Source organism: Robertmurraya sp. GLU-23 (assembly GCF_052983275.1).
The window spans coordinates 1-115,343 of sequence record NZ_JBRKCV010000005.1 but is presented as its reverse complement, the minus strand read 5'-3'; the positions used below and the strand labels follow the sequence as shown (position 1 = coordinate 115,343).

Genomic DNA, 115,343 nt, shown 5'->3' with positions numbered 1-115,343 from the left:
AACTTATGATGTATTAAATAAATATGGACGTGACTTAGTAGAAGAGGTGAAAAAGGGAAAGACGGATCCGGTAATTGGACGGGATGTGGAGATACGGAATGTGATTCGAATTTTGTCGCGGAAAACGAAAAACAATCCTGTTTTAATTGGAGAACCGGGTGTTGGAAAAACGGCCATTGTCGAGGGACTTGCTCAACGAATTGTAAGAAAGGATGTCCCGGAAGGATTAAAGGATAAAACCGTTTTTTCACTTGATATGAGTGCTTTAATTGCAGGCGCAAAATTTCGTGGTGAATTTGAGGAAAGATTAAAAGCAGTATTAAATGAAGTTAAGAAGAGTGATGGCCGGATCCTTCTGTTTATCGACGAGCTTCATACAATCGTAGGAGCTGGAAAAACAGAAGGAGCAATGGATGCCGGGAATATGTTAAAGCCGATGCTTGCTCGAGGAGAACTGCACTGTATAGGTGCAACAACTCTTGATGAACATCGAAAATACATTGAAAAAGATCCTGCATTAGAGCGCCGTTTCCAACAGGTGGTCGTACAGGAACCAAATGTGGAGGATACCATTTCTATTTTGAGAGGGCTAAAGGAACGATTTGAAATTCATCACGGAGTTAATATTCATGATCGAGCAATCGTAACAGCCGCACTATTGTCTGACCGGTATATAACAGATCGCTTTTTGCCGGATAAAGCGATTGACTTAATTGATGAAGCTTGTGCCTTAATTCGTACTGAAATCGACTCAATGCCAACCGAGTTAGACGAAGTATCTCGGAGAGTGATGCAATTAGAGATAGAAGAAGCGGCATTAGTGAAAGAGGAAGATAGTCAGAGTAAAGAACGTCTTCATCTACTACAGAAGGAACTGGCAGACGTAAGAGAAAAAGTCGCTACGATGAAGGCTAAGTGGCTAATGGAGAAAGAAGGAATTCAAAAGGTTCAAGAAAAAAGAGAACAACTTGAGAAATTAAGAAGAGAGCTTGAAGACGCAGAAAACCAGTATGATTTAAATCGTGCAGCAGAACTTCGACATGGAAAGATTCCGACAGCTGAAAAAGAGCTTCAACTGTTGGAGAAAGAAATGAATTCGAAGCAAGGGGAAAGATTGCTTCGTGAAGAGGTTACAGAGGAGGAAATTGCAAATATCGTCTCTCGCTGGACAGGTATCCCTGTGGTGAAGTTAGTAGAGGGAGAAAGAGAGAAGCTTCTTCGACTAGAAAGCATTTTACAAGAAAGGGTAGTAGGACAATCTGAGGCGGTTGAACTCGTTTCAGATGCGGTTTTACGAGCGCGGGCTGGAATTAAGGATCCCAATCGACCAATTGGCTCATTTATTTTTCTTGGGCCAACAGGCGTTGGTAAAACAGAATTAGCGAAAGCACTTGCGCAAGTATTATTTGATAGCGAGGACCAAATCATTCGAATTGATATGTCTGAATACATGGAAAAGCATGCCGTTTCTAGACTAATTGGTGCTCCTCCTGGATATGTCGGTTATGAAGAAGGTGGACAACTAACGGAAGCGGTGAGAAGAAAGCCTTATTCAGTGATTCTTTTAGATGAAATTGAGAAGGCTCATCCAGAAGTATTTAATATTTTATTACAAATGTTAGATGATGGAAGAATTACCGATTCTCAAGGAAGAACGATAGATTTTAAAAATACAATTATAATTATGACATCCAACATTGGTTCCCATATATTGTTAGAAAACCAATCCAATAAGGAGGAGGGAAAGGAAAGAGTACTTCAGTTATTAAGAACTCATTTTCGTCCGGAGTTTTTAAATCGAATTGATGAAATTATTACCTTTAACCCTTTAGATTTATTAGCAATAAAAGAAATTGTTAGCAAATTAATAAAACAATTGAATCAGCGGGTTAAGGAACAAAATATACAAGTAGACATATCGGATACAGCAAGAGAGTATATTGCTACCCATGGATTTGATCCTATATACGGTGCTAGACCTTTAAAAAGATATATTCAGCGAAATATCGAGACCCTATTAGCCAGGGAAATTATTTCAGGTAAGGTTAAGGAGAAAAACACTGTACAGATTGAATTGGTAGACGGTAAAATAAAATTAAATATCCTCTGATCAAATTAAAAAGTCATCCCTCGAATATGGATGACTTTTTTCAAACATAAAGATTAATGTGTTTCATGACCGCTTGGCTCATTTGGTAAAACAGCACCAATAACAAAAATTAGTACCGTAACAATCACTCCTACTATGGCACCGGTTTCAAAATGAAACGCGACTCCAATCATGGACGAAACGACGTATGAAAGCATTTGTACTAATAAAAACGTCCAGAAAAATGTCCAAAAGTAACTCATTTTTTTCACCTCTTACATATTGAAATCTTCATTCATCTTACCATATCGCTATAAAATAATAAATGAATATTGACAAAACAAGATAGAAATTTATCAGTCAATCCACCGAATTTAGGCTAATCTCCCTTTCATTTTAAATAATGATTCATACATTATTATGAGCAAAATGACGTTGAAGGAGTTTTTAGTATGGAGAACCGAAACTTTAAACTGGATACCGAATGGAATATGATTCATTATCCCGAAAAACCACGCGGTTTCGGTATCTTAATTATTGGTGATGAAAGACATTTTGTTGATGAAAAAAGTAGTTTTTGGACGCAGAATGAAGGGAAATCGACACTCATTCAGAAGCTCAGAGAATCAGGCTACACGGTCTTTTATTCGAACCTTTACGGAAAGCATTGGGGAAGTGACAAGGCCGTTAAGCTAGCGAAAAGACTCTATGAGTATATTATCCGTACAGAAATAATTAATGAAAATATTCATATTTTAGCTGAAGGCATGGGAGCACTTGTTGCTTTAAAGCTTATTGATATGATGGAGGAGAATATTCGTTCAACGGTGCTTATCAACCCTATTCTTTCTTTAAAAGACCATTTAGAGCAGGAAAAGGAACATAAATTCTTTTATAAGAAGCTTATGAGAGAATTGTCTCAATCCTACGAACAAGAGCATCATCAGATTGTTGAGTTACTAATCAGTGAGCATGGTGACCAACATGAGAAACCGAAAACCCCAACGAAGATTATTCATGTCCTGTCTGGAAATCGTGCATATAAACAATCCAATTTACTAAAAGAATTGTCAGTGAAGTGGGAGGATGCGAATGCACCTGTTACGGTGTGTTATATGTTGCCAGAGAAAAAGCAACAAATCGCTCAACAAGTTACAAAATTTCTAAAACAGCATGAAAAAGTACTATAATAAAGAACTTAGAATAGTGGTGACTCCCTGCGCATATACTGGTATATCGAGTAACAGGGAGGCTTTTTTTATGGACAAGGTACTTGTACTAGGGGCTTTGGAGGAGCTCGGATTCGAAATGACCGCTTTACTATTAGAAGAAGGGCATGAAGTAATAGGGATTCATCTGCAAACAGGAGATGAAACGATCTATAACAATCGAAGGATGGAGATCGGAAGAAATGCCAATTTTGAAGAAATTGGATTAAATGAATGGCTTCAACAAGGTGATTTCACTACAACATCAACGTTGTTTTTTTTGAATGGCCTTGATGACAACGTAAAGCGTGTTTGGATGGATGAATATAATAATCTAAAAAAGAAGTTACAGTCTATTGCTTCAAATTCTAAATCCTCAATTGTAATTATTCATTCTTTCACAGAGTGGGAGAAACGGAACGAAAATGAGTATGATGGAAATATAATGTGTTTTTTTATATCATTATCCAATGAAGCATATGAACGAAAAGAGTTTACTTCCATCTTTAGAGCAATAATGGACATAGTAGGATTTCTGTAAAACAAAAAATACTTTTCATTCTTTATATGTTAAAGGTAGAATGTAATAGATAAATAGTAAGTGAATTGGACTTTCATTTTTTAAGTTAAATGTCCTTTTGAAAGGCGGAAAGAAAATGCGTAAAATGTTTGTTCGGGTTGGAGTGTTACTTCTTTTAAGCCTGTCCTTCCTGACAAGCTGTGGACAACCTATGTCTTCTGGCGAGCTGAAAAAGGTCGGATTATTGGTTCCAGACACAATCAACGATCAGGTTTGGGGGACTAAAGGGTATAAAGGAATGTTGAAAATTCAATCCCGTTTTAAAGTTGACGTTTATTATAAAGAAGACATGAACTCGGAAGTAATCGTTGAAAGAGCTGTAAAAGAGTTTGAACAAAAGGGAGTAAATCTCATTTTTGGACATGGCAATGAGTACGGTCCATATTTTAACAATTTAGCAGATAAGTACCCTGAAATTCATTTTGTTAGTTTTAACAGTGATGCTCTTGAGAAAAATACCACGAGCTTAAACTTTGAAGCATATGCGATGGGCTTTTTTGGTGGAATGGTAGCAGGGAAGATGACAAAAACCAATGAAATAGGGATTATCGCTGCATATGAATGGCAGCCAGAAGTAAAAGGATTTCTTGAGGGAGCTCAATACCAAAATAAGGATGTAGCTGTACAAATCGATTATGTCGGCCATTGGGATGATGATGATAAGGCCTTAAGCTTTTTGGATCATATGATGAAGAACAAGGTGGATGTAATCTATCCAGCTGGTGACGGATACAATGTACCAGTTATTGAGAAAATAAAAGAAAATGGATTGTATGCAATAGGGTTTATTTCCGACCAATCTGATTTAGGGGAATCAACGGTTCTGACTAGCACCGTTCAGCACGTAGATAAACTATATGAATTAGTTGCTGAAAAATACAGCAAGAACGAGTTGCAATCAGGAAACCTTTCCTTTGATTTTCAAGATCAGGTGATTTCCTTAGGGAAGTTCAGTCCCGATGTGGATCAAGCATTTGAGGATGAAATAACAGCTTTAATTACAAAATATAAAGAAACTGGTAAATTGCCAAATCAATAGGAGGATTTTCAACATGTCTCAAGACAAAACAATGGAATTTATGGGAATTGCTATGAAATATTTACCGGAGGCTAAGGAGCAATTAGAAAATGCTGGTATTGAATTATCTATGGAACTCATTCAGCCATTTATGACGTTGTTTACGAAGGTCATGCAAGAAGCATATGAACTTGGAGTAAAAGATGCAAAGCAAGAAGAATAAAAACAAGGCTGATCCTCTAACAATAGAGTTATCAGCCTTGTTTTATTTATTTTTTAGAGTTTAAAAATGATGAAATGACCGGCTTGATTTGCTTATATAAAGGTTTTAGGCTTTGTGCAGATGTCATTAATGTGTCAAAATGATTCATCAGTTCGGGTATATTTACATTGTTTATTGCTTTTTCGATGGCTGTTTGGTTTTTAGGACTATTATTCAAAGAGTCGTCTTTTGGGTGTGACTTTCTTTTTCCGAATAGCCATTCGTGCTCGGACATTCCATCAACACTGTCCATTTGCTCCGCCTCTTGATTAGGTTCTCTTCTCGATGGAAACATAAGTGCTGAAAAGGGATCTTTTTCATCTTTATTGCTCAGCATCATCCTACCTCCTTTCGCCCTTATAATAGGTTATGAAATGGAATATAGAATGTATGGACGATAGAAGGGGAATGTACATAAATAGGATAAAAAGATTGATAAAACAGGGAACTACTGTTAAAATTTTAGTACCAAGTCATAATAATTGATAATAAAGGTAGTTATATAAAGGAGCTGGGAACATGAAAGCGGGAATTATCGGTATTGGTAGATGTCTTCCAGATAAAGTGTTAACAAACGCGGATTTAGAAAAAATGGTCGACACCTCTGATGAGTGGATTCGCACACGAACAGGTATTGAAGAAAGAAGAATAGCTGAAAAAGGCGTTAATACATCCGATTTAGGCTTCGAAGCTGCAAAAAAAGCCATTGAAGATGCGGAGATCTCACCTGAGGAAATTGGATTAATATTAGTAGCGACGGTGACACCAGATCAACCGTTTCCTTCTGTCGCTTGTATGTTACAAGAGAAATTAGGTGCAGTAAATGCTGCGGCAATGGATATTAGTGCGGCATGTGCAGGATTTATGTACGGAATGATTACCGCTAAGCAGTTTATTGAGAGCGACAGCTATAAATATGTGCTAGTAGTTGGTGTTGAGAAATTATCGAAAATTACGGATTGGCAAGACCGAAATACAGCTGTATTGTTTGGTGATGGAGCCGGTGCGGTAGTCATGGGAAAAGTAACGGAAGGAAGAGGTATACTGTCTTTCGAACTTGGAGCTGACGGTACAGGTGGAAAACATCTTTACCAGGAAGATTATATCGTAATGAATGGTAGAGAGGTATTTAAATTCGCAGTCAGACAAATGGGAGAAAGCAGCGTGAATGTACTTGAGAAGGCAGGTCTTTCAAAGGAAGACGTTGACTTTTTAATTCCACATCAAGCGAATATTCGAATTATGGAGGCTTCAAGACAAAGACTAGAACTTCCTGAGGAAAAGATGTCTAAAACAGTTGATAAATATGGAAATACCTCAGCCGCATCCATTCCGATTTCATTGGTAGAAGAGGTAGAAGCTGGTAAAATAAAAGAGGATGATTTGATCGTTATGGTAGGCTTTGGCGGAGGACTAACTTGGGGTGCCATTGCTATGCGTTGGGGCAAGTAATTATATAAGTTATTATATTTATTAAAGAAAATCAAAGGAGTTGCCAGACATGACAAAGAAAAGAGTTGTTGTAACAGGAGTTGGCGCTGTTACTCCAGTTGGTAATAACGTTGAAACAGCATGGAACAATGTATTAGCAGGTGTATCTGGTGTAGGACCGCTTACAAGACTAAATGCAGATGAATACCCGGCAAAAGTAGCTGCAGAGGTAAAGGACTTCCAAGTTGAAGATTTTATTGATAAAAAAGATGCTCGAAAAATGGATCGTTTCACTCATTATGCAGTAGCAGCAGCAAAGATGGCGGTTGACGATTCAGGACTTGAGATTAATGACAGTAACTCACATAATATTGGTGTTTGGATTGGATCGGGTATTGGTGGAATGGAGACGTTTGAAAGTCAGTATGAGACATTTTTAAGTCGTGGCTATCGACGAGTTAGTCCATTCTTCGTACCTATGATGATTCCGGATATGGCAACAGGTCAGGTTTCTATTACACTAGGAGCAAGAGGATTTAACTCTTGTACAGTAACTGCTTGTGCAACGGGTACTAACTCAATCGGTGATGCCTTTAAGGTTATTCAACGAGGAGATGCCATTGCAATGGTAACTGGTGGAGCGGAGGCGCCGATTACAAAAATGTCTGTTGCAGGTTTTTGTGCAAACACAGCACTATCAACGAATCCAGATCCAAGTAAGGCAAGTCGTCCTTTTGACCTAAATCGTGATGGCTTTGTTATTGGAGAAGGAGCAGGAATTGTCGTATTAGAAGAATTGGAGCATGCATTAGCTCGTGGGGCAAAAATCTATGCAGAAATCGTTGGCTATGGAGCAACAGGTGATGCCTACCATATTACTGCACCAGCACCAGGTGGCGAAGGCGGAGCACGAGCAATGAAAATGGCGATAAACGATGCCGGTTTAAACGTCAATGAAGTGAACTATGTGAACGCTCATGGAACAAGCACCGATTACAATGACCGCTTTGAAACTTTAGCTATTAAAGAAGTATTTGGTGAACATGCTTATAAGCTTGCAGTGAGTTCAACAAAGTCAATGACAGGTCACTTGCTTGGAGCAGCAGGGGGAGTTGAAGCGATCTTTAGTGTATTAGCGATTAAAGAAGGCATGATTCCACCAACGATTAACTATGAAACTCCAGACCCAGAATGTGATTTAGACTATGTACCAAATGAAGCTAGAAAACAAGAAGTCGAAGTAGCAATGAGTAATTCACTTGGCTTTGGTGGTCATAACGCAACAATTGTTTTTAAAGCATATAAGTAAAATAAAACAGAGTGGAGTAATATCCGCTCTGTTTTTTTATGGCTTTAATCAAGTTTTCGTTCTTTTCTCATAATATGCTATTACAGAGTAAAAGAAATGGGGGAGTTGGGTGGTAGTTGTACGTACGGATGAATGGCTAGACAAAGAATTTTCGAATCCTGTTGCTATATGTGAAAGATTTTTAAAAGAGTTTGACGAAAGTGAATCAAAACCTATATATGAATATCTTTCCTCGTTTGGTATGTATCATCCAAACCGTGCTAGCTTTCAAACATATGAGATATTAAAAAAGAAGAAAACATGGGAAACGATTAACAAAATTTATGAAAAGTATAAAAAAAAGTGGAATGGACCCCAAGTAAACATCTATATTTTTCCTATTACTCAATCGTACACTACCTTTTTTAGAATGCGGAAAACTAGAAAATCCGGGGTTTCTTTTCCAGATAGAATGTTTTTATTTATCGGAGATTATGAGGATGAAAGAGAATTAGAGGCATTATTTGTCCATGAATATCATCATGTGTGCCGGATGAAAAAACAAAACAGGAATCCGTTGGAGTTCACTTTACTAGACTCGATTATTTTAGAAGGATTAGCAGAATTAGAAGTTGAAAAAAACTGTGGAAAAGAATACTTGGCTGATTGGTGTCATTTTTATAGTAAGGAAGACATAGAAATGTACATGAAGAAATATATCATGTCAAATCTAAAATTAAAAAAAACAGAGAAACAACATGATCAATTATTATTTGGTTTTGGTGCATATCCCAAACTATTAGGTTATGCATGCGGGTATTACCTTGTTAGAAACTCTTACAATGAAAATTACTTTTCTACAAAAACTTCATTTACAATTCCAGGAAAATATTATATTACGAAATTCGAAGAAACCTAGTTGTATCAAGGGGTTCCAATATACTTTAAAGCCTTAAAGTAGAGGCTTTTTTTGTTTTCTCAATAACTTGAATGTTTTCAATTGTTAAAAAAATCTTGCAATTGTCATTTAACTATAATAATATTTTAATCAAATAGAACAATTGACTGAATAATTAAAAAAACGTAAGAGGTGTCCTATGAGCGTAAATACTCAATTACATAAAGATACACCTTTGCTTGAGGTGAAAAACCTAGAAACTGCATTTTCTATTGATGGTCAATACTATAATGCAGTGGATAATGTGTCATTTTCTGTTAAACCAAGGCAAATTGTTGGAATTGTTGGTGAATCAGGTTGTGGTAAATCAGTAATGAGTTTATCAATTATGAAGCTTCTACCAAAAGGTATCGGTAAAATTAAGTCAGGAAGCATACAATTTGAAGGTGTTCAATTAGAGCAAATGTCAGATAAAGAGATTAATAGTATTCGTGGAAAAGAGATTGCAATGATCTTCCAGGAACCTATGACCTCGCTAAATCCAGTATTTTCAATCGGCTTTCAAATTCAAGAAGTGTTATTTAATCATATGAAAATCTCGAAAAAAGAAGCGAGATTAAAGAGTATTGCCTTGTTAAAGAGTGTAGGCATTTCAAGACCAGAGAAAATTATTGATGAGTACCCGCATCAGCTTTCTGGAGGTATGAGGCAAAGAGTAATGATAGCGATTGCAATCGCTTGTCAACCTAAGCTGTTGATTGCTGATGAACCGACTACAGCTCTTGATGTAACGGTTCAGGCACAAATTTTGGAACTCCTTAAAGATATCCAAAAAGTGAATGATATGTCAGTCATTTTAATTACTCATGATCTTGGGGTAGTTGCAGAAATGTGCGATGAGGTCATCGTTATGTATGCTGGAAAGGTTGTTGAAAAAACAGATGTCGATACCTTGTTTCACGATCCAAAACATCCATACACAAAGTTGCTCATGGGGGCTATCCCTCGGATGGATGAGGATGTTGAGGTATTAAGTTCCATTAAAGGGATTGTTCCATCGTTAAAAAACATGCCAAAGGCCGGCTGTAAGTTTGCTGCCCGCTGTCCTCAAGCGATGCCAGAATGTACAAGTATCACACCACTTCTAGCCGAAACAGATGAGGGGCACGAAGTTTCCTGCCTGCTGTATCCAACTAGCAGGCCAAGAGAGGGAGTCTTGCATAATGAATATGGAAGTTAAGGAAACAACCTTAGATAAAAAAGATAAGAGAAATAATGGTGTTCTTCTCGAGGTAAAAAATCTAAAAACCTACTACCCTATTAAGGGGGGGATCTTTAGAAAAACCGTTGCTGTTGTCAAAGCAGTAGATGATATTTCGTTTGAAATAAAAAAAGGGGAAACACTTGGACTTGTTGGTGAGTCTGGCTGTGGGAAATCGACAGCTGGTCGTACTATATTGCGCCTATTAGATGCAACAGAGGGGCAGATTATTTTCGACGGAGACGATATTACAAATATTCGTGGGGGATCGCTTCGAAAGGTACGAAAAGATTTTCAAATGGTGTTTCAGGATCCATATGCTTCTTTAAACCCAATGATGATGGTCGGAGATTTAATTTCTGAGCCTATTAGAAATTTCACAAATAAAAGCCCTAAGGAGTTAAAACCAGAAGTAATGGAGCTCTTAGCAAAGGTAGGATTACCTGAAGATGCCTATTACAAATATCCTCACGAATTTTCAGGAGGACAAAGACAAAGAATTGGTATTGCGAGAGCGCTTGCATTAAAGCCAAAGTTAATAATTGCGGATGAGCCGGTCTCTGCTCTAGATGTTTCCGTTCAATCACAGGTCTTAAATTTGTTAAAAGAACTTCAAGATGAGTTTGATTTAACTTTCTTGTTCATCGCTCATGATTTAAGTGTAGTAAAACATATGAGTGATCGAATCGGAGTAATGTATTTAGGTGGACTAGTTGAAGTAGCGGAGAAAAATAGCTTATATGCAGAACCGTTGCATCCGTATACTCAAGCTTTAATTTCTGCTATTCCTGAGCCAGATCCAAGAAAAAAGAAGGAAAGAATTATTCTAGAAGGTGATGTGCCAAGCCCGATTGATCCACCAAAAGGGTGTACCTTTCATCCGCGTTGTGCACATGCAATTCCTGAATGTCAGCAGGTTAAGCCAACTTTAAAGGAGGTGAAGCCTGGGCATAGAGTCGCTTGTCATTTATACAACTAGCAGAAAAAAACTATTTCCGGGGGGAAAACAATGAAAAAGTCAGCATTTTGGCTTGTTTCTATCATGTTGATCATGTCTCTATTTTTAGCAGCATGTTCAAAGGAAACAGCTAACGAAGAGCCTGCAGAGGGTGATAAGCCAGCTGGAGAAGCAAAAGAAGGCGGTACAGTAACATTTGGTTATACACAACCATTCAAAGGTGTTTTATCTTATGCATATTACGAAGGGGAAGATGATGTTAATGCTCTTCAATTTATGCATGAAGCTTTAATTAAAACGGGTGATGATTTAACACCGCAACCAAACCTTGCTACATGGGAACTTTCTGAAGACCATATGAAATTAACGTTTAAGCTTAAAGAAGGCGTGAAATGGCATGATGGAGAAGAGCTTACTGTAGAAGATATGGAGTATGCTTGGTACTTAATCGCAGACCCAACTTATGAAGGGGCACGTTTTGCTAACGTAGCTATGATTAAAGGTGCTCAAGAATACCATGATGGAACAGCTGAAACAATCGAAGGTATTAAAGTAATTGATGACTACACAATTGAGGTAACAGTTACAGAACCATCTGTAAACTTACTAGATAATATCTGGGTATATCCAGAACCAAAGCATTACTATGGAGATATTTCTTCTAAAGAACTACCTGATTCTGAGCAAATTCGTAAAAACCCAATTGGGGTAGGACCATTCAAGGTTAAGAACATTGTTGCAGGTGAAATGATTGAATTTGAACGCTTTGATGATTACTGGCAAGGTCCTGCGAAATTAGACGGAGTTGTTTACAAAATCATTGACGGATCTTTAGCACAAGGCTTAATCCAAAACGGTGAAGTAGATGTTATCGAAGCACCGAAGGATCAATGGGCAGCTATTAAAGAGCTTCCAAACGTAAATGCAGTTGAAGCAGATGCAATGTCTTACAGCTATATCGGATTTGACTGGGGTCATTACGACACTGAAAAGGGTGTAGTTGTATCTGATAACCAAAAATTCCAAAACAAAGCTTTACGTCATGCAATGGCTCACGCTATTGATCGTCAAGCATTTATCGATGGTTTTGCAAACGGCTTAGGAAAACCATTAAATACACCATTCCCTTCAGTTTCTTGGGCTAAAATTGATGATTCTGAAATTAATGGTTATGAATTTGATGTAGAAAAAGCAAAAGAATTACTTGATGAAGCTGGTTACAAAGATGTAGATGGCGATGGTTTCGTTGAAGATCCAGAAGGAAAGCCATTTACTGTGAACTTTGATGCAATGGCTGGTGCTGAAACTTCTGAAGCACGTGCTCAATTCATCATTCAATCTTGGCAAGCGATTGGTCTAAATGCAAAGCTTAACGGTGGAGCATTAAAAGACTTCAACTTATTCTATGACACAATTGAAGCTGATGATCCTTCTGTTGAAACATTCATGGGTGCATGGGGACTTGCTGCAGATCCAGATCCAGCAGGAATTTGGTTATCTACAGACAAGTGGAACATGTGGAGATGGTACTCTGAAGAGTCTGATGAGTTAATCAAGAAGGGTGTTACATTCCCAGAAGATGAGAGCATGGACATTACTGAGCATCGTCAACAGTATTATGATGAGTGGCAAAAACTAGTTAATGAAGAGTTACCAATCATTTTCTTCGAACAACGTGTTGATCCTTGGGCAATCAATAAGCGTGTTCAAAACGTAAAAGTTACTCCATTCGGAACAGAAGACTTCCATCTATGGGCTGTAACGGAGTAATGAAAATTACATTATAGTTTGATAAGGGGAATTGAGCATGCTACAATACACAATTCGTAGACTAATAGGTATGATTCCAATTATTTTCCTTATCTCAGTAGTGGTATTTTCCCTGGCAAAGCTTATGCCAGGGGATGCCCTATCTGGTAAAATCGATCCACTAAATTCAGATCCAGCTTATATAGAAGAAATGCGTGAAAAAATGGGATTAAACGACCCTATTCATGTACAGTACATTCGCTGGATGAGTGGAGTGGTCAAGGGAGATTTTGGTGATTCATTCGTACACAAACGCGAAGTAATGGAATTGGTTGGTGATCGCCTTCCAAACACAATTATTTTAGGAGTATCTGCACTTTTAATCACGTATTGTTTAGCTTTTTTAATGGGGAGATTTTCAGGGCGATACGCATATAGTGTCGGGGATTACCTCATTTCTGGATTTAACTATTTAGCTCTAGCCATTCCGAGCTTTGTTGCAGCATTAGTTGCTATTTATATTTTCTCTATTAATTTAGGTTGGGTACCTGCCACAGGAAGTATTGGATCTGGTGTGGAACCTGGAACATTTGAGTATTTTATTAGTAAAGCGAAACATACGATATTGCCGGCTCTAGTGCTAGGATCTCTCGCAACTGCATCCTATACACAATTTTTGCGTAATGATATGATCGAAAGCTCTCGTAAAGATTATGTTCGTACTGCAAGAGCGAAAGGTACGAAAGAATCAACGATTTATAATAAGCATATTTTAAGAAATTCTATTATCCCAATTGTAACGTTACTAGGATTTGATATTGCCAGTATTTTTGGTGGTGCAATTATTACAGAAACCATCTTTACATATCCGGGAATCGGGTATCTGTTTGTAGAGTCAGTTAATGCTCGTGACTATTCTGTTATGATGGCGATTGCCATGATGTTAACGGTTCTAACATTAATAGGTAATTTAATTGCAGATCTATTGTACGGATTAGTAGATCCGCGAATTCGTTTAAGTTAGGGTAGGTGAGAGAATGGAACCAGTTACACAACCAAATACAGCGGCTGTTGGGAGCATGATAAAGCCTCCGAAGAGCCAATCACCATGGGCTCTCGCCCGCCGGAAATTTTTGAAAAATAAAATAGCCATGATTAGTTTGGCATTTTTAATCATTGTTACTTTGTTATCTATCTTTGCTGAACCTTTGACGGTCCCAGTTGAAGAAACAGCTAAAATCAATCTTACACAGATGAGTAAAGAGCCATCCGCTGAGCACTTTTTTGGAACAGATAAGTCTGGAAGAGATGTGTTTGCTAGAACCTTACATGGTGGACAAACGTCACTATTACTTGCATTTTCTATTACCATTTCAGTAATTTCCATCGGAGCCATCGTTGGTGCAACTGCAGGTTTCTTCGGTGGATGGGTTGATAATGCGTTGATGAGATTTACTGATTTTATGATGAACTTCCCATTCTTACTATTCGTTATTGTATTAAAGTCGATTTTCTTAGAATCTAGCACAGCTACCCTAATTTTTGTTATTTCGGTACTGAGCTGGACAGGTACAGCTCGTCTCGTAAGAAGTAAAGTAATGGCTGAAAAGGAAAATGAGTATATTTTAAGTGCAATTTCAATTGGATGCTCACCGTTTAAAACTATTACCAAGCACTTACTTCCAAACGTTATGTCTACAATAATCGTACAAGCAACATTAACGTTAGCTGTTATGATTGTTGCAGAAACAGGCCTTAGCTTTTTGGGTTTTGGTGTACCGATGAATATACCAAGTTGGGGAAATATGCTTCAAGAAGCGCGCAGTCCTGATGTGTTGACTAGTAAATGGTGGATTTGGATTCCGCCTGCAGCAGTGCTAACTGGCACGATTTTATCCATTAATTTTATAGGTGAAGGATTTAAAGACGCATTTAACCCTAAATCAAACAGATAAATCTACCAATTAAAAGCTGGTAGATTTTTTTTTGTTTACATAAGTTGTCCACTAGTAACATATGTATGTAGAAAAGAGAGCTGGGGGAAGGGCGATGGAGAGAGTGGGGAAATCTCTATGATTATGAGGATTTTCCTTTTGCTTACTGGTTTTGGACTAGCAGTACTCGGAGGGATAAGTACAGTTGCGTACCTAAACTTATTAACAACAGGTTATACGATGATGGACTATCTTGAATTTATTAAGGGTCGTATAGAGTGCTATCTATTCCTAGTTGGTATGTTGATGATATGGTTAAGTATTTATTTTCCGGGTAAAGAGGAATAAAACATAAATTGGATTAAGATTTCATAAAAGGAATAAATTAACGATAACCTGCCCATACTGAATGACAAACAGTTTGTGAAGTGAGGGGTTAATTCATGTTGTATCTTCATGATGTTTGGGTAAATTGGTTTGAAGGAGAAGAGAACGGATACAATGTCTGTCACTTTCATGAGTGGCGGAAAGATGACGGAGTGGAACTTCTAGATCAAGTTCCATTGTTAAAGGTTGAGTCAGTGTTGTTTAACTATATTGAAAATGATCTTTCTGAACTCCCACAGCAGCTAATGGACGATGTTTATCAAAAGGCATATTTACGTAAAAATCACGAGCGTATACAGTTAGAATATTGCTTTGTCGTCACTGATGGTACGGGAATATTAGTAGTGGATACTATCGGCTACAATATTCCGATTAGAAAGAGTAGATTAATTCCACGGCAAGAGCAGTTAGTTTATGAGATGATCGATAAGCATGACAACATTCCCTATGCATTTAATGATCATTCTTCATTAAAAGAATTTCATATCTTATCACCAGCACCAGAACTAATGAACGGGTTAACTAGAAAAGAGAGACAATTAAAGCAGTTGTTATTTATGGCGCTAGACCAGCTTCACTCATCAAATAACGCAGCAGAAGTAAGATACTGGTACACAGAGTGGAATCCAGAAAAGTATTCGGAGATTCAAGACTTAACATTTGAAAATGTTTGGCAGGAATTATATGAAAATACAAAGTACGGTTGGTCCTTAAAGCATGAGTACTTCTGTGAAAACTTAATAAAAGGCCAGCCTTTCTTTGAAAAGTTATGGGAAATGGAGCATGGTCCGAAAGTAAATTAAAAAGGCTGGAATATCCAGCCTTTTTAATTTACTTTCTTTTTCTTCCTAGCCCCATGGCATTTTCCATTTTCTTAACCATTTTACTTGCCACTTGATTTGCTTTAGCTGCCCCTCTATCAAGTATTTCATCCAATTCAGTAGATTCCATTAACTGATGGTATTTTTTCTGAATCGGTTCAAATTCAGATATTAGAACTTGTGCTAGTTCTGATTTAAAGTCTCCGTATCCTTTACCTTCATACTGATTCTCTAATTCTTCAATCGTTTTTCCAGTTAAGATGCTGTAAATTGATAAAAGGTTCGAAACCCCTGGTTTATTTTCTTTGTCAAACTTTACTACCCCTTCAGAGTCAGTAACAGCGCTTTTAATTTTCTTTTCTATTTGCTTTGGCTCATCCAGTAAAGAAATAAATGCCTTTTGATTAGGGTCAGATTTACTCATCTTTTTCGTTGGATCTTGTAAGGACATAATACGAGCGCCAACTTTTGCAATTCGTACCTCTGGAATAGTGAAAATATCATTGTACTTCTTATTAAAGCGCTCCGCTAAATCACGAGTAAGCTCTAAATGCTGCTTCTGATCTTCTCCCACTGGAACCAGGTCCGTCTTGTAAAGCAAAATATCTGCAACCATTAAAGGGGGATAAGTAAGCAATCCAGCAGAAACCGCGTCTTTCCCAGCAGATTTATCTTTAAACTGTGTCATTCTCTCAAGTTCTCCGATATAGGATATACATTGGAACATCCAGCCTGCCTGTGCGTGTGCCGGAACTTCAGATTGAATAAATAACGTAACTTTTTCTGGATCTAATCCAACCGCAATGTATAAGGCAGCGAGACTACGAATATTTTTTCTAAGTTGCTGAGCATCCTGAGGGACCGTAATAGCGTGTTGGTCTACGATACAGAAATAACAGTTATATTCATTTTGAAGCTCAACGAACTGTTTTAATGCGCCTATGTAATTTCCTAGTGTGATCATTCCGCTCGGTTGGATACCAGAGAAGATGGTTTTCATGAAAGTTCCTCCTTTTAAGTGGAAAAAACCACTCCTCCAAACTAATACAAGGAAAAGTGGCAGAAATATTAACCACAAACTTAAAATCATTCATCAATTATGTAATAAGATGCTTATTAAAAATTATAAGTAACTATTGTCTTTTAATCAAGAACTACCGCTTACATATAGTAGAAGAAGAGGGCTGCAAGACATAGTACTAAATTAATAAAGCCTACAAACAGTAACGGAGAATATTTAATAGTAATGATTTGTGATAATGGTCTCATTTCATCCACGTTTTCTCTTGTTACATCTTTTCCAGCAAAAATTAATCGAAATGATTTAGTAACGACATCAAAAAATCCTGTGTTCACTGTAAAAATTGCTAGAGATATGAAAAGGAGCAGACTTGAAATATAGAAGCTTTTATTTATGTAATTTAAAAGTGAAATGCTATTACTGAAAAACATTAGAATGAAAATAATTATTTGAGAGCATAATAAAAGTGCTAAATTCAGCTTTGTTTTAAGCGTTTTCATTAGGTGATCCTTTCTGAAATTATTATTTCTGTATAACATTAAAGCAAAAAACTAGTTGGTCGGGTTAGATATTCAATTTCTAATAAATGCTAATTATATCATAGTATATCTAAAGTCGATGTTAACAATTATAACAATAGTGTAAAATTTTTTTGAAAAAACATGTACAAACCGTAAATTACATGTATAATAACTAATGTACAATTTTTCAGAAAAAACAATCTAAGGAGGTCTATCAGTGAAAAAGTCAAAATTTTCATTGCTTTTAGTCCTAACACTAGTTCTTAGCATGTTTTTAGCTGCATGTTCTGGTGGAAACAAAGAGGACGAAGCTACAACTGATAATGATTCAGAAGCTACTGGCTCTGAATTAGCTGAAAACCAAGAAATCACAGTTCTAGAATCAGCTGAGATTCCATCAATGGACTCTGTACTTGCTGAGGACACTGTAGGTTTCACAATGATCAACAACGTTAACGAAGGATTATATCGCCTAGATCAGGAACAAAATCCAATTCCTGCTTTATCTGACGGTGAACCAACTGTTAGCGAAGACGGTACTGTTTACACATTCAAACTTAGAGAAGCTAAATGGTCTAATGGTGATGCTGTAACTGCTAACGACTTCGTATATGCATGGCAACGTGCACTTTTACCTGATTCTGCTTCATTCTACGGTCCTTACATAATGACTGGAGTAATTAAGAACGCAGATAAAGTAAAAGCTGGAGAAGTTGACCCAAGTGAGCTTGGTATTAAAGCTTTAAGCGATACTGAGTTAGAAGTAACACTTGAAAAGCCAGTTCCTTACTTTACAGCTTTAATGGCATTCCCTACTTTCTATCCACAAAACCAAAAGTTTGTTGAAGAAAAAGGCGCTGACTTTGCAAAGAATGCTGAAAACCTAATCTTTAACGGTCCTTTCAAAATGACTAAGTGGGATGGGGTTGCTGCAACTGAGTGGACTCTTGAAAAGAATGAAGAGTACTGGGATGCAGAAAACGTTACTTTAACAAAAATCAACTATAATACATCTAAAGATCCACAAGCAGCTGCAAATGCTTTTGAAGCAGGACAAGCTGATGTAACACCAAAACTATCAACACCAGCGGTTATCTCACAATATGAGGGAGATTCTCGTCTTTTAACATGGTTAGAGCCAACTGAATTCTGGTTAAAGTTTAACCAAGAAAACGAAGCATTAGCTAACAAAAACATTCGTTTTGCTCTTTCTTTAGCGTTTGATAAAGATGCTTTAGTAAACGATATTCTTCAAAACGGTTCTTTAGCTGCTAACTATGCGGTTCCTGCCGATTTCGTTAAGCACCCAGAAACTGGTGAAGACTTCCGTGAAGCAAACGGTGATTTAAATGCATACGATGCAGAAAAAGCAAAAGAATATTGGGAAAAAGGTTTAGCTGAATTAGGTGTAGAAAGTCTTGAATTGAACTTCCTTGGTGGAGACACTGAGACTTCAAAGACAGTTGATGCTTTCCTTAAGGATCAACTACAAAATAATCTACCAGGTTTAACAATTAACCTTGAAAGTGTTCCATTCTCTGTACGTCTTGATCGTGAAGATACTCAAAATTATGATATCCTTCATGCTGGTTGGGGTCCGGACTATCCAGACGCAATGACATATTCTGATCTTTGGTTAACTGGTGGCGGACACAACAAAATGTCTTTCTCTAACGCTAAATATGATGAGTTAGTAAAATCTGCTCAAACTGAGTTAGCTGATAAGCCTGCAGAGCGTTTTGAAGCTCTACAAGAAGCGGAGAAGGTATTGTTTGAGGATGCAGCTCTTGCAGGAACATACCAACGTGCTTCAAATCTTTTAGTAAATGAAAAACTTGAAGGCTTTACTTACCATATCTTTGGACCAGAGTACAGCTGGAAGTTTGCGAAACTAAATAAATAATTTACCATGTAATTAATATGGTGAAATGATGTACAATGAAATAGGAGAGAGAGTATATTCGCTTAAATATACTCTCTTTTTCCCTGTAATCAAATTGTCGAAACATGGGGAAAATTCAAAATAAGTAGGAGGTGCACAGATGATTAAATATATTGGCCAAAGGGTTATATATATGATAATTACTCTATTTCTAATTGCCTCAATGACGTTTTTCTTAATGAAGCTTGTTCCAGGTACACCATTTAAAAACCAAGCAAAAATGTCAGATGAGCAACTTGAGATGATGCTTGAATATTATAAGCTTGATGAACCAGTTCCCGTTCAGTATGTGGCGTATATGACAAACTTAGTTAAGGGTGACTTAGGTACTTCTTATCAATTTGCCAATACACCAGTAACAGAATTATTAGGTGCAAGGATTGGTGCTTCTGCTTTACTAGGATTTCAAGCACTATTAGTAGGTACAATTGTAGGTATCATTCTTGGGGTATTAGGAGCTCTAAGGCAAAATACGTGGGTAGATTATGGAACGACCTTTATAGCTGTTATTGGTAAATCCATTCCTTCATTTGTTTTTGCTGGATTGCTTCAATATTATATAGGTGTAAAATTAGGTTGGTTCCCTGTTGCGTTCTGGAAAGGCCCTGAATACACCGTTATGCCAACGATTGCACTCTCAATGTTCCCAATTGCCATTGCAGCTCGTTTTATGAGAACTGAAATGGTAGAAGTATTAGGCTCGGATTATATCACTTTAGCAAGAGCAAAAGGTGCAAACTACTTTGAAATTGCATTTAAGCATGCGTTAAGAAATGCTTTAATTCCAGTTATCACTGTATTAGGGCCGCTTGCTGTTAGCTTAATGACCGGTTCTCTAGTGATTGAAAAGATTTTCTCTGTTCCAGGACTCGGAGAGCAGTTTGTAAAATCTGTTCAAGTGAATGACTATTCGGTCATAATGGCTACGACGTTATTATTTGCGTTCCTATTTATTGTTGTTATTTTAGTGGTTGATATTCTTTATGGATTGATTGATCCAAGAATTCGTTTAGCGGGAGGGAAGAAATAATGGCACAATTTGATGAGAAAATCAGCAAAGACCAATTTGAGCCCGCTATTATTGACGCATCAACAAGTGAACGCATTGCTAAACCAAGTCTAAACTATTGGCAGGATGCGTGGTTACGAGTTAGAAAAAATAAAGGTGCGATTGTAAGTTTAGTAGTGATTGGAATTTTAATTATTATGGCTTTAATTGGGCCATCATTAAGTAATTTTGAGTTTGACAAACAAAACACGAAACATGCTAACTTACCACCTCGTATTGAGGCATTAGAAAATATATCTTGGTTACCATTTGATGGAACAAGAACATTAAAAAATGGTAATGTGGTAAATCCATATGAGCAAAAGCAAATTGAAGAGTACTACTGGTTTGGTACGGATGCTCTTGGTAGAGACCAATTTTCTCGTGTTTGGAAAGGGATGCAAATCTCTCTATATATCGCATTCTTAGCGGCTTTTATTGATATGGTTATCGGTGTTGCCTTTGGTGCTATTTCGGGTTACTTTGGTGGACGTATTGATAATATTATGCAAAGAATCATTGAAGTTCTTTCAGGAATTCCAAATCTAGTAATTGTTATTTTGATGATTATTGTTTTAAAGCCAGGTATTATTTCAATTACAGTCGCATTAACGATTACCGGTTGGGTGAGTATGGCTCGTGTCGTTCGTGCCCAGGTTTTAAAATTAAAAAACCAAGAATTTGTTTTAGCATCTCGCACACTTGGTGCTAGCCATGCGAAAATTATTTTTAAACATTTAATTCCTAATCTCGCAGGTGTTATCATTATTAACACAATGTTTACGATCCCTAACGCAATATTCTTTGAAGCCTTCTTAAGTTTTATCGGTTTAGGTCTTCAAGAGCCATTAGCATCATTAGGAACACTAATTGATGAAGGATTTAAATCAATGATTGCCTTCCCATACCAAATGTTAGTTCCAGCGATTATTATTTCTATCATTATGATTGCATTTAATATGATTGCAGATGGTCTTCGTGATGCGTTAGATCCTAAAATGAGAGACTAAAGGCAGGTGAATTAAGATGTCAAAAATATTAGAAGTAAATAATTTAAATATATCTTTCCACACGTTTGCTGGAGAAGTCAAAGCGATTCGTGGCGCTAACTTTCATCTTAATAAAGGTGAAACTCTTGCCATCGTTGGGGAGTCTGGTTCAGGTAAGTCTGTAACAACAAAGTCTATTATGCGTCTTTTACCTGAGAGTAACTCTGAGATTAAAGAGGGAGAAATCCTATTTGATGGAAAAGATTTAACAAAATTATCGGACAAGCAAATGCAATCGATTCGTGGTAAAGAAATATCAATGATCTTTCAGGATCCGATGACTTCTTTGAATCCAACAATGACAGTTGGTAAGCAAATCATGGAACCAATTATTAAACACCAAAATATGAGTAAGTCTGCTGCCAAGCAACGTGCAATTGAACTTTTGAAGCTTGTTGGAATTGCAATGGCTGAGGAACGCTTTAAACAATATCCTCATCAATTCTCTGGTGGGATGAGACAAAGAGTTGTTATTGCTATTGCGTTAGCATGTAATCCAAAAATACTGATTGCAGACGAACCAACTACTGCATTAGATGTAACGATTCAAGCGCAAATTTTGGAACTAATGAAGGATCTGCAGAAAAAAATTGATACTTCAATAATCTTTATTACGCATGACTTAGGTGTAGTTGCCAATGTTGCAGACCGAGTAGCGGTTATGTACGGTGGGAAAATTATTGAGATTGGTACAGTAGATGAAATCTTCTACAATCCGCAGCATCCTTATACATGGGGTCTAATTAGCTCGATGCCAGATTTGGATACAGCTGAAGATGAGCTATATGCCATTCCAGGTTCACCACCAGACCTGCTTAACCCTCCAAAGGGAGATGCGTTTGCACCACGTAACGAATATGCGATGAAAATTGATTTAGAACAAGAGCCTCCAATGTTTAAAGTTTCGGATACACATTACGCAGCAACATGGTTACTTCATCCGGATGCTCCAAAGGTGGAACCACCAGCAGCTGTCTTGAAAAGAAGAGAATTGTATCCAGGTTACAATAATAAATAAGGAGGTAAATCAATGGAAACTAGAAAGAAATTGCTTGAAATCAAAAATTTAAAGCAATACTTTAATGTCGGTAAACCAAACGAAGTCAAAGCAGTTGATGGAATTAGTTTCGATATATATGAAGGTGAAACATTAGGGCTCGTAGGAGAGTCAGGATGTGGAAAATCTACAACTGGTCGAACCATTATACGACTTTATGATGCAACGGACGGAGAAGTTTTATACGATGGTGTTAATGTTCACGGAAAAAAATCGAAGGAAGAATTAAAGGCATTTAATCATAAAATGCAAATGATCTTTCAGGATCCCTATGCTTCCTTAAATCCAAGAATGAAAGTTTCAGATGTGATTGCTGAAGGGATCGATATTCACGGTCTAGCAAAAACGAAAGAAGATCGAATGAACAAAGTGTATGAACTACTAGAAACGGTTGGATTAAACAAAGAGCATGCGAACCGTTATCCACATGAATTCTCAGGTGGTCAAAGACAACGTATTGGTATTGCTCGTGCTCTAGCAGTTGATCCGGACTTCATCATCGCTGACGAACCGATCTCAGCTCTTGACGTGTCGATTCAAGCACAAGTAGTTAACTTAATGAAAAAACTTCAAAAGGAAAAAGGGTTAACGTACTTGTTTATTGCGCATGACCTATCAATGGTGAAGTACATTAGTGATCGAATTGGAGTTATGTATTTCGGAAAGTTAGTAGAACTAGCTCCAGCAGATGAATTATATAATAATCCAAAGCATCCATACACTCAATCTTTGCTTTCTGCAATTCCACTTCCAGATCCTATATCTGAGCGTTCCAGAAAACGCAAAACTTATGATCCCAAAATGCATAATTACCAGGCAGACGAATCCGTTGAATTACGTGAAGTATCACCAGGACATTTCGTTCTATGTTCTGAGAAAGAATTCGCACAATACAAGAAATAATAAAAACGATCTCGAAGACGAGATCGTTTTTATTTGAAGAAACTTACACTATACGTTATCATAAGTAAAAAGTAAAGCGCTTACGATACGTAAAAAATAAATAAATTATTTTCTTTTTCCGCCAACTTGCTTCCAGCCAGTTTGAAATTTAGCTGATTGGTCTACAAATTCTGATTTTTGCTTACCACCAAACAACTTCTCGCCAATTCCATTTGTAACGACTCCTAAAACAGCGGTGATTCCAATAATTAATAAGGCAACAATGGTAAGGTCGGTAATATAATTAACCATAATAAACCTCCTTTATGTATAACTGCCGTTAGCGCGGTTATGTGAATTATCACTACTTTCTATTTTAAAGAATTATCTTTAGTATGAAAAGAGTAATATTAACAAAAAATTGTATCGTAAGAAATCTTTCTATTAGTTGAATTTAGTTCATAATCAATAAATCCATTAAAAAGGAGTTTTATATGCACTGGTATGAAAAATTAAATCAGTATTTTCCAATTGAAGAAATGAAGTCACAGGAACATATGGAAACTCTTCTAAAAGAGAAATCGTCTATATATCATAAAGACGAAGGAAAGTATCATGTGTTAATGTATGCGGAATTTGACCAATTTATATTCATTGATTATTTATATGTTTCTGGTGAAGCGAGAGGACAGGGGTTAGGACATCAACTTTTAGAAAAGCTGAAACAAAAGGAAAAACCAATCATTTTAGAAGTTGAACCAATAAACTATAAAGATAGCGATACAGAAAAGAGACTGCGTTTTTATAAGCGTGAAGGTTTTGAGCATGCAAGCAAAATTGGATATGAAAGAAGATCGTTAGCAACAAATGAAGTGAATTCTATGGAAATTCTTTATTGGTCACCTGGACATGAGAGTGAAGAGTCGATATTTGAAGGTATGAAACAAGCATACAAATTGATTCACACATATAAGGATATCGAGTTTTATGGAGAGTCGTATGAACCAGTAGAAGAGGTATTAAGTTTTGATCAAAAACATGAAACAACGGACCTATTAAAGGATATTTAATAAATTTTGGAAAGTTGCCACAGAGAGGTGACTGTTTTTCATTTTCATTAGCTAAATGAGAATTAAAGTAATGTTTACTCAAACTAAAATCTGGGTAATTAAAGTAGAAACATAAAAATATTCTTATTTTCTTAAAAAAAATAAGAAAAAAATGAAACTTTTCTCTCACCTTTTACGTATATAGACTATCTAGCCAACAAAATTGTTGTATTTATCGTAATTTAAAACTTTCGAAAAAAGGATACCTTTTTACTCAGATTTGATGTATAATAATTAATATAAATTACTAGTTTAAAGTAATTTTAAATAAATACGTCAAATGACCAAAATATCTCCCAACATAGATTTTAAAAGTTAAATTTAAAAGGAGTGTGAGTTAGTTAATGGTAACATTATACACTTCACCAAGTTGTACATCATGCCGAAAAGCGAAAATTTGGCTAGAAGAACACGATATTCCTTATACAGAGAGAAATATTTTTTCTGAACCATTATCTATTGATGAAATCAAAGAGATTCTTCGAATGACTGAAGATGGAACAGATGAAATTATTTCGACTAGATCAAAAACGTTTCAAAAGCTAGATGTTAATCTAGAGACTATGCCTCTTCAGGATTTATTCGAATTGATCAAAGATAACCCAGGTTTACTTCGTAGGCCCATCATCATTGATGAAAAGAGACTTCAAGTCGGGTATAATGAGGATGAAATCCGCCGCTTCCTACCGAGAAGAGTTCGTACGTTTCAATTACGTGAAGCTCAACGCTTGGTTAACTAAATGATTGAAACCTTCGAATCGAATCGAAGGTTTTTTATCTATATTGGTTTAAAAAAAGTAGTAATTGATAATTATGTAGTAAGAAAGTATCAAATATGGGTGTTAGTTGGTTTTTAGAAATGTGTAACATTTTATTTCCCTTTATTGTATTTTTGTCATAAAATATAAATACGAGGCAACAATACGTTTAGCACTTGCCTTAGAAAATACTAAAGACTAGATCGTTTTTCTGCATGAGGGTAAGTCCCTTCCAAAAATGCAAGAAGGGAGAGGTTAATGTTGGAAATCGAACGTATTAATGATAATACAGTCAAGTTTTATATTTCATACGGAGACATCGAGGAAAGAGGATTTGACCGTGATGAAATCTGGTATAATCGTGAAAAAAGTGAAGAGCTTTTTTGGGAAATGATGGATGAGGTTCATCAAGAGGAAGAATTTATGATTGAAGGCCCTCTTTGGATCCAGGTCCAAGCTCTCGACAAAGGTCTTGAAGTTCTTGTAACAAAAGCACAAATATCAAAAGATGGACAGAAGTTTGAGCTGCCTATTACAGATGAAAGGCTGAAGGATATTCCTGTAGATGAAAGAATTGAGGAATTGCTTGATCAGCATTTTAATACAAAAACAGACGATGAAGATGATGATTCATACGAAGATACACTAGAGTTCCTAATTGCTTTTAAAGATTTTGAAGACTTAATATCACTCTCTAATCGTAATATTTTAGATGATTTATCCACCAAATTATATTCCTTCGAAGGCAAATATTATTTATATGTTGACTTTCCTGAAGAGGAGTATGATGAAGAGGATATTGATAATAGCTTAAGTTTATTATTAGAGTATGGACATGAAACAGCGGTCACCATTCATCGTGTAGAAGAGTATGGAAAACTAATTATGTCTCAGAATGTTTTCTCTGAAATAAGAAGGCACTTTAAATAATTATCCGATTTCAATATATGAAATCGGTTTTTTACTTTTTGGACAAAGAGTTAGAGTTTATCCTCTTACTTTTGAGGGAATAGTAAGGCAATGTTTTAGAGGGGGTAGCTATGAAAAATTTTGTAAGAATTCTATTATTTATTGCTGTTTTAGCTATTCTTTACTTTATTCTCCAAGGAAAAGTGTATGAAGGATTATTCCGATATATTAGTATTCTGACTACATTATCAGTTATGTTTATTGGAGCAGTGATATTTTTAGAAAATAGACATCCTACTCAGACTTTAACATGGTTAATAGTCCTAGGTAGTTTCCCATTAGTAGGTTTCTTTTTTTATTTACTTTTTGGTAGGAACCATAGAAAGGAAAGAATGTTTCGTCGTAAATTTTTCCTGGATCAACAAAATTACTTAAAATTCGAACGTGGAAGAGATCCTATTAGTGAAGAAAAGATTAAAGTATTGGGGGAAGATCAACAAAGGTTATTCCATTTGGCCCACCGTATAGGCCATAGTCCGATATCATTTGCCACATCCACTAAGGTGTTATCGAATGGTGAATCCACTTTTTATGAAATATTAGAAGAGCTTAAAAAGGCTATGCATCACATTCATTTGGAATATTATATCGTTCGACACGATGAAATTGGTCAACAAATAAAAAAACTCTTGATACATAAGGTGAGAGAAGGTGTGAAAGTTCGTTTTCTTTACGATTCTGTAGGATCGTGGAAGCTGCCGAGTGTATACATAGACGAGCTTAGAGAAGCTGGTGTGGAGGTTGTTCCATTTGGTCCGGTCCGTTTCCCTTTCTTGAATAGTAAGTTTAACTTTAGAAACCATCGAAAAATCATTGTTATAGACGGTCATATTGGGTTTGTTGGTGGATTAAATATTGGTGATGAATATTTAGGTCGTAATGATTCCTTTGGATTTTGGAGAGATACACATTTACTTGTAAAAGGAGAAGCTGTAAGAACGTTACAGTTAATTTTTCTTCAAGATTGGTACTATATGACGAATCAAAGCTTCCTTAATTCTGAATACCTTTCACCTGTTCTTGAGGAAAATATTCATGGTGGCGTTCAGTTAATTGCTGGTGGTCCAGATAATGAACATAGTGTGATTAAGACGATTTTTTTTGCCATGATTACGTCCGCAAAGGAATCCGTTTGGATTGCTTCTCCCTATTTCATTCCAGATGAAGATATTTTTTCAAGCATTAAAGTAGCTGCACTGAGTGGCATTGATGTACGAATTCTAGTACCTTATAAACCGGATAAACGAATTGTTTTTCATGCTTCCCGTTCCTATTTTCCAGAGCTTTTGGAGGCTGGAGTCAAAGTATACGAATACGAAAAGGGATTTATGCATAGTAAAATATTAATTATCGATAAGAAGATTGCTTCGATAGGTACATCAAATATGGATATGAGGAGCTTTCATCTAAACTTTGAAGTAAATGCCTTTTTATATGGAACAAGAAGTGTTGAAATGTTAGTCCATGAATATGAAACTGATATTACTTTTTCTAGGCAAATCAATCTAGCTCAATTTACAAAGCGTCATTTTGGTTTAAAGTTGTTAGAATCTACATCGAGGCTATTATCTCCACTTTTATAAAAAATCTCCTAGCGGGTTTTGCTAGGAGATTTTTTATGGAGGAATTAACGAGTAAAAAAGAGAATTAATTAAGCAGAAAGGAGATGATTCATTGTTAACGGCTAAAAATCAGTTGGGAGAGACCGTTTATATTGTTGATTTGATAAAAAAGGAGGGAATAAATCAACTTAGGGAAAATCATTATTTTTGTCCTCTATGTAAGGGAAAAGTCATTGTTAAGTTTGGTGTTCAGCGAATCAGTCACTTTGCTCATGTTCAATTGTCGCCTCTATGTATTGAATACGATCGAGAATCAGCTTATCATATGCAAGCAAAGATGCAGCTATTTGAATGGCTTGAAAAAGAATGTTCAGAAGTTGAATTAGAAGTATTTCTACCTAATATTATGCAAAGACCAGATCTTATGTTTACGTACCTTGGAAACACATACTGTGTTGAATATCAATGTTCGCCGATATCAGAGGAGATATTTGAAAAGCGGACAAATGGATATTTATCGAGTGGTTTGACACCATTATGGATACTAGGTGCAAATAGAGTTCATAGAAAACAAACCAACCTAATTTCTTTACCAAAATTTCAATCCTTGTTCATTAAGAAAAATAATACAGGAGAGTGGTATTTACCATCATATTGTCCTAGTCTTAAGAGCTTTATATCGATAACGAATTTGCACCCGCTTTCTCCACATACGATGCAATGTGACTACGATGTAATTCCTCAATCTCAACTCCACTTACCTCAATGGTTAAATCCGATGGTTCAAAACACCTTTTATGTTTCTAATTGGCGAAAAGGAATTCAGCATGTAAAAGATAATATTATTCGTTTTAAGACACACAATCTTTTCCTTCAGGAGCTGTACAGGAATCAACTTCACCTCTATCTCCTCCCGCCCTATGTTGGTGTACCACTAAAAGACAATCTATTGCTCGAAACCTCCCCAATCATTTGGCAGTTGTATGTTTTATTAGATAATCTATTTTCGAAAAAGGTAGGGATCATCCTTACAAAAGAGATTGTGTATAAACGATTAATTCAGCGAATAAATCGGAACCATATTAAAGTTAGAAACCATTTAAAGTCAAGTATGGATCAACTATTGGCTTTAATTAGAGAGTATTTATTTCTACTAACAAAGAGCCAAGTCCTTAAAGAAATCAATCCTAATGTATACAGGTATGAGAATCCTTTGTCTTTTCCGAATACTATTAACGAAGCTATTAATTTTGAAGAGCAATTTTATAACAATCTTACTAATGAAAAGATTGTTTGGTATTAATGAACTCACCGATGTTAACATACACTAGGATGTAGTGAATTTTCCTAGATAGAAGCAGGAATTTAACAATTGGTGGCGAATACCAAAAATAGAAGTGAGTAGATTGGAGGAATAAACATGGCAAATGAGACGGCAGTAAAGAAACTTCCCACTAGAAGTGAAATACCATTGGAAGACACGTGGAAACTAGAGGATATTTTCCAAACAGATCAACAATGGGAAAGCGAATTTCAAGAAGTTAAGCAGTTAATTCCTTCTATGTCAAGCTATCAAGGAAAGCTTGGAGAAAGTGCGGATTCTCTATTTCAGGCTTTACAAGCGCAGGACCAGTTGCTAGAGAGGATTGGTAAGCTGTATACATATGCCCATATGCGATATGATCAGGATACGACCAATTCCTTTTATCAAGGCTTAGATGACCGCATTAAAAATCTTTACACACAGGCAGCAAGCACACTTGCCTATATTGTGCCAGAAATATTGTCTATCGATGAAGATAAAGTGAAGCAATTTCTTAATGAAAAAGAAGAATTAAAGCTATATGAGCATTCTTTAGATGAAATAAATCTGCAAAGGCCACATGTATTATCCGCAGAACAGGAGGCCCTGCTTGCAGAAGCATCAGAAGTGATGAGTGCTTCAAGTAACACTTTTGGTATGTTGAACAATGCGGATATTCAGTTTCCAAGTATTAAAGATGAAAATGGAAATGAAGTGGACGTAACTCATGGCCGCTATATTCGTTTCCTCGAAAGTGCGGACCAAAGAGTAAGAAAGGATGCTTTTCAAGCGGTTTATGATACGTATGGAAAGTTTAAAAATACATTTGCTAGTACATTAAGTGGTCAAGTGAAAAAAGACAACTTTAATGCAAGAGTACGTAAATATAGTTCAGCAAGACATGCAGCTCTAGCGGCTGATAATATTCCAGAAACTGTGTATGAAAACTTAGTGAATACGGTCAATAAAAACTTACATTTACTTCACCGCTATGTGAAACTTCGGAAAAAGGTATTGAAACTAGATAAAATTCATATTTATGATCTTTACACACCTCTTGTAAAGGATGTAAAGATGGAAATTCCTTATGATGAAGCGAAAGAACTTATTATTAAAGGGTTAGCACCACTTGGTGAGGATTATCTTAATGTATTAAAAGAAGGTTTTACCAACCGGTGGGTAGACATTCAAGAAAATAAAGGGAAAAGAAGTGGCGCCTATTCCTCAGGTTCGTATGGAACCAATCCGTATATCCTTATGAACTGGCAAGATAATGTTAATAACTTGTTTACTCTTGCTCATGAGTTTGGACATTCGGTACACAGCTACTATACTAGAAAAGAACAGCCATATGCATACGGCAGTTACTCTATTTTCGTAGCAGAGGTTGCCTCTACATGTAATGAAGCACTACTGAATGATTATTTATTAAAGACGATTGATGATGAACAGAAACGTCTGTATTTACTTAACCACTTTTTAGAAGGATTTAGAGGTACCGTGTTCCGCCAAACGATGTTCGCAGAATATGAGCATTTAATTCATAAAAAGGCACAAGATAATGAAGCGTTAACAGCGGATCTTCTTACAAAAGAGTACTATGAACTGAATAAAAAGTACTTTGGTGAGGAAGATATCGAAATTGACGAAGAGATAGGTTTAGAATGGTCTCGAATTCCACATTTCTATTACAATTACTATGTGTATCAATACGCAACGGGGTACAGTGCTGCAACAGCATTGTCTAATCAAATTTTAACAGAAGGTCAACCTGCAGTTGAGCGTTATCTAGACTTTTTAAAGTCAGGTAGTTCAGATTATCCGATTGAAGTATTGAAAAAGGCTGGAGTTGATATGACGAGTTCTAAGCCAATTGAAGAAGCATGCAAGGTATTTGAAGAAAAGTTAAATGAAATGGAAGCATTATTATCATAAAAAATGAAGTCCCTTCCGACCAATCGGGAGGGACTTTTATAAACCCTTAAATCGTTTACGTTCATTTATATAGAGAACGAGGGATAATAAGGAAAGAAATAATAGGGGTGCTGTAATGATCAGAGGAAAAATATTTAATAATCCAAAAAGATTTAGTATAAAAGAAATAATAATAAATATGACGATCATCCATAAGCCGATGGTTCGTTCCACAAATAATCACTCCTTTTCCTTCTCTATAGATATATTCGTTTGTCCCAGTAATCATTCATAGATTATGACAATATTGTGAAATAGCGAGCACAGTTATTGTCGAATAATCTAATTCATGGTATATTATTGATGTGAAGTTGATCACAAGCAAACATATACCCCTTTGTTTGACCGTGAAAAATTTCTCCCATCCCCTTTGTTCGTATTTAAATAGAGAAAAGGCCATTTACAAACAGACAGGTTTGTATGGCCTTTTCTTTTTATACACGGTATTAGCGCTACTGAATATAGCGCCAAAACATACCATATTTAGCTGGAACTTGTTCAACAATTTGTTTTAATTGAAGCTTTTTCATTTCTCTTTCGGCTTCATTTATAGACAGATTATAAACAACCGAGATTTCCTTTGTTGCCACAAGCTTAAAGCATTTGAGAAAGCTCTCTAAAGTAGGAGGGGTACTTTTCTCGGGCTTCATGGGCAACATTTCTTCAAGTATTTGCTCATATACCTCATACGGATAATACCCGGTAATCTTAATTCCTTCTTCTTCAATATTCTCATTAAAGAAAACCAAGGTTGGAATTTCGTCTACTTCCATTTCACATGTGATTTTTAAGTCGCATTGAAAGGCTTTACCAGCTGATTCAGAATGAATATCAAGAACAAATTCATCCACATCTAACCCTGTAGACCTAGCCATTTCTTTTAAGACATTAAAGCTAGAGATGTTTTGTTTTTCTAGAAAAATACCTTCCTGTAGTTTTCTTAAAAAGCGAATTCCGGCTTTTCTTCCTTGCAATTCTGCCGCTTTAATAGCTATAGAGGCTAAATGTGGAGACGAAATAGGATTGTCAAACCAAAGACTTCCATCACAAGACATTCCTGTTCGGCTTGCAGTTTTTTCCCATAAGTCAGCAATGTTTTCATATTTTTGCTTTTTGCTCATATTTAATGATGCAAGGCGACCGCTTAGTATATATTTTATTGAAAAGAAACGACCATATTCTATTTGTAGCTTCTTTATGATTGGTTCAAGTGCCCAGCATTCTGGACATAGTGGATCAATAAACATATAAATTTCAAGCGGCTTCTTCTCATTTCCATGGCAATAGTAGGAGGGAGTCGCCCGCGATGTTTCTCGATTCGTCACGTTCTCTCACCTTTCATCTCTTCATTTTCATCTGTATTTATCATATGCTGAGCTGTTAGCACAAGTCTCGCATAAAAATCATCTCGGATAGGGCCGGAAAGGCCAACCTCATCCATAGCTTCGCGCATACATCCGAGCCATGCCTTTGCTCTAGTCTCCGTTATTTCAAATGGTAAATGTCGAGCTCGCATCATCGGGTGCCCATGCTCATTCGTGTAAAGAGTAGGTCCACCTAGATATTGTGTCAAAAACTGCTTTTGTTTTCTCGCTGTTTCCGTTAAATCATTTGGAAATATGGGAGTCAGATCTGGATGTTGCCCAACTCGATGATAAAAGGCATCAACTAGTCGATGCAATGTTTCTTCACCGATCAAATCAAAAGGTGTAAGCATGTTTTCGACCATAATAAAAACTCCTTTAAACATATCATTTTTTCGTTTTATTGATAGTACTATTTTATCAGTGAAGAGTTTATATCACAAACAATGTGCATTAGGAGGTTATTTCCTATCGGCTATTACGCATAAAAATACCGTCTGTTTGGTAACAGACGGTGTTTTTTATGCTAGCAGTTGACTCGTAACCTTTCTAACATAATTTTGAGTTTCTTTAAATGGAGGAATTCCTCCATACTTGTCCACATTTCCAGGTCCTGCATTGTATGCTGCTAAAGCTAAGGTTGTATTGCCGTTATATTTATCTAGCATTTGTCGTAGGTATTTGCTGCCGCCCATAATATTGTCTCTTGGATCGAATACATTCGTCACTCCAAGTCCTTTTGCAGTAGCCGGCATAAGTTGCATTAAACCAGAAGCTCCTGCACCACTAACTGCATTTGGGTTAAAGTTCGACTCTTGTTTTATAACTGATTTAATTAAATTTACTGGTAAGTTGTATTTAACTGCAGCCTCTTGAATGATTGAATCAATTTCTGTTGAGCTTCCAGTACTAGAAATTTTCGTCATATTGATAGGTGGTAAAGAAGGCGTTTGATTTATGATGGTGGCAGTTGTAGAAACACTCGTTTGCCCACTTAACTGGGATAGAGAGTTGCCTTCCTCTAACAGCATCTCATTCATTAGGTCTTGAAATATATTTCCTGATGATGAATTAGCTGAAGAATTGAAATTTTGTAGTGCCTGTAGTTGAAGCATAATTTTTAGTTTATCTATATTCATATGACACCTCAATGAAGTGAGTATTTTTGATTGTAAAAACGTTTGATTTTATTTTCAGTCACTCGAATGGGAATTTTAAAGGTTTGGAGCAGTTGCTTAAAAGTCAATTCACCCTCTATTGGATCCTCGACCTCATATTCTATCTCATAATCTTCTTTTAATAAATATAAACTATGGTCTAGAACTAATAAACCACCTTTATATTGTAACTCACACCGTTTCGTCGTTAAAGAACCAAAATATTGAAGCTTATTGATAGGAAAATTGTTTTTTTCTAATTGTTCCCTTACGATTCCGCTTGGAAGAGCGGCACCTTTTAACATAGTGAAGGCTTCGTCCTTTGATAATTCCTGATTGGTCTCAAGAAGGCCAACCACTAAGGGTTGTTTTAATGTAAGCTCAAATCGCCCTTCCTTTTCACGAATCCGCAAGGCACTGCCTAATTCTTTTAGTTGAAATTTCTCTGTGTCAAAATAATGGTTAATTTGCGTATCAATCATAGTTTCATTTATCGAAAATTCGGTTATCAAATGAAGGTATTCCTCTTTTGTGAGCATGTTTTTAAACTCAATTTCGATATGTTGGCTCAAGATTGTTCTTCCTCTCTCTACTCGTGCTATGTTTAATTATCGGTTGTTACGTCTTCAATTTCAATATGTGATTGCATGAGAAGTGGATAATTCAGCCACTTATGATAAAATAGGGGAAGTGTGGAGGTATTAAAAATGAGAGAAAAAATTTATGTGGAAAAAGCAATCAAAAATGAAAAAAATGAAGTGATATTAGTAGTAAACAATGATTATTCGATAAAAGAGCTAAGTGCAACAGGTCAAGTACTTGTTGATTCAAATGAATTGGCTTTTGTATACATTGTTGAAAAAGATGATAGCTTTATGTATATTGAGCTAACTCTCAATACATGGCCAATCTTAAAAGAAGGTTTGGGAAACAATTGTGAATATAAGCTTTCTAATGGTGAAGATACTATTGTGTTACCAAACCTACAGGAAGAATTATTGTACTTAATTGACAATATAAAAGGTAATAGCAACTATGGAGAGGAAATGGTTACAAAAGTAGAAGAGTGTTTTTGTAACTAATATCACCCACCAATATAAAATAATGGTCCGGATGAGGTGACTTTATGAAGCACTGGGAAAAATTTTTGGCACCCTACAATCAAGCGGTGGAAGAATTAAAGGTAAAGCTCAAGGGGATGAGGCGGCAATTCGAAATGAAATCCTCTCACTCACCGATTGAATTTGTTACAGGTAGAGTAAAGCCAATCGCAAGTATCTTAGATAAAGCCAATCAAAAATCGATTCCCCTGGATAAGTTAGAGACAGAAATGCAGGATATTGCAGGCCTTCGGATGATGTGTCAATTTGTGGATGACATTAAAAGGGTTGTGGAACTTCTCCGACTTCGAAATGATTTTGAAATTGTTGAGGAAAGAGATTATATTTCTCATAAGAAAGCAAGTGGATATCGGTCTTACCATGTAGTTGTACGATATCCTGTTCAGACGATTCAAGGGGAGAAAAAGATACTAGTTGAGATACAAATTCGAACACTCGCAATGAACTTTTGGGCAACGATTGAGCATTCCCTAAATTATAAATATCGTGGGCAGTTTCCTGAGGATATTAGAGTAAGACTACAAAGAGCAGCAGAAGCTGCTTTTCGACTTGATGAAGAAATGTCCCTTATTCGTGGGGAAATCCAGGATGCACAAGCTTTCTTTTCAAGGAAAAAAGAGCTGCATCAAGAGGGAAATAATTAATTATAGAAGAGAGCGAACTTGGTCATGAAATTTGCGATTACGTCAAAAGGAGACTCAAAATCTAATACTCTCATGCATAAAATGAGAACTTATTTGCAGGATTTTGAACTTGTATACGATGAGGATCAACCAGATATTGTGATTTCAGTTGGTGGAGATGGAACGCTACTTTATGCGTTCCATCGCTATAGTAGCCGCTTAGATCGAACCGCCTTTGTTGGTGTTCACACGGGACATCTAGGTTTTTATGCCGATTGGATCCCTGAGGAAATTGAGAAGCTTGTCATTGCAATTGCTAAAACACCCTATCAAGTCATTGAGTATCCATTGTTAGAGGTCATCGTTCGTTACCAACATGGTGGAAGAGAAACGAGATATTTGGCGTTAAATGAATCCACTGTCAAAAGTGTGGAAGGTACATTAGTGATGGATGTTGAAATACGCGGGCAGCAGTTTGAACGATTTCGTGGTGATGGACTTTGTTTGTCCACTCCATCTGGAAGTACCGCGTATAATAAGGCGTTAGGTGGAGCGATTCTTCATCCATCATTACCTGCGATACAATTAGCTGAGATGGCATCGATCAATAACCGAGTGTTTCGAACAATCGGGTCCCCACTTGTGTTACCGGCTCATCATACATGTATGCTAAAACCGGTAAATGGACCAGATTTTCAATTAACCATTGATCATTTAACTCTTCTTCATAAAGATGTTAAATCCATTCAGTTTCGTGTTGCAGATGAAAAGATTCGTTTTGCTCGTTTCCGACCTTTCCCATTTTGGAAGAGAGTAAGAGATTCTTTCGTAGCGGATAACTAACAAGCAGGAGATCGTTTATGTCACAATTTAAACTTCAATGGGTTATTAATGAAACACATGCTGGGGTTTTAATACGAGATTATTTAAAAGAAAAAGAAATTTCAAAAACAGCTCTAACTGATATCAAATTCAATGGTGGTCGTATTTTGGTAAATGGAGCGGAAATGACGGTTAGGTATGAGTTAAAATCAGGAGATCTTCTTGAAGTATATTATCCACCTGAAAAACATAGTGAGGGGATAGTCGAAGAGAAAATCCCCTTATCCATTCTATACGAAGATCCCTATTTATTAATAATTGATAAGCCGGCTGCGATGAATTCAATTCCTTCAAGGGAACATCCTACAGGCAGTGTTGCTAATGCGTTAGTTGGCTACTATCAATCCATTAATCTTCAATCAACGGCTCATATAGTTACACGCCTTGATCGCGATACTTCTGGCATTTTATTGATTGCAAAGCACCGGCATATTCACCACTTGTTTAGCAAACAGCAAAAGAGTGGTGGAGTTCACCGGACTTATGAAGCATTTGTTCACGGAGCTTTGCCAACAATGAAAGGAACGATTGTCGCACCGATTGGAAGAAAAAAGGATAGCATTATTGAAAGAGAAGTTACAGTTGATGGCCAATATGCTTGTACCCACTATATGGTTAAACGTAACTTTGCATTATTCACTCACATACAGCTACGTCTTGAAACAGGTAGAACTCATCAAATAAGAGTGCATATGAAACATATTGGACATCCTCTTTTGGGTGATGATTTATATGGCGGTTTACGAGAACTTATACAGCGACAGGCATTACATTGTCGAGAAATAACCTTTTTTCATCCCATTTTTCAAAAAGAAATGATGTTTTCCTCTCCATTACCAAAGGAAATGACAAGGCTTTTTGAATAACTTTGTTATTTTTTATTCAAATGGCCTGAATTTTTCCTGAACAAAAGGCATGGAAGAAGGGACAGATATAAGTTCCATCTCTGGGTAACGAAGAGCAGTTAGTTTCCCTCCGAACACTGCGCCTGTATCAATATTATACGTATTATTCAGAATCCTTGGCTCCCTTACGGGTGTATGACCGTAGACGATTGTTGCATTTCCGTGATATGATTTTGCCCAATCTCGTCTAACTGGTGTCCCATCGGGGTTTGTTTTTCCAGTAATATCGCCGTATAGAACGAATGTTTTTACTCTTTCACCTTGTTTCCCGATTAAATCCTCTTTTATTCCAGCGTGGGCAATGACAAGTTTTTTATTATCTAACACGTGATAAAGAGGAGCGGACTCATAAAGGCGAATGAATTTGTCACGGATTTCGTTTTTTTCCTTTTTTGCTAAATCCTCGTATTCTGCAACAGTTGTTTCAAGACCATGAGTTACTTGAATGTTCCTACCGAGAAAAAAACGATAAAGTTTGTTACAATGATTACCCGGTACGTAATACCCGCTTTTTTGATCCATAACGATAGAATAGACAAGCTCGACCATTTTAAGGGATTGTGGCCCACGATCTGTTATGTCGCCAACAAAAGCTAGTTTGCGTTCTGTATGAAAGGGAAAATCGTTGCACCACTCATAGCCTAAATGATTTGTTAGCAGCTTGAATTCCTCGAAGCATCCATGAATGTCACCAATGATATCTAATTTCATTTTTTACCTATACTCTCCTTTCCCGTCTCTACAAACTATTTTCTCATAATTTTCATCACATTATGATTCTCCACCGTGTGTTTTTTCATGTTTGATTTAGGGAAAGGTAAACTTACAAAGATGAGTGTATAGGGAGGAAGGAGGAGAAATAATGGCTGATAACAGTCTAGAAAAAAAACAACATATTGATTTTGATTTATTATTCGAATCTTTACAAAATGAAGATATACGGAAATTTCGAGAAGAATTTTTAGAATTACATCCATATGATCAAGCTTCATTTTTTAAGGATTTGGAAGAAGAGATCCAAACTAAGATCTATCATTATATGTCCCCAGAAGAAATGGCTGGGATTTTCGAGAATATAGAAATTGAGGATGAAGATTACAAAGAAGTTCTTTCGCAAATGACACCGACTTATGCAGCTGAAATGCTTGCAAATATGCATACTGACGATGCTGTAGATGTTCTTAATGAGCTGAGTAAAGACCAAGTTGCGAGTTATCTTGCCATTATGGATAATGAGGCAGCGGAAGAGATTAAAGAGTTACTTCACTATGAAGAGTATACAGCAGGTAGTATTATGACTACAGAGTTTATCTCGATTGCAGCAAATCAAACCATACGTTCTGCGATGTATATTTTAAAAAGGGAGGCACCAACCGCTGAGACCATCTATTATCTGTTTGTCGTAGACGATGAAAAGCGGTTAGTTGGTGTTATCTCCCTTAGGGATTTAATAGTCAGTGATGATGATCAGATGGTAGAAGAGATTATGAATGAACGTGTTCATTCTGTTGGGGTTGGAGAGGACCAAGAGGAAGTTGCAAGGAAAATGAAAGACTATAATTTCTTAGCTTTACCGGTTGTTGACTTTCAAAACCATCTTCTCGGAATTATTACCGTAGATGATGTAATGGATGTTATGGAAGAGGAAGCATCTGATGATTATTCAAAGCTAGCGGCTGTCTCGGGGATCGATAGTTTTGATAGAGGCCCACTCTCCGCTGCGAAAAAAAGACTGCCGTGGTTAATTATTCTTTTGTTTTTAGGAATGATTACTGCAAATTTAATGGGGCGATTTGAACAAACCTTAGACCAAGTAGCTATTTTGGCAGTGTTTATTCCTCTGATTGCGGGTATGGCAGGAAATACCGGTACTCAAGCCTTGGCTGTAGCTGTTAGAGGACTTGCAACTGGTGATCTCGAAAATGAGGAGAAATCAAAGCTAGTGGTAAGAGAAGCAGGAACAGGTGTGATAACAGGAACCACTTGTGGAATGTTAGTGATGATTATTGTATATCTATGGAAAGGAGATATTTTCTTAGGTATGCTCGTTGGGATATCCATCCTGCTGACTTTGATCGTTGCCACACTAGCGGGCGCATTAGTTCCACTAATTATGCACAGACTCAAGGTAGATCCTGCTGTTGCATCAGGTCCTTTTATTACAACGGTAAACGATATTATTAGTCTTCTCATTTATTTAGGTATGGCCACTATATTTATGGGATATTTGATTAGCTAGGGGGGAAACAAATGGAACATGGTGCTTCCGTTACATCTTTATTAATAGTAGTAGTTGTTGCATTCTTAACACCAATTCTATTACATCGGTTTAAATTAAACTTTATTCCAGTGGTGGTTGCTGAGATCATTGTCGGTCTAATCATTGGGAAAAGCGGTTTTGATATTGTTCATGAAGACATGTGGCTAGAAACATTGTCGACTCTTGGATTTATTTTTTTGATGTTCTTAAGTGGACTTGAAATTGATTTTTCTGCTTTTAAGAAAAGTGGAAATAAAGTACAGAAAGGCAGTAAGGAGGAACCGAATACCTTTGTTGCTGCAACCATTGTTTTCATAGGTATCTTTATTGTGTCATTGGTTTTATCGTATCTATTCGTCCTGGCAGGATTTATTGAGAATGCGTTTTTAATGACGTTGATTATTTCAACGATTTCTTTAGGTGTTGTCGTTCCGACTTTAAAGGAAGGAAAATTAATGAAGACCAATATTGGTCAAATCATCCTCCTTGTGGCGGTAATTGCTGACTTAGTTACAATGATTTTGCTAGCTGTCTTCGTTTCTTTATATGGAGGTGGAGATAGCAACACATGGCTACTACTTGTTCTTTTTGCTGTAGGTGTTGGTTTATACCTTGTTGCGAAAAGATTTAAAAACAATAAAATATTGGAACCACTTTCCACAGGAACGATTCAAATTGGTACAAGAGGAGTATTTACTTTAATCATTGTTCTTGTTGGACTTTCTGAAACGGTTGGAGCGGAGAATATTCTAGGAGCTTTTTTAGCGGGAGTACTCGTGTCATTATTATCACCGAATCAGGAATTAGTTCATAAGCTTGATTCCTTTGGTTATGGCTTTTTAATTCCTATATTCTTTGTAATGGTAGGAGTGGGGTTAAATATATGGGAGCTTTTCAGTGATCCGAAGGTCATAATACTTATCCCTCTTCTGTTGATCGCTTTGCTCCTATCAAAGATTATCCCAGCTCTAGTTTTAATGAAATGGTATGATTTCAAAACCGTTATGGCATCAGGCTTTATTTTAACTTCAACACTTTCCTTAGTGATTGCAGCTGCTACGATTGGGGAGAGAATGGGTGTGATTACGAATGAAATGAGTGGAATGCTTATTTTAGTAGCAGTCATTACATGTATATTCACACCAATTGTGTTTAAAAAGCTGTTACCAAAAGAATCGGTACAAGTGAAAAAACTGAAGATTGCTTTTATTGGTGCCAATCAATTAACCATGCCAGTCTCTAGACAACTAGAAGATAGTCTTTATGAACCAACAATTTATCATACGAAGCAAGAAAAAGCGACATATAAAATTGCAGACTCTCTCTTTAATATTGTAGAAATTCCAGATTTTGAGCTTGAAACAATCGAAAAGGCAAATGTACTTCATGCAGATATTATCGTTGTTTCTACAGGTAGTGATGAAATCAATGCTCATTTAGCAACAGCATGCAAAGAAAGAGGAGTAGAAAGGGTTATTGCAAGGATTGAAACACAGGATTTAGAGGAGGATCTAAAAGCACAAGACGTGGAGGTATTCTCTATCTTCCTGTCAACAAAGGCATTGTTACGTGCGTTAATTGAAACTCCGAGCGTATTGAATATTCTTACCAATCAGGAAAATGCATTATATGAAATTCAATTAATGAATGTACAATATGAAGGAATGACACTTAGAAAGTTCCCATTTACGGGAGATGTCATTTTTGTGCGGATTTTCCGTGGAAAAGAAACGATCGTTCCTCATGGAGATACGGAGCTTCACTTACATGATCGTTTAATCGTAACAGGTTCTAAGGAGTATGTTGAAGAGTTAAAGAGGGAGTTAGAATTTCTTATGTAAAATTAGTCTGCTGGCGGCCCCCAGCAGACTATCTTTATCATTAAGACTTTTCTTTTTGATAAAATTCATGTAATATTAGTACTAGGTACTAATAACAGATTCTGATTTAGGAGGATATACATAATGAACCTTTCTTTAAAAGGAAAAAATATAGTTGTAATGGGCGTTGCTAATAAGCGTAGTATTGCATGGGGGATTGCTCGCTCTTTACATGATGCGGGGGCAAACTTAATCTTCACATATGCAGGAGAGAGGTTTGAAAATGAAGTTCGTAAATTGGTTGAAACACTAGAAGGTCAACAAGCTCTTTTAATTCCTTGTGACGTTACTTCTGATGAGGACATCGCAAAATGCTTCTCATCCATCAAAGAACAAGTTGGAACAATTCATGGTATTGCTCACTGTATCGCGTTCGCAAACAAGGAAGAACTGCAAGGGGAATACATGAATACAACTAGAGATGGCTTCTTACTAGCTCATAATATTAGCTCTTATTCATTAACAGCGGTTGCGAAAGAAGCGAGAGAGCTAATGACAGAAGGAGGAAGCATTGTTACACTAACATACCTTGGTGGAGAGCGTGTAATAAAGAATTACAATGTAATGGGTGTGGCTAAAGCTTCTCTAGAAGCAAGTGTAAGATACTTAGCAAATGATTTAGGCCCAAACAATATTCGAGTGAACTCTATTTCAGCTGGTCCAATAAGAACATTATCAGCTAAGGGAATCAGCGATTTTAATTTGATTCTTAAGGAAATTGAAGAGAATTCTCCTCTAAGGCATGCAACAACACAAGAAGAGGTTGGAGACACTGCATTGTTCTTATTTAGCGATCTGTCACGCGGAATGACTGGTGAAAATTTACATGTAGATTCTGGATATCACTTACTATCTAGATAATAAAAATCCTGCTTCTTTTAGAAGCAGGATTTTTTATTCTTTCTTTGGGGTTTGCAGTAGTTGTTCGACAACTACTTTTTTTATTATTATATTTTTGTTCATAATTAAAATTTCGTCGTCAAGTTGGACAATCACAGGTTTTTGTAATCTTTTATTGTTTATTTGTGTTTGTTTGCTGATGATCTTTTCTACAAGTGTCTCATCTATTTTTGTGACAGGAAAGCTTGGTTTGGATATATAAAAACCTTGTCCACAATCAATTCCTAATTGAATGACAGCCTCTAACTCTTCCTCTAATTCAATGCCCTCCGCAATAATAATAGAATCCACTTTTTTTGCAAAGGTTACAAATGCATCCAGAATATGTTTTTTCACATTGTTTTCGTGAATTTTGCTTATCAGGGAGCGATCAACCTTTATATAATCAGGTTGAATTTCTGAAATAGCTTGGAGAGAAGAATAACCTGCTCCTGCATCATCAACAGCAATTTGAAATCCTTGGTCACGATAATGATGAAGGACTTTGGTAAAGGCAGAAAAATCCTCGATTGCACTTCTCTCAGTTATTTCAAACACAATGTTTTGAGGGGAGAGTTTATATTGTTTAAGCAAGGATACGGTATGTCCTGGAGTGAAACTTGGATCATAAATCACCTGAGGACTCAGATTTATAAATAACTTTTCGTCCTTACTAAGAATGGTTGAGCTATTTTCAAAAGCCAGTTCTCTAGCTATTTTTTCAAGTGTATATAACGAGCCGTATTCTTCTGCATACTTAAATAGTTGAAGTGGTGATTGGAATCTGCTTTGGAGAGGACCTCTCGTTAATCCTTCGAATCCTAAGGTGTTGCCATTAGTGAGATCAACAATTGGCTGAAAAACCGTTCTTAATTGTTTCTTAGCTAACAGGGTCTGAAACTCTTTTCGGATTTCTAAATCACTATATGTGTGAAGTTGGATAATGTTTTGACTGAATAAAGCGGTTGAATTCATTAAAAAAGCTCCTTCCCTGAAAAAAGATCAAGTTGACCTTTTTCACTCTATTTCGACATTAGCATATCAATTTATGAATTTAATGAAGAAATTGTAAATATTACTTAAACCTTTGAAAACAAATGAGTATGGAATAAATAGACAAATGTAATCCAACATAAAATCTTCAATTATTGAAAAAATAACTACAAGAATAAGAACAAAGGATGGAATGATATGAAAAAATCACTCACTCTCACCTTTATAACTGCATTAGCCGCCTTGCTTACTTCCTGTAATACTGACGCTACTCAGCACAGTGGGATGTCTTTAATTCAAAAAAGTGACCCCGATCCAATTATTCTTGATGAGAAAAAAGAAAAAGATCATAAATTAGTGGCCTCAATAAAAAAGGATGTGGCTAAATTTGATGAACTTTATGATGTTGCTGTCATCAAAGGTGAGGAGGAAATATTAGTAGCTTATAAAGTGAAGCATCTGCAACGCTTTCATATGGTTAAAATTGAAGGGGAAATCAATAAAATGCTTGAAGAAAAGTACCCGAAGGAAAATTTCATTGTTTCGAGTGATTATAAAATATTTTTAGAAGCCGTTGAGTTAAATGATAAAATGAAAAATCCGGATTTTTCCAAAAAGGATGCAAAGAAAAATCTCGAAGAAATCATTAAGCTGAAAAAAGAATTAACTTAGAAAGGAGCATGTAAAGGTGGGGAACAAAAAGCCAGAATCAAATGAGGTAGAACAATATAAGCAGTTTGAGAAGAATTTTGAAACAAAAAGACCGGTCTTTAAAAATTGTTTAAAGGCTTTTTTAGTTGGAGGATTCATCTGCATGATTGGTCAAGCTATCACCTATTTTTATATTTATTTCTTTAGCTTTACAGAACAAACAGCAGGTAATCCTACTGTAGCAACGATGGTATTTATCTCCATGCTTTTAACAGGCTTTGGGGTTTACGACCGCTTAGGCCAATTTGCAGGGGCAGGTAGTGCGGTACCTGTAACTGGTTTTGGAAACGCGGTCATCTCTGCTGCCATCGAACATAGAACAGAGGGATTTGTACTTGGTGTTGGGGGGAACTTATTTAAACTAGCTGGTTCAGTTGTTTTATTTGGGGTTTTTTCAGCGTTTGTGGTTGCATTAATTAAGACGATATTAATCAAACTGGGGGCAATATAATGCTGAAAGGAAAACAATCATGGATATTTAATAATCGCCCCGTTATTGCTGCTACAGGTGTGACTGGTGGTCCATTCGAAGCAAATGGTAGATTATCAAATGATTTTGATGTTCTCTTCGATGATTTATGGATGGGAGAAGATTCTTATGAAAAAGCCCACCGCCACTTACTTGAAGTTGCAACAAATACAGCGTTTGAAAAAGAAGGTGTGACGGTAGATGATGTTCAGTTTATGATTGCTGGAGATCTCATTAATCAAATTACTCCAACTAGCATTGCTGCCAGACAATTGAAGCTACCTTATCTCGGTATATTTGGTGCTTGTTCAACATCTATGGAAGGACTTGCACTTGCCTCTTTTTTTGTTAATTATGGAGGAGGAAATTATATCCTGACAGGTGCTACGAGCCATAATGCGGCTGTGGAAAAGCAATTTCGTTACCCTACCGAGTACGGTGGACAAAAGCCCCCTACTGCTCAATGGACCGTAACAGGTGCAGGTGTTGGCTTAGTAAAAGCAAATCAGGGAAATGAAAGTGGGAAGCCAGTCACAACATCAGCCACGATAGGAAAAGTCATTGATCTAGGTCTAACGGATCCTTTTAATATGGGAGGAGCCATGTCTCCTGCTGCAGCTGATACAATCTTAGCTCATTTTAAGGATTTAGAAATTGATCCTTCATATTACGACTTAATTGTGACAGGTGATCTTGGGAAAATTGGACATGAGACAACGTTTGGATTATTGCAACAGGAAGGCTTACCAATTAATAAAGAGCAATTTAAGGATTGTGGGATGTTAATTTACCATGAAGATCAACCTGTTCAATCCGGTGGAAGCGGGGCAGGTTGTTCAGCAACAGTTTTGTATGGACATCTGTTAAATGAAATGAAAAAGGGAACTTACAAGCGAATTCTATTCGTTGCAACAGGAGCGCTGCTTTCGCCGCTTACTGTTCAACAAAATGAAACCATTCCTTGTATTGCCCATGCTGTTTCTATTGAAATGAACGAATAAGGGAGGGAAGAAGATGCTCGCTATGTTTTTTTGGGCATTTGTTGTAGGAGGTGCAATCTGTGTAATCGGGCAGCTAATGTTTGATGTAGCACGGCTTACCCCTGCACATACTTTAAGTACGCTTGTTGTTATTGGAGCAGTATTAGACGGGTTGGGATTATACGAACCATTAGCAGATTTTGCAGGTGCTGGAGTAACTGTACCAATTACAAATTTCGGGAATACTCTTGTTCACGGTGCCCTTCAAGAAGCTGAACAGCATGGAATTATTGGGGTATTAACTGGCATGTTTGAAATTACAAGCTCAGGTATTTCATCAGCAATCGTTTTTGCATTTATCGGTGCTCTAATATTTAAGCCAAAAGGCTAAAACTTTTTAGATATAGGACAAAGCCTACACGTTTTCAGGTCGCTTACATACGTTATAGTAAGTCAAGGAAAAGTGAGGTGACTTGATATGGGTTACGGCTATTGCGGCTACGGCTATGGTGGCAACGGCGGTGGATACGGATCAACTTTCGTATTAATCGTTGTATTATTCATCTTGTTAATTATTGTTGGAGCTAGCTTTTACAACTAATCTCCAAAAGGAAGTGTGAAGGAAGAAAGATCGTTTCTGTTCAAAGAAACGGTCTTTTTCCTGTTCAAAAAATCACCTTTTTTTGTTTCTTTCATAAGATGAGAGTAGCTTAAAAAGGAGGCGTGGTTTTAAGAATGGATAATCAATTTTTCAAAAATGTTGAAAAGAAAACGGGCGTTAATATGAAAGACATTCTTGAACTGGCTGGTTCATTACAAAATGCAAACTTTAAAGATGAAAAAACAGTTCGCAATGTAATCAAGCGTGTATCTCAAATTGCAAACAAACCAGTCACAAAAGAAATGGAAGATAAAATCGTTTCTTCTATTGTTGCTGATGGAAAACAACTTGATTTTAATACGTTATCTAAGATGATTAATAAAAAATAATTGAAAAAGAGAAGCTCTCGATATTCGGGAAGCTTCTCTCTTCTTTTTCCTTTATTATTTAGGAAGGATGGGAGCTAAAAATCTAGAGGGCTTAGCATTTTTACCTCTTCTCTTATGTGGTATCGCTATATAGCATTCTTCTTTAGCACGTGTGATCGCTACATATAGTAATCGACGTTCTTCTTCAATTGGTGCCGACTCACCATTCCTCAAAGATTCTAGTGCGTAGTCGTGGGGGATTCCTCCGTCAACAACATCAAGAATATACACGACCCGGTATTCTAATCCTTTTGCTCGATGAATGGTGCTAAGGGTAATTGCCTGTTCAAGCTGTTTACTAAGTTGTTTTATTTCTTTATTCATTGCACTCATATGCTTCGTGTGGTCTAGGAAGTCGATGATTGTTTGAAAGTTCTTAGCTGCGACCTTTAAATCTCGAATATCGTCAGAGCCTTTTTCAAGACTATTTCCTTCATTGCCACGCTTTTTTAGATAATCCCCAAATCCTACTTCCTTTTCAATAAATTCAATGCACTCTAGCGGCGTACGTCCTTTCAAGCTTCTAATAGAAGGTAATAGCTTTTTTAGCTTTCTTTCTTGAAAAGCATGTCCGGTTGAAATATTGGATAAGCATTCGAGCATGGAGCAATCATTCAAAATGCTGTTTGCTTTTAAGTCAGTCATAACCGATTGTCTAATAAAGAGAACTGGGAGAATCTGACTGATCGCGTGCTGGTCATCCTCATTAATGATTAGGCGAAGAAAGGACAACATGGATTTTACTAAATAACGTTCATAAAAGTTCTCGGAATCCAGATCTATTCGAAAAGGAAAGCTAGTCGTTGCCAGTCTTTCAAAAACTGCTCGGCTCCCGGTATTCGTTCGGTATAATATGGCGATATCATTTGGAACATAACCGTTTTGTAGTTTCTCATGTATATCCTGAACAATCATGGTTGCTTCCTCTTCTTCATCAAAAGGATAAAACAACATAGGTGAAAGAGAATGTTGATATTGAGCTTGCATGATTTTTTTTCTGCGAGCTGTATTTTTTTCAATGATCCGGTTGGCAGTTGAAATTATTTCATGTGAGGAACGGTAATTTTCGTTAAGGATAATCATTTTACTATTTGGAAAATCTTTTTCAAAAGATAGAAGGTAATTAGGGTCACTACCTCGAAATGCATAAATAGATTGATCGTCATCACCAACGGCAAATAAGTTTTCGGTGTTGCGAGATAGCAATTTAATTAGCTCATATTGTACTTTGTTAATATCTTGAAACTCATCAATTAAAAAGTATTGAAATCGATTTTGGTACATTTCTAGCACATCTGGATGATTGGATAAATATTTATAGCATCCGATGAGCATATCATCAAAGTCAAAAAGGTTCTTCTTTTCCTTTTCTTGTTCATAATATTTATATAAATGCAACACTTGCTCCTCCCAACGACTAGCTGTTTGTACATCCTGTGGAAGAAGAAATGTATTTTTCCAATAGCCAATTTGTTGTAGAGCTAAATCGTATGCAAACTCCTTTTCATCAAGTGAGATTGTTTTTCCACCTTCTTTAAGTATTTGGTCCTTTTGCCAATCCTTTTTTATCAGTTTAGATGGATGCCATCTTTCTGGCTCATGGAAAGCTAGTATTCTATAAAAAATACTATGAAATGTACCAGTTAACAGCCTATTGATGTCTGTAGATGAAAGAAGAGGATATTGAATAAGCCTTTCTTTCATTTCAGTGGCTGCTTTCGCTGTAAACGTAACGAGCATGATGGATTTCGGATCTATTTTTAGCTCACAAAGCATATAGGCAGCTCTTGTAGTCAACACTCTCGTCTTACCACTACCAGCACCAGCAACTACAAGGACAGAACCGTTTACCGTTGTTACCGCCTTTAATTGTTGATCATCAAGTTGGAAACCGTTGTTGAATAATCGTTTTATATAGTGTGAGGTTATGTTTGTTTCTTGCCGAACGGTTGGTTGAAAGGAGGGAGAAGCTTTGACATATATTGATGGCTGAAATGTATGATGTTTGGCTGGAGATACAATCATACGTGTGACTGGTATTTTGAAGCCATTTCGTTCAACGTACTCAATAGATTCATTAGCCATTTCAGTGGAAGTACTTTCTAATTCTTTACAATTAAAGTGCTTCCGCAGCATATGATAAAAATAGGGCTTCTCTTGTATTCCTAAATACAAACGGACCTGTTCTTTACAAATGGGACAATGAAGTTTTCCTTTCTTAGCTTCATCATATACAAATTGATAATTCTCTCTATCTAAAATGTCCAAATTAACTTTTTCATTATTTTTCATAGCAATTTTCATAATTAACCCCTTAAAATCAAAAACTCAATCGAACTCTATCATAACAAAACAATTACTCCTACATAAAGAAGAAAAAATAAAAGTTTTATTTTTCCAAAAGCTCATGGGAGATTTATGAAAGAGGTGAAGAAGATGGGCTATATTGCTCCAGTAGTTAATTTTCAATCAAACCAGTATATAGAGAGAAACTTAATAGCAACTAGAGATCCATATAAATATGAATCGGTTAATAGAGTAAATCCGATAAAAAGTGGAACTTCAGAGGATAATCAGCATCAGCAATCTTCTTTTTCTAAGAAATTGCTTCAAAGAGAAGAGAGAAAAGTAGTAAGGCCTTCTAATGATGCTTTAGCACATATATATGAGATTACAGGAAAAGGAAAATACTTTGACATAAGTGTATAAAAAAATGCCTCATAATTGAGGCATTTTTTTATATATATTTCTTCATTGTTCGATGAGGAATGCCAGCATCCATAAACTCTTCAGATATGACTTCATATCCTAATTTACTGTAAAAGGGGATGGCTTGTGTTTGAGCGTTTAATTTTAATGCAGTATAATTATTTTGTTTGGCATACTGTTCGATTTGATCCATTAGTAGTTTCCCAGCTCCGGTACCTCTGCTCCTAGACAGCACACAGATTCGTTCCACTTTTCCGATACCATCTAAATTTCGAAAGCGACCAGCACCGATAGGAATTTCCTGATCGTAAAGTACGAAGTGAGTGCATTCTTCGTCATACTGGTCAATCTCTTCTTCCTCTGGTACTTGTTGTTCCTCAACAAATACCAGTTTTCGAACTTTAAAGGCATCCTGTTGCTGTTCTTTTGTTGTAACGATTTCTACATTCACTAGTATCTATTCCTTTCCAAGCCTAAAAGTTTCAAAAACTGTCCATGAGCCGTTCTCTAGTTGATACAAAAGATGGAAACGATCAACGTGTTCATCGTGATTCATCTTCTGCATTCTTAAGGATCCGAAAACATCTGAATGCTCATCATCTGATAATCTTTGTCCTAACGTGATATGCGGAACAAAGGCATATTCTGTAGCCTCTCCATAACCAAGAGCATCAATTGCCTCATGAAGATCCGTAATTTCAGTAGAAGGTTCTACTTTTAAATAAATTACATTGTTCACAGGATGAAAAGAACTGAATTTTGGTATGTGAATATGTAAAGGAGAAAATCTTTTTGCAATATCATCAAGTTTGTTAGCTAATGTTTTTGCCTCATCCTCGTTAGATTCAAATGGTGCTTTTAATGTGATATGTGGTGGAATGAGTGAGTAATGAGGATCATAGCGCTTTCTATAAGAATTAGCTAAATCTTGAAGTGTTTTTCCAGGGAAAATAACAATTCCAAATTTCATTTTATGACCTCCGTTAATCTATATAAAATAGAAGAATTGAATATTGAATATTATAACAAATTTTCTAAATCATTTATATAATTATACCCATACATGGTCCGTAATACCCTTTGCATTATGAGCCAAACATCGCTTTTAGGGACGTTCTCAAGTCTCCTTGCCAATATGTCCAAGTATGATCACCGTCAAATTCATGATAAATATAGGAAAGAGAGTGATTTTTCAAGTATTTGTTCAGTGCCCGGTTCGGTGAAAGAAAATCATACACTTTTTCGTTTGTCATATTTACAGCTGTCTCGTTTTTGCCAATGCTATGGTAAATAGAGAGAAGGCTAGTGGTGTTTTCATTAATCACTTCTTCCAAGATGCTGTTATTAATGTATGGGGACTGAAGAATGACCTTTCCAAATGTGTTTGGATATTTTATTGCGGCGAGTAGAGAAATAGTTGCGCCCAAGGAATCACCAATTAATGCACGGCCCATCCCCATTTGGAAGGTGGGAAACTCTTGATCTAAAAATGGAATAAGCTCATGGGCCAAAAAACGGATGTACGCTGCGTGATTATTGCCTTTCGGATGATATTTTTCCCTGCGATCTTCAAATGTAAGATAAGGAACTCCAACAACAATAATATTTTCTATTTCCTTTTCAGAAAGTAGCTCATCACAATGCCTTGCCATTCTACCTAATTGGAAATAATCTTTCCCATCAGCTGTAACAAGGAGATGGTACTTGTACAAAGGTGAAAAATTGGCTGGTTTATATACCAAAAGGTTTATATCTTCTTTAAGTTCGTAGCTATAAAATAATAAGTCTTGGAGTGTTCCTTTTAGAATATTCACTTAGCATTTCCCCCTAACTGGAATATAAAGGTACTACAGAAATTTTATCATAAAATATTGTATGGAAATAAATTTATTTTACTAATGTATAAATACTGTATAGAAATACATAAATAAATAGAGTGTAAAAGAATGAATGATCGTAAAGTTGTAGGCGATAAGCTAGTTGTACCAAATTGTTTGACAAACTGATGAAGGGTTATGATAAAATTGAAACGAAAAACTGGAAAATTATAAAAGGGGGAATTCCATTGAAAAAGAAACGTTTTCTTCTCTCAACTGTTCTAATGTTGGTACTGTCACTTGTGCTTGCTGCTTGTGGAGCAAACAATGACGAGGGAACTGGTGCTGAGGATAGCACTGATACAGGTGCTGAAAAACCAAAGTTCATTAGTATCGTAACAGGTGGAACTGGTGGTACATACTACCCGCTAGGTGGATCATTTGCATCGATTATTTCGGATGCAACTGGTATTGAAACAAACGCTGAAACATCAGGTGCTTCTGCAGAGAACATGACCACACTTAAAGCTGGTGATGCAGAAATTGCCTTTTCACAAACTGATATCGCTTCATACGCTAAAGACGGAAAATTAATGTTTGAAGGAAATGCAGTTGATAATGTTCAAGCAATTGGAACATTATATCCTGAAACAATACAAATTGTTACTACTGCAGATTCAGGAATTAGCTCTGTTGAAGATTTAAAAGGGAAAAAAGTTTCTGTAGGAGCACCTGGTTCAGGTACAGCTGCTAATGCAGAACAAATTTTAGAGGTTCATGGATTATCATTTGATGATATCGAGAAGCAAGATCTATCATTTGATGAATCTACTGCAGGTATTCAAGATGGAACAATTGACGCTGCATTCGTTACTGCTGGAACACCAACAGGAGCAGTGGAAGGGTTATCTGCAACAGAAGATATTGTGATTGTACCAATTGCTGCTGATAAAATTGCAGAATTAATTGAAGCATATCCATACTATGTTGAGGACGAAGTTCCTGCTGGTACGTACGGCCTAACTGATAAAGTGGCAACTGTTGCTGTTCAAGCAATGTTAGTCGTAAAATCAGACCTTTCTGAAGAAGTAGTATATGATATTACAAAAGCAATTTTTGAAAACCTTGATAAGGTTACACATGCTAAAGGTAAATTAATTTCTGCTGAAAATGCTGTAAATGGTGTAGGAATTGACATTCATCCAGGTGCACAGAAGTATTACGATGAAAAAGGTATTAAAGCTGAATAATAAGTAGTTTGCTGAAAATGTGACCGGCCGGCTTTTATAACCAATTATGGTTATTTTGGTCGGTCAATTTTTCGCTTTATAGAGATAAATATGTATTAGAAAATGGACGTGTTACCATGAGGAAAGTGATTAAAAGTAAATCCTTTCTAAGTTTATTCCTCAGTATGTTACTCATCATTTGTCTATCAATCATTCCATATAAAAAAGCACTAACTTTTCAGTTAGAGAACACTGGTAAGGTTCTTGTATATATTCCACTTGGAGACCTTCCAGAATTTAAAATAAAATATACACATTCGATTCATCTATCAGAAGTAATTGAGAGTTATCAAGTGAATAGCGATGGAGATATAAAACAGTATGAACTTGAATACTCTGATTTTTCCATTGGGATGCCAGAAAATGCATCAAAAGGTGAAGTTTTTGAGCAGAAGAATGGGAAATATTATATAAAAAATATGAATCGGATTTTTCCATACTTTGATCTAAGAACTGGAAAGGTCCGTGCTAATCATACAGTGATATATGGAGACAAGGAGTACCCTTTAAATAAATATGTAGAACCAGGTTCTTTGGTTAGAATAAAGGTAATTAAGATGAACCTTTATCAACAATGGAAAGGAGTGAATCTCATTGACGGATAAATTTGAATCTCTGTCACAAGAACAGCAAGAAGAACTATTGGAAAAATACGATCCGGAAGCTGGTACGAGAAAGCTAACAGGAATTTTAGGTTGGATTGTATTTCTCGGATTATTATCATTTTCATTATTTCAACTTTATACAGGTATTTTTGGTATTCTCACTGCTCAATTGCAACGTTCAATTCATTTAGGATTTGCGCTAGCTCTTATATTTCTACTCTTTCCTGCTAGAAAAACGAAAGGGAAAAAACATAAAGTTGCTTGGTTTGATGTATTATTAGCAATAGCTTCAGTTGCGGTGGGAGCTTATTGGCCACTAATGATCGATGAGTTAGTATTACGAGTTGGTATGTTAAATGATATGGACTTTTATATTGGGCTTCTTGCCATTATTCTTGTGCTTGAGGCAACGAGAAGGGCAGTCGGGTTGCCAATAACAATTATTGCAGGACTTTTTCTTGCATATGCTGTATATGGACCATATATGCCGAGCTTCTTAGCACATCGAGGGCTTTCACTTGAACGACTTGTTCAAACGATGTTTTATACAACAGAAGGAATCTTGGGTACACCTTTAGGAGTATCTTCAACGTATATCTTCTTATTTTTACTCTTTGGTGCCTTCCTTGTAAAAACAGGTGTTGGGCAGTATTTCAATGACTTGGCAGTATCAATTGCCGGAAAAAGAATTGGTGGGCCTGCAAAGGTAGCTATTTTCTCAAGTGCTTTACAAGGGACAATTAGTGGGAGCTCAGTTGCTAACGTTGTTACCTCTGGCTCATTTACAATCCCTATGATGAAAAAACTTGGTTATAAAAAGGACTTTGCTGGTGCAGTAGAGGCAGCGGCATCAACAGGTGGACAGTTAATGCCACCAATCATGGGTGCTGCAGCATTCTTAATGGTTGAATTTATTGGTGGAATAACATATTGGGAAATTGCGAAAGCTGCTGCTATTCCAGCTTTGTTATATTTTGCTGGAATATGGATTATGACTCACTTTGAAGCCAAGCGACTTGGACTAAGAGGCTTAAAAGATGAGGAAATGCCTAATCGAAAAGAAGTGCTTAAAAAGTTCTATTTATTAACACCGATTATCGCAGTAATCGTGTTAATGACTTCTGGTATGACAGTAACAAGAGCTGCACTTTTTTCCATCCTTGTAGCAATTATTGTAGGAGCTTTTAATAAAGAGACACGCATAGGTATTAGAGGGATTATTGAAGCGCTTGTAGATGGTGCAAGAACGGCGCTTGGAGTAGCAGCGGCTACCGCTGCAGCTGGTATCATTGTGGGTGTTGTTACAAAAACAGGACTAGGCTTAAAGCTTGCTAATGGGTTGTTAGATCTTGCTGGTGGAGCGTTAATTCCAACTTTAATGTTAACCATGCTTGCAGCGATTGTGCTAGGTATGGGATCTCCAACAACAGCTAACTATGTTATTACGTCTACAATCGCTGCACCAGCAATCATATTGCTTGGTGTACCTGATTTGTCGGCACATTTATTTGTGTTTTATTTCGGAATCATCGCTGACATTACACCTCCGGTTGCATTAGCAGCTTTTGCAGCAGCAGGTGTTTCTGGAGGCGAGCCGATTCGTACAGGTGTACAATCAGCGAAGTTGGCTATCGCAGCATTTATCATTCCGTACATGTTTGTTTTATCGCCAGAGTTGTTAATGATTGATACAACATGGACGTACCTTATCTGGGTCATCTTCTCTGCACTTGCAGGTATGATGGCGATAGGTGCAGGAGTTATCGGGTATTGGATGAGAAAGCTATTCTGGTGGGAACGAATTGTTGGAATTGTTGGTGGGATTCTTCTGATTTATCCAGAAGGGGTTACTGACATCATAGGGTTAGTGACGTTTGGAGTATTAGTTGCACTTCAAATCATTATTAAAAGACCTGAAGCAACGAGAGCCATAGGATAAGAACAGAGCAAAAAGAGCCTAGCTGATATAAGGCTCTTTTTGCTTTTTAGGAGAAACCGATAAAATATTATATATTTTAAATAATCTATTTTGTTTACGTAAAAAACAGTAGGCTTTAATATAGTGAGGTTTGATTTCATTTACGAGTATGATTCGCTGAGTGATGTGTTGTTTGTCAGAAATATAAATAATTTCTACCGGTTGTTTTTCCTGTAGTGACTTCATTAATAATCGGTGCATTTGCATCCCTCGCAGTGGATCGTGTTACTCTTATTATATGCGAACAAACGTTCTTTATTCAATAAATGAAAAAAAGTGTGGAAAAAAATCCACACTTTTTTGAATCAGTCATTCTTCTCTAGTTCTTGGTCGATCGTCCCTTCATAATAACCATCACTTGCTTGTTCATGTGTTTGGGCTAATCCCATTTCGAGTTGGTTTTCACTGTTGTAATCAGAGGGCTCGAAGGTTTTACCAGCAATTTTTGATGAGTTGTTTTTTTTCATTGCATCTCCGCCTTTTCATCATTATTCATACTTATTTTTTGATAAAAGGAACAAGGACATACAAACTAAAAAATAAAAAACTGCACATGTTTTGGCAGTTTTAAGGGAATGGTTAATTTTTTCTGATTTTAAACTTACTTCCACATTTACAGATCACACTATGTTTTAAATATTTTATGGGAGTTTGACACTTAGGACATACACTGTTATGCATATTAATCGCCTTCTTTTTTATTTAGTAACTTCTTTGTTTTCACTACATTTTTTACATATTCCATAAAGCTCGAGCTGATGAGAATGAACACGAAACTTAGTTAACTTATTAGCTATATCTTCCACTTCTCTTAATAATGGATATTTGAAGTCTTCAATTATTCCACATATATGACAAATCACATGATAATGTTCATCCATTTTAAATTCATATTTGCTTAATCCATTACCATAGGGTAATTCATTTAATATATTTAATTTTACAAACATTTTTACATTATTGTAGATGGTTGCAATACTAATAGAGGGGAGTTTTGAATGTATATCATCCACAGTTGGATGGCCTTTCATGGAAGCAATTGTTCTTAATATTAGTATTCTTTGTGGTGTAATTCGTAGTCCACGTTCTTTTAATAAAGGGATAAGTTTTTCGAAATCTAATTCTAATTCATTATTCATAAAAGAACCTCTTTATTAGTAGATTAGAAATTTGGGAAGTTCAGATCAGTATATCGTTAATGATAACACTTCTCATTCAGAAATCAATACTTTTTTATAATTATTTTAAATTAATATCTATTTTACTTAAAACAAAACGACGGTCTGAAGTTTCTCAGACCGCCGTACTTTTATGCTTCTTTCACTGGAGGTAAAATTGGGTGGCCCTGTGGAGCATCGGAGCTTGATAGAGCGTATGTTGCACCTGTTGAAGCTGTAAGAATAAATGCGATGACAACAAAGGAATGGATTAGTTTTTTCATAATATCCTCCTAAATGGTTTTATTCAAATAATATATTGCTTTCTCAAACATACCAGTTGAATGATAATGTTTGGAAAGTAATTGATAAAACATAAGTAAGTCATCTTTATTTTCATTTGAGCTTTCTAAATATGGAATAACAGTTAAAATAACGAATTGGATTGACTTTGATTGATTCTCCAATGCAAGGAGATAATATTTTGAAAGAATGGAATACTTTTTATTATTTAGAGTTTCTGAGATAGTAAATGTGATGGTAAAGGCTTCTTTTGCAAGTTCATGTAATTGCATCTCATAAGCAACCTGACCTTTAACATACTGTGTAACGAGACAATGAGTGGTAGGTGATGATTGTAAGGAAAGACTTTTATTTAAATACAACATTGCTTTATCGTAGTCTTCAAGCTTTTTATAAAGAAGACCGATATTATGATAAATTTGAGGTAGGAGATTCGTTTCGTTTAATAATGTTGCATTTCTTTCTAAATGGTGAAAACAGCTTTTTGCTTCTTCGAAGATTCCAGAATGAGTGTAGTTAATTCCTAAGAGCATTAAGCAATGAAGGATCCGAATAAAATTATGCTCATTCATGTAGGATTGGAGGGCTGCTTTTGCAAAGTGAATGGCGTGACCGGACTGCTGTAAGGCAGCCTTTACCATTGAACGATAATATAAGAATTCGCCCGAAGAAGAGTCATGACTGATTTGAAATAAGGAGTCAAACTGTTGATCCGCTTGTTCAAATTGCCCCTTTAATATATACAGTACCGTAATACAATAATGAAATAAATAGATTTCATGTTGGGAAAATGATTTCTTTAGTTTATTAAGAATTTCTTTTTGGTGGTCGGCTTGATCTACATTACCGAGAAATAATAGGTAACGCATCTTATACAGCTCGTATGTATGTAGGTAAGAGGTAAACGGAATAATTGCGTCATAATTCTTTAACTGGTTGATAATATCTTTAACCTCGTTTTTTTGGTAAAAATAAATCTTTTCATTTAATGTATTTAATAAGTCACCGATAATTTTTTCCTGTTCCTCGGCCCGATTTATGCTTATATGTAATCGATCGAGCAAGAAAGAAATGGTTTCATCATTTGCTTCCTTTCCATTATTTTCAATTTTGCTTAGATGGGAAACGGAACAAATTCCATTAGCAAGCTCCTTTTGGGTAAGACCTTTTTGAGTACGATAATACTTAATTAAAGGTCCGAATTGCAACGAAATCACCTCCTATTGCTTATACTTTATCACCGTTAGCATAAATGTAAACCTATTTTTCAGATATTTTTGAATACAGGAAAAAAGGACGATAATTCGAACGTAAAAAACCATCCAGCGAAAACTGAATGGTTTTTTACTCTTGCTTTATCTTACACGAGGGAATCCAAAACCTGAGGCATAGTCGTCTCCAGCTGCCGCACCAACTCCGCCGTATATATCGTATGATTTTGCACGAGTTTGTAGTTCGCTTCTAAGCTGTGTATGTGAGAGTGAAGGGTTAGCTGCCCATATTTTCGCCGCTAAACCAGAAACATGTGGTGTAGCCATAGATGTCCCACTAATTGTGTTATATCCACCATTATACCAAGTAGATTCTATTGCTGCACCAGGTGCTGATACTTCAATATCACGCTCTTGAATTACGAAATCACCATCAGTATTCGGATTGCCTCTGGATGAAAAATCAGCGACTCGATAAGTTCCATTTTGTTGAACATTTTCAAGTGCAGCCACCGCAACGGCATTAACTAAAGCACCTGGGTAACCAATGGTGTTGCTTGCAGAACCGCTATTACCAGCAGCTGCAACCACTAATAACCCTTTGCTGTAAGCATAATCAACTGCATTTGCAATCATGGTATCTTTTGAACTTGATCCAAGAGACATGGAAATTATAACCTTTGAACCTGTTCTTGTTGCTTCGTCTGCTGCATGTCGTATAGCTCCAGCGATGTCATCGGAATAGCCTGAACCACGGTCGTTTAGTACCTTGTAAGCCCAAAGGTCAGCTTCAGGAGCCACTCCATAAATTCCTAGTCCGTCACTACCGCCATGAGCTAATACTGTGCCAGCGACATGTGTTCCATGACCGTTTTTATCGGAGCACGATCCGTTGATCAAAGGTGAACGATTTTGAGTGAAGTCTTTACACTGTTCAGCTGAACCTGCTAAGTCAATATGGCTTGTATAAACACCGGTATCTAACACAGCAACTTTAATTCCTGCGCCCCCGGATGTTTTTTGAACAGAACTATCATTATAGATTGCTTGAATCCCCCAAGGTGTTTGGTCACTAGGGAGAGCTTGTGCAGATACTCCAGGTTTTGCGTTTGCTTCTGTACGATCTTCGAGACTTACCTCTTCAACCATTTGGATGGTAAGATTCTTGTTTTTAAGTAAAGCGTTGTACTGACTTTCATTTACCGTTGTTGAAAACCCATCCTTTCCAAAGTCCCAGCGCGATCCATACGTTTGTTTGGCTTTACCCTTTTCACTCTGAGGTCCTTGGATGTACACTCGATAAGTATCCTTTGAAGCACTTTCTTGCTGCGCGCCTAGTGCACCGCTTGCAAATAATGATAGTCCCATTGCTGCGCTAATTAGCACAGAGCCTAAAGTTCTTTTTCTCATGTATGAACTCCTTCCCAACTTAAAGGTTCAACCTTGAGAGGTTGTAAGGTAAGTATAGTGATAATTTTTAAATAAAATCAATAGACTTGTAGAGTTAGAAAGTTGGGAAAATTTTTGAGATCATTCAGGGATACATGGGACTTATTAAAGAAAAATGAGAGACTTATGATATATGTGTGATGATATTGACAATTCTCATAAATCAAGTATAATAAAATTTGTACTATAAAAGAGATCTGTTAGCTCAGCTGGGAGAGCATCACCTTGACAGGGAAACTATCCTTTATATTACGAGCGATTAGTTCAGTGGGAGAACATCACCTTGACAGGGTGAGGGTCGGGGGTTCGAATCCCTCATCGCTCATAGGTTTAAGGCACTTTCTAAGAAGTTAGAGAGTGCCTTTTTATATGTCGAAAATTGAGTAACCTTTGACCGGTTTTCTGATAGAATCTTTTTCGCGGTGGGATTTTGGCGGGGTGGATTTTACTCCACCGTTTTATTCAAATAACCGTTCGAATTTTTCAATGGCTTCAGTCTCCATTGATGGTAGTAAATGTGCATATGTGTCCATAGTAATTTTGATTGAACTATGTCCTAGCCTTTCTGATACTACTTTCATTTGAACACCTGCTTTTAGCATTAGAGTAGCATGTGTATGGCGTATTGCATGGAAGGATAAATTTTTATTTACTGGGCTTGATTTTAGTGTATTACGGAAAATACGTGAAAAGTTATCAACAGATACGAACTTTCCGTTTTGAGTAGCGATTACTAAATCATTATCTTCATACTCATTCATTGCTTTTTCCACCTTTTGCATTTCTTTATGTTTAATAATGTCTTGTTTCATTTGTTCCGAAAAAGCAACAAATCTTCCTAAAGAAGTCTTTGTGCCTTCTTGCATATAACGATCTGTCCCCATAGCCGCTCTAACTAATCTTTTTCTGACATTGATTGTTTTTCTATCTAAATCAATATCACGCCACTGTAAGGCTAATAATTCCCCACGTCTAAGGCCGGTGTGTGCAGCCAATCTAAAGGCAAAAGCATAACGAGTATAGCCCTCAGCAAACTCTAAAAATTCTTTGAGTTCCTTTTCATCAAGTACTTCAATTTTTTTGTTCGTCTCTTTTGGTTTTTCAACCCCATTACATGGGTTATACTTGATTTCTTGTCTTTTTAATAGGTCGTTATAATACTTGTTCACAATGTTATATGCTTTTTTTACCGTAGCACTGCTTAAGTTCTTATCATATAAACTGTTTAAAAACAATTGGACATCAGTGGCCTTAATTTGATTAACGGCTTTTTTGTTAAAGAAGGGCTTAATGTGGGTATCAAGTTGCATTTGATAAACACTTCTTGTGTTATCGGATAGGTTTCTTCTACCATTTAGCCAAACTTGTATATGTTCAGCCATATTGTCTTCAATTTCATAATCCCCACTTAATTGTCTTTTAAGTTTTTCTCTATCTGCAGTTTCTGCATCTCTAGCATCATCTCTATCTTTAAAACCACTTTGTTTCCTTCTTATTCCCTTATATTGATACTCAAAGTACCATAACAAATCTTCCTTTTTACTTCTATCCTTGTGTTTGTATTGTGGCATTCGACCATCCCCCTTTTTAATTAGTTTAGTAGATTGTATCACTCCGGAGTGATATTGGGTAGGAGGTATTTTTATGATACCAGCCTATATTTTTTCAATAAATAAACACTTATTTAAGGCGTTATTTCGATGAATAATTAGATTCTATCATTACGGAGGGATTTAGGGAATAAGGTACTTTTGTGTTACCACTTCCTAACTTATAAAATATAAGCATTCAATCTATGGTCATATTTAATTTAAAATATTTTCTGGTTAATAAATATATTGTTTCGTCTTTTTGATATATTAAAAATAAAAAATATTAGTAAATGGTTTACTTTTTACAAAAAAATGTAGTAAGATTAAATTAAATAATACATAGTCCAAAAATGAGAGGAGATAGTAAATGAGTATTAGTTCAGGTATGGGTCATTTGGTTATTGGGAATCTTGTTAAAGCATTTACAGGAACAACAAATGAAGTTGTAAATGAAGTTAGGCAAGAGTACGGCTGGGACACAGGGAACTTTAAGAATGGAGGATCATGGGATACTAGGTTCAATAGAATCAAACAAGTTGCATTACAGAATGAATTATTGGTTCTAACTAGAAAAAGAGCAATATGGTCATTTATTTGTGTTCTAAATCTTGATTCTGGCACTTTATATGTCTTTTCAAAAGACAAGAATTTAGAAGGGGTTATTAAAAAACTCGGAAGGGAAAATATTCATTACTTCCAAGCCTTTGTATCCCTAAATAGTGACCCAGTTGATATGGACAATCAGCAAATGTCATTTTTTTCTGTTTTTCCTGAAGATTACGAGATGCGTAGAATCAGAGAGGCTCAGAAAATACTAGGGGAAGAATATCCGTTAGTAAACCAAGTAATTTTTGTAGTTGCTAAGGAAGAAGAAAGAAAAATAGTTGGGGTTGAAGCGAAACTATTTAATCGATATTTTGAGCTAATTGATGTTCAAGATTGGTCTGCGCATGTTCCTGACGATGAATACGGAAGCATTCTAGTTATAGATGAAGAAACCATTGACAATACTGAAAATATTGGTATTATTCCTAAGGTGAAACTAGAGGTTAAAAACAGAAAAAATCATTTTGAAAAAGAAATTCCAAGCAAAAAGCAGCAAAAAAAAGATATAAAAGAGGAAGGAAACAGTTAAATGGTCCTGTTCTCATAAGGAGGTATCAGGGTGTTAGAACGCCAATTTAACGGTTCAAGACTAAGAGAAGGAAGAATATATCGAGGATATACTATTACTGACCTTGCAAACGAACTAGAAGTAAGTAAACAAATGATTTCGAAGTATGAAAATAACAAAGCAGTTCCTACTTTTGAATCGCTAATACAAATAAGCAATATATTAAAATTTCCAAAAGAATACTTTTATGAGAATTCGATAGAAGTCAAAACTGGTAACACATACTTTCGTTCTCTGTTAACAACTGGCAAAAAAGAAAGAGAAATGCAGTATGACCGTGTTAAATATTTAACAATAATTCGAGCATTACTTGAAGAGTATGTTGATTTTCCAGAATTGCATGTCCCAGACTTTTCTGAAAGGGAGTCTGAGAATGTTGAAGAGATTGCGAATCGATTAAGAGTAGAATGGGGCTTAGAGGATCAACCTATTAAGGATATTGTCTTCTTATTGGAAACAAAGGGATTTGTCATTTCTTCTTTAAATTTGGATAAGAGAACAATTGATGCTTTTGGATCGCTACATGAAGTCAATGGAAAACAATATTATTCAATTGTTTTAGGAAACGATAAAGGTTCTTTTTACAGACGCCAATTTGATGTGGCTCATGAATTGGGACATAAAGTCTTACATGATCCTTATCTAAATTTAGATGACTTGAGTAAGGATGAGTTCAAACAAATTGAGCAAGAAGCTAATGATTTTGCAGCAGCATTTCTTTTACCTAAAGAAAGTTTCTTGAGAGACGTCTCAATACATCCTAACGATTTAATGTATTATAAACTTCTAAAAAAGAAATGGTGTGTATCTATTGGCGCAATGGTTATGCGAGCTTATAAATTAGGTGCTATTACAGAAGGAACGTACCAATACATGCAAAGGTCTATAAGTCAAAAAGGTTGGAGAACCAAAGAACCACTTGATGATATAAAAGACATTAGAGAACCAGTATCAATGAAACAAGCAATAGAACTACTTATTGAAAATAACTACATTACTGGTGATGAATTTATGCAGAAACTATCCCAACATTTTGGCCTAAGTTTATATAGGGAAGAAGTTGAGGAATTGCTTGGATTAGAGGAAGGTTATCTTAAAACAGAGTCTGTTCCTATAAAGGATAATATCGTAAGTATTAAAGACAGACTTGAATCAAAGAAACAAATCAAATAAGTGTTAAACAAGTAAGACATAATAAAAATACCTAGCTGATATATCAGCTAGGTATATTATTTATGTAAAAAAAGAAGGTATCACACCCTCTAAATAGAACATCATGACAATAAGGAATTTACGAAAGAGGGTAGAGAGATGAACGTAAGAAATGAAACGGAAATAGTACAAGTAAATAAAGACATGGTTGTGGCACAACAAGATGATAATTTTGTTGCAGTTATCAAGATTAAACCTTCAAGGGGGAATCATGCTAAGTATGCCATAGTGATTCCTAAAAATAGCCCTATGAAAAATCAAAGGACAATGTTGAGGAAAGAGCATAATGATTTGAATTTTTTTATGAAACTTAAGGTTGCAATCACTCTCTGTAACATTTACAAAAGGGAAAAGCAAGAAACACAAAAGAATCAAGAAAAAAACATTTAATAATCTCTGATTAGCAAGTAAGGATAAATTTTTCCTTACCTTTTTTTATTCCTTTAGTATTCACTAAAAATATGTAATCAGTATAGATAATGATTTATGATAAAATAGGAAAATAGTTAGAAGTTTTTTTGTTGATTTTAGGAGGCAAACCATGAAGGTACAAGCAGATATAGATTTTCAGAAAGACTTATTTGATGCAGCAAATAAAATGCGGGGTAGTGTTGCTCCTAGTGATTATAAGAACTATGTCTTACCCTTAATCTTTTTACGTTATTTGTCTAACAAGTATGAACTACGTCGTTTAACAATTGAGCAAATGGTAACTGATCCAACAAGTGAATGGTATACCGAAGATATAGGAACACAGTCAATGATAATTGAAGATCGTGACCAATATATGTCAGAAAATGTGTTTTTTGTACCTGAAGAGGCTCGTTGGTCTTATATTATGCAACAAGCAAAGCAACCTAATATTAAAGAAATTATTGACCATGCAATGAAGAGAATTGAAGATGAGAATCCAGAACTTGAGGGTATGTTACCACGAATTTACCAAGGTTCAAATATTTCAATAGAAAACGTTGCTGGTTTAATCGAAATTTTTTCGCGTGATGCTTTTAGTGCAAACAATCGAGGGAGTGTAGATGTACTTGGACGTACATATGAATATTTTATTGGTTCTTTTGCTTCATCCGAAGGCAATCGTGGTGGAGAATTTTTTACACCTTCGAGTATAGTCGAGTTACTTGTTGCAATGCTTGAGCCTATTCAAGGAAAAGTGTTTGATCCTGCTTGTGGTTCGGGTGGAATGTTCATTCAAAGTGAAGAGTATGCTCCAAGAAAACATTCACTATCATTTTATGGTCAAGAGAATGTAACAACAACTGTTCGTCTTGGTAAAATGAATGTTTTACTTCATGGGATGAACGCGGATATCCGCTTAGGTGATTCGTTATTAAATGACCAATTTCCAGATTTAAAGGCAGATTATGTAATAGCAAATCCACCATTTAACCAGAAGGATTGGGGAGCAGAGAGAATTGCAAAAAAAGATCCACGTTTAATAGGACCAATAACAAACAGTAACGCAAATTATATGTGGATGCAGCACTTTCTTTTCCACTTGAACGAAAAAGGAACAGCAGGTTTTGTTATGGCGAATGGTGCAATGACAACAAGTGTTAAAGAGGAAAAGGAAGTTCGTCAACGTCTCATTGACGATGGATATATTGATTGCATTGTACAATTACCTGAAAAATTATTTTTTACAACTGGAATTCCATGTTGTTTGTTTTTTTTAAGTAAAAACAGAGATGGAAAAGGAGGATACCGCGAGCGTAAAAATGAGATTCTTTTTATTGATGCTCGTAAACTTGGCTCTCAAGTAAGCCGTAAACAAAAGGCACTTGCAAAAGAAGAAATAGCACAAATTGCTGAAGTTTATCACACATATAAAAATAAGGAAACAGAGGGATACGCTGATATTTCTGGTTTTTGTAAAGTCACAAGTTTAGACGATGTGATAGCAAGTGATTATAAATTAACACCGGGAATTTATGTAGGGACTGAGATCTTAGATGAAGATAGTGTACCGTATAAAGAAAAAATGGCGGAATTAACACAACAACTCTTGAAACAGTTTGAAATGTCTAACCTTCTCCAAGAATTAATAAAAAAGGATTTAGAGGATTTAAAGGAATGAATAATAACTGGAAAAGAATGAGCATAGATGAAGTAATTTTAGATTTATTTGATGGTCCTCATGCCACTCCCAAACCTGCGAATGAAGGACCAGTTTTTTTAGGAATAAAGAATATTACTGATGATGGAATGATTGATTTAACTGATGTAAGACATATCTCTCTAGAAGATTATCCGAAATGGACTAAAAGAGTAACACCACAAAAAGGAGATATTGTTTTCACATATGAAGCAACCCTGAATCGATATGCAATAATTCCAGAGGATTTAATATGTTGCTTGGGCAGACGAGTTGCATTAATACGTCCTAATACCTCAGTAATTTATACTAAATTTTTATTTTATTACTTTTTTAGTAGGGACTGGCGAGAAACTATAGAGAAAAATCTTTTAATGGGTTCTACAGTTGATAGGATTCCCTTAAGTAATTTCAAAGATTTTAAGATATCTGTACCTTCATATCCGGTACAAAAACGAATTGCAGATATTTTAGGGAATATTGATGCAAAGATACAAGTTAATAAAAAAATCAATGAGACACTTGAGGAAATTGGGCAATTGTACTATAAAAATTTATTCGTTAATTTCGAATTAACCCAAAATCTCACATTAAAAGAATCAGAAATTGGTTCAATACCATTAAATTGGAGTATTGCAGCTTTAAAGGATATATTTCAATTTAAGAAAGGTAAAAAACCAAAAGAATTAAAATCTGACAATTGTTCATCAAATTTACCATATCTAAACATTGAAGCATTAAATAATGGCTATGCTCAACAATTTGCTGAGGGTGAGAAATTGGTTATTGCTGAAGATTCTGATGTTTTAATGGTGATGGACGGTAATAGTTCTGGTTCTATATATTCTTCGTATAAAGGTGTTGTTGGATCTACATTATCATTATTAGAAATAAAAAATTCAAGCATATCACCACATTTACTATATTATATTCTTAAAAATCATGAGGACAGTATAAGGTCAAATTTAACAGGGTCAGCCATACCACACGCTGATAAAGGTTATGTTTACTCCATTCAGATAGCAATTCCAGATGAAAATTCTTTAAATGAAATAAATTCTGTATTTAAAAATATTCGTACTCAAATACAAAAAAATATACAAGAAAACGTTCATCTGCTCAGCCTAAAAGAATATTTGCTACCCCGGTTGTTTTCAGGAGAAATACAACTAAAAGATTTAACAGAAGTTGATACTCAAATTAATGAATTCGTTGAATATTGATAAGGAGGTGTTCCATCATGTCCAGACCTCTAGGAGAATCAGCATTTGAAGAAACTACTATTGAAAGATTAAAACGGCTTGATTATGATTATCTTCACGCTCAAGAATTGTTTCAGCGTGGAGAACGTCAACAGTTGCAAGAAGTTATATTATTAGGTAGGTTGGAAGCCTTTCTTAAAAAGGCTTATCCAACCATTCCAGATAATGAAATTAAGAGGCTTGCACAGCAATTTATCTCACCAGATGGTGTAAAACTTATTCAGCGTAACCAGCATTTCCATGAAATGCTGGTTAAGGGATTAGAATTTAAGTATGAATTAAATGGTGAAACATTTGTGCCACATGTATTTCCTATTGATTGGAAAGAACCTACCAATAATGATTTTCTTGTTGTAAATCAATTGTCTGTAGAAGGCCGAATGTCGCGCAGACCAGATATAGTAATTTATATAAACGGTCTTCCGCTTATTGTCTTTGAATTGAAAAATCCCAATAGTGAACAGGCAACAGTAAAAGACGCATATACTCAAGTTCAAAATTACACCTATGATATTTCACAACTTTTTAACTATAATGCCTTTACAGTTGTTTCGGATAACGTTGAGACAAAACATGGTATGCCATTTGCTGACTATGATTTCTTTGCTTCTTGGAAGTCTATTGACGGAAGAAATGTAGATAACAATCGGGCAAATACAATGCGTACATTAATAGAGGGTCTGTTCCCTAAAGACCGTCTGTTAAACTATATTCGCAACTTTATAGTCTTCCTTAAGGCAAGGGACAAAACGAAGAAAATAGGGGCTAAATACCACCAATTTTTCGGTGTTAATTTTGCAGTTGAGGAAACGGTTCGTGCAACTAGGCCGGACGGTGATAGAAAAATCGGAGTTATGTACCATACCACTGGTTCAGGGAAATCGTTGAGTATGCTTTTCTTTGCAGGAATCTTAAGTAGGCATGCTGAACTAAATAATCCTTCTATTGTAATCCAAGTAGACAGAAATGATTTAGACGAACAATTGTATGATACTTTTGTTGAGGGTGAGTCGTTAATTGGTAAGGTTGAACGGGCAAGTAGCACCGAACGATTAAGAACCATACTTAGAGGTGAAGCAACCCCAGTTGTCTTTTCTACCATTGAAAAATTTCGGTTAAAAGGTGAAGAGACAAAACATCCTGTACTTTCTGAAAGAAGGAACATTGTTGTAATTGCTGATGAGGCACATCGTACGCAGTCAGGATTCGAAGGTGGTTATGCTGCACAATTGCGTTTTGCACTTCCAAACGCCTCCCACATCGGCTTTACAGGTACACCAGTAGATTTTGTAGGAAACAATACTGAAGAGATATTTGGACACACTATACATCGTTATGACATGGCACAGGCTGTTGCTGATAAAGCAACATTACCAATCTATTATGAAAGTCGACTAATACCACTTGATTTAACAGCAGAAGACATTGATGAGCAATTTGAAGATATTTTTGTGGATAATGGTGAAGGTGACGAAACAGAAGGTTATAAAAGAAAATGGGCCGCTTTAGAAAAAGTTGTGGGAACTCCAAAACGGCTCCAACGCCTTACAAACGATATCGTATCACATTTTAATTCAATGGCCAATCCTTTTCAAAAAGCAATGATTGTATGTATGAGCCGCCAAATTGCTGCTGATTTATATAATTGTTTAAAAGAAGTAGAAGGTTGTCCAAAAATGGAAGTAATTATGACTGGTGATGTCTCAAAAGACCCACGTGAATGGCGAGAGATTCAAGAAGGTAGCCAATATTCACATATTAAGTCTAAGAAAGAACAGGAAGACGTTAAGGCTAAGTTACGGGACCCTGAAGACCCACTTAAATTTGTTATAGTAGTAGATATGTGGTTAACAGGTATGGACGCACAGCCGCTTTCTTATTTATATGTCGATAAGCCTATGAAGGGTCATAATCTAATGCAGGCCATTGCTAGGGTAAACCGTGTTTTTCCCGGCAAAGAAGGTGGAATTGTTGTTGATTATATAGGCATTGCCACTTCCTTAAAGGAGGCAACACATAAATATACAACAGGTGGAGGCAATGGGATTCCCGCATATGATATTACTGAAGCCATAAGAATTTTTAATGAGAACTTAGAATCTGTTAGAAATTATATACCTTCTAATATAGTGATAGACAGTTGGAGGCATAAACCTCAAATAGATAGAGAAGATTTTATAGCAGATATAGTAAATGTGTTATTAAACAGTGATACAGAAGATTATATTCAGTATGCAACAAAATTAGAAAAATCGTATCAACTCGTTAAAAATCAGCCAGAAGTAATGGTACTTGCTGATGAGGTTACTCTATACCTAATGTTAAAGGCTCAACTACGAAAGCATTTAAGACCTCCGGGTGGTACTGGGGGAGGGAATAAGACATTAGAAGAGCAACTGTCAGCATTATTGGATCAGAATTTACTTGCTAAAGAAACGGTAGACATATTCAAAGTTGTTGGAATCGAACGGCAGGATATTAGCATTCTTGATGAGCAATTTTTGGCCGATTTATCGAAGAAAGAACATGAGGATTTACGGTTAAAACTATTGAAAAAACTACTTGAGGACAAGATAAAAGTTACATTTAAGCAGGGTAGTCCACAAACTAAAACGATGCAAGAGTTGTTAGAAAAAACTTTAACTGAATACCATAATCGTGTCATTCAAGCAGCAGATGTCGTTCGAATGATGATAAAAATGCGCAAAGAAATGGAAGAAGAAATGCGCAAACGACAGGACTTAGGCTTGTCAGAGGAAGAAATTGAGTTTTATAAAGTAATTACTTCAATGGAGGATACCGCTTTTTCAAACGAGTACTTAGCCAACTTAATACACAAAGTAGTTAATGAGTTAAAAAAGAAACTCGATGTTGATTGGACTAGCCCACACCGACAAGATGTTTATGCTAAAGTGAAACTTGCTGTCAAAATGGTATTAATGAAAGAGAAAGTTACTGGACAACAACTTCAATTCTTAACTAATAAGTTTATGGAACAAGCTGAAGAGCAGTATAAGGGATGGCCGATGGATGCATAGTTAGTTTCAATATTAACAGATACCTAAATGGATTTTGGGTATCTGTTTTTTTGAATTCTATCAAAAATAATTTCATCCTTCAATGAACCATACTAGAACCAATTTAAAAGCTGAGTTCTTCTTCCAGCAATAAGGGATGAGCCTATAGAACCGACTTTTTCTTTTGAAAAAGTTAAAAGTGTATGTAATAGGGAATAGTCCTTAAATTTTCCGTTTAAGAAAATATTCTATTTAAGAGAGTAAATTATTTCGGTTAATTTTGGTTCGATTGTTGAGACAGTAGGTATTAATTGTTATAAGCTGGTTCATTGCCTATGATTAATCGGTTCGAATAAAGTTACAATTCTTTTTTTAAAAAATAAAGGTTAGAACGTATATGTGTGTAAATGAATATATGTAAAGACTTTACAAAAGAAAGGATTGAATTTAATGGCTAGCAAGGGAAAACAAAAGAAATTGGATTTTGTGAAGGCAATTCACGATGATTATACTTTTATTATCGCCAAGCATCCCCGTTACGGATGGATGCACCATAGCGAAGAGAAGTATATATATTTTTTGTATATTACCCGCTCACAGAAGAGATTTGTAGACAACCGTACAGCTAATGTCGGTGAATACAATATTTTATGTTTTCAAAATTTCTATTCTTCATATGAGAATCTCATGAATGTTATTGAACCAGTATTGAGTGAATATATACTGGATAACAAGAAATTATTTCAAATAGCAATGTTATGTGAGGAACTTATAGAAACTAACGAAGATCCACTCCATAAAAAAGCAAGTGGAGAATGATATCTCGGCAAGGATTGTGTCCTTGCTCTTTTTTTGTTTCTTTTTAATTATGTCTATAAATATCTATCTGGATAAAAAAATAATAAAGGATTTTCTTTCCCAAGAAAGAAGTAGCAAGTATGGGAAACCATTTGAGAGTTAACGAAGGGAGAGGAGATGAATGGATAAGTTTGAATATAGTGTACAAGATTTAATAAGAATTAATGAACTATTTAATCATGCAGCAAGTGTTATGTTCCATAACTTAAATAAATTTGTCTACATTGAAATCATTGATAATGAGGGTGAAAAGAATTCTTTTACTCTGACTAAAAGAGATTTTAAGGCAATTCAGACTGATTTTTTTATAAGTGTACTTAACAATATTATTGTAGACGGCTTGGATGATGAGTTAATCATGGGTGTTAAATTAAATCCTAATGTTGATAATTTTCCAGTTGAAATAATATTTACTTATCAAAATGAAATTCATGAAAGGTACTTTTGTAATTTTAAGGAATTAGGTTTTATTTATAACTCATTGAAAAAGCAAAAATCAGGCATAGGTAGAATACTTGATTGAGAAGAATACATAGATAGATTTTTGATTATTCACCAATGACAGGGCCTTCACCGACAAGAAAAATAATTAAAATGTTGGTGTCTATGTTAGGAGGTGCTGCATATGCAATCAACAAAAGCAGTGAATTCCCCCACAATTATGGCAATAGATGCTTCTTTAACATCCTCCGGTATTGCCATTACAAAATTAAATAAAGAAATTGTTATGCTCCATACAATCAAGACTACTGCTAACATGCCCATTCATCAACGAATTCTCTTTGTATATATAAATTTAGAAACAATAATTGAAGACTACCAAGTTAAAGTTGTTTTAATGGAAAGTAACTATACTGGTGGAAGTAAGGAAGTAAATTGGATTATTGGGATAATCTATTTAATCGCTGCAAAGAGAGGGATAGAAGTAGGGACTTACGCTCCTGCTTCTATAAAAAAGGCTGTTACAGGGAATGGAAGAGCAAGCAAGAATGAGATTAAAATTGCCATACAAAGTATCTATGGGGATTTAAAAACAAATGAGCATGTTCGTGATGCATTGGGAATCATTCACTGTTATTTTGCAAAGAAGGTTGAAACAATATGAAAAATTAAAATGAAAAAGAACCGTATAAAGAGGAGACATCGCGTTTGCTCTTTTTTTCTTTTGTAAATAATATCAATTAGGGAGTGATTAACTTGTATAAACACGATATACACAAAGGATTTACATATTTATTTTTCTTTATGATTACAATAGTAATTCTTATACCAACTGTTCCAATTTCATTTCATGTTGACCAGTATACATATATGAATGCTTTAATCTTTTCTATAATTGGCTCAGTTTGTTTTAGCGAAATTTATTTAGCATTACATGAATCAATCAAAGATAGAGGATTTCTTGCTAGTTTTGTACGATACCTATTTATTCTACCTGTTTTTGCAATTAACACCTCCATAGTCCTATTGGGAAACTGGTTTGCACTTCAACACAAAATTGTAGGTACATTAAATTTTACATGGTTTACAGTTGTAGGTGGTTTAATATGGCTAATTAGTTTCCATACGGCAAAGTTAGTGCCAAACCTTCCAGCAATGGTGTTTAAGAAAAAGGAGCAATAATCTCGTCCCTTATTTTGTAATCAAAACCTAATGGATAATTGCTTTTACAAAACTCACATGGACCTGACTACATCATTAGATCGACGTATAATAATAGAATACCAATAAATTTACAAGATTAGGGGGCGTTCAATATAGAGCTACTTATACCAAATAAAAAGACGAGGCTGAATACTCATTTATTTCATTTCTTATGTAGAATATTTGTTATTTCTTTGTTTGCTCCTTTGTCCTTACAATTCTGGGAAAACAGTGTTATGGTATATTTAATCATTGCATACTTAACTATGCAAGTAGGTGGATTTATTTATAAGCGAATGTACGTTCCAACATATCTATACTTGGTCAATGAGAAATATAATAACAATGGAATGCCACCAATATTATCTTGGATTATGCTCACGCTCATATTATTTGTCTCATTAGTGTCCGGGGTGATACTTTTCTTTCAAGGGAATAGAGTATTTTCTACTTTTTTTATGCCATTTTTTTTCTTTATGGGGGCATTCTGCTGGAACTTAGTAATATATTCTGTCTTGGCATCATTAAGAGAGAGGTGAGTCAAGTTGCATAATATAAACGAAAAGGATATTAATACTAATTTAAGGATTATTTCTGTACTATTTGTTTGGTCTATAATTTTTTGTTCAATTTCTTCAGTTGTGCTATACCCTATAAATTATTTAACATTAAAACTTGACCCAACCTACTATTTTTTATCCTTTGCTGCAGTATTCATTAGTAGTGGTGTTCTATTTCACCGATTCTATTTATATCTGTATGATCATGTTGTAATCTTAGCAAAATATCAAAACGAAAAATTTTGGAATACGATTGCTATTATTATGTTTAACTTAACAGGAGCATTTGCTGGATTCCTAATTTACTTGTTTACTGATAATCCCATATTTGGAGGGTTTACAGTTTTGGTTTATTTATACGGTTCTTTAAGTTGGTACATTCCTCTAAAGTATATTAGAAAGGAACTTAAAGAAAAAAGGGAAAGGAAATATAATACTATATTTATTGACGAGAATGGAAATAAACGTCTCTATTTCAAAGTTTAAATATTTGTAATTCTAGTTATAAAAGAATAATGATAATCAGCCGGTAAGAACCATTAATAATGATTATTATAAGAGGGAACAGAGGGAAAAACTGATAATATTTTTTAAAATAAAAGAAGGTAATTCTCTGAAAATGTTGAAATAAATAGTGTCAGGATAAATCATTCCCCTTAGATTCTTCTGGCAATGTCCTCTGATTCTTTTGCCGCTTTCTTGTGTTTACTTCTTTTTTGATTTGTAATAATAATACACAAAAGATCAAATGGTTTTGTTAACTATTTGGTCTTTTCTTATTTTTAGAAGAAAAATGTTTGATTTCATGTATTTTAAATTTAGTAAAAATTTATTAACGAAAAAAATAAATTAAATATCCGAAAAAAATCCATACAATAGCATAATATTAAATGTTTACTATCAAGGAAAATGAAAGAAAACGAACAAATAAGCATTACAATAACATTTATTAAATTTGACTGTTTTTGGCTATAATCAACAGCTTTCGGCTGTTTTTAGGGATTAATAATTTTAGGGGAAATGTAAATTTTCGGTTCCTCAATGAACTTTCTTTTGAATTTTAAATGACTAATCACTTTTAAAATAAAGGTTTTTTTGAAAAGAAATATAAAGAACAGGTATAAAAAAACTTTTATGATAGAGAGGGATTTTCTAAATGACAAATGAATTAGACGTATTGGTAGATAGTATTGATCGCATTGCAAATGGCTGTATTATTGCAGTAGCAATCTTTTTTGTAATCACTTTGATTAAGTTTTTCATTTTTAATAAGTTAAAAGATAATTTACCAGAACAAATGGCAAAAAAAATTGTGACAATACTAGAGTGGACAAGTTTAATGACATTCAACATTGGAATAATGTGGGCTATTTTGAATAACTAAACAATTTTTAACAACTATTATTAAAAAGGAACTGAAAATCCTCCAAATAAAGGTTTATCTCCTTTAATGTAAAACATTACATTAAAGTATAACAGAAAGAAGGGAAAGGCAATGTGCAAATTAAAGAATACTAGGTATTGGATACAAAAATGATAGCGTGGTCTTAGCTAGGTCTAACCAGTATAATGTTGGCGTTGTTAAAAATAATAGAAACTTAGAAAATCTTAAAAGGTGGTAAAAGAGAGGTTATATCAAAAAGGTTACTAAACAAAGTCTGTATAATAAATTTCTAATGTCAGTTGTTCCCGATTAATTTCTAAAGCAAAGAGTATTGGTTAAAGCATATAAGACCATTCAAAAACAAAAAAAAGACTCAAAAGGGGCTGTTGACAAACTAATAGGATTTCCTTGAACCTGTGTAGAATTTATTCTACATAGGTTTTTTTATTGGGGGAATAAATATGATGGGTCGTAAAGATGATTATCAAAGTAAACTGGAGTTCATTGATTTGAATGTTTTTGTTCCTTCAAATCATATTCTTCGTCAAATTAACCAGAAGATAGATTTCTCTTTTATATATGACAAAATGGAAAATTATTACTCGAAGCTTGGTAGAAAATCACTTGATCCAGTCCTTTTATTTAAGATGCTTTTAATTGGGTATCTATTTAATATTGATTCAGAACGCGAACTTGAACAAGAAGTTAATTTAAATATTGCCTATCGCTGGTTTTTAGGCTTGGATTTAACTGATAAAGTACCCGATCATTCGACGTTTAGTCAGAACCGTCGCAGAAGATTTAAGGATAGTACCGTTACCCAAGAAATTTTTGATTACATTGTTAAGCTCTGCATAGTAAAAGGCATAGTTACTGGAGAAGTTGTTGTTTCAGATTCTACCCATATAAAAGCTAGTGCTGCAAAAGGTAAAATTGAAAAGGTAGTTGTGGAAAAGACCACTTCACAATATTTAAATACTCTTGAAGAAGAAGCCAAAAAGATTGAGAAAGAGTTAGAGGAGAAAAGGTTGGAGTCAGGTAAAAAGAAACGAGGCAGGAAACCTACGGTTTCAGATACTGAAACTAAATCTGTTGTAAAGACTGACCCTGATTCTGGGTTATTAAGTCGACCAGGTAAGCCATCTGGACCTCACTATCTGGCACACACAAGTATTGATACAGAAAACGGAATCATAGTAGACATTCATCCAAGTGCTGGCAATCTTAATGATTGTGAGCCCTTTATAGAGAGATTAAAAGTAATACAAGATAAGTTTAACCTAGATATTAATTGTGTGGGGGCTGACCGAGGTTATGATACAGCTCCAATTCATCATGGATTGAAAACATTAGAAATTACAGGTTATATAAGTCCCATTCAGTATGATACAGCTTATAAAACAACTTCTCATAAAGAATTTACCTATAACAATGAAACCGATACCTATACTTGTCAAAATCATAAGGAGCTTTGTTTTACTCATTTAAGTAGTTCAAATGGACAGTATTACAAAACATATTCAGCAAAAACTAAAGACTGTAAAGTCTGCCCTTATCGAGAACAATGCTTTGGAAAAACAGCCACTAAAAGAACCATCTCTAGACCAATAGCTCATGAACTTTTAGAAGGAAATATTCAAAGATCAAAAACAGATACCTATAAATTGGTTCAAAAATTACGAAGAGTTTGGTGCGAGGGTTCCTTTGGAACCATGAAATTACATCACAACTTATATAAAACATATAAAAGAGGCATTCAAAAAATTCTTGAACAATGCCTCTATTCGGCGTTGGCATTAAATCTAAAACGAATGGTAAAAGTGATGAATTAGGCAGTAAAACAAGAGAAACAGACCTAAAAAAATGAATAAAAAAACAAAGTGGGAATAGAGATGAACTCTATTCCCACTTTGTCAACAGCCCCAAAATGAGTCTTTTTTTAAGGATTCAGTTTCAGTTGTTTTTGCAATAAAAAAAGTTTGTTGCAGGGAAACCGTTACATGTTAAGAGAAGTAAGTAACTCGAAGGAATCTCACCGACTTAGAACGATGTAAAAGTCGCTAAAGCCATCGAGAAGTTGGTCATGTAAGCTGAATCTACGAACCCACAAGGTGTTTATGCAGAACTCCGTGTGGCAATGGCAAAAAAATACGTGATCTCCTAACTGATAACCTTTAAACGTGCAAAGATAGTTGGGAATGAAAAGCAGCATTACAATTTTTAAGGCTAGGAGCCTAACAAACCTAAGAATTGACCAATTTCTCTATAAGTGTGTAGTCAATGAGCTATAAGTCTTTTTGCTTCAAACCCCAATTTTCCTTACAAGATAAATCCAATCAGACTAGTGAGCTTAAACTGTAAAATAACAATCTATAAAACACTGTGTATACTGAAAAAAACGCGAGTTTTCACTTTGTTTATTGAGGGAGTGTTAGTTGAATGAAGATAATGGTAAAATGATGTAAAAAGAGGCAAAATAAAGGTAATACAAATTATTATGTTAAGGTTGAAAGTAGGAGATGGCGATTTGTCAGATAATGAATTATTCTCAAATAAGGCATTTATTGTTTATGAAGTATATTAAAAAATACTCGATTTATTGAAAGAAATAGGACCTTTTGAAATTGGGTTTAAAAAGACTTCTATCCATCTTTTAAATAAATCTTCCTTTGGAGGAGTTCATCCAAAAAAGAAATGGTTAGATTTTAATTTAGTAACAAACCATCAAATTGAACACGAGAAGATTACAAAAATTGAACAAGTTTCTAAAAACAGGTTTCACAATTACTTTAGATTTCATAGTGAAGAAGAACTAGATCAAAAGTTTTTAATTCTTTTAAAAGAATCATATCAATTGATAAGTTAGTTAGAGAAAGCATATTTATTATCAATGAACAGCATTTTCTCAGGAATTATATCAGGTCTAATATTTGGTTTATTATCAGTACTACTAATGCTCCCATGAAATTTGAAGATTAACGTATTGCTATTATTGGTTCATTTATTAATCCTTTTATGATAGGTTTCTTAATATTTGTAACTGTTCTTCCTATTTATGGTTGGACAAAAGGAATTTTGATATGGTTTTTAATTAGCATACCAGACGCACTTATTACAATAGCCTATATACCAATCATTAGCTTAGGAGTAATAGGAGGAGCTATTATTGGAGGCTTTATTGGCTAAGGTAGTTGGAGGGGCTATCGGTAATCTCATTTAACTGGAAAAAGGTTATGCCTTTATCTGATTCAAGCAACTGCAGCAATCCTGTAATGCAAAAATAGGAGGTTTGAACATAAAAAAGCCCCATGATAAAATACGATGCTCCGAAGCTTGGCGGCAAATAGGACATAAATATTAATAGCAAGAGGCTATTTAAAGTAATGATAACCAAAATGAAAAGATTGCTCAAATTACTTCTAGGACATTAATTATAGTTGTAATTTAGGTAAAAACAAGCATTTGGCAAGAGCAAAATATAAAATAAACATTCAGGTAGTCTAACTCAAAAATATAAAACTCCATGTCTGAAGTGGATAAATAATTCACTTAAATGTAATATAGGAAAATTTACTGTACTATACTTATATTAAAAGTAGTCCATTTTGCATTGGAACTGCATTCAATAGTACCATTATATTTTTCAATTATTTGCTTGCAAATAAACAGCCCGATTCCAGTTCCGTTTTCTTTTGATGTGAAAAATGGCTCAAAAATAAGTTTCATTTTATCTTCAGGTATTTGGGGACCATTATTAGAAATGGATAAAACTGCTTCGTTATCGATTTTTTCTAAACTGATATGTACTTTTCTATTCTGTTGAATCATTGGAAAAGCCTCGAATGAATTGATTAGTATATTAGATAAAACCTGTTTCATTTCTTCTTTTTTCACGAATAGATAAACATCATTATCAGGTTTTACAAAATCAATATCAATATTTAGATCAACTATTCTTGGGTATAGGAAATCGATGATTTCTTGTAAAAGGTTTATATAAGATGTTTTTGTTTTTTCTCCTGTTTCATGAGAATCGACTTTTGATGTTAATAAAAATTGAGAAATGCGAAAACTTAATTCATTTAATTCATGTTGAATAATATCTAAGTATTTAATATTTTGATTTTCAGATTTTAAAAGTTGGATAAAGCCAATAATGGAAGTTAATGGATTACGAAATTCATGGATAAAGCTTGATGAAATTTGTCCAAGTAATCTAAGCTTATCAGAGTGATTTTGACTATTAACACTTTGTTGCTCTGTAATTTCGTTTATTAATAATTGATTGTATTTTTCAACTAAAAGATAGGCAAAGGTATCAAAAAAAATATTGATTTTTTTGATAAGAGGGGTTAATTCAATAATTGAGTCACTAACCAAGTAAAGGTTTTCAATTACAATAGAGCGACCTAGATTAAAATTATGTAAAAATGAATCGATACCAATCTTCGCTGCCATTCTTTCTTTTGAAATTTTAAGGCATACTTCCTCCATTTCAAGCAGATCTGTTTCACATTTGATTGATTCAACCAACAACACATATAAACGATTGAAATTTTCAGGAATTTCATCTGCAAAAGGATAATTTTCACTAATTTTTATACCTGCTAGCCACTCTTTGTACAATTTACTCAAATGATTAGTTAATATATCACAAAAACATGATTCTATACTATTCGACCCCTTAGTACCCATCTATCTCTTTCCCACCTACGTTAATTTAAAAAATTATCAAGTACCAAACTTATCCCTTATAAACAACTATTCTATATTACTAGTAAAAAATATTTAAACACATTAAATATTAATGTTGTATAATATTATAATAAAGAAAATTATGTTTGTAAATAGAGGGGTTGAGGTGGCATATATGAAAGCTCGTGACATTATGATAAAAGAAGTTTTGAAAGTGAAGGATGATTCAACGGTTAAAAATGTTCTTGAAATTTTTTCAACCCATAAAATCAGTGGTTTGCCAGTAGTTAATGATCGAAATGAGACAATTGGTTATATTAGTGATGGTGATATTATGCGTTGGATAGGTAAAAAAGAACCTGTTTTTATTGACTTATTCTTTGTAAATGCAGTTTTTCTAGATCAGGAAAGCTTAGAATCGAAATTTGACAGACTAGTAATGGCAAATGTGATGGATGTAGCAAAGAAAAAGATCATTGTTGTTGAAGAAGATGAGGAGATTGAGAAAGTTGCCACCATTTTGGGTAACAAAAAGATTAAAAAGGTTCCTGTTCATAGAAATGGTGTATTAAGAGGCATAATAAGCAGAGGAGATATTATCAGATATGTTACTAAAGAATTTTTAAAGAATTAAAAAATGCTGCTAACCAAAAGGGAGCAGCATTTTTCATACATTAATGTGACTTCACGGTTTTAACTTTTGTTTCAGCTTTTTCAGAGCTAGCATTATTGGATTGTCTTAAAGGTATTTCTTTTAAGAAAAATGTTAATAGAAAACCAGTTCCAATAACAATTGCACCTACTAAAAATACACCACTCAGTGAATAACTTAACGCTTCTCTCAACATATCAACAAGTTGTGTGAAAAGAGTTTGCATTTGTTCTGGTAAAGATGCTTGAATTTGATCTAATTTATCAGGGTCCATTAAAACTTGTGGATTTTGAAGTTCTTTTAAACTTCCTGCAAGGGCAGGGTCAGTGTTTGTCATACTGCCCATATCTACCCCAGATTCCTTTGCTAAGCTTTCCATTTTGTCTTGCATTCGGGTGCTCATAATCGTTCCCATGATGGCTACACCAACTGTTCCACCGATTTGACGGAATAATTGAGAAGAAGCAGTAGCTACACCCAAAAACTTTTGTTCAACAGCATTTTGCACCGTTAAAGTGAAAATAGGGAAAGCAATACCCAATCCTACACCTACAATAATCATATTCATGACTGCAATTGTGTTTGTTGTACTCGTATCCATGAATGACATTGAAACCATTCCAGATGCCATTACTAACAAACCAACTAATGCAAATACTTTATATTTCCCTGTTTTGGTGATGAATTGACCGCCAATTGCACTTGCTATCACCATACTCAATGTCATCGGCATCATGACTAGACCTGAAGCTGTCGCCGATGTTCCGATAACCCCCTGAATAAAGAATGGCATATACATGATGGCACCAAACATACCAGCCCCAAGAATGAAACCAATCACATTTGAAACTGTAAAAATATTATTTTTGAACAAATCTAGTGGTAAAACAGGACTTTTAACTTTTCTTTCAATAATAATAAAAACAATCAATGAAAGAATGGTTGCTGAAAATAGTCCCAAAATTTGAGCTGAATTCCATTCATATTCTGTTCCTCCCCATGAAAAAGCAAGGAGCAACGGGATAATTGTTAGAGTTAAGAATAAAGAACCAAAGTAATCAACAGGTTCTTTGGCTTGTCGTTCAACTGCTGGAAACATCATCCAAATTAGGATGAATGCAATAATACCAAAGGGTAAAAATACCCAGAAAACCCAATGCCAGTCTGCGTTATCAACAATCCAGCCACCAAGTGTCGGACCAAAAACACTTGCTAAACCAAACACAGCACTCATTATTCCTTGCCAGCGTCCACGTTCACGAGGTGAAAACAAATCTCCAACAGCTGTAAATGCTGTGGACATAATCATACCTCCACCGAATCCTTGAATCCCCCGAAATATGATAAGTTGAATAATCGTATTAGAAAGTCCTGACAAGAAGGAACCTACGATGAAAATACCTATTCCCACAAGAATAAAGGGTTTACGCCCATAAATATCTGATAGTTTCCCAACTAAAATGGCGGTGATACTAGACGCTAGCATATAAATCGTGAATACCCAGCTAAAATATTCCATACCACCTAGTTCAGCAATGATTCGTGGTAAAGCTGTGCCAACAATAGTTTGATTTAAAGCAGCAAATAACATAGCAGCCATGATGGCGATCATGATGGTTATTTTTTTTCGTTGTTCAAGATGTTCCAAAATTAATCCCCCAATTCTTTGTATTTAACAAAGTTAATACTTAACTTTGTTAAATATATATCATAATAAATAAATTTTCAACATCCTAAAACGGTAATAAATGGTGATATTCCTTATTCTAATTTTTTTACCAAGCTTAAAAACAAATTCAATTCTTCATCAGAAAATGGATCAAATCTTGATCGCATGTAGTTTGTTTTAATAATTTCTAACTCACCAATTACTTCTTTTCCTTCTTCGGTTATATCGATTTTGACAACTCTTCGATCATTCTCAGAACGTACTCTTGTTACAAAACCTTTCTGAACTAATGAATCGCTGACTGAAGTGATGTGACTTGCTGAGACATTTAATTCGCTTGAAATATCAGATACTCTTTTAGGACCACACTCTAATAGGAGCTTTATTACAATAAATTCATTACTTGATAAATTGTCTCCTAAAAGATTGTTTATATCATGTCTAAATTTTCGAAAAACTGTTCTAAATGATTTTTCTAATTTGTATATCGTCTCTTGACGATTCATCTATCTCTCTCCATTCTTAATTGGGCATTAAAATGTCATTTAGGCTAGAATTTATTTGTTTAATTTCATCATGCACGGTTTTCATCTTTCGATCTAAATCTCTTACCAAATCTGCTGCTTCTTTTAGATCAGCTTTTAAATATTCTGGAATTTCTTTTTCATATTTATAAAAGATTTTGTGTTCTGTACTTGCCCAAAAGTCCATGGCAAGGGTACGAATTTGAATTTCAGCTTTCATATGTTTCGTGCCATTACTTAGAAATACTGGTTTTTCAACAATTAAATGGAAACTTTGATATCCATTGGGCTTTGGATTCTTGATATAATCTTTAACTTCAATAATTTTCAGATCTTTATGCTTTGAAATCAATTCATAAATATAATAGATATCTGAAACGAAACTGCAAATGATGCGAATTCCAGCTATGTCATTCAAATGAGTTTCAGATGTTCTGAAGTTAACAGGCAACCCTTTTCGCTTTAATTTTTCAATAATGCTGTCTGGGGTTTTTAGTCTTACTTTTACATGCTCAATTGGGTCGTAATTGACCATATACTTTGCCTCTTCTTTTAAAATGTTAATTTTAGTTTGTATCTCATCTAACGCAAATTTATATGGGAGTAGGAATGTCGTCCAGTGTAAAAATTCCGAATTATCCTTAATACTCTTCATAAAACAATTTAACCTCCATAATATTTAACTATATTAACTAATGGAGATTATAGAGAAATAAGCAGGGCTTGTCAAACCAAAATTAAATTGACAAAAACATTTCATGTGATATATATTTAAACGCGTGAAATATTTTTTTGCTAATTGAGGTGATTATTTTGGAACATGTAGAACTAGAAAAATATATTAGTAGGCTCCAACAATCTTTTTATTCAACAATGAAAAAATTGGGTCCAGCGTTATCCGAACATCTAGAGGAAGGACTAACGAGTGAACAATTTTTTATCCTTAAATTACTCAATAATAAAAGCTGCTTTACAGCATCAAAGCTGGCTGAGGAATTTGGGGTAAAACCCAGTGCGATTACAGCCATGGTTGATCGTATGTTAAAGAATGATTTTGTAACTAGAGAGAGGGATGAAAAAGACCGAAGAGTGGTCTATATTAGAATTTCGGAAAAAGGAAAAATTGTCTTCAGCAAATCGGAAAATAAACGTAATCAAATTATGGAGAGATATATGTCGCAATTAGACCCGATCGATCTCGAAAACTTGGTTATAGGAATTGAAAAACTTGCAGCAATTGTTCAAGAAACAGAGGAGGAATCAACATGAATTTACCCAAATTAGCCGTTAAAAGACCCGTAACAACGATTATGATGATGCTATTGGTTTTATTATTAGGAGTTGTTTCATTAACAGGCTTAAAAATGGATTTAATGCCAAATATTAATCCACCTGTTATCGCTGTTATGACAACTTACCCTGGTGCAGGACCAGAAGAAGTAGCTGAAATGGTCTCAAAACCTATCGAAGAATCGGTTGGAACGAGTCAAGGACTTGAAATGATGCAATCAAGAAGCAGTTCAAATGCTTCATTAGTAATAGCTCAATATGAATGGGGAACAGATATATCTGAAGTAAGGGAAGATTTAAGCACAAAATTAGCTCGTTTGCCCCTTGCCGATGGAATTGATAAACCGATGATTATCAAATTTGACCCAACGATGATGCCAATCATTCAGTTCACCGTATCTAACGGGAAGGGGCTTGAGAAAGTCCAAGAGTTAGTAGAGGAAGAACTTGTTCCAACACTTCAAAATATTGATGGTGTTGCCAATGTTAGTGTTACAGGTGGATTTGATGAGGAGATCTCCGTCAAGTTAGACCAAGACTTAATGAAAAATAATAAATTGACCCAAGAACAAATCATACAGCTTATCCAAGGAAATAACTTAACATTCCCTGGTGGTGTGGTTGAAAATGAAGATGAAAAACTTAGCTTAAGAGTTTTAGGGAAAATAGATGAAATTGAAGCATTAAAATTATTACCTGTCAGTGTAACCAATGAAATGGAAGTTGTTACTTTGGGGGAGATAGCTGAAATTGGTCTTGCCAAAAAGGATACCACTTCTATTGCAAGAACCAATTCTAAAGAAAGTCTCTTAGTAAGCATTCAAAAAGATGGTTCCGCTAATACTGCTGAAGTAAGTCAAAATGTTCGAGAAAAATTAGATAAACTTCAAAAAGAGCATAAGAATTTAGAGTTTACGATTTCTTCCGATCAAGGAGAAATCATTGAAAAATCTGTATCGAACGTTACATCGGCTTTGCTATTTGGTGCGATTTTTGCCATTGTTATTATTTTTGTATTCTTACGTTCACCCGTTTCGACCTTAATCATTGGAATTGCGATTCCATTTTCAGTAGTTGCTACTTTTGTATTAATGTATTTTTCAGGAATGTCTTTAAATATTATGTCTCTGGGCGGCTTAGCACTTGGTGTAGGTATGCTTGTTGATAATGCCATTGTCGTAATTGAAAATATTTATCGCCATTTATCCTTTGAAAAAACGAGAAAACAAGCAGCGATTGATGGTGCTAAAGAGGTAGCAAGTGCTATCACTTCTTCGACATTAACAACACTAGCGGTATTTTTACCAATTATCTTTGTTGGTGGTCTTGTTGGTGACTTATTTAAGGAATTATCACTAACTGTTACATTCTCGCTTGTTGCATCATTAGTTGTAGCTTTAACAGTAGTACCAACTTTAGCTGGACTGCTATTAAAAGAAGGGAAAGTAAAACCACAAAAAGAAAATCGATTTTACAAAAAAATTATTACATGGGCTCTCTCTCATCGTTTTGCTACTCTTGGCTTAGCTTTAATCATTCTAGCTGGTTCTGTTGCATTGGTTCCTAAAGTTGGAACAGAATTAATGCCAACTCAAGATGAAGGGATGTTTACAATTGATGTTAAACTTCCAGAAGGTTCAACGTTTGATAAAACAGTTGAAGTAATTAAGACGATTGAAGATGAAGCACTAAATCAAAGTGAAGTTGATATTGTAACATCAACGATTGGAAATGATGATCCGCTTCAAGCCTCTGTATTGGGTTCATCCGAGAACAAAGGAACAGTTACGGTGAAGCTGATTGATAGTGAAAATCGTTCAAAAAAGACTGAAAGAGTCATGAATGATGTTGAAGATAACCTTAAAGATCAGTTTGAAAATGTTGATTTAACATTTAACCTATCCAATTCTATGCAAGCAATGAGTGGTCGCCCAAATAGTATTGAAATTTTGATTTCAGGGGATGACAAAACAAAGGTCCGTGAATACACTAATGAATTAACTGAAAAATTGGATGAACTCGAATCGATTACTAATATTACCGACAGCATAGATACTGCAAAACCTGAATACCAATTAAGAGTCAATAAAGAACAAGCATTTAAATATGGATTAACAACCTATCAGGTTGCTTCCTATGTGAACAGCCAACTTCAAGGTGAAGTTGCAACAAAAATAAGTGATAACGGTATCGAAACAGATGTTAGAGTGTCAGTTGCAGGTGTTAAAAATTCAAAAGAAGCAATTGAGGCATTAAAGATCCCAACACCGCTGGGAACTGAGGTTGCTGTAAAGGATATAGCTGAAGTGGTCCGAGATAATGGACCTGTTACCGTTGTGAGGGAAAATCAAAAAGAAGTAGTAACCATTACTGCTTCCTTTGAAGGAAAAGATATGGGTACTGTTTCACAAGAAGTACAAAAAGAAATTGATTCAATGGTGGATGATCTTGAGATTGATGAAGATCAATATAGTGTGAAAATGACTGGCGGAACAGAAATGATGGACGATGCGTTCAGTAGTTTACAATTAGCGATGATTTTAGCGATAGTCTTTGTTTACATGATTATGGCTAGCCAATTTGAATCACTTGTTCATCCATTAATCATCATGTTTGCACTACCATTATCTATCACTGGAGTCATTCTTGGATTATTATTAACCGATTATGCATTTGGAATGACAGCGTTTATCGGAATCATTATTCTGGTTGGTATAGTCGTAAATAATGCAATCGTTTATATTGATTATACAAACCAATTACGAAAAGATGGCATGATTGTTCGTGATGCATTAATAACAGCTGGTGTTACTCGATTAAGACCAATTGTTATGACTGCTTTAACAACAATGTTAGGACTATTACCATTAGCAATAGGAGCAGGAGAAGGTTCAGAAATTCAAGCACCTATGGCAGTTGCCGTTATTGGAGGACTGTTTACTTCTACCCTTCTAACACTTGTAGTCATACCAGTAATTTACAGCCTGGTTGAAAGTGGTAAGGGTTTACGAAAAAAGTGGAAATTAGCATTAGAAAAATTAAAAGAAGCAGAAGAGGAAATTGAAGGTAAAATGTAATTAGTGAAGCTGGCACACGCATTATGGTTGTGCCAGCTTTTTTGTTATAAATATAAAGGTATAATACCTTTAAAATGAAAATGTTTGAAAAGTAAATAGTTTAATTTTTAAACTTTTTTTGATAAAATACTTTTCGGGAGGTTTTTATATGGAATATAAGAATATAGATTATGAAAAAATTGATTATCTGATTTCACATTTAATTAGAAGTCTTGGGAAGGAAACGCAAGAAATATTTGAGGAAATAACAATCCCTCAATTTGTTGTCCTTCAGACCATATCCAAAACAAAAAAATGCAATTTAAAAGATATTGTCGATGAACTGGGCAATACAACAGGGGCTACATCATTATTAATCGATAAAATGACAAAATTAGGTTATGTTGTGCGTGAAAGAGACGATAACGACAGACGACTTATTTGGCTAACTTTCTCAGAAAAAGGAAAAAAACTTTACGAACAAATTACAGAGAAAAGAAATGAAGTCTTAGAAAGTTATTTTAGTAAATGGACAGAACAAGAGACACAATTAGTCATGAAATTATTAGACAAAGCATTAGGAGAAAAGGGGGAAGATAATAAATGAAATTGTTTTTTTCAAGAATTAGTAAATGGACTACTGAAAAATCAGTTTTATCAATACTTTTTATTTCAATAATGACAATCGTTATGGTGATTGGAGCTACAAAAATTGAGGTAAAGACAGGGCAGGATATGATGATTCCAGCCGATGACCCTGTTTTTCAAGATAACCTTCGTTTTCAAGAAGAATTTGGCGGCGAATCGATTTTTGTGCTGTTAACGGGGGATAAGGAAGACATTCTTTCATCAATGGATGAAATAAACAATGTCCAAAATGATTTAAATAATAACCCTTTAATTGATAGTGTATTTAGTCCTTCTTCAATTGTTGAATTGGCAGCTGATAAGGCTCAAGAACAGAAAAAAGCATTTGAAGAACAAATTAATCAGGCAGTTGAACAAGCCATAAATAAAGCAGTACAACAAGCACAACAACAAGGTGCTTCACAAGAAGTTCAGGCGAAAGTAGCCGAAGAAACAAAATTAAAAGTAATGCAACAGATAGAAGCCCAATACGGAGCACAAATGAAACAAATGGAACAAATGGGTGAGCCTTCTTTATCGAATGAAACCTTTGTAAAAACAGTTCTCTTTGATAAAGATGAGAATGTCCAAGAAATCGCAACTAAGCTGCTCCCTAAAAATGGTGAACATGCCGTTATTGTGATCAAACTTGCTGGAAATCTAACCATGGATGAAATGAATCAAGCAGTAGTTGATGTAGAAAATCTTTTCAAAGAAAAAGAGATAAATGGTTTAGAATCTCTTGTCTCTGGAACACCGAAACTGACACAAGCAATTCAAGATAGCATGACGAAAGATATGTCAGTTATGCTTGGTTTGTCTGTTGTACTGATGCTTCTAATTTTATTAATTGTTTTCCCTGTGAGATGGCGATTATTATCATTGCCAATCGTACTTCTTGGAATTGTTTGGACATTTGGTACAATGGGGTATTTAGGCATTCCGTTAAGTATGGTTACGATGGCAATCCTTCCAATTTTAATTGGGCTTGGTGTGGACTTTGCTATTCAATTCCACAACCGATATGATGAAGAGTTTACGAAAACAGGGAATGCAAAGGAAGCTATTTTTTCTTCCATTAAACACATGGGTCCTGCGGTAGGTATCGCAGTAATAACAATGGCAGCTGGATTCATTACTTTACTGGTTTCTAAAGTCCCAATGATACAAGATTTCGGTAAGATGTTGTCCATTGGAGTTTTTATCGTATATATAGTTGAATTGGTTTTAATGTTTGCTATTCTAAATCTTCGTGATAAAAAGCAAGTTCACATTGTAAAAATACAAAGTTCATCAAGGATTGAATCAGCTCTTGGTTGGTTGGCTAAGAAAGTGGTGTCAAACCCTATTGTTATTTTGCTTTTAGCGATAGGGTTATCTATTGGAGGTATTACTTTTGAAGATAATTTGAAAGTAGAAACGGATATAGAAAAACTTATGCCACAAGATTCACCAGCACTGATGAGTTTAAATGAAATTCGTGACACAATTGGCTCCACTATGGAAATAAATTTTATGGTGGAAGCTGAGGATGTTACAAATCCAGAAGTGCTTCAATGGATGAAGGAGTTTGAGGAACAACAGATACAAAAACATGATGCAATTGAATCATCAACAAGTATTGCATCTGGAATTGCGATGATGAATGAGGGGCAGTTACCTTCAGATGATGTAATAAACAAATCAATTGATGCTTTACCAGAAGTTATGAAATCATCTATGATAACAAAAAATAAGAAGATGGCTTCGATCGCTTTTAGCGTAAAAAACATGGGATTGGTAGAACAAAAAGAATTAATCGAAGCCATTGAAAATGAGCTTCAACCACCAAAAGGTGTGGAAGTAACGTCAACAGGTATGATGGTTCTTGCAGTAAAAAGCATTAGCACTTTGACTGATAATCGTCACTTTTCAACGATGTTAGGAATTGGTGCAGTAGCATTAAGTTTACTTGTACTTTATCGTCGTCCAAAACAAGCCTTATATCCAATTCTTCCAATTACACTTGTAATCGGCTGGTCTTCAGCAATTATGTATTTCCTAGATGTTGCAATTAATCCCTTAACTGCTGTTCTGAGTGCATTAATTTTAGGTATTGGAACAGAGTTTACCATTCTCCTGATGGAAAGATACCAGGAAGAAAGGGAAAAAGGTGCAGCTTCTCAAGAAGCTATGATTACTGCTATGACCAAAATTGGGCGGGCGATTACTGCATCAGCACTAACCGTGATCGGTGGATTTAGTACGCTTATCTTTTCCGATTTCTTAATGTTAAAAGCATTTGGGATTACGACTGTTATCGATACACTTTTTTGTTTAATTAGTACCCTATTGGTATTACCTTCAATTATTATTCTTTTTGAAAAAATGTTTGGGAAAAAAGTAAATACTCAAACTGAACCAAACAGTAATTAATAAATAGTCTAATGTCATAAAACACTGCCAATTTAATTAAAATTGGCAGTGTTTCTTTAAGGAAATGTTATAAAATAAACGAATGACAATGCCTACTTTTACTACAACAATTAGAAACCAATGTATTAATGTTTCCTATCTAAAAGCAATATCATTGGTCAACAGATTAATCTGTTACACTGTCCCAGGATAATATGAAATAGAAGATTATAGTTCACGAACTGGCATGATTGTGCAAAGTCAAAAGCCTAATTCCTCGGTAAAAATGAGAGGATTAGGCTTTTTTAATATAATTTCTTAAAAATTCTACTGGTAAATTCCTTGACGATATTTAGTGAATTCTGTGGTAACTAAAGGTACAAAACATGGCAGAGGTGGTACATTTTTGTGGCTGTATTCATTAGTTAAATCATTGGGTTTGGAGAATGTGTTACCAAATTTTTTCTATTTATGAGTAGTACAGAAATCATTTCAAGTTGGCGATTAATTAGATGATAAAACCTTTAATGAAAATTAAGACTTGAAGATGATTAGATTCGCGTTAATATAGTAAGTACTATTAAACTAGTTGGGGTGATTACTTGTTTTTAGGGGTAGTATTTGATTTAAAAAAGTATAATCAATACGCTGAAAGTATTAAAATACATGGAGATTTATTTTATAAAAAGACAATGGTCATATGTCTAAATGATGTTTCGCTATTGAATGAGTTTCTTAATATGGAAAAAGAAATCAATAATTATCAAAGAGTAATAATCTATGATTATGAAGAGTTTAGAGATCTTAAAAATTTTAAGATCTTCGAAAATACTTGTACCAAGCACAGACTAGAGTTCAGTATTTTACAACAGGATTTGCATTCAGATGTTCCAGTTGAGTTGGGGTATATGTTACAGGTAATTTGATTCAAATATGTATTCATTTAGGATATTTATACCATTAATCAAAGGAGCTCCATTATTTTGAAGCTCTTTTGATATTATTACTCTCAGTCAGTCAACCACAACTTTATGACGGCCTCATTTTTATTTTCCTCATTCGGTGCAGCATACCTCATAACCATATCAGCATTTGCATGTCCTGATAATGCTTGGACGATGCTAAAGTCTTCACCGTTTCTAACAAGTTTTGTAATAAATGTATGTCTAAAAGCATGTACATTTATATCGTATCTTTGAAAAATATGTTGAACAGTTCTTTCTGAAATTCGTTTATACCTATTCGAAAGAAATAATGCTTCATGCTGATCCCCTCGGGTTTCTAAATATTTTAAAATGGCTCTCCTAGTCTCTGGAGATAAAGGAATTTTCCGTTCCTTATTACCTTTTCCATATCTAATGGTTATTGACCCTTTCCGTTCAGTTATTTGTATATCTTCACGATCAAGATGTACTAATTCATTCAATCTGATTCCAGTGTTTATTAATAACTGAACAATTGCAAAGTTTCGGACGTTTCCAGAACGATCAATCTCACGAATAATCTTGTGGATTTCATTCCGATTTAGCGACTTTGGTGCTTCATTTAACATATTAGGTGGAGAGATTACAGATATGTCCTCTATAGTTTCTTCTTTTTTAGCCCATCGGCTATAATGTTTAATCGAACTCCAATGTTTGTTAATCGTAGTAGCTGCAAATCTTTTGCTAACTAGATAATTAACATATAATTGTACATCAGTTCGTGAGTAATCTTCTAAACTAGTGCCGGCACCTTCTAGCCACGTTTTGAATTGAGAAAGGCAAAAAGTGTATGTTTTTATTGTTTGTTTAGACTTCCCTCTTAGTCCTTCTACAAGATATATGTCTAACAAAGAATCACCCCGTTTTTTAGATTAATTTATTCCACGACAAAATTTTCTTGAGTTATTAGCCCTTTCTGTTATAAAAAATAATCAAAAATTAATCTTTTATTACGTAGAATAGTAATTCCACGACATTTTTCCACGACATTCTCCTTTCCTATCTTTAGTAGAGTATTATGGCATTTTCATTTTCATGATTCAATGAAAGGTGCAAAAATCCTTTTAAAAGTAAACTTATCTCATAAAATACTTACCCTAAAAATTTGAAAGCGATAATAAGTTCACATATTATGTAGCTGTAACCATTGAAAGAAAATTATTTAGAGGAGTTGATTTAGAAAACTAATTAGAAAATTTCATCAGACTACAAACTAAAATACCATGCTCCTCCTTTTAAGAGAGGGGGGATAACAATGGTTAAAGAAAATACAATTTTAATAAACGGAGTTAAAGTATGTTTAGACTCGGAAGGTTTTAATCAAAAGCCTAAGAAGAAAGATACTATCGCAATCTCAGGAAGAATTGCAAAACAAACTACAGTAGTCACTCTTGCAGAATTAATGAAATCTATAACGTTACCAAATGCGCAAACATTTACGCCGGGTTACTTTCAAGATGGAAAGCGATTAAACGAAAAATGGGCTGGTCAGCAAGTATTTGCTTTAGATATTGATGGAGGACTACGGATTGATGAGGCAATTAAACTATCTGAGGAAATGAAAGTTAGTCCAACTTTCATATATTCTTCATTCAGCCATTCAGGGGATCAACATAAATTTCGAATGGTATTTTTGTTAAATGAAGAAATTCGAGATGCCAGAGTAAGGAAGGTAATCCAGACATGTTTGACTACATTGTTCCCTATGGCAGATAGAAACGCTAATGATGAGGCACGGCTACTATTTGGCGGCAGAAAAATTGAACATATTAGTGATTGCGTTATCACAGTTCCTAAACTTTTAGATGCAGTGGTTAGGAAATTAAAAAAGGGAACAAATTCATCAAGAGAAATGAAGAAATTTTGTGATGTGAGCAATCTTGCTTTATTAAAGGGGTATCCCCACTATAAGGTTATAAATGATGAAGATATACCAGAAGGTGCTAATAGTTCAATTTATATCTCTTTGAATAAAAACCGCACTAACCCTATTAATTACTATAGGACGCGTGCGGAAATTAGTCATTGCGATTACTATTTAATGTTTCAGCAAAAAGCCAATTTCGATGATGAGCATAACGCGGATTTATTTCAGGAAGAAGACATTAAATTGATTCGGAACTTTCCCTTTGCAACCCTAAACGAAAGGTGTAGACTTTATCGACAGGCTATTACTGGAGAATACTGGTTGTATCATCATGAAATGTTTGGTTTAATGACCAATTTACTTAATATAGAAGGTGGTCGGTCACAAGTTATCGATATTATCAATTCTAAAAAAGAATATCTTCAGAAAAAAGAAGATTGGTCATTGATGATGAATCAAATAAAGAAATTGAACTACCTTCCAACAAGGTGTGAATCATTCTGTCCATTTTCTAATGAATGTACACATGCAAAAAATATGATTGAACAGGGAAAATTGCCTCGTGGAAGTGTGCAAATAATAAATCAGCCAGTTTTTCAGGAAGTTGATGAGGTATATAAAAAATTAGAGGCCCTGTTTCAGGAACTTCTTAGGAAAAATGAGAATGGAGTTTATGTCATTAAGGCACCAACAGGAATTGGTAAAACAGAATTGATAGTCAACAGTGCCAAGGAAAATAATTTCAGTGTTGCGTTTCCAACGCATAAACTGAAGGATGAAGTTTCACAGCGACTAAAGGAACAAAGTGTAAAGCACTTTAAAGTTCCAGAATTACCAATGCTTGAAGCCCCCTTTAGCGAAAAAGTTGAACACTTTTACAATATTGGTGCATATAAGGCTGTAAATAAATATTTGCGTAAATTATCATCTGATAATGATGAAATCAGAATTTTCCTTGAAGAGATAGATAAAACTAAGAAAATAAACGGTGAAATTCTTCTTACAACACACCAAAGGGCTATTTATACTACCGATGATTCCAATTCAACTATTATTTTTGACGAAGATCCTATCCCTTCTCTATTTCCTATTTCTCAAATGAGGCAATCCGATCTAATTTATGCTTTTACAAAATTGCAAGAAAATCAGGATAATAAAGATGTAATAATGGCACTACAAAAGATGATAATTGATGCTCCGTCAGATGTGGTACATGAGCGCTCTTCATTTCTGCTACCCTCAGTTAAAGAAATGGAACATACGATTATTGAAGATCCGAATATTCATTCAGATATATTGGGGTTTTTGAATTGCGATTATTTTATAAAAAAGAGAGTGAATGATAAAGAGTGGGTTTATTTTATTAACAGGAACCAACTTCCAGAAAATAAGAAAATTATTATTTTAAGCGCTACTGCTAATGAATGCATATCTAAACTTGTATTTGGAAACACTGCCCAATTTTATGATTTAGGTGAAGTAAAGCCTAAAGGTAGTATGCTACAAGTTACGTCTAAAAGTTTTAGTAGGTACACGATTAAAGAGAATGAAAAAGATTTGAAAAGGATGGCAGAAAACCTTATGAAACGGTATAATCCCAGCAGCGAAATTATTTCTTATAAAGATTTTTTTCAAATTAATCGGGAGGAAAAACTTTATTTTGGAAACACTGAAGGAATCGATACTATGAAAGGTAAGAATATTACAATTATTGGTACACCGCACATAAATCCTATTGCATACTTGTTAATAGGTGTTTGTTTGGGGTTTCGCATGGGCTTGGAAGAAAGCCGTATGGAATATAGACAAGTTGAACGGAACGGATTGCGATTTTACTTTACTACATATAATGGCGAATCCTTACTAAGAGAAATTCAGTTCTACCTAATAGAGAGTCAGTTGATTCAAGCGATAGGACGGGCGCGTGTTAATCGGTATCCAGCCAAAGTGCTTATTCTTAGCAATTTACCAGTTCTAGGTGCTGATTACATATCTTTTTCTCAAAAAGAAATACAGGAAATAATGAAATAGTTAAAACTAGAAAACGCACAGTTTCAATGGTAGCTGTGCGTTTTCTAGTGATTATTTAATTTTCAAAAAGGTATATCTGCTTCATTTATTTCTAAGGGTATATTATGCACATTATCATCAATATACCAGCTTGTAACTGGAGGCATACTTATAAACTCACTTAAATCCAAAAGGTAATCAGCCCCATTAAACTGGATTCCTTCACGGGATTTTGGTAGTATGACAAGGTCAATATCTTTATTGACTGTTAGATATGTTATAAACTGTTCCCAACCCGGCATTTCATCGTGGGCATCCGTTCTATCAAGGTCAAAGAAAATGGCTGTAAGTTCAATTTGCTCATATTCAACAGATTGTTGATTTTGCCTTTGAACGTGTCCAATAACTGCGTTATAAAATTTACCATCAAATTCATGTTCTTTGGTTACGAAGTAAGCAACTGCTTTAATTTTCCTCATGTTATCCCCCTCATAATTCTCATTTAATAAGGAGTATAACAAAAACTAAAAAAGACCACAGCTTTATTTGTTAAAAATATTGATAAATATTAAAAGTGTAAAAAGTTCAGATGGTTTGTCCGATCAAATTAAAATAATGTTTCTAGTTAACAGTTCCAATCTAGAATAGAAAAACTTTCCCAGATCCTGTAGAGAATTAGATGCAAGACTTTTGTTAAATGGCAATCATTAATAATGAACGTTAACTAAAATAATGATTAAATCATCTCACAAGGGTTAATAAACATTATAAAGATTATTAAACATTCATTTTTTCATTTTTTTCGGATAAGAATCATTTATTTCATAAAAGTAATTGGTATACAAAGCGAAATAAATAGAAAGTTCATATGAAAAAATTGAAAAAAATACTTAATTCAATGATATTGGCAGCATTTAATGTTTTTCACAATATTCAAGCCGGTATAGCCTAAAATAACTTATTTTAGGAGCTATCAAACATTTAAAAGGATGATAATTTATGATGGTTTTGAGAGGTACTTTATGAACTTGATGTCGCAAATTAAACAATATAAAGAGGTTGGCAATTGCAAATGACTGGATATTATTGAGTGGTTTTCAGGAGTAAATAAAAAAAAATTAAAATTTTTATCAAAAATTTTAAAACGTTGATATATAAGGATTTTTGTCTAAAATTGGTAATATATATATTTCCAAACTTAGTATTAGAGCGCTTTTCGGTTAAATTTAAGGGTTGTCAAACTATAAAAAGGTGTAATATACTTCTTATCAACCGCAGCAAACGAAAATAAAAGATTTGTTGACTGGTAATTTGTAAATGGGAGGTGTTCAAAATGAAGAAAATTATTAAAGGGAAAATTTATGATACTGATAAGGGAAAATTAATTGCTGAATATAGTAATGGATTATTCAGTAGTGATTTTAGACATGTTTATGAGGATTTATATTTAACTTACGGGGATCAATTCTTTATACATGCTCAAGGTGGTCCACTGTCTAAGTACAGTGAATCTAGTGGGAATTCAACATGGGGAATTGAAACTATTATTCTTTTAAACAAGGATCAAGCATATGAATGGCTAGAAAAACATAACAAAATCAACGAAATTAAAACTCATTTTCCACAAATGATTCGAGAAGGTTAATATTTTTTAAAAACTATTATAAGGGTGTAAGTGATTGCCCTTCCCAAAAAAAGGAGGAGATACTTATGTACAAAAAAAACAAAGCATATGGCTATGTTTTAGTAGAAAAGGAATTTGCCAAAAGTAACCATGAGTATTATCAACAAGTTCTTAAAGGTTTTGAAAAAGTTTGTAAACAAAAAAATCTAAAACTAGTAAAAGTTTATGAGGATAGGTTTATTGATGAGAAAGCACCTCAACCTACTAAAGAATTTTGCAAACTCTTAAGAGTAAAAAATAAGGATGATTATCTCATAAACTTTTCTCTAGGTCACTATATGATTATGTCACCAGATGGTCAACTCGAAATTTTATAGATATTTGCGGTATCTATATAAAACAAATTACCAAATTGATAATTAATTGGTTACACATATACTACCACAAGGTTAACTTCTTGTGAAGGGGAAGTTGAAGAAAACTTTAAGAAACTTTTCAATAATTTAGCTCTTACCCAAGCCGTCTGGGTAAGAGCAATCAAAATAGAGAATTTATATGAGGGGGAATGAAATATGTTAAAAAAAGCAATGGGGTTAGTAATTTATGATCCGAAAAAATCAAATAGTAAAACTATTTTTAGAAAGTGTAAAGAGATTATGGAACTTTGTGAGGTACAGGGGCTTCACCTTACAGAATTCGTTTTTCGTAAAGACCCTTTAGAGAATTCTTTTCCATCAGAAGCAATAGGTGAAGAAATGTATAAGTTAGCAAGCAGAGAATATGGAGTTGAAATCTTTATTATTCATGATAAAGACCAAACACCTCACAAAGAATTAGAAATTGACGGAACTAAGGATTTAGAAATAAATATGGAAGGATTATCGGAATATTTGGCAAACGAAGTATTAATAGAAAGTAACAGTAAAAAGGCAGTGGGCTTCGTATTGGCTGACTTCCAGAAGTCTGATAATGAACTAATTGACTCACTAGGTGATGAAGTAAAAAATCATTGTAAGGAAAATAACACGGAATTCCTTGGTTTCTTCATTATTGATGATGATATTGAAAACCCAATTACCAAAGAAACTTTTGCTGCTGAAGAACTAATTACATTTGTCAGTCAGGAACCCGGTATCGATGTTTTTCTTGTTCATGATAAGCCGATGTATTCAGAGGAAATGCGTTGGAAGAACGTTGGACCATTAGACAATCATATAATTGAACTTATTGAAATTTTAAACGGAGGTGAAGGCAAATGAAAAAAGTTTTTGGATATGTAAGTGTCAAAAGAGAACACAGGAATCATCCTTACCACAATTTTATCATGGAAAGTTTTCAAAAGGTGTGTAATCAAAATGGCTGGGAATTGATTAAGGTGTATGAGGATGTCTGCTCTTCTCCAAAAGAACCACGAACTGCACAAATTCAAATGCACAATGATTTAGCAAGGCGCAATGACATCGATATATTACTCTCTTATGCTTTTGGAAAACTATTGGTAACGGACATTTCTGGAAGTATAAAAAGAAAGAAGGTGGCAAAATGAGTAATGCAATTGCTTATGTTATGACAGCAACACAACAATCATGTCGTGATCATGTAAAAAGACTTAAAAATAAAATTCATGACTTTTGCAGGATCTATGACATCGAACTCCTTAACTTATTTGAGGATATCGTAGATTACGAGTTTCACAACCCAATCAGAAACGGTTCTGCTGGAAAAGAAATGTTGAACTTCATTGAAAGGGATTCAGATTCAATTGATTTTTTCCTAATTAACGATTTAACGGATTGTGTTGAGGAAGAGGAATGGGACCAATTAAAAGCCTTTTTTACAAAGCATAACATTGAAGTTGTTGAGTTACTCATGTGGGAAAAAATAAGGCCAGTTATGGACCCTAAGTTAAGACAGGAACTCGAAAAGGAAATTGAAGGCCTTCATAATTTTAAATTCATCCAATGGTGAAATAGTAAGTAGTTATCGGATATGGAAATATGTAATTAGGATATGGGTGGCATGATCGGCAGGTAGCTGCCCCAAAAGGAAAAACGGTTCATTTAGCAATTATTAGAAATTTGATAAATATTAAAAGGATTTTAAAGGGTGCATTCTTACTTTTACTTTACAACACATCCCTTTCCGACAAAGGGAGGATGATAATATGATAAAACCACTAAAATTGGCAGTGTGCTACATTAGAACTGCCTCATTAGAGACAAATGTAGAAAATATTGTTCAATCAAGACAAGAAGAAATATCAAGGTATTGCACTAAAAGAACAGTGTTAATAGAAGAAATTATTGTTGACAGAGGTTCTAGTGGTCTATCTCCCTTGGTAACCAGAATAGGTGGCGGAATGCTCATTGATTACATTATAGAAGGGGAAATAGACTATATAGTTGTTCCCCATCTCTTTGAATTGAGTAGGGATTGTGAGGAACTCCTTTGCCTTTTGAAACTACTTGAGGAAAAGGGAATTACGCTTATAGACCTCTCGGTATTAGATTCAGAAAAAATGCTTTGAAAACTATAAGAAAAGGTAAGGTTTATCAATAAAAAACCAATTCTTTATAAAAAGGAGGAATTTGAATGGATAATAAAATGAACAGTTACCATATTGGAGAAATTACAGGCAGTTTTGGCATAAAGATTGCAGGTCTAGACGTTTGGTTTGATGAAGGCGAACTTGTTTATATTATTGCTGAGATATTTGACGAAGAGGATTCAGATTATATTTTATGGTACTTCATTATGAAGCCTGTTAGTAAAGATGTGCTAAGGATAAATTCAGATTTCGTCAATGTGAAAAGTCGTGGAAATGTTATGAGATTTTCACATTTCAACGAGTCACAGTAAGAAAAACGTATTCAATGAAAGTGAGAAATCAAAAAATACAAAAATTCTAAGAAGGGTGCCATTATAAAAATGTGATCATATAATATCCCTTCCTATACGAGGGAGGAATTCTAATGTTATACGAACATTTTAATGATTTTCATATCGGAGAAATAACAGAAGGTATTGAAGAAAAAATTGACGGTGTTGACGTTCGGTTTGATGAAGGCGAACTTGTTTATGTCACTTCGGAAATGTATGACCCGTTAGACCCAGAAATTATTATATGTTTTCTCGTAAAGAAGCCTGTTAGTAAGGAGGTCATAGGGTTAGATACTAAATTAGTCAATCTATTATGTCTTGGGGATGTCTTACGGCTTCCATTTTAGGAGTTACAAAAAACATAAGTATATGATGAGGATTGAGACTAATATTTTATTGACTTCCTAAAAGGCATACAAGTGGCTAGAAAAAAGAAAGGAATATGAAGCGATAGAAAAAATTCTTCTCAGATATGATTTCTGAGGGGAATTTCATTAGGGAAAGTCAATATGGTGAGGGAGAAAGTTGTTTAGTAAACAACTTTCTCCCTTCCAAAATAAAGGAGGTTATACAAATGAAAAAATATAGCATTGTTTCGACTGTTCCATTTGGATATAGATTAAACAAAAGTCAGGGTTATAACATTCAGGAAGTTGAAGCAAAGGTTGTAAGAGAAGTCTATAGATTGTTTTTAAAATATCAATCTATAAAGAAAGTAGGTAATCAAATAAATAGTAGTTCATTTATTTACAAAAGAAAGTTCAATCTAATAAAAATTAAGCATATTCTCGAAAATTATGTATATACAGGGGCTTTAATCTACAATAAGTATCCGGTGGAGAACATTAATTTGGATAATAAAATACTGGTTCAAAATATCCATGAAGAAATTATTCCAATAGAGGACTGGATTAAAGTCCAAAGCGTTCTGTCTAAAAAGTTTTCAAAATCTCTAGGTTAATGTGAACAAAAAGGAAGAAAATTGTTGTTTGAAAATTATAAGGAAGGTGCCTTTACACTAAATTCAACACACTATATCCCTTCCTAAAAAAGGGAGGAATTCTAATGTACGAAGAAATTAACAAATTCCATATTGGAAAAATTAAAGAAGGTTTTGAAGATAACATTAAAGGTAATGACGTTTGGTTTGATGAAGGAGAACTTGTTTATGTCATTTCAGAATTATATGATCCAGAAGACTCAGATATCATTGTATGTTTTGTCATAATGCTGCCTGTTATTAAGGACGTCCTAACAGTAGATTCCGATTTTGTTAAAGTGTTAAGTCATGGAAATGTCTCAAGGTTCCCATTTTAGGGGTGATATAAAAACAAAGGTGTATAGCGATTTCCTACATTTTCAAATAGGATTTAAGTATTTATTTATTAAAAATAAGAAAGGCCAGCATTTATAATAAAATTCAGAGCATTTTATTTACAACACATTTCATCATACGTCTGGCCTCCATTTAGGAGGTTGATAGTATGTATAAAAACGAAAACGAAATTCCATTAGTATTGACTGTAAAGGATGTAGAAGAGATATTGAATATTGGACAAACTAGTGCATATGAATTAATGAATAGTGGTCAATTTTATGTAATCAAAGTTGGTAAGCAATTGAGAGTTTATAAATCGGTATTTTTGAAATGGTTAACAAATGGAGAAGGGTTTGCATCTTAAGGTGCACTCTCTTTTTTTAGGTAACATAACAAAAACATTTAACAAAAGATTTCCTTGTTAATATAATATGCAATAAAATTTATTTGAAACTTCAAGTCTATAGCTAAACTTTATGTACCAATTATTAAATGATATAGTAAGCAATATATAATGAAGAAATCCCTCAAATTATTAATTTAACTTGGCGAATCTCGGTGGGATTTTGGAGGGGGAAAAGATATAAATAGGCATAAAAAGAAATGGTTAGGTGAAAAATTGTGGCATTGAAATATGTCTGAAATGCTGAAAACATAAGGCTTTTTAAGACTAAATAGGACTAACTGGGAAACAAAAGTTCTACTTTGACAGGGTGGGGGTCGGGGGTTCAAGTCCCTCACAGGTCATAATCTACATAGGGTTAAAACCCTTGATGTGTAAGGGTTTTTAAAGGTTATACCACTTTTCATGAAGTGGTATTTTTTATTGGATTTGGTTCGTGGCAACACTGTGGCAACAATTAATCAGATTCACCAAAAATCGTTTGATCAAGACGATTAGAAGCATCATGTTGCATATTAGGAAGCAAATGACCATATGTATCCATTGTAGTAGTAATTCTGCTATGACCTAATCTTTCGGCAATTAATTTCATCGGTTCATTTTGAGCAATCATTAATGCTGCGTGAGTATGTCGTAAATCATGAAAACGAATGTGTGGTAGCTCTGCCTTTTCGGTTAATATTTGAAAAGCTCTTGTTAGGTTGCGAGGGTGATAGGTGGCACCATTTCCCGCACAAATAACTAAATCTAAATCTTTATGCTCTGATTCAAAAAACTCCCTTTCAATGTCTTGTCGTACTTTATGTTCAAGTAGTGCTTTCTTAGTAGTAGGTGAAATCGTAACAGATCTTACACTACCCTTGGTTTTTGCACCTTTTTTGAGTGTTTTCCCATCTTGTTCTAAGGTTTGGTTTACGTACAATACCTGTTTTTCCAAGTCAACATCTTTCCACCGCAATCCTAATATCTCACCTTTGCGTAAACCAGTCATAATAGCTAAGTGAAAGGCACAATACATTCGGTTATTCTTCGAGCATCTCAAAAAATGTTGAATTTGATCGATGGTCCATATTTTCATTTCTTTTGGTACTACTTTAGGTTTGTCCACTTTAGCTGCAGGATTGCTAGCTAAATCACCAAATTTCACAGCCTCATTAAGACATGCATTGACAATATTAAAAGTTCTTTTTATTGTGTCATCTGCTAATCCTGCTTCATCCATCCTTGCGATAAATCTTTGAATATGCTGTGGTTTCATTTTAGATAATGCGATGTTGCCTAATGATGGGGTAATGTGATTTTTAATACTTCCTTTATATAGAGAGACTGTACTATTACTTATGCCCCTTTTTTTGATTGAGAGCCAATCCTCAATATATTTTCCGAATGGTACGTTCTTGGATTCAATATATGTCCCCTCGTTCAATTGAACTTCTAGCTTTCTTAATGCTTCAGTTGCTTCTTTTTTAGTAATGAAACCCCGTTGTTTTTTTTGTCTTCTTTTCCCGCTTTCATCGTAATAATTTACAGCAAAGTACCATGATTTGCGATTTTTATCTGGATATACTGGCATGTTTTACTCCTCCTGAAATGCGTCACCCCTGTTCAAATTTGTTACCGATAGTTTCATATTACAATGAAATAACGTGATTTGAAATTCTGGTGCCCAATATTTTAATAGTTTTGAGTAACTGTTGATAGGTGATATGAATGTATAATTTCTAGCTCTACTTTTGCTATCAATATTATTGTAGTGAAAACTTTTAGGATTTTAAGAGCTTAGTTATCTATGTCTGTCCCTTCGAGCCAATTGATGAAAACCTTTTTTGAGATTTTGATACGATTTCCTATTTTAACGGCATGAAATTTCCCTGAGTGAACTAGATCGTATGCTTGTTTTCGACCTATGTCTAGAATACATTGAATATCTGATACGTTTAACACTTCTGGATAGTCATTATAGTTTGTTGTTTGCATGATTTATGATCTCCTTCGAGTTTTTGTTATGAGTATTTTTAAGAATGAAAGAAGCACTGTGTGATTTGCTGTATCTTCTAGTGCTCATCTGTATTTTTATTTTACTTTTGAATCATAATCAAAGCGAATACGGCCAGTGAGAGGGACATCACATTTGGGTTGATTGTTGAAGGGTGAAGTAGGGGATTTCTCACTGTTCATAGAAATGCTCTTAATTTCTCAAAAAAACGTCTAATTGCTCGGAAATTACCGTAGAAAGTTTTTTTTGTACTTGGTGTTAGAAGAATTTTTGAATGAATTGTGGATGGTTAGCTTTCGTTTACCAAACAATGGGATATCTCTATAGTGGGTAAATTTTTTAAAAAAATTCTGGAGGGGGAGTTGCTTTAACCTGATTTTCGGCTAGTGAAGTTCGGCGCCCCCCCTTTTTTTTCTATGGCAGTATGCTTTATTGGTTTACTTACTAAAAGGAATAATTGGAAGTGATAGATAATAAAGTTCATATGTTGATCTGTTAATACCTAATAATTATTCTAGTGAGAGAGAGGAATTGAGATAAGACATTACGAAAACAAGAATGGATACTTTATATAGTGCGAGATCGGTAAACGAAAAGCAGCTGAGAGCTGAAAAAGATAATTCTTAAAAAAGTAAGTGACTATAAAAATTAAACAAAGTGAAATTATTTCTTATTTTAAAAGTGAACTAGATGCAATAATAATTGAAATAATTTATTGGGTACATGAAAATATCGATTTGACTGGAGATTTGTTGGAGGTAGAGTTACATGATAATGAATTACAAAGTAAACAAGGTAAGTGAATTATCAAGTTCACCAAAAAACTCAATAGCCTTAATTGATGAACAAAAATAGGAGAAGGACGATAAAAAGGGAACATAAATTACAAAATGCAGGTGAATTTATTCATAATAAGTCTCGTGATAGATAGAAATTAGAATAATATATGTGCTTATCTAGGAAAAGAATGTGCTATGCTAAATTGTTTGTACGCTTTGATAGATATATATACATTTATTGACATAGTAATCTTTTGCTTGTTTTAATCCATGACTATTCTAAAAGTTATATTAATATCCTGAAAGATTATGTAAAATTTAAATAGTAGAAATATTTATCTGAAGGTGTTGCTATGCGTACAGAGTTAGTAAGAAAAATCGAGCAGGGGATAGAAAATATCTCATCTAAATATTATAGAATGCTTCTTGTTTGCGAGCATCAAAAAGGGAATTCTGTTCAATACATGGGTGAGAGTCAACATTATCCTGTTTTAAATATTAGTCTAATGCTCAGTGAAAGACTAAAGGAATATCCGAGTAAGAGGATGACAAGTAGGGTTCATGTTTTGTTGAGTGAAATTCTCAAGGAAGCAGAAAGTGATGTGATCTGTTTAGAGCATATTGAAATATTGTTTGACCCGAGCCTTAATCAAGATGTAATTCAACTTTTGCAGTCCTTTAGTAGGAACTATACTCTTATCATTTCTTGGAGAGGCACATACGACGGTAAACGATTTACATACGCGGTACCTGGACATCCTGAATACTATGAGTGTTCGGATTTTGACGGTATCGTAATTACGTGAAAGCGGGGAATATTTAGATGAAGTACCGGGATTTAGTTCAATTTGAACCAATTGAATCTGTCATACAGTTGACGGATGCAAATGATAAAGAACGAGCATATCAGCTTATTGATACATATGTGATTTCTGAAAGAATGTCTGAACAATTAGACGAAGCAGTTATAGAACAACTCCAGTTTCATCGACCAGTGGACAACAAAGGTTTGTTTATCGTTGGTAACTATGGAACAGGTAAATCGCATTTGATGAGTGTGATATCAACAATTGCTGAACTAGAAGGGGCAAGCACTCATATCCAAGACCGTCGTGTAGCTATAAAGGCCAAGGAAATTGAAGGGCAATTCAAAGTGATTCGTACAGAAATAGGAAGTGTTCGTACATCTTTACGTGACATTTTGTGTGAGGCAATAGAAGAAGGGCTTTATAATATAGGAGTTGATTTTAGGTTTCCTCCTGTTGACCAAGTACGGAATAACAAAGACTCATTAATTGAAATGATTGGACTTTTCCATGAAGTGTATCCTGATCACGGGCTACTTCTTGTAGTGGACGAGCTTTTGGATTATTTAAGGAGTCGTAAGGAACAGGAATTGACTTTGGATTTGGGATTCTTGCGTGAAGTCGGTGAAGTCTGTAGCAAGACACGTATGCGTTTCATTGCCGGTATCCAGGAGATGCTTTTTGACAATCCAAAGTTTGGTTTTGTGGCAGATTCACTTCGTCGTGTAAAAGAGCGCTTTGAACAAGTTCGTATTGTTCGTGAGGATATCGCCTACGTTGTATCGCAGCGTTTGCTTAAAAAGGATGAGAGACAGAAAGCTTTAATTCGAGAACACATAAGTCAGTTTTCTTCTTTATATCATCGATTAAATGAAGATATAGATACATATGTGAACCTATTTCCCATTCACCCAGCCTATTTATCTACTTTTGAAAAGGTAAACGTGGCTGAGAAGCGGGTGGCCCTAAAAACGATAAGTAGTGAAATTAAACGAATACTTGAAGATGATGTACCTGTGGGAACACCTGGCCTAATTTCTTACGATAGTTACTGGAAATTTATCGAAGAAGACCCATCTTATAAAAGTAACCCAGATATTCGTGAAGTGCTAGATAAATCTCGTCTATTAAAGGATCGTATTCAAAATGCATTTACAAAAAAAATGTATCAACCAATGGCTATCCGAATTGTTAATGCTTTGTCTGTATATCGTTTAGCAACAAGTGACATTTTTGATAAAGTGGGATTAACTCCTGATGAACTTCGTGATGATTTGTTTTTGTATTCGACAATGAGCTTAGACATGTTATTGGACGATGATAATCCGTCAGACCTTTTAAAAACAACTGTCGAGGCTGCATTACGTGAGATTTTAAAAACAGTTAGTTTCCAGTACATTTCTACGAATGAAAGCAATGGACAGTATTTTTTAGATTTGAAAAAAGATATTGCCGTGGACGACTTAATCGAACAAAAGGCTGAGACAATTGAAGACGATAGGTTAGATAGCTACTATTATGAGGTTCTTAAGCAAGTAACACAAGTGGCAGAAAACACGTATGTGACAGGATATAAAATATGGAAACATAATTTACCTTGGGAAGCTCATAAAGTGACTCGCCAAGGCTATTTATTCTTTGGTGCACCGAATGAACGTTCGACTGCGCAGCCAGAAAGAGATTTTTACATCTATATGTTAAAGCCGTTTAGTGACATGAAGTTTAATAATGAGCAAAGATCTGATGAAGTCTTTTTCCAACTTACAGTGAAAGAAGAACAATTTGTCCGTTTATTGAAAATGTATGCTGGAGCAAGAGAAATGGAGATTTCAGCAACATCTGCTACAAAACGATTATATGAGTCAAAATCTACCTCTTTTTTTAAAAAGCTTGTTACATGGTTAAATGAAAATTTTGTGCATGTTTTTGATATTACTTATCGAGGTAAAACAGCTAATGTTCTTGAATTCGGTATGCTACTTCCACAAAATGGGACTGTTTCCGAAATTATAAATACAGTCGCAGAAGGGTTACTAACCGATTGGTTTGAAGAAAAGTATCCTGATTATCCAACATTTAGAAAGCTTCAAACTACATATTTAAATAAAGAAAACTTGCCAACATATGTTTCGGATGCACTGCAACAAATTTCGGGTAAAGAAACTAGACAAGGAACTGCGATATTGGACGGATTAGTTTTACTTGATAAAAATGGCAAGTTAAATGTCCGTAAGTCTGGCTACGCAAGATGGGTACTAGATCATTTAAATGAGAAAGAACACGGACAAGTTTTAAATGCAACAGAATTATTAAAAACAGTCACAATTAAAGGTACAGAGGATGTTCGATATACAATTCAATATAAAATGGAACCTGAGTTATTTGTAGTTGTATTGTCTGCATTAGTATACAGTGGTGAACTAGTGGTTACAGTAAATGGAAAATCATATGATGCTATGAACTATGCAGAATTTTCTCGATTACCATTAGGACAACTTACATACTTTAGTCATGTAAAACAACCAAGTGGACTTCCTATTGCGGCAATTAATGCACTGTTTAATCTATTCAATGTGCAGATTCCAAACCTTGAGGAAGTGAACTTAACACATGGTATACGTTTAGTTATTGGAAATGCTCGTGATAAAGTACAGAAAGTAGTAGGCATGATTCCTACTATTCGAACAGGTTTACCAATTTGGGATGGTACACTGTTTACGACAGCGGAAGTCCAAGAGTATGTAAAGCAGTTAGTGCATTTGAAAGAGTTTTTAGAAGGCATTCAGCGCTATGATACACCAGCTAAATTGCATAATTTTAAATTTTCAACGGATGATATTGAGTCCCAAGCTAATAATCTACATGTACTAGATAAACTAGAAGGACTAGAAGCAAATGTAAAAGAGTACACAAATGTTGCGAATTATCTTGCTCAGGCAAAGCTTCATTTTCATCGGAATCATGAATGGAATGATAAAGTTGAAGCTGCATTATATAATCTCTCTGTTATGTTAAAAAAAGGACAAGATTATAGTAATGAAGTTCGTGTTATTGAAGGGTTAAAAGAGGAGTATATTTATTTGTACATGCAACTACATGATAAATCTAGGCTTAATGCTACAGAAGAAATGAAGAAAAGTAGTCTGTTAAATGATCCACGCTTAAAAGCTTTGAGAGAGTTGGCGCAAAAAATTGATATTCTTCCAAACCAGGTGTTAACGGATTGGCAAAACAAAATCGAATTTTTAAGAGCATGTTATCAATTGAGACGGGAAGATTTACAACATACAGCAACATGTCCTCATTGTAAGTTTAGACCAAAGGAAGAAACAGCTATCTACCAGTTTAAACTTGAGACATTGGAAGTTGGTTTAGGGGAACTACTAAATAACTGGACCGATACTTTGTTAAATAACTTTAATGATTCAACGGTAAAGGAAAATATTACTTTCCTAAGACCAGAACAACAAGAACTAGTACAGCAATTCATCACAAAGCGGGCTTTTACAATGCCAATTGACTTACGTTTGATTCAAGCAATCAATGATCTATTGAAGGGAATTAATAAAGTAGAAATCACATTAGACCAAATTACAAGTATGATGGCTAACGGAAGCCCTTTGACAGTAGAAGAACTTCGTAAACGCTTTGAGACGATGATACAAGAAACAGTAGGAAATCAACCGGTCAATCGTATCCGTGTGATGTTGAAAAAATAATGAGGTGAAGTGGAATGTCGAAGGAGACAGAACAGCTCTCTTTTTTAAATAACCATACAGAAGCGGACAACCAATCGGTTGTCTGCTTAGGCAAGAATTTTAGGAATGATGAAGAGCGGAAATCATATTTTAGAGAAGAGCTAAGAAAGAAATTGCCAGAGTTAAAGAAGATAGAGGGGTTTCCAATTGGTGATGATGAGGATATTATTGCTTTGTCTGATCCACCTTATTACACAGCTTGTCCGAATCCATGGATTAACGATTTTATTAAGGAATGGGAAGAAGAAAAAGTAACTACATATGGGCGAGATTTAGAGGAAGAGTATCACAGAGAACCATTTGCTACAGATATTAGTGAAGGCAAAAATAATACTATTTATAATGCTCATAGCTATCACACCAAAGTTCCATACAAGGCAATAATGAGATACATACTTCACTACACTAATCCAGGAGATATTATTTATGACGGTTTTTGTGGCTCAGGAATGACTGGGTTAGCTAGTGAATTATGTGAGAGTAAAGAAGAAATTCAATCGTTAGGTTATGTTATAAAAGGCAAATCAATTATCAATGAGGACAAAGTTGCTTTTTCTAAAATAGGATATAGGAGAACTATTTTAAATGATATTTCTCCAGCAGCTACATTTATCACCCATAACTACAATAAAAAATCTAACAAAGAAACTAGTTCGGATTATTTATTCAATTTATTAGATAAATTAGAAGCAGAGCTTATATGGTTATACAAAACCTTTCTCAATGAGGAAGATGAATCAAAGTTACAAAGAGAAATTGAAGATATAAAGTCTATTTCTGACATCAAAGAGTTCGTCAATAGACATAGCAAGATATTAACAACTACTAATTATTATATTTGGAGTGATATTTATATTTGTAATAACTGCACGGAAGAGATTACATACTGGGATGCAAATGTAAATGAAGATGAAAAATCTGTTAAAAAAAATTTAGTATGTCCCAATTGTAATGCTGAACATGAAAAAAAGAATTTAGAAAGAGTTTTTCATACTAAGCGGGATTTAATCGATGGCAAATTAATTAATCAGCCCAAATTGTCCCTAATTAAAGTCAACTATAATACAGATTCAGGAAGGAAAGACAAGAGGCCAGGAAACTTTGATAAGAAAATTCTTGATATCTTAGAGTTAGATACCAGTTTTAATAAAGTAAAACCCACTGAGGTTTATAATGGAATCAAGACTATTGAACCTTTACGGCTTGGCATGAATAAAGTTCACCATTTTTATATGGAAAGAGTTATTTTAATTATTGCCAATTATTTAGATACTATTTCAAACACCAAAAATTATAATGAAGGTCAATTCTTATTAGGTAGTGTCCTTCCTAAAATGACCAAAATGAATCGTTATATGCCTCAGTATGCTAGTAAAGAGAAAGGATTTAGAGCTTTGGTTGGTCCAATGGCTAATGCTTTATATTTCCCACCACTATCTGTTGAAAATAACTTTTTCTCGCAAATTAGATTTCAGCTTAATAAGATAATAAATGCTTGGAATGAATTTTCAGGTAATGTCATCTCTACTCAAAGTAGTACTAAAATAGATGTTAAATCTGAAAGTATTGATTATATATTTATTGATCCTCCTTTCGGGGCTAATATTATGTATTCTGAATTAAGTTTTGCAAGAGAATCTTGGTTAAAAGTTCTTACTAACAATAAAAAAGAAGCAATCGAAAATAAAGCTCAAGGAAAGAGCCTTAATGATTATTCAAAACTAATGATAGAGAGCTTTAGGGAGGCTTATAGAATCTTAAAGCCTAATAGATGGATTACTGTAGAATTCTCTAACACACAAGCAAGTGTATGGAACGCTATTCAGCACGCTTTGCAAGAATCTGGATTCATTATAGCTAGTGTAGATGCACTCAATAAACAACGTGGTGGTTTTCATGCAATGATTACTACAACCGCTGTAAAACAAGATTTGGTAATTTCTGCTTATAAGCCTTCAAAAGAAAATGTTAAAAAGATGTTATCAGAAAAAAATACAGTAAATTCAGCTTGGATATTTGTTGAACAACATTTGCAACAGTTACCTAGATTTCTAGGCTCAAAAGGGGAAGCTTCGGTTATTGCGGAACGTACACCACGTATCTTATTTGATCGCATGGTTGCATACCATGTTCAAAATGGGTTACCAGTCCCTATTTCGTCTCCGGATTTCCAGGCAGGTGTTGCCCAACGATTCCTAATGCGTGATGGAATGGCGTTCTTGGAAAGTCAAGTAGCAGAATATGATAAAAAGCGTACTCTTGTAAAAGATTTTACACAAATGAGTTTATTTGTCTTAGATGAAACTAGTGCTATAGAGTGGATTCGTCAACAACTTATGAAAAAGCCACAAACACGTCAGGATTTACATCCTAGCTTTATGAAAGAAATTCAACATATTTCCAAACATGAGGTGTTGCCGGAGTTAGATGACTTACTTTTTCAAAATTTCCTTCGTTATGAGGGTGATGGTTCAGTACCAGATCAAATTGCAAGCTATCTTCGTAAAAACTACAAAGATTTCCGTGGTTTAGAAAATGACGATTCCAATTTGAAAGAAAAGGCATTGAGTCGCTGGTATGTTCCTGATCCTAGGAAGCAAGCAGATTTGGAAAAATTGCGTGAGAAATCATTGCTACGTGAGTTTGAAAGCTATATTGAAGATCTTAATAAGAGTAAAAAGAAGATGAAACAATTTCGAACAGAAGCCATTCGAGCTGGGTTTAAAATGGCATGGAGCGAAAAGGATTACCAAAAGATTGTGACAGTCGGTGAGCGTCTTCCTGAAAGTGTGATTCAAGAGGATGATAAATTACTTATGTATTACGATAATGCCCAAATCAGGCTAGGACTATAAGTGAACAAGGGGAATAGAGATGATGAATTGGCGAGATCAAATTTTAAGACAATTTAATCCAAACAACCCTTTGTATCTTGTTCTTGATATTGATCAATTGCTTTTAGATGAGTTGATATTAACATGCTTGCAGAATGAGAAAATAATAGTGGTCAATCTTAGTGATAGCATTCTTTTTCGTTATGAATTTGAGCGTGAGTATCGAACTAGAATTGACCAAAGAGATGGCTGTCTGCTTGTAAGAATGGAGGGGCAAGACTATAATTTATTTCCTTATGACTTGCTGCAGACTGGTCAGCGGGTTCGACTTGATATAGCCAATATCTTTTCAAAGTTTTCAGCACAGATTATAAGACAGCTTAATTTAGAAGTATTAGATGCCTTGTATGCCGCCCACGAGCGGTATCAAGGCTCTTCTTCAAATAAAGATACTCTAGATTTTCTAACCAAGCATATTTATAAATTGCCTTATGATTTAGTATATACACGCGCTGAGCTTTGGAAGCTGTTGCTTTCCATACATTACGAAATGGAATCCATTCCAGATATCGTAAAAGAGTATATCGTGGATACACTCAAGCAGAAGAAGGAATTGATAGAACTGCCGATTAAGAAGCTTGTTTTCTCATCTTCTTTTTTCTATAGCTATCTTGGAACAGAATGGAGTACTTTTGTTCATCAGGTTCATGATTTAGCAATGACACAAAGTGGAGTTGCAGTTAAGGATTTAGGATATTATGAAGCTCATCCCTTCACAAACCTATATGTTAAAGGCATACTAAGTAATTTGTTCGAAGAATGCTTACTTAAGCCAGTAGATGGTCTTTCTGCTAACGATTTACCTGCTTGGATGCATGTTGGAATAAAGATGGATACTAAAAGAAATGACACAACTCAATTAGAACATTTATATAAACGATTAAAAGATTCGACTATCAGCGAGTATCGTTATAAAGAATGGATTAAACTTGCTGAATTATACGGACATTTTAAGAGTCGAGCTGTATTAACCGGGACATATCTCCAGCAAGTAGCAGAAATTTCTAATCAAATTGATACACCATTTGAAAAGTGGATGTTGCAGCAGTATGGATCGCTAAATACCTTACCACATTTGCCGTTACCTAAGATGGTGCACCATATTCCACATTATTTAGCGATACAACAGGAAAGTAAGTTAGCCTTGCTAGTTGTGGATGGGATGGGTTTTGTTCAGTGGGCCCAAATAAGAGAGGAACTGATTAGACAAGGCCTTGCTTTTGAAGAACATGGAGTATTTGCTTGGGTTCCAACATTAACAACTGTGTCACGTCAATCTATTTTTTCAGGAATGAAGCCATTATATTTTGCTAACTCCATATCTACTACAAATAAAGAATCTACATTATGGAATACTTTTTGGGAGAATCAGGGAGTACCGCGTAAAAATGTTTCTTATCAGAGAAGTCTTGGTCAGGAGATATATGAAATGGAAAATATTTTTCCATTAAAACAGCCAAATGTAAGAGTGTACGGTGCTGTAATTGATATTGTAGATCGTATGTTACATGGTGCCGTACAAGGAGCAAGAAGTGTATCTTCCGAGTTAAGAATTTGGTTAGAAACCAACTATCTATACCGTTTGATTAAGGACTTACAGGGAGCAGGATTTACTATATATATAACTGCAGATCATGGTAATCGAGAGAGTGTTGGAATTGGCCGTATTTCCGAAGGAGTTCTTGCTGAAACGAAAGGTGAACGTGTTAGAATATATGATTCAAAAGATTTAAGAGACTTTGCAGCTGAAAAGTATGATCAAACATTGAAATGGAACGATATTGGCTTACCAGATGATTTTCATGTACTATTAGCTAAGGATGGTACTGCATTTGTAAATCGTGGAGAGACGATTATGGGCCATGGAGGCATTAGTATCGAGGAAGTTGTTGTTCCATTTATAAAAGTAATATCTTAAGCAAGAGGTAGGTTAATATGGCTAAACCAATAGGATTTGATCAGAAGGTGATGCTTCATCATCTTGACTTCACAGCAAATGAAGCTAGAAGATTAGAACGTAAGGAAATGTATGATGTATTGGATAACTTTCTTCGATCTGACATTCAAGGTGCGAAATCTAGAAAAAATGTAATTACAATGTTGATGAAAGTATGGTTTTTGGTTGGGGAAAATTATACTTCTATTCGTGAAAAAGCTTTAGGGATGTTCCCGTTTTTGAGACAGGAAGAACGGGTTTTACTTCATTGGTGCATGACGATATTAGCATACCCATTTTTTTATGATGTAGTTAGGGAGATGGGGCTTCAGATTCGTATGCAGGATATGGTACCCAGCCAAGTTTTAGGTCGAAGGATGAAAAGCCTTTACGGAGAACGACGTAGGGTGGAAGTTGCAACAAGTGCTGTATTAACAAGTATTAAGGCTTGGGGGATTACGGAACCTAACAAAAAACATTCCTATTCATTGTCTAAAAAAATTGAAGTACATTCTCCAGAACTGAAACAGTTGATAGCAGAGGTTCTAATTTTATGTAGTGATGCACACTTTCTTCCATTAGAACTAATGAATAACAATGTTCTATTCTTCCCTTTCGATTACCATATTAAAGTAGGGGACTTGACTGCAAATAGATTTGAACTAATAAAAAGTATAGATATGACAATGGTAGAGCTTAAAAGCTAAATTCCCCTTATTCACTTAAATAGGTGGTCTTTTATAGATAGGGGGATGTTCATGTTTAGAGCAGGAGATGTTGTAAAAGGCCCACAGTTTCCTGAAACAGTTGAGTTTAAGAAATGTAATCCTATTCCTCTTTGCTTGCGGGCGAGGGGTGTTTCCTGACTAATTAGGGGCTAGTTTAGAAATAAGCTTTTAACCTTTGATTAACTATCATGTTATCTATATTTATCAACTAGATATATACCCCTACTGAATTGAAAAGTATTGAACTTTGTGGTATTAGTGTACTGTTAGGGTGGTACTTTATAAAAGTGCAGACTACGGCAAAGAGGTAGTTCCCTTTCTCTCACGGATTCTATTATTGTGAGTGTACTACCTGACACGTTAGATATTGGGCTATCGCTCACCGAATGTAATCTTCTGTCTCTCAAGGTAGATATTTTAATCATTCTTTTTTCTTTCACTAAAGGTAGGTATAATAATACCTTCGGCAACTGGAGTTTTTGGCTCCCCCATGATAGTACAATTAAACTGATATAGTTAAAAATATCTATTAACATATGGGTTATATAATTACTGTGAATTATATGTAAGCTAATCACTAACTTTGTATTGGGATTTTAAAACCTTCACATAGATAAATTTGAGTCGATAGACGAAGGGAGAATTCTATGTAGAGTTCAGCTGGCATGATCCATATACAAATCTAACTGAAGACTGGAAACACCATTATTTCAAGTTTGGTATCAGCACTGAAATAAAAATGAAAAGCATGGTGAAGATGTTATTGTTCAGCAGGTGTGTGATAAGGCAGAGCTTACTTGTCCAGTGAGGTATGTAAATGAAACGTGGTTATCACGGCAATCTCTCAAGCATAGAAGTGGATAAACAAGAGGGGTAGAACTGTTTTCTTCTTTCATGCTATGGGCTTCTATCAAACCTGTACACTGCAAGTTCTCGAACTGAATTCGTATGTATCGCAGGTTTAATTCCCTAATCTATTTCAATAGACTAGGAAAAAACAGAGTGCTCTCTAAGCATTCCGTTTTTTCTATGTATCAATCTACTTATTATGAAACTTCTTAAATACATCAAAAATATAAGTTGGAAGGGTGAAGTGTACCCGTGTACTTTATCCTTGTGGTATTATTTTCTATATTGTACTAAGCCTATTGGACATATGAATCTTCATCCAAAGAGGCTTAGTCTTTGTGCTCGATTTCCTCACGGTAAAGGGTGTTTTTTTGTAAGTAGGCTTGTTTCAGGGCGACTTTGCCAACTTCCTCAAACCGTCTACTTGCAAAATAAGAGCAGAGCGGTACAAGTGGCCCTACTCAGATGGTTCATGATAAAATCCATTCTGTAGATATCTTCTGATTTCATCAGTCTTCAAGCAACCTAGCTCTTATCTCCTTGTGCTTCGGATTGTTCGGATTAAGTTGGATTACTCCATCTTCGTCTATCCTTAATACATCCTCTGGGGACACACTAGCGAAGATATTATTAAAATCAAATTTACTAGCAATCTTGCGGTTCATATACTGAGTTATACGGAGCTGCCTTGTCTGTTTAATTGTAATCGTTTTCTGAGATTTAAAAGCAGTCCTAATTAAATACCTCCTTTTCAATATACCACTACCTTTCAGAATTCTTACAACTATATTACCTTCATTTAATGTTATCAAAAATGACTGTAATTGTAAAAAAATAACCAAAAATGGAGTAGGGATGGGCAGACTGGAAACAAAAAAAGAACTAAAAAATATGAACCTGAACTACTTAAGGAGGGGAAGCTCTATCTCGGTTACCTACAAGCCTGAAAAGGTATTACACCAACATATGCTGTAGATTTTATTGAACGACTATTATTTTATGGAGATATTCGAGAGAAGTTTCTATAGGATATAAAGAATATTAAAAGAAAATGACATAATCTCAGCCTGGAGACTATCAGTCGTATTCCTATGGGAAATGATTTTTCTTTTTCTCGGCATCTGCGGACTTTACACTTCCAAGAAAGAATTCCATTTCCTTATTTGCTCGATATCGAGGTAAGGAAAACACCTATTCATGTTGACCGTTTAGAAATATTCTTATCACCTTCGACGATCTATCATGTTACCCACTTCTACCAAACTAGATATATTTTCTTAATGAATAGAAGATATTTCATCCCTTCATGTACAGGTTTCTCAAACTATGAAAGGATGCTCTTCAAAAAGAGCGGTCTACGCTAAGAGACTGCTCTCAGTCTCTTATAGATTCTCTTTCTTGTATGTGTGCAACCTAACAAGTTGGCTTTCACAGCTCCATCACTTGTTGTGAATCTTCACTCTTCCCATGGGAGTGTGATCTATCCAGTTGAAAGTGTGCAGTCCCCTTATTAAGAAAGTCCTACTAATAAAATATATACCTGTAAAACCTGGGGGAATTCTACCTTGTCATAAAATAGACGTAATTTTGTCACATGTTCGTTTGAATTATGACAATACAAGAATGAAACGTAACTACTTACAATAAATGGGTGTTTTGATTTCTTTCTACTAATTTTATATTATAACACGCTAAAATGGCTATTCTTGACAACTATTACTAGGGAATATTTCATTTTATAAGATTCCCTTATGGTGGATGGTTGTCGTAATTCGGTGTATGAATCATTTTCTGTAAACAAAAAAAGGAACTCAATATAATATGGTACCTGTAGTAAGGACACTTGAAAAAGAGTGTTTTATCTACAGGTATTTTTTTATATACTAGAATTTCAACATATGGGGAATTAGGGGACGTCATGAGTAAAATAACATTTACAACT

At 34.9% G+C, this 115,343-nt stretch carries 110 protein-coding genes, 1 tRNA gene and 1 pseudogene (1 of these 112 running past the window's edge); 81 read left to right on the top strand and 31 right to left on the bottom strand.

The genetic code is table 11. The features are described from left to right. On the top strand, positions 1–2,110 hold the 3' portion of the coding sequence (gene clpB, locus ACVBAX_RS10920; protein WP_447117053.1) for an ATP-dependent chaperone ClpB. The gene continues 476 nt to the left of window position 1, outside the view; 2,110 of the gene's 2,586 nt are visible here — the last part of the coding sequence; its start codon lies off the left edge, out of view; it ends in the stop codon at positions 2,108–2,110. A gap of 53 nt (positions 2,111–2,163) precedes the next feature. On the opposite strand, the gene ACVBAX_RS10915 is transcribed toward clpB, so the two are convergent. Continuing rightward, a complete protein-coding gene (locus tag ACVBAX_RS10915; protein ID WP_119707239.1) occupies positions 2,164–2,352 on the bottom strand; it encodes a YjzD family protein in 189 nt (62 codons plus the stop codon). 189 nt (positions 2,353–2,541) lie between these two features. Between ACVBAX_RS10915 and ACVBAX_RS10910 the strand changes: the two genes are divergently transcribed. The 4 genes from ACVBAX_RS10910 to ACVBAX_RS10895 all read left to right on the top strand — a co-directional run bounded on the left by ACVBAX_RS10910 (position 2,542) and on the right by ACVBAX_RS10895 (position 5,118). After that, complete coding sequence (locus ACVBAX_RS10910; protein ID WP_430773624.1) at positions 2,542–3,279, top strand: hydrolase; 738 nt, start codon at positions 2,542–2,544, stop codon at positions 3,277–3,279. Positions 3,280–3,349: 70 nt separating this feature from the next. Continuing rightward, the gene (locus ACVBAX_RS10905; RefSeq protein ID WP_447117052.1) at positions 3,350–3,838 is read left to right on the top strand and encodes a hypothetical protein; all 489 of its coding nucleotides are present in this window, start codon (positions 3,350–3,352) and stop codon (positions 3,836–3,838) included. A gap of 124 nt (positions 3,839–3,962) precedes the next feature. Then, a complete protein-coding gene (locus ACVBAX_RS10900) occupies positions 3,963–4,916 on the top strand; it encodes a BMP family ABC transporter substrate-binding protein (RefSeq protein ID WP_447117159.1) in 954 nt (317 codons plus the stop codon). Between the two features lie 13 nt (positions 4,917–4,929). Next, a complete protein-coding gene (locus ACVBAX_RS10895) occupies positions 4,930–5,118 on the top strand; it encodes a ComZ family protein (RefSeq protein ID WP_119707243.1) in 189 nt (62 codons plus the stop codon). Between the two features lie 46 nt (positions 5,119–5,164). Here ACVBAX_RS10895 and ACVBAX_RS10890 read toward each other — a convergent pair whose 3' ends face one another. Beyond that, on the bottom strand, positions 5,165–5,494 hold the full coding sequence (locus ACVBAX_RS10890) for a hypothetical protein (protein WP_447117051.1): 330 nt from the start codon (positions 5,492–5,494) through the stop codon (positions 5,165–5,167). A 182-nt stretch (positions 5,495–5,676) separates the two neighbouring features. Here ACVBAX_RS10890 and ACVBAX_RS10885 point away from each other — a divergent pair, with 182 nt between their 5' ends. From ACVBAX_RS10885 to ACVBAX_RS10840, 10 genes are all read left to right on the top strand, one after another. Beyond that, a complete protein-coding gene (locus tag ACVBAX_RS10885) occupies positions 5,677–6,609 on the top strand; it encodes a beta-ketoacyl-ACP synthase III (protein WP_433906334.1) in 933 nt (310 codons plus the stop codon). A gap of 49 nt (positions 6,610–6,658) precedes the next feature. Continuing rightward, complete coding sequence (fabF, locus tag ACVBAX_RS10880) at positions 6,659–7,897, top strand: beta-ketoacyl-ACP synthase II (RefSeq protein WP_447117050.1); 1,239 nt, start codon at positions 6,659–6,661, stop codon at positions 7,895–7,897. Positions 7,898–8,006: 109 nt separating this feature from the next. Next, on the top strand, positions 8,007–8,795 hold the full coding sequence (locus ACVBAX_RS10875) for a DUF2268 domain-containing protein (RefSeq protein WP_447117049.1): 789 nt from the start codon (positions 8,007–8,009) through the stop codon (positions 8,793–8,795). A gap of 178 nt (positions 8,796–8,973) precedes the next feature. Beyond that, positions 8,974–10,014, top strand: coding sequence for an ABC transporter ATP-binding protein (locus tag ACVBAX_RS10870; RefSeq protein WP_447117048.1), 1,041 nt, complete (start codon positions 8,974–8,976; stop codon positions 10,012–10,014). Further along, on the top strand, positions 10,004–11,014 hold the full coding sequence (locus ACVBAX_RS10865) for an ABC transporter ATP-binding protein (RefSeq protein WP_447117158.1): 1,011 nt from the start codon (positions 10,004–10,006) through the stop codon (positions 11,012–11,014). The genes ACVBAX_RS10870 and ACVBAX_RS10865 overlap by 11 nt, the downstream gene beginning before the upstream one ends. A gap of 30 nt (positions 11,015–11,044) precedes the next feature. After that, a complete protein-coding gene (gene opp4A / locus ACVBAX_RS10860) occupies positions 11,045–12,763 on the top strand; it encodes an oligopeptide ABC transporter substrate-binding protein (RefSeq protein ID WP_447117047.1) in 1,719 nt (572 codons plus the stop codon). 37 nt (positions 12,764–12,800) lie between these two features. Further along, positions 12,801–13,766, top strand: coding sequence for an oligopeptide ABC transporter permease (gene opp4B, locus ACVBAX_RS10855; protein ID WP_430773633.1), 966 nt, complete (start codon positions 12,801–12,803; stop codon positions 13,764–13,766). Between the two features lie 13 nt (positions 13,767–13,779). After that, positions 13,780–14,697, top strand: a complete 918-nt coding sequence (gene opp4C, locus ACVBAX_RS10850) for an oligopeptide ABC transporter permease (protein WP_447117046.1) — start codon at positions 13,780–13,782, stop codon at positions 14,695–14,697. Positions 14,698–14,814: 117 nt separating this feature from the next. Beyond that, positions 14,815–15,024: a hypothetical protein gene (locus ACVBAX_RS10845; RefSeq protein WP_447117045.1), complete on the top strand. Its 210-nt coding sequence runs from the start codon at positions 14,815–14,817 to the stop codon at positions 15,022–15,024. A 95-nt stretch (positions 15,025–15,119) separates the two neighbouring features. Continuing rightward, the gene (locus tag ACVBAX_RS10840) at positions 15,120–15,866 is read left to right on the top strand and encodes a DUF3603 family protein (RefSeq protein WP_447117044.1); all 747 of its coding nucleotides are present in this window, start codon (positions 15,120–15,122) and stop codon (positions 15,864–15,866) included. A 28-nt stretch (positions 15,867–15,894) separates the two neighbouring features. Here ACVBAX_RS10840 and trpS read toward each other — a convergent pair whose 3' ends face one another. Beyond that, the gene (gene trpS, locus ACVBAX_RS10835; RefSeq protein ID WP_430773637.1) at positions 15,895–16,884 is read right to left on the bottom strand and encodes a tryptophan--tRNA ligase; all 990 of its coding nucleotides are present in this window, start codon (positions 16,882–16,884) and stop codon (positions 15,895–15,897) included. A 161-nt stretch (positions 16,885–17,045) separates the two neighbouring features. Continuing rightward, on the bottom strand, positions 17,046–17,336 hold the full coding sequence (locus ACVBAX_RS10830) for a DUF3899 domain-containing protein (protein ID WP_447117157.1): 291 nt from the start codon (positions 17,334–17,336) through the stop codon (positions 17,046–17,048). Between the two features lie 307 nt (positions 17,337–17,643). Between ACVBAX_RS10830 and ACVBAX_RS10825 the strand changes: the two genes are divergently transcribed. From ACVBAX_RS10825 to ACVBAX_RS10805, 5 genes are all read left to right on the top strand, one after another. Next, complete coding sequence (locus tag ACVBAX_RS10825) at positions 17,644–19,329, top strand: peptide ABC transporter substrate-binding protein (protein WP_447117043.1); 1,686 nt, start codon at positions 17,644–17,646, stop codon at positions 19,327–19,329. Positions 19,330–19,468: 139 nt separating this feature from the next. Next, positions 19,469–20,398: an oligopeptide ABC transporter permease gene (gene opp3b, locus ACVBAX_RS10820; RefSeq protein ID WP_447117042.1), complete on the top strand. Its 930-nt coding sequence runs from the start codon at positions 19,469–19,471 to the stop codon at positions 20,396–20,398. Next, the gene (gene opp3C, locus ACVBAX_RS10815) at positions 20,398–21,426 is read left to right on the top strand and encodes an oligopeptide ABC transporter permease (protein WP_447117041.1); all 1,029 of its coding nucleotides are present in this window, start codon (positions 20,398–20,400) and stop codon (positions 21,424–21,426) included. Before opp3b ends, opp3C begins: the two co-directional genes overlap by 1 nt. A gap of 16 nt (positions 21,427–21,442) precedes the next feature. Beyond that, entirely contained in the window at positions 21,443–22,483 is a 1,041-nt protein-coding gene (locus ACVBAX_RS10810) for an ABC transporter ATP-binding protein (protein WP_447117040.1), read from the top strand. 12 nt (positions 22,484–22,495) lie between these two features. Next, positions 22,496–23,425: an ABC transporter ATP-binding protein gene (locus ACVBAX_RS10805; RefSeq protein WP_430773643.1), complete on the top strand. Its 930-nt coding sequence runs from the start codon at positions 22,496–22,498 to the stop codon at positions 23,423–23,425. A gap of 105 nt (positions 23,426–23,530) precedes the next feature. On the opposite strand, the gene ACVBAX_RS10800 is transcribed toward ACVBAX_RS10805, so the two are convergent. After that, a complete protein-coding gene (locus ACVBAX_RS10800) occupies positions 23,531–23,716 on the bottom strand; it encodes a hypothetical protein (RefSeq protein ID WP_430773644.1) in 186 nt (61 codons plus the stop codon). A 182-nt stretch (positions 23,717–23,898) separates the two neighbouring features. On the opposite strand from ACVBAX_RS10800, the gene ACVBAX_RS10795 reads away from it, so the two are divergent. The 6 genes from ACVBAX_RS10795 (at position 23,899) to pepF (ending at position 31,040) form a co-directional block, all read left to right on the top strand. Next, entirely contained in the window at positions 23,899–24,474 is a 576-nt protein-coding gene (locus ACVBAX_RS10795) for a GNAT family N-acetyltransferase (RefSeq protein ID WP_430773645.1), read from the top strand. Positions 24,475–24,857: 383 nt separating this feature from the next. Next, positions 24,858–25,253, top strand: a complete 396-nt coding sequence (gene spxA / locus ACVBAX_RS10790) for a transcriptional regulator SpxA (protein ID WP_119707263.1) — start codon at positions 24,858–24,860, stop codon at positions 25,251–25,253. A gap of 279 nt (positions 25,254–25,532) precedes the next feature. Beyond that, a complete protein-coding gene (gene mecA / locus ACVBAX_RS10785; RefSeq protein WP_430773646.1) occupies positions 25,533–26,201 on the top strand; it encodes an adaptor protein MecA in 669 nt (222 codons plus the stop codon). A gap of 110 nt (positions 26,202–26,311) precedes the next feature. Beyond that, the gene (cls, locus tag ACVBAX_RS10780) at positions 26,312–27,823 is read left to right on the top strand and encodes a cardiolipin synthase (protein WP_447117039.1); all 1,512 of its coding nucleotides are present in this window, start codon (positions 26,312–26,314) and stop codon (positions 27,821–27,823) included. 91 nt (positions 27,824–27,914) lie between these two features. Then, positions 27,915–29,105 carry a competence protein CoiA gene (locus ACVBAX_RS10775; RefSeq protein ID WP_447117038.1) on the top strand — a complete coding sequence of 397 codons (1,191 nt, stop codon included), beginning with the start codon at positions 27,915–27,917 and terminating at the stop codon, positions 29,103–29,105. 117 nt (positions 29,106–29,222) lie between these two features. Next, complete coding sequence (gene pepF, locus ACVBAX_RS10770) at positions 29,223–31,040, top strand: oligoendopeptidase F (protein ID WP_447117037.1); 1,818 nt, start codon at positions 29,223–29,225, stop codon at positions 31,038–31,040. A gap of 36 nt (positions 31,041–31,076) precedes the next feature. On the opposite strand, the gene ACVBAX_RS10765 is transcribed toward pepF, so the two are convergent. The 5 genes from ACVBAX_RS10765 to ACVBAX_RS10745 form a co-directional block, all read right to left on the bottom strand. Then, the gene (locus tag ACVBAX_RS10765; protein ID WP_447117036.1) at positions 31,077–31,253 is read right to left on the bottom strand and encodes a hypothetical protein; all 177 of its coding nucleotides are present in this window, start codon (positions 31,251–31,253) and stop codon (positions 31,077–31,079) included. A 278-nt stretch (positions 31,254–31,531) separates the two neighbouring features. After that, complete coding sequence (locus ACVBAX_RS10760; protein ID WP_447117035.1) at positions 31,532–32,404, bottom strand: ClpXP adapter SpxH family protein; 873 nt, start codon at positions 32,402–32,404, stop codon at positions 31,532–31,534. After that, entirely contained in the window at positions 32,401–32,808 is a 408-nt protein-coding gene (locus tag ACVBAX_RS10755) for a globin domain-containing protein (protein ID WP_430773652.1), read from the bottom strand. Before ACVBAX_RS10755 ends, ACVBAX_RS10760 begins: the two co-directional genes overlap by 4 nt. 156 nt (positions 32,809–32,964) lie before the next feature. Beyond that, positions 32,965–33,582 (bottom strand): lytic transglycosylase domain-containing protein, encoded by a 618-nt coding sequence (locus ACVBAX_RS10750; protein WP_430773653.1) that lies wholly within the window; start codon positions 33,580–33,582, stop codon positions 32,965–32,967. Positions 33,583–33,590: 8 nt separating this feature from the next. After that, positions 33,591–34,172, bottom strand: a complete 582-nt coding sequence (locus ACVBAX_RS10745; protein ID WP_447117034.1) for a CYTH domain-containing protein — start codon at positions 34,170–34,172, stop codon at positions 33,591–33,593. Positions 34,173–34,307: 135 nt separating this feature from the next. Here ACVBAX_RS10745 and ACVBAX_RS10740 point away from each other — a divergent pair, with 135 nt between their 5' ends. The 4 genes from ACVBAX_RS10740 to ACVBAX_RS10725 are packed head-to-tail and all read left to right on the top strand — an operon-like array spanning position 34,308 to position 37,092. After that, positions 34,308–34,682, top strand: coding sequence for a UPF0738 family protein (locus ACVBAX_RS10740; RefSeq protein ID WP_447117033.1), 375 nt, complete (start codon positions 34,308–34,310; stop codon positions 34,680–34,682). A gap of 44 nt (positions 34,683–34,726) precedes the next feature. Beyond that, the gene (locus ACVBAX_RS10735; RefSeq protein ID WP_066054880.1) at positions 34,727–35,365 is read left to right on the top strand and encodes a GTP pyrophosphokinase; all 639 of its coding nucleotides are present in this window, start codon (positions 34,727–34,729) and stop codon (positions 35,363–35,365) included. A 24-nt stretch (positions 35,366–35,389) separates the two neighbouring features. Then, positions 35,390–36,187: an NAD kinase gene (locus ACVBAX_RS10730; RefSeq protein ID WP_447117156.1), complete on the top strand. Its 798-nt coding sequence runs from the start codon at positions 35,390–35,392 to the stop codon at positions 36,185–36,187. Positions 36,188–36,204: 17 nt separating this feature from the next. Continuing rightward, positions 36,205–37,092: an RluA family pseudouridine synthase gene (locus tag ACVBAX_RS10725; RefSeq protein WP_447117032.1), complete on the top strand. Its 888-nt coding sequence runs from the start codon at positions 36,205–36,207 to the stop codon at positions 37,090–37,092. Positions 37,093–37,104: 12 nt separating this feature from the next. On the opposite strand, the gene prpE is transcribed toward ACVBAX_RS10725, so the two are convergent. Continuing rightward, positions 37,105–37,842, bottom strand: coding sequence for a bis(5'-nucleosyl)-tetraphosphatase PrpE (prpE, locus tag ACVBAX_RS10720; protein ID WP_447117031.1), 738 nt, complete (start codon positions 37,840–37,842; stop codon positions 37,105–37,107). Between the two features lie 151 nt (positions 37,843–37,993). On the opposite strand from prpE, the gene mgtE reads away from it, so the two are divergent. The 3 genes from mgtE (at position 37,994) to fabI (ending at position 42,132) form a co-directional block, all read left to right on the top strand. Continuing rightward, positions 37,994–39,370, top strand: coding sequence for a magnesium transporter (gene mgtE, locus ACVBAX_RS10715; RefSeq protein ID WP_430773660.1), 1,377 nt, complete (start codon positions 37,994–37,996; stop codon positions 39,368–39,370). Between the two features lie 11 nt (positions 39,371–39,381). Continuing rightward, positions 39,382–41,232 (top strand): monovalent cation:proton antiporter family protein, encoded by a 1,851-nt coding sequence (locus ACVBAX_RS10710; RefSeq protein WP_447117030.1) that lies wholly within the window; start codon positions 39,382–39,384, stop codon positions 41,230–41,232. A 123-nt stretch (positions 41,233–41,355) separates the two neighbouring features. Then, positions 41,356–42,132: an enoyl-ACP reductase FabI gene (gene fabI / locus ACVBAX_RS10705; RefSeq protein WP_430773663.1), complete on the top strand. Its 777-nt coding sequence runs from the start codon at positions 41,356–41,358 to the stop codon at positions 42,130–42,132. 33 nt (positions 42,133–42,165) lie between these two features. On the opposite strand, the gene ACVBAX_RS10700 is transcribed toward fabI, so the two are convergent. Then, positions 42,166–43,125 (bottom strand): EAL domain-containing protein, encoded by a 960-nt coding sequence (locus ACVBAX_RS10700; protein WP_447117029.1) that lies wholly within the window; start codon positions 43,123–43,125, stop codon positions 42,166–42,168. Positions 43,126–43,341: 216 nt separating this feature from the next. On the opposite strand from ACVBAX_RS10700, the gene ACVBAX_RS10695 reads away from it, so the two are divergent. The 6 genes from ACVBAX_RS10695 to ACVBAX_RS10670 all read left to right on the top strand — a co-directional run bounded on the left by ACVBAX_RS10695 (position 43,342) and on the right by ACVBAX_RS10670 (position 46,293). Then, positions 43,342–43,815, top strand: coding sequence for a sporulation protein (locus ACVBAX_RS10695; RefSeq protein ID WP_430773665.1), 474 nt, complete (start codon positions 43,342–43,344; stop codon positions 43,813–43,815). A gap of 16 nt (positions 43,816–43,831) precedes the next feature. Next, complete coding sequence (spoVAC, locus tag ACVBAX_RS10690) at positions 43,832–44,305, top strand: stage V sporulation protein AC (RefSeq protein WP_430773666.1); 474 nt, start codon at positions 43,832–43,834, stop codon at positions 44,303–44,305. Further along, positions 44,305–45,324 (top strand): stage V sporulation protein AD, encoded by a 1,020-nt coding sequence (gene spoVAD, locus ACVBAX_RS10685; RefSeq protein ID WP_447117028.1) that lies wholly within the window; start codon positions 44,305–44,307, stop codon positions 45,322–45,324. The genes spoVAC and spoVAD overlap by 1 nt, the downstream gene beginning before the upstream one ends. Before the next feature lie 13 nt (positions 45,325–45,337). Beyond that, a complete protein-coding gene (gene spoVAE, locus ACVBAX_RS10680; RefSeq protein ID WP_430773668.1) occupies positions 45,338–45,694 on the top strand; it encodes a stage V sporulation protein AE in 357 nt (118 codons plus the stop codon). A gap of 87 nt (positions 45,695–45,781) precedes the next feature. Next, on the top strand, positions 45,782–45,904 hold the full coding sequence (locus ACVBAX_RS10675; RefSeq protein ID WP_119707281.1) for a YjcZ family sporulation protein: 123 nt from the start codon (positions 45,782–45,784) through the stop codon (positions 45,902–45,904). 134 nt (positions 45,905–46,038) lie between these two features. Further along, on the top strand, positions 46,039–46,293 hold the full coding sequence (locus tag ACVBAX_RS10670; protein ID WP_119707282.1) for a stage VI sporulation protein F: 255 nt from the start codon (positions 46,039–46,041) through the stop codon (positions 46,291–46,293). 54 nt (positions 46,294–46,347) lie between these two features. Here the strand turns inward: ACVBAX_RS10670 and ACVBAX_RS10665 are convergent, their stop codons facing one another. Further along, complete coding sequence (locus tag ACVBAX_RS10665; RefSeq protein WP_447117027.1) at positions 46,348–48,636, bottom strand: UvrD-helicase domain-containing protein; 2,289 nt, start codon at positions 48,634–48,636, stop codon at positions 46,348–46,350. A gap of 114 nt (positions 48,637–48,750) precedes the next feature. Here ACVBAX_RS10665 and ACVBAX_RS10660 point away from each other — a divergent pair, with 114 nt between their 5' ends. Continuing rightward, complete coding sequence (locus ACVBAX_RS10660) at positions 48,751–49,041, top strand: hypothetical protein (RefSeq protein ID WP_447117026.1); 291 nt, start codon at positions 48,751–48,753, stop codon at positions 49,039–49,041. Between the two features lie 28 nt (positions 49,042–49,069). On the opposite strand, the gene ACVBAX_RS10655 is transcribed toward ACVBAX_RS10660, so the two are convergent. The 3 genes from ACVBAX_RS10655 to ACVBAX_RS10645 form a co-directional block, all read right to left on the bottom strand. Then, on the bottom strand, positions 49,070–49,492 hold the full coding sequence (locus ACVBAX_RS10655) for a GNAT family N-acetyltransferase (RefSeq protein ID WP_447117025.1): 423 nt from the start codon (positions 49,490–49,492) through the stop codon (positions 49,070–49,072). A 6-nt stretch (positions 49,493–49,498) separates the two neighbouring features. After that, on the bottom strand, positions 49,499–50,011 hold the full coding sequence (locus tag ACVBAX_RS10650) for a YjcG family protein (protein ID WP_447117023.1): 513 nt from the start codon (positions 50,009–50,011) through the stop codon (positions 49,499–49,501). 115 nt (positions 50,012–50,126) lie between these two features. Then, a complete protein-coding gene (locus ACVBAX_RS10645; protein ID WP_447117155.1) occupies positions 50,127–50,849 on the bottom strand; it encodes an alpha/beta hydrolase in 723 nt (240 codons plus the stop codon). Positions 50,850–51,106: 257 nt separating this feature from the next. On the opposite strand from ACVBAX_RS10645, the gene ACVBAX_RS10640 reads away from it, so the two are divergent. The 3 genes from ACVBAX_RS10640 to ACVBAX_RS10630 all read left to right on the top strand — a co-directional run bounded on the left by ACVBAX_RS10640 (position 51,107) and on the right by ACVBAX_RS10630 (position 54,691). Further along, positions 51,107–52,108: a TAXI family TRAP transporter solute-binding subunit gene (locus ACVBAX_RS10640; protein ID WP_447117022.1), complete on the top strand. Its 1,002-nt coding sequence runs from the start codon at positions 51,107–51,109 to the stop codon at positions 52,106–52,108. Positions 52,109–52,224: 116 nt separating this feature from the next. Continuing rightward, positions 52,225–52,752, top strand: coding sequence for a DUF1850 domain-containing protein (locus ACVBAX_RS10635; RefSeq protein ID WP_447117021.1), 528 nt, complete (start codon positions 52,225–52,227; stop codon positions 52,750–52,752). Continuing rightward, a complete protein-coding gene (locus ACVBAX_RS10630) occupies positions 52,742–54,691 on the top strand; it encodes a TRAP transporter permease (protein ID WP_447117020.1) in 1,950 nt (649 codons plus the stop codon). The genes ACVBAX_RS10635 and ACVBAX_RS10630 overlap by 11 nt, the downstream gene beginning before the upstream one ends. A gap of 344 nt (positions 54,692–55,035) precedes the next feature. On the opposite strand, the pseudogene ACVBAX_RS10625 reads toward ACVBAX_RS10630, so the two are convergent. From ACVBAX_RS10625 to ACVBAX_RS10605, 5 genes and pseudogenes are all read right to left on the bottom strand, one after another. After that, positions 55,036–55,194, bottom strand: a pseudogene (locus ACVBAX_RS10625) (YozQ family protein); the annotation flags it as partial. Positions 55,195–55,428: 234 nt separating this feature from the next. Further along, the gene (locus tag ACVBAX_RS10620; RefSeq protein ID WP_447117019.1) at positions 55,429–55,869 is read right to left on the bottom strand and encodes a Fur family transcriptional regulator; all 441 of its coding nucleotides are present in this window, start codon (positions 55,867–55,869) and stop codon (positions 55,429–55,431) included. A 170-nt stretch (positions 55,870–56,039) separates the two neighbouring features. Beyond that, complete coding sequence (locus ACVBAX_RS10615) at positions 56,040–56,171, bottom strand: hypothetical protein (protein ID WP_430773677.1); 132 nt, start codon at positions 56,169–56,171, stop codon at positions 56,040–56,042. A 9-nt stretch (positions 56,172–56,180) separates the two neighbouring features. Next, positions 56,181–57,398, bottom strand: a complete 1,218-nt coding sequence (locus ACVBAX_RS10610; protein WP_447117018.1) for a helix-turn-helix domain-containing protein — start codon at positions 57,396–57,398, stop codon at positions 56,181–56,183. Between the two features lie 147 nt (positions 57,399–57,545). Then, positions 57,546–58,811 carry a S8 family serine peptidase gene (locus ACVBAX_RS10605; RefSeq protein WP_447117016.1) on the bottom strand — a complete coding sequence of 422 codons (1,266 nt, stop codon included), beginning with the start codon at positions 58,809–58,811 and terminating at the stop codon, positions 57,546–57,548. 292 nt (positions 58,812–59,103) lie between these two features. On the opposite strand from ACVBAX_RS10605, the gene ACVBAX_RS10600 reads away from it, so the two are divergent. After that, positions 59,104–59,175 (top strand) — tRNA-Val (locus ACVBAX_RS10600). Positions 59,176–59,308: 133 nt separating this feature from the next. Here the strand turns inward: ACVBAX_RS10600 and ACVBAX_RS10595 are convergent. After that, a complete protein-coding gene (locus ACVBAX_RS10595; RefSeq protein ID WP_447117015.1) occupies positions 59,309–60,421 on the bottom strand; it encodes a tyrosine-type recombinase/integrase in 1,113 nt (370 codons plus the stop codon). A gap of 388 nt (positions 60,422–60,809) precedes the next feature. Here ACVBAX_RS10595 and ACVBAX_RS10590 point away from each other — a divergent pair, with 388 nt between their 5' ends. The 14 genes from ACVBAX_RS10590 to ACVBAX_RS10525 all read left to right on the top strand — a co-directional run bounded on the left by ACVBAX_RS10590 (position 60,810) and on the right by ACVBAX_RS10525 (position 76,529). Continuing rightward, positions 60,810–61,577, top strand: coding sequence for a DUF5986 family protein (locus tag ACVBAX_RS10590; RefSeq protein WP_447117014.1), 768 nt, complete (start codon positions 60,810–60,812; stop codon positions 61,575–61,577). A gap of 30 nt (positions 61,578–61,607) precedes the next feature. Further along, complete coding sequence (locus tag ACVBAX_RS10585; protein ID WP_447117013.1) at positions 61,608–62,789, top strand: helix-turn-helix domain-containing protein; 1,182 nt, start codon at positions 61,608–61,610, stop codon at positions 62,787–62,789. A gap of 138 nt (positions 62,790–62,927) precedes the next feature. Next, positions 62,928–63,218: a hypothetical protein gene (locus tag ACVBAX_RS10580; RefSeq protein ID WP_447117012.1), complete on the top strand. Its 291-nt coding sequence runs from the start codon at positions 62,928–62,930 to the stop codon at positions 63,216–63,218. 151 nt (positions 63,219–63,369) lie between these two features. Continuing rightward, positions 63,370–64,920, top strand: coding sequence for an N-6 DNA methylase (locus ACVBAX_RS10575; RefSeq protein WP_447117011.1), 1,551 nt, complete (start codon positions 63,370–63,372; stop codon positions 64,918–64,920). Beyond that, positions 64,917–66,161 (top strand): restriction endonuclease subunit S, encoded by a 1,245-nt coding sequence (locus ACVBAX_RS10570; protein WP_447117010.1) that lies wholly within the window; start codon positions 64,917–64,919, stop codon positions 66,159–66,161. The genes ACVBAX_RS10575 and ACVBAX_RS10570 overlap by 4 nt, the downstream gene beginning before the upstream one ends. 17 nt (positions 66,162–66,178) lie before the next feature. Beyond that, positions 66,179–69,238, top strand: coding sequence for a type I restriction endonuclease subunit R (locus ACVBAX_RS10565; protein WP_447117009.1), 3,060 nt, complete (start codon positions 66,179–66,181; stop codon positions 69,236–69,238). A gap of 429 nt (positions 69,239–69,667) precedes the next feature. Continuing rightward, complete coding sequence (locus ACVBAX_RS10560; RefSeq protein WP_447117008.1) at positions 69,668–70,036, top strand: hypothetical protein; 369 nt, start codon at positions 69,668–69,670, stop codon at positions 70,034–70,036. 160 nt (positions 70,037–70,196) lie between these two features. Next, positions 70,197–70,598: a hypothetical protein gene (locus tag ACVBAX_RS10555; protein WP_447117007.1), complete on the top strand. Its 402-nt coding sequence runs from the start codon at positions 70,197–70,199 to the stop codon at positions 70,596–70,598. 102 nt (positions 70,599–70,700) lie between these two features. Next, positions 70,701–71,180 carry a crossover junction endodeoxyribonuclease RuvC gene (locus ACVBAX_RS10550; RefSeq protein WP_447117006.1) on the top strand — a complete coding sequence of 160 codons (480 nt, stop codon included), beginning with the start codon at positions 70,701–70,703 and terminating at the stop codon, positions 71,178–71,180. Between the two features lie 92 nt (positions 71,181–71,272). Further along, positions 71,273–71,698 (top strand): hypothetical protein, encoded by a 426-nt coding sequence (locus tag ACVBAX_RS10545; protein ID WP_447117005.1) that lies wholly within the window; start codon positions 71,273–71,275, stop codon positions 71,696–71,698. Positions 71,699–72,264: 566 nt separating this feature from the next. After that, complete coding sequence (locus ACVBAX_RS10540) at positions 72,265–72,765, top strand: hypothetical protein (RefSeq protein ID WP_447117004.1); 501 nt, start codon at positions 72,265–72,267, stop codon at positions 72,763–72,765. Positions 72,766–73,435: 670 nt separating this feature from the next. After that, the gene (locus ACVBAX_RS10535; RefSeq protein ID WP_447117003.1) at positions 73,436–73,663 is read left to right on the top strand and encodes a hypothetical protein; all 228 of its coding nucleotides are present in this window, start codon (positions 73,436–73,438) and stop codon (positions 73,661–73,663) included. A 461-nt stretch (positions 73,664–74,124) separates the two neighbouring features. After that, positions 74,125–75,495 carry an IS1182 family transposase gene (locus tag ACVBAX_RS10530; protein ID WP_447117002.1) on the top strand — a complete coding sequence of 457 codons (1,371 nt, stop codon included), beginning with the start codon at positions 74,125–74,127 and terminating at the stop codon, positions 75,493–75,495. A 767-nt stretch (positions 75,496–76,262) separates the two neighbouring features. Next, positions 76,263–76,529 (top strand): DUF5655 domain-containing protein, encoded by a 267-nt coding sequence (locus ACVBAX_RS10525; protein WP_447117001.1) that lies wholly within the window; start codon positions 76,263–76,265, stop codon positions 76,527–76,529. A 704-nt stretch (positions 76,530–77,233) separates the two neighbouring features. On the opposite strand, the gene ACVBAX_RS10520 is transcribed toward ACVBAX_RS10525, so the two are convergent. Then, the gene (locus tag ACVBAX_RS10520; RefSeq protein WP_447117000.1) at positions 77,234–78,358 is read right to left on the bottom strand and encodes a histidine kinase N-terminal domain-containing protein; all 1,125 of its coding nucleotides are present in this window, start codon (positions 78,356–78,358) and stop codon (positions 77,234–77,236) included. 175 nt (positions 78,359–78,533) lie between these two features. Between ACVBAX_RS10520 and ACVBAX_RS10515 the strand changes: the two genes are divergently transcribed. Further along, positions 78,534–78,992 carry a CBS domain-containing protein gene (locus ACVBAX_RS10515; protein ID WP_447116999.1) on the top strand — a complete coding sequence of 153 codons (459 nt, stop codon included), beginning with the start codon at positions 78,534–78,536 and terminating at the stop codon, positions 78,990–78,992. 40 nt (positions 78,993–79,032) lie between these two features. Here ACVBAX_RS10515 and ACVBAX_RS10510 read toward each other — a convergent pair whose 3' ends face one another. The 3 genes from ACVBAX_RS10510 to ACVBAX_RS10500 all read right to left on the bottom strand — a co-directional run bounded on the left by ACVBAX_RS10510 (position 79,033) and on the right by ACVBAX_RS10500 (position 81,858). Next, entirely contained in the window at positions 79,033–80,658 is a 1,626-nt protein-coding gene (locus ACVBAX_RS10510; RefSeq protein ID WP_447116998.1) for an MDR family MFS transporter, read from the bottom strand. A 113-nt stretch (positions 80,659–80,771) separates the two neighbouring features. Beyond that, entirely contained in the window at positions 80,772–81,185 is a 414-nt protein-coding gene (locus ACVBAX_RS10505) for a MarR family winged helix-turn-helix transcriptional regulator (protein WP_447116997.1), read from the bottom strand. A 16-nt stretch (positions 81,186–81,201) separates the two neighbouring features. Further along, positions 81,202–81,858 carry a GTP pyrophosphokinase gene (locus ACVBAX_RS10500; protein ID WP_447116996.1) on the bottom strand — a complete coding sequence of 219 codons (657 nt, stop codon included), beginning with the start codon at positions 81,856–81,858 and terminating at the stop codon, positions 81,202–81,204. Between the two features lie 158 nt (positions 81,859–82,016). Here ACVBAX_RS10500 and ACVBAX_RS10495 point away from each other — a divergent pair, with 158 nt between their 5' ends. The 5 genes from ACVBAX_RS10495 (at position 82,017) to ACVBAX_RS10475 (ending at position 89,496) form a co-directional block, all read left to right on the top strand. Then, complete coding sequence (locus ACVBAX_RS10495) at positions 82,017–82,472, top strand: MarR family winged helix-turn-helix transcriptional regulator (protein ID WP_447116995.1); 456 nt, start codon at positions 82,017–82,019, stop codon at positions 82,470–82,472. Continuing rightward, the gene (locus ACVBAX_RS10490; protein ID WP_447116994.1) at positions 82,469–85,570 is read left to right on the top strand and encodes an efflux RND transporter permease subunit; all 3,102 of its coding nucleotides are present in this window, start codon (positions 82,469–82,471) and stop codon (positions 85,568–85,570) included. Before ACVBAX_RS10495 ends, ACVBAX_RS10490 begins: the two co-directional genes overlap by 4 nt. A 148-nt stretch (positions 85,571–85,718) precedes the next feature. Next, complete coding sequence (locus ACVBAX_RS10485) at positions 85,719–86,156, top strand: MarR family winged helix-turn-helix transcriptional regulator (RefSeq protein ID WP_447116993.1); 438 nt, start codon at positions 85,719–85,721, stop codon at positions 86,154–86,156. Then, positions 86,153–88,591 (top strand): efflux RND transporter permease subunit, encoded by a 2,439-nt coding sequence (locus ACVBAX_RS10480; RefSeq protein WP_447116992.1) that lies wholly within the window; start codon positions 86,153–86,155, stop codon positions 88,589–88,591. Before ACVBAX_RS10485 ends, ACVBAX_RS10480 begins: the two co-directional genes overlap by 4 nt. Positions 88,592–89,172: 581 nt before the next feature. After that, positions 89,173–89,496: a hypothetical protein gene (locus ACVBAX_RS10475; RefSeq protein ID WP_447116991.1), complete on the top strand. Its 324-nt coding sequence runs from the start codon at positions 89,173–89,175 to the stop codon at positions 89,494–89,496. An 83-nt stretch (positions 89,497–89,579) separates the two neighbouring features. Here the strand turns inward: ACVBAX_RS10475 and ACVBAX_RS10470 are convergent, their stop codons facing one another. Then, positions 89,580–90,404: a tyrosine-type recombinase/integrase gene (locus ACVBAX_RS10470; RefSeq protein ID WP_447116990.1), complete on the bottom strand. Its 825-nt coding sequence runs from the start codon at positions 90,402–90,404 to the stop codon at positions 89,580–89,582. Positions 90,405–90,808: 404 nt separating this feature from the next. On the opposite strand from ACVBAX_RS10470, the gene ACVBAX_RS10465 reads away from it, so the two are divergent. Beyond that, entirely contained in the window at positions 90,809–93,451 is a 2,643-nt protein-coding gene (locus tag ACVBAX_RS10465; RefSeq protein ID WP_447116989.1) for a hypothetical protein, read from the top strand. Between the two features lie 62 nt (positions 93,452–93,513). Here ACVBAX_RS10465 and ACVBAX_RS10460 read toward each other — a convergent pair whose 3' ends face one another. After that, positions 93,514–93,909 carry a hypothetical protein gene (locus tag ACVBAX_RS10460; RefSeq protein ID WP_447116988.1) on the bottom strand — a complete coding sequence of 132 codons (396 nt, stop codon included), beginning with the start codon at positions 93,907–93,909 and terminating at the stop codon, positions 93,514–93,516. A gap of 854 nt (positions 93,910–94,763) precedes the next feature. Between ACVBAX_RS10460 and ACVBAX_RS10455 the strand changes: the two genes are divergently transcribed. The 11 genes from ACVBAX_RS10455 (at position 94,764) to ACVBAX_RS10405 (ending at position 99,616) form a co-directional block, all read left to right on the top strand. Further along, on the top strand, positions 94,764–95,075 hold the full coding sequence (locus ACVBAX_RS10455; RefSeq protein WP_447116987.1) for a hypothetical protein: 312 nt from the start codon (positions 94,764–94,766) through the stop codon (positions 95,073–95,075). Between the two features lie 65 nt (positions 95,076–95,140). Continuing rightward, a complete protein-coding gene (locus ACVBAX_RS10450) occupies positions 95,141–95,431 on the top strand; it encodes a hypothetical protein (protein WP_447116986.1) in 291 nt (96 codons plus the stop codon). A gap of 195 nt (positions 95,432–95,626) precedes the next feature. Next, positions 95,627–96,313: a hypothetical protein gene (locus tag ACVBAX_RS10445; protein ID WP_447116985.1), complete on the top strand. Its 687-nt coding sequence runs from the start codon at positions 95,627–95,629 to the stop codon at positions 96,311–96,313. Continuing rightward, a complete protein-coding gene (locus tag ACVBAX_RS10440; RefSeq protein ID WP_447116984.1) occupies positions 96,310–96,600 on the top strand; it encodes a hypothetical protein in 291 nt (96 codons plus the stop codon). Before ACVBAX_RS10445 ends, ACVBAX_RS10440 begins: the two co-directional genes overlap by 4 nt. Continuing rightward, complete coding sequence (locus ACVBAX_RS10435) at positions 96,597–97,022, top strand: hypothetical protein (protein ID WP_447116983.1); 426 nt, start codon at positions 96,597–96,599, stop codon at positions 97,020–97,022. The genes ACVBAX_RS10440 and ACVBAX_RS10435 overlap by 4 nt, the downstream gene beginning before the upstream one ends. Before the next feature lie 196 nt (positions 97,023–97,218). Further along, positions 97,219–97,581 carry a recombinase family protein gene (locus ACVBAX_RS10430; protein WP_447116982.1) on the top strand — a complete coding sequence of 121 codons (363 nt, stop codon included), beginning with the start codon at positions 97,219–97,221 and terminating at the stop codon, positions 97,579–97,581. A gap of 65 nt (positions 97,582–97,646) precedes the next feature. After that, the gene (locus tag ACVBAX_RS10425) at positions 97,647–97,913 is read left to right on the top strand and encodes a hypothetical protein (protein WP_447116981.1); all 267 of its coding nucleotides are present in this window, start codon (positions 97,647–97,649) and stop codon (positions 97,911–97,913) included. Positions 97,914–98,026: 113 nt separating this feature from the next. After that, positions 98,027–98,281, top strand: coding sequence for a hypothetical protein (locus ACVBAX_RS10420; protein ID WP_447116980.1), 255 nt, complete (start codon positions 98,027–98,029; stop codon positions 98,279–98,281). A 227-nt stretch (positions 98,282–98,508) separates the two neighbouring features. After that, positions 98,509–98,895 (top strand): recombinase family protein, encoded by a 387-nt coding sequence (locus ACVBAX_RS10415; protein ID WP_447116979.1) that lies wholly within the window; start codon positions 98,509–98,511, stop codon positions 98,893–98,895. A gap of 104 nt (positions 98,896–98,999) precedes the next feature. Continuing rightward, a complete protein-coding gene (locus ACVBAX_RS10410; protein ID WP_447116978.1) occupies positions 99,000–99,251 on the top strand; it encodes a hypothetical protein in 252 nt (83 codons plus the stop codon). Between the two features lie 167 nt (positions 99,252–99,418). Further along, on the top strand, positions 99,419–99,616 hold the full coding sequence (locus tag ACVBAX_RS10405; RefSeq protein ID WP_447116977.1) for a helix-turn-helix domain-containing protein: 198 nt from the start codon (positions 99,419–99,421) through the stop codon (positions 99,614–99,616). Between the two features lie 496 nt (positions 99,617–100,112). Here ACVBAX_RS10405 and ACVBAX_RS10400 read toward each other — a convergent pair whose 3' ends face one another. Beyond that, positions 100,113–101,228, bottom strand: coding sequence for a tyrosine-type recombinase/integrase (locus ACVBAX_RS10400; protein WP_447116976.1), 1,116 nt, complete (start codon positions 101,226–101,228; stop codon positions 100,113–100,115). Positions 101,229–101,434: 206 nt separating this feature from the next. Next, a complete protein-coding gene (locus ACVBAX_RS10395) occupies positions 101,435–101,632 on the bottom strand; it encodes a helix-turn-helix domain-containing protein (protein ID WP_447116975.1) in 198 nt (65 codons plus the stop codon). A gap of 1,151 nt (positions 101,633–102,783) precedes the next feature. On the opposite strand from ACVBAX_RS10395, the gene brxF reads away from it, so the two are divergent. From brxF to ACVBAX_RS10370, 5 genes are read left to right on the top strand one after another with little or no spacing between them, the layout of a single operon-like run. Further along, positions 102,784–103,236, top strand: coding sequence for a BREX-3 system P-loop-containing protein BrxF (gene brxF, locus ACVBAX_RS10390; RefSeq protein WP_447116974.1), 453 nt, complete (start codon positions 102,784–102,786; stop codon positions 103,234–103,236). Between the two features lie 17 nt (positions 103,237–103,253). After that, positions 103,254–106,955 carry a DUF6079 family protein gene (locus ACVBAX_RS10385; protein WP_447116973.1) on the top strand — a complete coding sequence of 1,234 codons (3,702 nt, stop codon included), beginning with the start codon at positions 103,254–103,256 and terminating at the stop codon, positions 106,953–106,955. A gap of 14 nt (positions 106,956–106,969) precedes the next feature. Then, positions 106,970–109,849 carry a DNA methyltransferase gene (locus ACVBAX_RS10380; protein WP_447116972.1) on the top strand — a complete coding sequence of 960 codons (2,880 nt, stop codon included), beginning with the start codon at positions 106,970–106,972 and terminating at the stop codon, positions 109,847–109,849. 19 nt (positions 109,850–109,868) lie between these two features. Then, positions 109,869–111,806, top strand: coding sequence for a BREX-3 system phosphatase PglZ (gene pglZ, locus ACVBAX_RS10375; RefSeq protein WP_447116971.1), 1,938 nt, complete (start codon positions 109,869–109,871; stop codon positions 111,804–111,806). Positions 111,807–111,823: 17 nt separating this feature from the next. Further along, positions 111,824–112,531: a hypothetical protein gene (locus ACVBAX_RS10370; protein ID WP_447116970.1), complete on the top strand. Its 708-nt coding sequence runs from the start codon at positions 111,824–111,826 to the stop codon at positions 112,529–112,531. A 1,379-nt stretch (positions 112,532–113,910) separates the two neighbouring features. Here ACVBAX_RS10370 and ACVBAX_RS10365 read toward each other — a convergent pair. Next, positions 113,911–114,156 (bottom strand): hypothetical protein, encoded by a 246-nt coding sequence (locus ACVBAX_RS10365; protein ID WP_447116969.1) that lies wholly within the window; start codon positions 114,154–114,156, stop codon positions 113,911–113,913. Between the last annotated feature and the right edge of the window lie 1,187 nt (positions 114,157–115,343).

What these genes read in the sequence shown, in the direction of transcription:
- ACVBAX_RS10435 (WP_447116983.1), top strand. Translation starts at nt 96,597, where the DNA reads ATGAGTAATGCAATTGCTTATGTTATGACAGCAACACAACAATCATGT.
- ACVBAX_RS10795 (WP_430773645.1), top strand. Translation starts at nt 23,899, where the DNA reads ATGCACTGGTATGAAAAATTAAATCAGTATTTTCCAATTGAAGAAATG.
- opp3b (WP_447117042.1), top strand. Translation starts at nt 19,469, where the DNA reads ATGATTAAATATATTGGCCAAAGGGTTATATATATGATAATTACTCTA.
- ACVBAX_RS10885 (WP_433906334.1), top strand. Translation starts at nt 5,677, where the DNA reads ATGAAAGCGGGAATTATCGGTATTGGTAGATGTCTTCCAGATAAAGTG.
- ACVBAX_RS10750 (WP_430773653.1), bottom strand. Translation starts at nt 33,582, where the DNA reads ATGAATATAGATAAACTAAAAATTATGCTTCAACTACAGGCACTACAA.
- ACVBAX_RS10400 (WP_447116976.1), bottom strand. Translation starts at nt 101,228, where the DNA reads ATGCCAGTATATCCAGATAAAAATCGCAAATCATGGTACTTTGCTGTA.
- mgtE (WP_430773660.1), top strand. Translation starts at nt 37,994, where the DNA reads ATGGCTGATAACAGTCTAGAAAAAAAACAACATATTGATTTTGATTTA.
- ACVBAX_RS10840 (WP_447117044.1), top strand. Translation starts at nt 15,120, where the DNA reads ATGTTGTATCTTCATGATGTTTGGGTAAATTGGTTTGAAGGAGAAGAG.
- opp4A (WP_447117047.1), top strand. Translation starts at nt 11,045, where the DNA reads ATGAAAAAGTCAGCATTTTGGCTTGTTTCTATCATGTTGATCATGTCT.
- ACVBAX_RS10490 (WP_447116994.1), top strand. Translation starts at nt 82,469, where the DNA reads ATGAATTTACCCAAATTAGCCGTTAAAAGACCCGTAACAACGATTATG.
- ACVBAX_RS10455 (WP_447116987.1), top strand. Translation starts at nt 94,764, where the DNA reads ATGAAGAAAATTATTAAAGGGAAAATTTATGATACTGATAAGGGAAAA.
- ACVBAX_RS10430 (WP_447116982.1), top strand. Translation starts at nt 97,219, where the DNA reads ATGATAAAACCACTAAAATTGGCAGTGTGCTACATTAGAACTGCCTCA.
- ACVBAX_RS10635 (WP_447117021.1), top strand. Translation starts at nt 52,225, where the DNA reads ATGAGGAAAGTGATTAAAAGTAAATCCTTTCTAAGTTTATTCCTCAGT.
- ACVBAX_RS10535 (WP_447117003.1), top strand. Translation starts at nt 73,436, where the DNA reads ATGACAAATGAATTAGACGTATTGGTAGATAGTATTGATCGCATTGCA.
- ACVBAX_RS10805 (WP_430773643.1), top strand. Translation starts at nt 22,496, where the DNA reads ATGGAAACTAGAAAGAAATTGCTTGAAATCAAAAATTTAAAGCAATAC.
- ACVBAX_RS10695 (WP_430773665.1), top strand. Translation starts at nt 43,342, where the DNA reads ATGAAAAAATCACTCACTCTCACCTTTATAACTGCATTAGCCGCCTTG.
- ACVBAX_RS10480 (WP_447116992.1), top strand. Translation starts at nt 86,153, where the DNA reads ATGAAATTGTTTTTTTCAAGAATTAGTAAATGGACTACTGAAAAATCA.
- prpE (WP_447117031.1), bottom strand. Translation starts at nt 37,842, where the DNA reads ATGAAATTAGATATCATTGGTGACATTCATGGATGCTTCGAGGAATTC.
- ACVBAX_RS10500 (WP_447116996.1), bottom strand. Translation starts at nt 81,858, where the DNA reads ATGAAGAGTATTAAGGATAATTCGGAATTTTTACACTGGACGACATTC.
- ACVBAX_RS10900 (WP_447117159.1), top strand. Translation starts at nt 3,963, where the DNA reads ATGTTTGTTCGGGTTGGAGTGTTACTTCTTTTAAGCCTGTCCTTCCTG.
- ACVBAX_RS10505 (WP_447116997.1), bottom strand. Translation starts at nt 81,185, where the DNA reads ATGAATCGTCAAGAGACGATATACAAATTAGAAAAATCATTTAGAACA.
- trpS (WP_430773637.1), bottom strand. Translation starts at nt 16,884, where the DNA reads ATGAAAACCATCTTCTCTGGTATCCAACCGAGCGGAATGATCACACTA.
- ACVBAX_RS10735 (WP_066054880.1), top strand. Translation starts at nt 34,727, where the DNA reads ATGAAGCACTGGGAAAAATTTTTGGCACCCTACAATCAAGCGGTGGAA.
- ACVBAX_RS10725 (WP_447117032.1), top strand. Translation starts at nt 36,205, where the DNA reads ATGTCACAATTTAAACTTCAATGGGTTATTAATGAAACACATGCTGGG.
- fabI (WP_430773663.1), top strand. Translation starts at nt 41,356, where the DNA reads ATGAACCTTTCTTTAAAAGGAAAAAATATAGTTGTAATGGGCGTTGCT.
- ACVBAX_RS10580 (WP_447117012.1), top strand. Translation starts at nt 62,928, where the DNA reads ATGAACGTAAGAAATGAAACGGAAATAGTACAAGTAAATAAAGACATG.
- opp4C (WP_447117046.1), top strand. Translation starts at nt 13,780, where the DNA reads ATGGAACCAGTTACACAACCAAATACAGCGGCTGTTGGGAGCATGATA.
- ACVBAX_RS10465 (WP_447116989.1), top strand. Translation starts at nt 90,809, where the DNA reads ATGGTTAAAGAAAATACAATTTTAATAAACGGAGTTAAAGTATGTTTA.
- ACVBAX_RS10665 (WP_447117027.1), bottom strand. Translation starts at nt 48,636, where the DNA reads ATGAAAATTGCTATGAAAAATAATGAAAAAGTTAATTTGGACATTTTA.
- ACVBAX_RS10895 (WP_119707243.1), top strand. Translation starts at nt 4,930, where the DNA reads ATGTCTCAAGACAAAACAATGGAATTTATGGGAATTGCTATGAAATAT.
- ACVBAX_RS10740 (WP_447117033.1), top strand. Translation starts at nt 34,308, where the DNA reads ATGAGAGAAAAAATTTATGTGGAAAAAGCAATCAAAAATGAAAAAAAT.
- ACVBAX_RS10450 (WP_447116986.1), top strand. Translation starts at nt 95,141, where the DNA reads ATGTACAAAAAAAACAAAGCATATGGCTATGTTTTAGTAGAAAAGGAA.
- ACVBAX_RS10905 (WP_447117052.1), top strand. Translation starts at nt 3,350, where the DNA reads ATGGACAAGGTACTTGTACTAGGGGCTTTGGAGGAGCTCGGATTCGAA.
- ACVBAX_RS10730 (WP_447117156.1), top strand. Translation starts at nt 35,390, where the DNA reads ATGAAATTTGCGATTACGTCAAAAGGAGACTCAAAATCTAATACTCTC.
- ACVBAX_RS10520 (WP_447117000.1), bottom strand. Translation starts at nt 78,358, where the DNA reads ATGGGTACTAAGGGGTCGAATAGTATAGAATCATGTTTTTGTGATATA.
- ACVBAX_RS10555 (WP_447117007.1), top strand. Translation starts at nt 70,197, where the DNA reads ATGGATAAGTTTGAATATAGTGTACAAGATTTAATAAGAATTAATGAA.
- ACVBAX_RS10405 (WP_447116977.1), top strand. Translation starts at nt 99,419, where the DNA reads ATGTATAAAAACGAAAACGAAATTCCATTAGTATTGACTGTAAAGGAT.
- ACVBAX_RS10800 (WP_430773644.1), bottom strand. Translation starts at nt 23,716, where the DNA reads ATGGTTAATTATATTACCGACCTTACCATTGTTGCCTTATTAATTATT.
- ACVBAX_RS10595 (WP_447117015.1), bottom strand. Translation starts at nt 60,421, where the DNA reads ATGCCACAATACAAACACAAGGATAGAAGTAAAAAGGAAGATTTGTTA.
- ACVBAX_RS10410 (WP_447116978.1), top strand. Translation starts at nt 99,000, where the DNA reads ATGTACGAAGAAATTAACAAATTCCATATTGGAAAAATTAAAGAAGGT.
- ACVBAX_RS10370 (WP_447116970.1), top strand. Translation starts at nt 111,824, where the DNA reads ATGGCTAAACCAATAGGATTTGATCAGAAGGTGATGCTTCATCATCTT.
- ACVBAX_RS10570 (WP_447117010.1), top strand. Translation starts at nt 64,917, where the DNA reads ATGAATAATAACTGGAAAAGAATGAGCATAGATGAAGTAATTTTAGAT.
- ACVBAX_RS10670 (WP_119707282.1), top strand. Translation starts at nt 46,039, where the DNA reads ATGGATAATCAATTTTTCAAAAATGTTGAAAAGAAAACGGGCGTTAAT.
- cls (WP_447117039.1), top strand. Translation starts at nt 26,312, where the DNA reads ATGAAAAATTTTGTAAGAATTCTATTATTTATTGCTGTTTTAGCTATT.
- opp4B (WP_430773633.1), top strand. Translation starts at nt 12,801, where the DNA reads ATGCTACAATACACAATTCGTAGACTAATAGGTATGATTCCAATTATT.
- ACVBAX_RS10915 (WP_119707239.1), bottom strand. Translation starts at nt 2,352, where the DNA reads ATGAGTTACTTTTGGACATTTTTCTGGACGTTTTTATTAGTACAAATG.
- pglZ (WP_447116971.1), top strand. Translation starts at nt 109,869, where the DNA reads ATGATGAATTGGCGAGATCAAATTTTAAGACAATTTAATCCAAACAAC.
- ACVBAX_RS10415 (WP_447116979.1), top strand. Translation starts at nt 98,509, where the DNA reads ATGAAAAAATATAGCATTGTTTCGACTGTTCCATTTGGATATAGATTA.
- ACVBAX_RS10865 (WP_447117158.1), top strand. Translation starts at nt 10,004, where the DNA reads ATGGAAGTTAAGGAAACAACCTTAGATAAAAAAGATAAGAGAAATAAT.
- ACVBAX_RS10530 (WP_447117002.1), top strand. Translation starts at nt 74,125, where the DNA reads ATGATGGGTCGTAAAGATGATTATCAAAGTAAACTGGAGTTCATTGAT.
- pepF (WP_447117037.1), top strand. Translation starts at nt 29,223, where the DNA reads ATGGCAAATGAGACGGCAGTAAAGAAACTTCCCACTAGAAGTGAAATA.
- ACVBAX_RS10380 (WP_447116972.1), top strand. Translation starts at nt 106,970, where the DNA reads ATGTCGAAGGAGACAGAACAGCTCTCTTTTTTAAATAACCATACAGAA.
- opp3C (WP_447117041.1), top strand. Translation starts at nt 20,398, where the DNA reads ATGGCACAATTTGATGAGAAAATCAGCAAAGACCAATTTGAGCCCGCT.
- ACVBAX_RS10650 (WP_447117023.1), bottom strand. Translation starts at nt 50,011, where the DNA reads ATGAAATTTGGAATTGTTATTTTCCCTGGAAAAACACTTCAAGATTTA.
- ACVBAX_RS10485 (WP_447116993.1), top strand. Translation starts at nt 85,719, where the DNA reads ATGGAATATAAGAATATAGATTATGAAAAAATTGATTATCTGATTTCA.
- ACVBAX_RS10560 (WP_447117008.1), top strand. Translation starts at nt 69,668, where the DNA reads ATGGCTAGCAAGGGAAAACAAAAGAAATTGGATTTTGTGAAGGCAATT.
- ACVBAX_RS10445 (WP_447116985.1), top strand. Translation starts at nt 95,627, where the DNA reads ATGTTAAAAAAAGCAATGGGGTTAGTAATTTATGATCCGAAAAAATCA.
- ACVBAX_RS10810 (WP_447117040.1), top strand. Translation starts at nt 21,443, where the DNA reads ATGTCAAAAATATTAGAAGTAAATAATTTAAATATATCTTTCCACACG.
- ACVBAX_RS10675 (WP_119707281.1), top strand. Translation starts at nt 45,782, where the DNA reads ATGGGTTACGGCTATTGCGGCTACGGCTATGGTGGCAACGGCGGTGGA.
- ACVBAX_RS10460 (WP_447116988.1), bottom strand. Translation starts at nt 93,909, where the DNA reads ATGAGGAAAATTAAAGCAGTTGCTTACTTCGTAACCAAAGAACATGAA.
- ACVBAX_RS10755 (WP_430773652.1), bottom strand. Translation starts at nt 32,808, where the DNA reads ATGGTCGAAAACATGCTTACACCTTTTGATTTGATCGGTGAAGAAACA.
- ACVBAX_RS10550 (WP_447117006.1), top strand. Translation starts at nt 70,701, where the DNA reads ATGCAATCAACAAAAGCAGTGAATTCCCCCACAATTATGGCAATAGAT.
- fabF (WP_447117050.1), top strand. Translation starts at nt 6,659, where the DNA reads ATGACAAAGAAAAGAGTTGTTGTAACAGGAGTTGGCGCTGTTACTCCA.
- ACVBAX_RS10395 (WP_447116975.1), bottom strand. Translation starts at nt 101,632, where the DNA reads ATGCAAACAACAAACTATAATGACTATCCAGAAGTGTTAAACGTATCA.
- ACVBAX_RS10620 (WP_447117019.1), bottom strand. Translation starts at nt 55,869, where the DNA reads ATGAATAATGAATTAGAATTAGATTTCGAAAAACTTATCCCTTTATTA.
- brxF (WP_447116974.1), top strand. Translation starts at nt 102,784, where the DNA reads ATGCGTACAGAGTTAGTAAGAAAAATCGAGCAGGGGATAGAAAATATC.
- ACVBAX_RS10830 (WP_447117157.1), bottom strand. Translation starts at nt 17,336, where the DNA reads ATGTTTTTCAGTAATAGCATTTCACTTTTAAATTACATAAATAAAAGC.
- ACVBAX_RS10870 (WP_447117048.1), top strand. Translation starts at nt 8,974, where the DNA reads ATGAGCGTAAATACTCAATTACATAAAGATACACCTTTGCTTGAGGTG.
- ACVBAX_RS10565 (WP_447117009.1), top strand. Translation starts at nt 66,179, where the DNA reads ATGTCCAGACCTCTAGGAGAATCAGCATTTGAAGAAACTACTATTGAA.
- ACVBAX_RS10440 (WP_447116984.1), top strand. Translation starts at nt 96,310, where the DNA reads ATGAAAAAAGTTTTTGGATATGTAAGTGTCAAAAGAGAACACAGGAAT.
- ACVBAX_RS10700 (WP_447117029.1), bottom strand. Translation starts at nt 43,125, where the DNA reads ATGAATTCAACCGCTTTATTCAGTCAAAACATTATCCAACTTCACACA.
- ACVBAX_RS10710 (WP_447117030.1), top strand. Translation starts at nt 39,382, where the DNA reads ATGGAACATGGTGCTTCCGTTACATCTTTATTAATAGTAGTAGTTGTT.
- ACVBAX_RS10615 (WP_430773677.1), bottom strand. Translation starts at nt 56,171, where the DNA reads ATGAAAAAACTAATCCATTCCTTTGTTGTCATCGCATTTATTCTTACA.
- spoVAD (WP_447117028.1), top strand. Translation starts at nt 44,305, where the DNA reads ATGCTGAAAGGAAAACAATCATGGATATTTAATAATCGCCCCGTTATT.
- ACVBAX_RS10660 (WP_447117026.1), top strand. Translation starts at nt 48,751, where the DNA reads ATGAAAGAGGTGAAGAAGATGGGCTATATTGCTCCAGTAGTTAATTTT.
- ACVBAX_RS10910 (WP_430773624.1), top strand. Translation starts at nt 2,542, where the DNA reads ATGGAGAACCGAAACTTTAAACTGGATACCGAATGGAATATGATTCAT.
- ACVBAX_RS10425 (WP_447116981.1), top strand. Translation starts at nt 97,647, where the DNA reads ATGGATAATAAAATGAACAGTTACCATATTGGAGAAATTACAGGCAGT.
- ACVBAX_RS10890 (WP_447117051.1), bottom strand. Translation starts at nt 5,494, where the DNA reads ATGCTGAGCAATAAAGATGAAAAAGATCCCTTTTCAGCACTTATGTTT.
- spoVAE (WP_430773668.1), top strand. Translation starts at nt 45,338, where the DNA reads ATGCTCGCTATGTTTTTTTGGGCATTTGTTGTAGGAGGTGCAATCTGT.
- ACVBAX_RS10515 (WP_447116999.1), top strand. Translation starts at nt 78,534, where the DNA reads ATGAAAGCTCGTGACATTATGATAAAAGAAGTTTTGAAAGTGAAGGAT.
- ACVBAX_RS10420 (WP_447116980.1), top strand. Translation starts at nt 98,027, where the DNA reads ATGTTATACGAACATTTTAATGATTTTCATATCGGAGAAATAACAGAA.
- ACVBAX_RS10605 (WP_447117016.1), bottom strand. Translation starts at nt 58,811, where the DNA reads ATGAGAAAAAGAACTTTAGGCTCTGTGCTAATTAGCGCAGCAATGGGA.
- ACVBAX_RS10385 (WP_447116973.1), top strand. Translation starts at nt 103,254, where the DNA reads ATGAAGTACCGGGATTTAGTTCAATTTGAACCAATTGAATCTGTCATA.
- ACVBAX_RS10845 (WP_447117045.1), top strand. Translation starts at nt 14,815, where the DNA reads ATGATTATGAGGATTTTCCTTTTGCTTACTGGTTTTGGACTAGCAGTA.
- ACVBAX_RS10590 (WP_447117014.1), top strand. Translation starts at nt 60,810, where the DNA reads ATGAGTATTAGTTCAGGTATGGGTCATTTGGTTATTGGGAATCTTGTT.
- spxA (WP_119707263.1), top strand. Translation starts at nt 24,858, where the DNA reads ATGGTAACATTATACACTTCACCAAGTTGTACATCATGCCGAAAAGCG.
- ACVBAX_RS10575 (WP_447117011.1), top strand. Translation starts at nt 63,370, where the DNA reads ATGAAGGTACAAGCAGATATAGATTTTCAGAAAGACTTATTTGATGCA.